Origin of the sequence: Streptomyces blastmyceticus (assembly GCF_039521185.1) — a bacterium.
GTDB classification, from domain to species: Bacteria; Actinomycetota; Actinomycetes; order Streptomycetales; family Streptomycetaceae; genus Streptomyces; species Streptomyces blastmyceticus.
Map to the genome: position 1 here is coordinate 115343 of NZ_BAAABW010000016.1, position 114492 is coordinate 229834.

General features: G+C 71.3%; 99 protein-coding genes, 1 tRNA gene and 1 pseudogene (2 of these 101 only partly in view). 35 read left to right on the forward strand and 66 right to left on the reverse strand.

Annotated features, from left to right (window positions below; genetic code table 11):
* From ABD269_RS14365 to ABD269_RS14380, 4 genes are all read right to left on the reverse strand, one after another.
* Positions 1 to 318 carry the start of an aldose epimerase family protein gene (locus ABD269_RS14365; RefSeq protein WP_344118222.1) on the reverse strand. It extends 486 nt beyond the left edge of the window, so the window shows 318 of its 804 coding nt (coding positions 1–318); its start codon is at positions 316 to 318; its stop codon lies off the left edge, out of view.
* A gap of 77 nt (positions 319 to 395) precedes the next feature.
* Entirely contained in the window at positions 396 to 1184 is a 789-nt protein-coding gene (locus tag ABD269_RS14370; RefSeq protein WP_116212723.1) for an SRPBCC domain-containing protein, read from the reverse strand.
* Between the two features lie 91 nt (positions 1185 to 1275).
* On the reverse strand, positions 1276 to 1926 hold the full coding sequence (locus tag ABD269_RS14375) for an NAD(P)-dependent oxidoreductase (RefSeq protein WP_344118223.1): 651 nt from the start codon (positions 1924 to 1926) through the stop codon (positions 1276 to 1278).
* Positions 1927 to 1979: 53 nt separating this feature from the next.
* Positions 1980 to 2603: a DsbA family protein gene (locus ABD269_RS14380; RefSeq protein ID WP_116212725.1), complete on the reverse strand. Its 624-nt coding sequence runs from the start codon at positions 2601 to 2603 to the stop codon at positions 1980 to 1982.
* Between the two features lie 127 nt (positions 2604 to 2730).
* Between ABD269_RS14380 and ABD269_RS14385 the strand changes: the two genes are divergently transcribed.
* Positions 2731 to 3648, forward strand: coding sequence for a helix-turn-helix domain-containing protein (locus ABD269_RS14385; RefSeq protein ID WP_344118224.1), 918 nt, complete (start codon positions 2731 to 2733; stop codon positions 3646 to 3648).
* Here ABD269_RS14385 and ABD269_RS14390 read toward each other — a convergent pair.
* Both ABD269_RS14390 and ABD269_RS14395 read right to left on the reverse strand, forming a co-directional pair.
* A complete protein-coding gene (locus ABD269_RS14390; RefSeq protein WP_344118225.1) occupies positions 3623 to 5221 on the reverse strand; it encodes a polyamine aminopropyltransferase in 1599 nt (532 codons plus the stop codon). The two genes, ABD269_RS14385 and ABD269_RS14390, sit on opposite strands and share 26 nt — an antisense overlap.
* A gap of 99 nt (positions 5222 to 5320) precedes the next feature.
* A complete protein-coding gene (locus tag ABD269_RS14395; protein ID WP_301886395.1) occupies positions 5321 to 5839 on the reverse strand; it encodes a DUF2617 family protein in 519 nt (172 codons plus the stop codon).
* Between the two features lie 754 nt (positions 5840 to 6593).
* On the opposite strand from ABD269_RS14395, the gene ABD269_RS14400 reads away from it, so the two are divergent.
* Positions 6594 to 7802 (forward strand): hypothetical protein, encoded by a 1209-nt coding sequence (locus tag ABD269_RS14400; RefSeq protein ID WP_344118226.1) that lies wholly within the window; start codon positions 6594 to 6596, stop codon positions 7800 to 7802.
* Positions 7803 to 7824: 22 nt separating this feature from the next.
* Here the strand turns inward: ABD269_RS14400 and ABD269_RS14405 are convergent, their stop codons facing one another.
* Positions 7825 to 8355: a type III secretion system chaperone family protein gene (locus ABD269_RS14405; protein WP_301886393.1), complete on the reverse strand. Its 531-nt coding sequence runs from the start codon at positions 8353 to 8355 to the stop codon at positions 7825 to 7827.
* Positions 8356 to 8431: 76 nt separating this feature from the next.
* Positions 8432 to 11095 (reverse strand): ATP-dependent chaperone ClpB, encoded by a 2664-nt coding sequence (gene clpB / locus ABD269_RS14410; protein WP_344118227.1) that lies wholly within the window; start codon positions 11093 to 11095, stop codon positions 8432 to 8434.
* A 210-nt stretch (positions 11096 to 11305) separates the two neighbouring features.
* On the opposite strand from clpB, the gene ABD269_RS14415 reads away from it, so the two are divergent.
* Both ABD269_RS14415 and ABD269_RS14420 read left to right on the forward strand, forming a co-directional pair.
* Positions 11306 to 11710: a pyridoxamine 5'-phosphate oxidase family protein gene (locus tag ABD269_RS14415; protein ID WP_344118228.1), complete on the forward strand. Its 405-nt coding sequence runs from the start codon at positions 11306 to 11308 to the stop codon at positions 11708 to 11710.
* A 110-nt stretch (positions 11711 to 11820) separates the two neighbouring features.
* Entirely contained in the window at positions 11821 to 12195 is a 375-nt protein-coding gene (locus tag ABD269_RS14420) for a hypothetical protein (RefSeq protein ID WP_301886390.1), read from the forward strand.
* A gap of 53 nt (positions 12196 to 12248) precedes the next feature.
* Here the strand turns inward: ABD269_RS14420 and ABD269_RS14425 are convergent, their stop codons facing one another.
* From ABD269_RS14425 to dnaK, 4 genes are read right to left on the reverse strand one after another with little or no spacing between them, the layout of a single operon-like run.
* Entirely contained in the window at positions 12249 to 12710 is a 462-nt protein-coding gene (locus ABD269_RS14425; RefSeq protein WP_301886389.1) for a heat shock protein transcriptional repressor HspR, read from the reverse strand.
* A 1-nt stretch (position 12711) separates the two neighbouring features.
* Positions 12712 to 13890 carry a molecular chaperone DnaJ gene (gene dnaJ, locus ABD269_RS14430; RefSeq protein ID WP_301886388.1) on the reverse strand — a complete coding sequence of 393 codons (1179 nt, stop codon included), beginning with the start codon at positions 13888 to 13890 and terminating at the stop codon, positions 12712 to 12714.
* Between the two features lie 42 nt (positions 13891 to 13932).
* A complete protein-coding gene (gene grpE, locus ABD269_RS14435) occupies positions 13933 to 14577 on the reverse strand; it encodes a nucleotide exchange factor GrpE (protein ID WP_301886387.1) in 645 nt (214 codons plus the stop codon).
* Complete coding sequence (gene dnaK / locus ABD269_RS14440) at positions 14574 to 16427, reverse strand: molecular chaperone DnaK (protein ID WP_301886386.1); 1854 nt, start codon at positions 16425 to 16427, stop codon at positions 14574 to 14576. Before dnaK ends, grpE begins: the two co-directional genes overlap by 4 nt.
* A 277-nt stretch (positions 16428 to 16704) precedes the next feature.
* On the opposite strand from dnaK, the gene ABD269_RS14445 reads away from it, so the two are divergent.
* Both ABD269_RS14445 and ABD269_RS14450 read left to right on the forward strand, forming a co-directional pair.
* On the forward strand, positions 16705 to 18969 hold the full coding sequence (locus ABD269_RS14445; protein WP_344118229.1) for a (Fe-S)-binding protein: 2265 nt from the start codon (positions 16705 to 16707) through the stop codon (positions 18967 to 18969).
* 243 nt (positions 18970 to 19212) lie between these two features.
* Positions 19213 to 20187: a Yip1 family protein gene (locus ABD269_RS14450; RefSeq protein WP_344118440.1), complete on the forward strand. Its 975-nt coding sequence runs from the start codon at positions 19213 to 19215 to the stop codon at positions 20185 to 20187.
* Positions 20188 to 20304: 117 nt separating this feature from the next.
* Here ABD269_RS14450 and ABD269_RS14455 read toward each other — a convergent pair whose 3' ends face one another.
* Positions 20305 to 20802: a phosphoribosyltransferase gene (locus ABD269_RS14455; protein ID WP_116212739.1), complete on the reverse strand. Its 498-nt coding sequence runs from the start codon at positions 20800 to 20802 to the stop codon at positions 20305 to 20307.
* 24 nt (positions 20803 to 20826) lie between these two features.
* The gene (dcd, locus tag ABD269_RS14460) at positions 20827 to 21402 is read right to left on the reverse strand and encodes a dCTP deaminase (protein ID WP_071962992.1); all 576 of its coding nucleotides are present in this window, start codon (positions 21400 to 21402) and stop codon (positions 20827 to 20829) included.
* A gap of 531 nt (positions 21403 to 21933) precedes the next feature.
* On the opposite strand from dcd, the gene ABD269_RS14470 reads away from it, so the two are divergent.
* The 5 genes from ABD269_RS14470 (at position 21934) to ABD269_RS14490 (ending at position 28449) form a co-directional block, all read left to right on the forward strand.
* Positions 21934 to 22007 (forward strand) — tRNA-Gly (locus ABD269_RS14470).
* A 191-nt stretch (positions 22008 to 22198) separates the two neighbouring features.
* Positions 22199 to 23179, forward strand: coding sequence for a hypothetical protein (locus ABD269_RS14475; protein WP_344118230.1), 981 nt, complete (start codon positions 22199 to 22201; stop codon positions 23177 to 23179).
* A gap of 5 nt (positions 23180 to 23184) precedes the next feature.
* Complete coding sequence (locus ABD269_RS14480) at positions 23185 to 26031, forward strand: ATP-binding protein (protein WP_344118231.1); 2847 nt, start codon at positions 23185 to 23187, stop codon at positions 26029 to 26031.
* On the forward strand, positions 26028 to 27572 hold the full coding sequence (locus ABD269_RS14485; protein ID WP_344118232.1) for a hypothetical protein: 1545 nt from the start codon (positions 26028 to 26030) through the stop codon (positions 27570 to 27572). Before ABD269_RS14480 ends, ABD269_RS14485 begins: the two co-directional genes overlap by 4 nt.
* Complete coding sequence (locus ABD269_RS14490; protein WP_344118233.1) at positions 27559 to 28449, forward strand: hypothetical protein; 891 nt, start codon at positions 27559 to 27561, stop codon at positions 28447 to 28449. The genes ABD269_RS14485 and ABD269_RS14490 overlap by 14 nt, the downstream gene beginning before the upstream one ends.
* Before the next feature lie 73 nt (positions 28450 to 28522).
* Here the strand turns inward: ABD269_RS14490 and ABD269_RS14495 are convergent, their stop codons facing one another.
* The 14 genes from ABD269_RS14495 to ABD269_RS14560 all read right to left on the reverse strand — a co-directional run bounded on the left by ABD269_RS14495 (position 28523) and on the right by ABD269_RS14560 (position 44120).
* Positions 28523 to 29239 carry a hypothetical protein gene (locus ABD269_RS14495; protein WP_344118234.1) on the reverse strand — a complete coding sequence of 239 codons (717 nt, stop codon included), beginning with the start codon at positions 29237 to 29239 and terminating at the stop codon, positions 28523 to 28525.
* A 58-nt stretch (positions 29240 to 29297) separates the two neighbouring features.
* On the reverse strand, positions 29298 to 30485 hold the full coding sequence (locus ABD269_RS14500) for an NlpC/P60 family protein (protein ID WP_344118235.1): 1188 nt from the start codon (positions 30483 to 30485) through the stop codon (positions 29298 to 29300).
* A 58-nt stretch (positions 30486 to 30543) separates the two neighbouring features.
* Complete coding sequence (locus ABD269_RS14505) at positions 30544 to 31344, reverse strand: hypothetical protein (RefSeq protein WP_344118236.1); 801 nt, start codon at positions 31342 to 31344, stop codon at positions 30544 to 30546.
* A complete protein-coding gene (locus tag ABD269_RS14510) occupies positions 31341 to 33476 on the reverse strand; it encodes a TrbL/VirB6 family protein (RefSeq protein WP_344118237.1) in 2136 nt (711 codons plus the stop codon). Before ABD269_RS14510 ends, ABD269_RS14505 begins: the two co-directional genes overlap by 4 nt.
* Positions 33473 to 34045, reverse strand: a complete 573-nt coding sequence (locus ABD269_RS14515) for a hypothetical protein (protein ID WP_344118238.1) — start codon at positions 34043 to 34045, stop codon at positions 33473 to 33475. Before ABD269_RS14515 ends, ABD269_RS14510 begins: the two co-directional genes overlap by 4 nt.
* The gene (locus ABD269_RS14520; protein ID WP_344118239.1) at positions 34042 to 36603 is read right to left on the reverse strand and encodes an ATP-binding protein; all 2562 of its coding nucleotides are present in this window, start codon (positions 36601 to 36603) and stop codon (positions 34042 to 34044) included. Before ABD269_RS14520 ends, ABD269_RS14515 begins: the two co-directional genes overlap by 4 nt.
* An 11-nt stretch (positions 36604 to 36614) precedes the next feature.
* Positions 36615 to 37265 carry a hypothetical protein gene (locus tag ABD269_RS14525; RefSeq protein ID WP_301886369.1) on the reverse strand — a complete coding sequence of 217 codons (651 nt, stop codon included), beginning with the start codon at positions 37263 to 37265 and terminating at the stop codon, positions 36615 to 36617.
* A complete protein-coding gene (locus ABD269_RS14530) occupies positions 37262 to 37495 on the reverse strand; it encodes a TcpD family membrane protein (protein ID WP_301886368.1) in 234 nt (77 codons plus the stop codon). The genes ABD269_RS14525 and ABD269_RS14530 overlap by 4 nt, the downstream gene beginning before the upstream one ends.
* Before the next feature lie 92 nt (positions 37496 to 37587).
* On the reverse strand, positions 37588 to 38826 hold the full coding sequence (locus ABD269_RS14535; RefSeq protein WP_344118240.1) for a conjugal transfer protein: 1239 nt from the start codon (positions 38824 to 38826) through the stop codon (positions 37588 to 37590).
* Between the two features lie 304 nt (positions 38827 to 39130).
* Positions 39131 to 40102: a hypothetical protein gene (locus ABD269_RS14540; RefSeq protein WP_344118241.1), complete on the reverse strand. Its 972-nt coding sequence runs from the start codon at positions 40100 to 40102 to the stop codon at positions 39131 to 39133.
* Positions 40099 to 40581 carry a hypothetical protein gene (locus tag ABD269_RS14545; RefSeq protein WP_344118242.1) on the reverse strand — a complete coding sequence of 161 codons (483 nt, stop codon included), beginning with the start codon at positions 40579 to 40581 and terminating at the stop codon, positions 40099 to 40101. Before ABD269_RS14545 ends, ABD269_RS14540 begins: the two co-directional genes overlap by 4 nt.
* Positions 40578 to 41252: a hypothetical protein gene (locus ABD269_RS14550; RefSeq protein ID WP_344118243.1), complete on the reverse strand. Its 675-nt coding sequence runs from the start codon at positions 41250 to 41252 to the stop codon at positions 40578 to 40580. The genes ABD269_RS14545 and ABD269_RS14550 overlap by 4 nt, the downstream gene beginning before the upstream one ends.
* Complete coding sequence (locus ABD269_RS14555) at positions 41249 to 42280, reverse strand: hypothetical protein (RefSeq protein ID WP_344118244.1); 1032 nt, start codon at positions 42278 to 42280, stop codon at positions 41249 to 41251. The genes ABD269_RS14550 and ABD269_RS14555 overlap by 4 nt, the downstream gene beginning before the upstream one ends.
* A gap of 7 nt (positions 42281 to 42287) precedes the next feature.
* Entirely contained in the window at positions 42288 to 44120 is a 1833-nt protein-coding gene (locus tag ABD269_RS14560) for a type IV secretory system conjugative DNA transfer family protein (protein ID WP_344118246.1), read from the reverse strand.
* Positions 44121 to 44467: 347 nt separating this feature from the next.
* On the opposite strand from ABD269_RS14560, the gene ABD269_RS14565 reads away from it, so the two are divergent.
* Positions 44468 to 46093, forward strand: a complete 1626-nt coding sequence (locus ABD269_RS14565; protein WP_344118247.1) for a translation initiation factor 2 — start codon at positions 44468 to 44470, stop codon at positions 46091 to 46093.
* On the opposite strand, the gene ABD269_RS14570 is transcribed toward ABD269_RS14565, so the two are convergent.
* A complete protein-coding gene (locus ABD269_RS14570; RefSeq protein ID WP_344118248.1) occupies positions 46081 to 48171 on the reverse strand; it encodes an NB-ARC domain-containing protein in 2091 nt (696 codons plus the stop codon). The genes ABD269_RS14565 and ABD269_RS14570 overlap by 13 nt on opposite strands.
* 121 nt (positions 48172 to 48292) lie before the next feature.
* On the opposite strand from ABD269_RS14570, the gene ABD269_RS14575 reads away from it, so the two are divergent.
* Positions 48293 to 48715, forward strand: coding sequence for a hypothetical protein (locus tag ABD269_RS14575; RefSeq protein WP_344118249.1), 423 nt, complete (start codon positions 48293 to 48295; stop codon positions 48713 to 48715).
* Between the two features lie 68 nt (positions 48716 to 48783).
* On the opposite strand, the gene ABD269_RS14580 is transcribed toward ABD269_RS14575, so the two are convergent.
* From ABD269_RS14580 to ABD269_RS14605, 6 genes are all read right to left on the reverse strand, one after another.
* Entirely contained in the window at positions 48784 to 49653 is an 870-nt protein-coding gene (locus tag ABD269_RS14580; RefSeq protein WP_344118250.1) for a class I SAM-dependent methyltransferase, read from the reverse strand.
* 157 nt (positions 49654 to 49810) lie between these two features.
* The gene (locus ABD269_RS14585) at positions 49811 to 50506 is read right to left on the reverse strand and encodes a hypothetical protein (RefSeq protein WP_344118251.1); all 696 of its coding nucleotides are present in this window, start codon (positions 50504 to 50506) and stop codon (positions 49811 to 49813) included.
* An 89-nt stretch (positions 50507 to 50595) separates the two neighbouring features.
* On the reverse strand, positions 50596 to 51060 hold the full coding sequence (locus ABD269_RS14590; RefSeq protein WP_344118252.1) for a rodlin: 465 nt from the start codon (positions 51058 to 51060) through the stop codon (positions 50596 to 50598).
* Positions 51061 to 51290: 230 nt separating this feature from the next.
* Positions 51291 to 51683 (reverse strand): rodlin, encoded by a 393-nt coding sequence (locus tag ABD269_RS14595; protein WP_301886353.1) that lies wholly within the window; start codon positions 51681 to 51683, stop codon positions 51291 to 51293.
* A gap of 150 nt (positions 51684 to 51833) precedes the next feature.
* Positions 51834 to 52070 carry a hypothetical protein gene (locus ABD269_RS14600; protein WP_344118253.1) on the reverse strand — a complete coding sequence of 79 codons (237 nt, stop codon included), beginning with the start codon at positions 52068 to 52070 and terminating at the stop codon, positions 51834 to 51836.
* Positions 52070 to 52807 carry a DsbA family oxidoreductase gene (locus ABD269_RS14605; RefSeq protein ID WP_344118254.1) on the reverse strand — a complete coding sequence of 246 codons (738 nt, stop codon included), beginning with the start codon at positions 52805 to 52807 and terminating at the stop codon, positions 52070 to 52072. Before ABD269_RS14605 ends, ABD269_RS14600 begins: the two co-directional genes overlap by 1 nt.
* A 516-nt stretch (positions 52808 to 53323) precedes the next feature.
* Here ABD269_RS14605 and ABD269_RS14610 point away from each other — a divergent pair.
* Positions 53324 to 53902, forward strand: coding sequence for a TetR/AcrR family transcriptional regulator (locus tag ABD269_RS14610; protein WP_301886350.1), 579 nt, complete (start codon positions 53324 to 53326; stop codon positions 53900 to 53902).
* Positions 53903 to 53917: 15 nt separating this feature from the next.
* Here the strand turns inward: ABD269_RS14610 and ABD269_RS14615 are convergent, their stop codons facing one another.
* Positions 53918 to 54592, reverse strand: coding sequence for a ScbR family autoregulator-binding transcription factor (locus ABD269_RS14615; protein ID WP_344118255.1), 675 nt, complete (start codon positions 54590 to 54592; stop codon positions 53918 to 53920).
* Positions 54593 to 54837: 245 nt separating this feature from the next.
* Between ABD269_RS14615 and ABD269_RS14620 the strand changes: the two genes are divergently transcribed.
* A complete protein-coding gene (locus ABD269_RS14620) occupies positions 54838 to 55899 on the forward strand; it encodes an alpha/beta hydrolase (protein WP_344118256.1) in 1062 nt (353 codons plus the stop codon).
* 58 nt (positions 55900 to 55957) lie between these two features.
* Here the strand turns inward: ABD269_RS14620 and ABD269_RS14625 are convergent, their stop codons facing one another.
* Complete coding sequence (locus ABD269_RS14625; RefSeq protein WP_301886347.1) at positions 55958 to 57133, reverse strand: alpha/beta hydrolase; 1176 nt, start codon at positions 57131 to 57133, stop codon at positions 55958 to 55960.
* Positions 57134 to 57345: 212 nt separating this feature from the next.
* Between ABD269_RS14625 and ABD269_RS14630 the strand changes: the two genes are divergently transcribed.
* A complete protein-coding gene (locus ABD269_RS14630; protein WP_301886346.1) occupies positions 57346 to 57894 on the forward strand; it encodes a hypothetical protein in 549 nt (182 codons plus the stop codon).
* A gap of 268 nt (positions 57895 to 58162) precedes the next feature.
* Entirely contained in the window at positions 58163 to 59533 is a 1371-nt protein-coding gene (locus ABD269_RS14635; protein ID WP_344118258.1) for a vWA domain-containing protein, read from the forward strand.
* A gap of 61 nt (positions 59534 to 59594) precedes the next feature.
* Here ABD269_RS14635 and ABD269_RS14640 read toward each other — a convergent pair whose 3' ends face one another.
* From ABD269_RS14640 to ABD269_RS14650, 3 genes are all read right to left on the reverse strand, one after another.
* Positions 59595 to 60761, reverse strand: coding sequence for a sensor histidine kinase (locus tag ABD269_RS14640; protein ID WP_344118259.1), 1167 nt, complete (start codon positions 60759 to 60761; stop codon positions 59595 to 59597).
* Positions 60758 to 61411, reverse strand: coding sequence for a response regulator transcription factor (locus tag ABD269_RS14645; protein WP_301886343.1), 654 nt, complete (start codon positions 61409 to 61411; stop codon positions 60758 to 60760). Before ABD269_RS14645 ends, ABD269_RS14640 begins: the two co-directional genes overlap by 4 nt.
* 353 nt (positions 61412 to 61764) lie before the next feature.
* On the reverse strand, positions 61765 to 62970 hold the full coding sequence (locus ABD269_RS14650; protein ID WP_344118260.1) for an RICIN domain-containing protein: 1206 nt from the start codon (positions 62968 to 62970) through the stop codon (positions 61765 to 61767).
* Positions 62971 to 63235: 265 nt separating this feature from the next.
* On the opposite strand from ABD269_RS14650, the gene ABD269_RS14655 reads away from it, so the two are divergent.
* From ABD269_RS14655 to ABD269_RS14670, 4 genes are all read left to right on the forward strand, one after another.
* Entirely contained in the window at positions 63236 to 63421 is a 186-nt protein-coding gene (locus ABD269_RS14655; RefSeq protein WP_116212767.1) for a hypothetical protein, read from the forward strand.
* A complete protein-coding gene (locus tag ABD269_RS14660) occupies positions 63409 to 63672 on the forward strand; it encodes a DUF7848 domain-containing protein (protein WP_301886341.1) in 264 nt (87 codons plus the stop codon). Before ABD269_RS14655 ends, ABD269_RS14660 begins: the two co-directional genes overlap by 13 nt.
* A gap of 118 nt (positions 63673 to 63790) precedes the next feature.
* Positions 63791 to 65506 carry a methionine--tRNA ligase gene (gene metG, locus ABD269_RS14665; RefSeq protein WP_301886340.1) on the forward strand — a complete coding sequence of 572 codons (1716 nt, stop codon included), beginning with the start codon at positions 63791 to 63793 and terminating at the stop codon, positions 65504 to 65506.
* Between the two features lie 152 nt (positions 65507 to 65658).
* A complete protein-coding gene (locus tag ABD269_RS14670) occupies positions 65659 to 66027 on the forward strand; it encodes a DNA-binding response regulator (protein ID WP_301886339.1) in 369 nt (122 codons plus the stop codon).
* Between the two features lie 210 nt (positions 66028 to 66237).
* Here ABD269_RS14670 and aspS read toward each other — a convergent pair whose 3' ends face one another.
* Complete coding sequence (gene aspS / locus ABD269_RS14675) at positions 66238 to 68016, reverse strand: aspartate--tRNA ligase (RefSeq protein WP_301886338.1); 1779 nt, start codon at positions 68014 to 68016, stop codon at positions 66238 to 66240.
* Between the two features lie 177 nt (positions 68017 to 68193).
* Between aspS and ABD269_RS14680 the strand changes: the two genes are divergently transcribed.
* The gene (locus ABD269_RS14680) at positions 68194 to 70317 is read left to right on the forward strand and encodes an ATP-binding SpoIIE family protein phosphatase (protein WP_301886337.1); all 2124 of its coding nucleotides are present in this window, start codon (positions 68194 to 68196) and stop codon (positions 70315 to 70317) included.
* 182 nt (positions 70318 to 70499) lie between these two features.
* Here the strand turns inward: ABD269_RS14680 and ABD269_RS14685 are convergent, their stop codons facing one another.
* Positions 70500 to 71450 carry a pirin family protein gene (locus tag ABD269_RS14685; RefSeq protein WP_344118261.1) on the reverse strand — a complete coding sequence of 317 codons (951 nt, stop codon included), beginning with the start codon at positions 71448 to 71450 and terminating at the stop codon, positions 70500 to 70502.
* Positions 71451 to 71561: 111 nt separating this feature from the next.
* Here ABD269_RS14685 and ABD269_RS14690 point away from each other — a divergent pair, with 111 nt between their 5' ends.
* Positions 71562 to 72503, forward strand: coding sequence for a trypsin-like serine peptidase (locus ABD269_RS14690; RefSeq protein ID WP_344118262.1), 942 nt, complete (start codon positions 71562 to 71564; stop codon positions 72501 to 72503).
* Between the two features lie 6 nt (positions 72504 to 72509).
* Here the strand turns inward: ABD269_RS14690 and ABD269_RS14695 are convergent, their stop codons facing one another.
* From ABD269_RS14695 to ABD269_RS14705, 3 genes and pseudogenes are all read right to left on the reverse strand, one after another.
* Complete coding sequence (locus tag ABD269_RS14695) at positions 72510 to 72962, reverse strand: SseB family protein (RefSeq protein WP_116212775.1); 453 nt, start codon at positions 72960 to 72962, stop codon at positions 72510 to 72512.
* Between the two features lie 54 nt (positions 72963 to 73016).
* Entirely contained in the window at positions 73017 to 74564 is a 1548-nt protein-coding gene (locus tag ABD269_RS14700; protein ID WP_344118263.1) for a zinc ribbon domain-containing protein, read from the reverse strand.
* A 90-nt stretch (positions 74565 to 74654) separates the two neighbouring features.
* A pseudogene (locus tag ABD269_RS14705) lies at positions 74655 to 75251 on the reverse strand (GntR family transcriptional regulator); the annotation flags it as partial.
* 186 nt (positions 75252 to 75437) lie between these two features.
* Between ABD269_RS14705 and ABD269_RS14710 the strand changes: the two are divergent.
* The 4 genes from ABD269_RS14710 to ABD269_RS14725 all read left to right on the forward strand — a co-directional run bounded on the left by ABD269_RS14710 (position 75438) and on the right by ABD269_RS14725 (position 81295).
* Positions 75438 to 77264, forward strand: a complete 1827-nt coding sequence (locus tag ABD269_RS14710; RefSeq protein ID WP_301886333.1) for an acyl-CoA dehydrogenase — start codon at positions 75438 to 75440, stop codon at positions 77262 to 77264.
* 107 nt (positions 77265 to 77371) lie between these two features.
* Positions 77372 to 78658 carry a M18 family aminopeptidase gene (locus tag ABD269_RS14715; protein ID WP_344118264.1) on the forward strand — a complete coding sequence of 429 codons (1287 nt, stop codon included), beginning with the start codon at positions 77372 to 77374 and terminating at the stop codon, positions 78656 to 78658.
* 1 nt (position 78659) lies between these two features.
* Positions 78660 to 80504, forward strand: a complete 1845-nt coding sequence (locus ABD269_RS14720; RefSeq protein WP_344118265.1) for an AfsR/SARP family transcriptional regulator — start codon at positions 78660 to 78662, stop codon at positions 80502 to 80504.
* A 134-nt stretch (positions 80505 to 80638) separates the two neighbouring features.
* Positions 80639 to 81295 carry a DUF4232 domain-containing protein gene (locus ABD269_RS14725; protein WP_344118266.1) on the forward strand — a complete coding sequence of 219 codons (657 nt, stop codon included), beginning with the start codon at positions 80639 to 80641 and terminating at the stop codon, positions 81293 to 81295.
* Positions 81296 to 81310: 15 nt separating this feature from the next.
* Here ABD269_RS14725 and ABD269_RS14730 read toward each other — a convergent pair whose 3' ends face one another.
* Positions 81311 to 83110 carry an NHL domain-containing thioredoxin family protein gene (locus tag ABD269_RS14730; RefSeq protein WP_344118267.1) on the reverse strand — a complete coding sequence of 600 codons (1800 nt, stop codon included), beginning with the start codon at positions 83108 to 83110 and terminating at the stop codon, positions 81311 to 81313.
* 67 nt (positions 83111 to 83177) lie between these two features.
* Positions 83178 to 83969 carry a carbon-nitrogen family hydrolase gene (locus ABD269_RS14735; RefSeq protein WP_344118268.1) on the reverse strand — a complete coding sequence of 264 codons (792 nt, stop codon included), beginning with the start codon at positions 83967 to 83969 and terminating at the stop codon, positions 83178 to 83180.
* A 145-nt stretch (positions 83970 to 84114) separates the two neighbouring features.
* Here ABD269_RS14735 and ABD269_RS14740 point away from each other — a divergent pair, with 145 nt between their 5' ends.
* Positions 84115 to 84945: a maleylpyruvate isomerase family mycothiol-dependent enzyme gene (locus ABD269_RS14740; protein ID WP_344118269.1), complete on the forward strand. Its 831-nt coding sequence runs from the start codon at positions 84115 to 84117 to the stop codon at positions 84943 to 84945.
* Positions 84946 to 84957: 12 nt separating this feature from the next.
* On the opposite strand, the gene ABD269_RS14745 is transcribed toward ABD269_RS14740, so the two are convergent.
* From ABD269_RS14745 to pdhA (ABD269_RS14770), 6 genes are all read right to left on the reverse strand, one after another.
* Positions 84958 to 86259, reverse strand: a complete 1302-nt coding sequence (locus ABD269_RS14745) for an MFS transporter (RefSeq protein ID WP_301886326.1) — start codon at positions 86257 to 86259, stop codon at positions 84958 to 84960.
* Positions 86256 to 86930, reverse strand: a complete 675-nt coding sequence (locus ABD269_RS14750) for a GntR family transcriptional regulator (RefSeq protein ID WP_301886325.1) — start codon at positions 86928 to 86930, stop codon at positions 86256 to 86258. Before ABD269_RS14750 ends, ABD269_RS14745 begins: the two co-directional genes overlap by 4 nt.
* Before the next feature lie 129 nt (positions 86931 to 87059).
* A complete protein-coding gene (locus ABD269_RS14755) occupies positions 87060 to 87878 on the reverse strand; it encodes a helix-turn-helix transcriptional regulator (protein ID WP_344118270.1) in 819 nt (272 codons plus the stop codon).
* 255 nt (positions 87879 to 88133) lie between these two features.
* Positions 88134 to 89585 carry a dihydrolipoamide acetyltransferase family protein gene (locus ABD269_RS14760; protein WP_344118271.1) on the reverse strand — a complete coding sequence of 484 codons (1452 nt, stop codon included), beginning with the start codon at positions 89583 to 89585 and terminating at the stop codon, positions 88134 to 88136.
* Positions 89586 to 89608: 23 nt separating this feature from the next.
* A complete protein-coding gene (locus ABD269_RS14765) occupies positions 89609 to 90589 on the reverse strand; it encodes an alpha-ketoacid dehydrogenase subunit beta (RefSeq protein WP_301886322.1) in 981 nt (326 codons plus the stop codon).
* The gene (pdhA, locus tag ABD269_RS14770) at positions 90589 to 91743 is read right to left on the reverse strand and encodes a pyruvate dehydrogenase (acetyl-transferring) E1 component subunit alpha (RefSeq protein WP_301886321.1); all 1155 of its coding nucleotides are present in this window, start codon (positions 91741 to 91743) and stop codon (positions 90589 to 90591) included. The genes ABD269_RS14765 and pdhA (ABD269_RS14770) overlap by 1 nt, the downstream gene beginning before the upstream one ends.
* 362 nt (positions 91744 to 92105) lie before the next feature.
* Here pdhA (ABD269_RS14770) and ABD269_RS14775 point away from each other — a divergent pair, with 362 nt between their 5' ends.
* The 3 genes from ABD269_RS14775 (at position 92106) to ABD269_RS14785 (ending at position 94495) form a co-directional block, all read left to right on the forward strand.
* Entirely contained in the window at positions 92106 to 92765 is a 660-nt protein-coding gene (locus ABD269_RS14775; RefSeq protein ID WP_344118273.1) for a response regulator, read from the forward strand.
* 92 nt (positions 92766 to 92857) lie between these two features.
* A complete protein-coding gene (locus ABD269_RS14780; protein ID WP_344118274.1) occupies positions 92858 to 93310 on the forward strand; it encodes a pyridoxamine 5'-phosphate oxidase family protein in 453 nt (150 codons plus the stop codon).
* A gap of 108 nt (positions 93311 to 93418) precedes the next feature.
* Positions 93419 to 94495, forward strand: a complete 1077-nt coding sequence (locus tag ABD269_RS14785; RefSeq protein ID WP_344118441.1) for a phosphotransferase — start codon at positions 93419 to 93421, stop codon at positions 94493 to 94495.
* Positions 94496 to 94542: 47 nt separating this feature from the next.
* Here the strand turns inward: ABD269_RS14785 and ABD269_RS14790 are convergent, their stop codons facing one another.
* Positions 94543 to 96156, reverse strand: a complete 1614-nt coding sequence (locus ABD269_RS14790) for a protein kinase domain-containing protein (protein ID WP_344118275.1) — start codon at positions 96154 to 96156, stop codon at positions 94543 to 94545.
* 299 nt (positions 96157 to 96455) lie between these two features.
* Between ABD269_RS14790 and ABD269_RS14795 the strand changes: the two genes are divergently transcribed.
* Positions 96456 to 98165 carry a protein kinase domain-containing protein gene (locus ABD269_RS14795; protein WP_344118276.1) on the forward strand — a complete coding sequence of 570 codons (1710 nt, stop codon included), beginning with the start codon at positions 96456 to 96458 and terminating at the stop codon, positions 98163 to 98165.
* 83 nt (positions 98166 to 98248) lie between these two features.
* Here ABD269_RS14795 and ABD269_RS14800 read toward each other — a convergent pair whose 3' ends face one another.
* From ABD269_RS14800 to ABD269_RS14810, 3 genes are all read right to left on the reverse strand, one after another.
* On the reverse strand, positions 98249 to 98809 hold the full coding sequence (locus ABD269_RS14800) for a bacterial proteasome activator family protein (protein WP_116212795.1): 561 nt from the start codon (positions 98807 to 98809) through the stop codon (positions 98249 to 98251).
* Positions 98810 to 98977: 168 nt separating this feature from the next.
* Positions 98978 to 99748, reverse strand: coding sequence for a hypothetical protein (locus ABD269_RS14805; protein ID WP_344118277.1), 771 nt, complete (start codon positions 99746 to 99748; stop codon positions 98978 to 98980).
* A gap of 222 nt (positions 99749 to 99970) precedes the next feature.
* On the reverse strand, positions 99971 to 100948 hold the full coding sequence (locus ABD269_RS14810) for an NAD(P)H-quinone oxidoreductase (protein WP_116212797.1): 978 nt from the start codon (positions 100946 to 100948) through the stop codon (positions 99971 to 99973).
* A 51-nt stretch (positions 100949 to 100999) separates the two neighbouring features.
* Between ABD269_RS14810 and ABD269_RS14815 the strand changes: the two genes are divergently transcribed.
* Entirely contained in the window at positions 101000 to 102127 is a 1128-nt protein-coding gene (locus ABD269_RS14815; protein WP_301886314.1) for a potassium channel family protein, read from the forward strand.
* Positions 102128 to 102159: 32 nt separating this feature from the next.
* Here ABD269_RS14815 and ABD269_RS14820 read toward each other — a convergent pair whose 3' ends face one another.
* From ABD269_RS14820 to pdhA (ABD269_RS14840), 5 genes are all read right to left on the reverse strand, one after another.
* The gene (locus tag ABD269_RS14820; protein ID WP_344118278.1) at positions 102160 to 103722 is read right to left on the reverse strand and encodes a molybdopterin molybdotransferase MoeA; all 1563 of its coding nucleotides are present in this window, start codon (positions 103720 to 103722) and stop codon (positions 102160 to 102162) included.
* Positions 103723 to 103889: 167 nt separating this feature from the next.
* Positions 103890 to 104828, reverse strand: coding sequence for an NTP transferase domain-containing protein (locus tag ABD269_RS14825; RefSeq protein WP_344118279.1), 939 nt, complete (start codon positions 104826 to 104828; stop codon positions 103890 to 103892).
* Between the two features lie 38 nt (positions 104829 to 104866).
* Positions 104867 to 106204 carry a dihydrolipoamide acetyltransferase family protein gene (locus ABD269_RS14830; protein ID WP_344118280.1) on the reverse strand — a complete coding sequence of 446 codons (1338 nt, stop codon included), beginning with the start codon at positions 106202 to 106204 and terminating at the stop codon, positions 104867 to 104869.
* On the reverse strand, positions 106204 to 107250 hold the full coding sequence (locus ABD269_RS14835) for an alpha-ketoacid dehydrogenase subunit beta (RefSeq protein WP_344118281.1): 1047 nt from the start codon (positions 107248 to 107250) through the stop codon (positions 106204 to 106206). The genes ABD269_RS14830 and ABD269_RS14835 overlap by 1 nt, the downstream gene beginning before the upstream one ends.
* Positions 107247 to 108398, reverse strand: coding sequence for a pyruvate dehydrogenase (acetyl-transferring) E1 component subunit alpha (pdhA, locus tag ABD269_RS14840; RefSeq protein WP_344118282.1), 1152 nt, complete (start codon positions 108396 to 108398; stop codon positions 107247 to 107249). The genes ABD269_RS14835 and pdhA (ABD269_RS14840) overlap by 4 nt, the downstream gene beginning before the upstream one ends.
* 181 nt (positions 108399 to 108579) lie before the next feature.
* On the opposite strand from pdhA (ABD269_RS14840), the gene ABD269_RS14845 reads away from it, so the two are divergent.
* Positions 108580 to 109083, forward strand: coding sequence for an Lrp/AsnC family transcriptional regulator (locus ABD269_RS14845; RefSeq protein ID WP_116212802.1), 504 nt, complete (start codon positions 108580 to 108582; stop codon positions 109081 to 109083).
* A 20-nt stretch (positions 109084 to 109103) separates the two neighbouring features.
* On the opposite strand, the gene ABD269_RS14850 is transcribed toward ABD269_RS14845, so the two are convergent.
* Together ABD269_RS14850 and ABD269_RS14855 are read right to left on the reverse strand one after the other, a co-directional pair.
* Positions 109104 to 109694 (reverse strand): TetR/AcrR family transcriptional regulator, encoded by a 591-nt coding sequence (locus ABD269_RS14850; RefSeq protein ID WP_301886309.1) that lies wholly within the window; start codon positions 109692 to 109694, stop codon positions 109104 to 109106.
* 2 nt (positions 109695 to 109696) lie between these two features.
* Positions 109697 to 111214, reverse strand: a complete 1518-nt coding sequence (locus tag ABD269_RS14855) for a 3-hydroxyacyl-CoA dehydrogenase (RefSeq protein ID WP_344118283.1) — start codon at positions 111212 to 111214, stop codon at positions 109697 to 109699.
* 193 nt (positions 111215 to 111407) lie between these two features.
* Between ABD269_RS14855 and paaN the strand changes: the two genes are divergently transcribed.
* Positions 111408 to 113111 carry a phenylacetic acid degradation protein PaaN gene (paaN, locus tag ABD269_RS14860; RefSeq protein WP_344118284.1) on the forward strand — a complete coding sequence of 568 codons (1704 nt, stop codon included), beginning with the start codon at positions 111408 to 111410 and terminating at the stop codon, positions 113109 to 113111.
* Here the strand turns inward: paaN and ABD269_RS14865 are convergent.
* Positions 113108 to 113878 carry a TrmH family RNA methyltransferase gene (locus ABD269_RS14865; RefSeq protein WP_301886306.1) on the reverse strand — a complete coding sequence of 257 codons (771 nt, stop codon included), beginning with the start codon at positions 113876 to 113878 and terminating at the stop codon, positions 113108 to 113110. The genes paaN and ABD269_RS14865 overlap by 4 nt on opposite strands.
* A 41-nt stretch (positions 113879 to 113919) precedes the next feature.
* A protein-coding gene (locus ABD269_RS14870) for an HTTM domain-containing protein (protein ID WP_344118285.1) crosses the window boundary here: on the reverse strand, positions 113920 to 114492 show its final stretch. 669 nt of this gene lie beyond the right edge of the window; only the last 573 of its 1242 coding nucleotides appear in the window; the start codon falls outside the window, past its right edge — the gene reads right to left on this strand; it ends in the stop codon at positions 113920 to 113922.

Below are 114492 nucleotides of genomic sequence, written 5' to 3' on the forward strand. Positions count from 1 at the left end.
GGCGAGGTCGTAGGTGAACGCGGCGGAGGTGTCGTCCGCGCGCGCCGTGCTCCAGGCGGTGTCACGGCCGGTGCCGTGGATCGCGTGCGGGGCGGAGTTGATGGGCATCTGGTGACGCTCGCCGCCGTTGCGGAACTGTCCCAGCTCGATGCGGCCGCACCACGGCACCATGGGGAAAGCGCCGTATTTAGCACCCTGCCGCAGCAGTTCGGTGCCGTGGATGCGCAGGCCGGTGAGCCGGCATCCGTTCTGTGGGTCCACGGTCAGCTCGGCGTCGCCGGCCCGCAGCCGGGTCTCTCGCGTGTTGTCGGTGCTCACGTTGTGACCTTATGGGCTGGCCCCGGGGATTCGGGGCTCCGCCCCGAACCTCGCCCCGGGCCCCGGGGCAGGGTTCGCTACCGACGCCGTCGCAGCACCCGGCCCACCACGACCGCCGAGGCCAGCGCCACCGCCGCGGCCGGGGCCGCCCAGCGGAGCGCCGCCGCCGTCGCCGAGGCCGCCTCCGGCGCCGGGACCGGCGCGTAACGGCCGCGCGGCGGCGCGTGGTCGACCTCTTCCGCGCTGCGCCCGATCATCGTGCGGCGCGCGTGCGCGGCCTCCGCCGGGGGCTCGTCGTCGTCGACGTCGTCGTCCTCGTCGAGGTCGTCGTCCACCGACGGGTCGAGGGACGGCGGGGGGACCTCCGTGTCGAAGACGCTGCCGCCCTCCAGCCGGGGGCCCTCGCCCGCCGCGCCGGCCTCCTCCTCCGCGTCCTCCCGCAACTCCTCCACGAGCGCGGCGGCAAAGCGGTCGAGGAGGCGGCGCGCGGTGGCCTCCGTGGTCTTCTCGTCGAACTCCGCCAGCCTGCCGCCGCTGCCGACCGTCCCCGTGCAGATCAGCCGGGAACCGTCGGCGGTGGGTTCCAGCACGCCGCGCAGCGCGAGCGTCACCGTGCCGGAGCCGCGCACCTCGGTGCCCTCGCCCGACAGCTCGTACGAGCCGTCGTGCTCGGTCAGGTGCAGCGAACCCCGGTAGGTGATGGTCGAGCCACCTATGCGCAGCCGGAGGCGTCCGGCGACGAGCGCGCCGGAGGCGTCCGCGACGTCCTGTTGGAGGCCGGGAACGCAGCGCACCACGCGGGCGGGGTCGGCGAGGACCCGGCGGACGGAGTCGACGGAAAACGGAACGAACACCTCATGCTCCATGGCAAGTGAGCCTACCCACCAGGCCCCTCACCAGTGCCTCTCAGGCCGAACTTTCCGTCGTGCCCCGCCCGTCGGGGCCCGAAGGAAGGCGTCAGTCGCCGACCGTGAAGCGCTCGCCGACGTGCTGCGGCTTCTCGATCTCGTCGACGAGCGCGACCGCGTAGTCCTCGGTGGAGATGCGGCTCTTGCCGTCGGCGCCGATGACGAGGTCGTCCAGCGCGGTGCGGTACGCACCCGTGCGCTCGCCCGCTTCGATCGTCCCGGCGGGGCTGATGTTGGTCCAGCGGACGTCGCCGACGGTGCGGTAGAAGTCCAGCGCGTCACCGTGCGCGTGCATGATCTGGAGCAGGAACTCGGGGAGCCCCTCGGTGTCCCAGACGAGGCTGCCACCGGGCGTGCGCAGCGAGCCGGCGCCACCGACCGCGATGATGCGCGGGGCCGCGTCACCGAGCGCGCGCACACCGGCCACCAGCGCCTCGGCGGCGGGCTTGATGGTCGCGACGTGGCCGGGGCCGTCGCCGCCGCCGACGGCGCTGACGACGACGTCCTGGCCCTTGGCGGCCGCGGTCACCGACTCCGGGTCGAGAACGTTGCCGGTGGTGACGGTGAGGGCCGGGTGGGTCTCGGTGATCTTCGCGGGGTCACGGACTACGGCCGTGACCTGGTGACCGCGGTCCAGCGCCTCGCGCAGGATGCGGCTGCCGATGCTGCCGTTGGCACCGAAGAGAGCGATCTTTGCCATGGGGGGCTCCTCAGGAGAGAGAAAAAGAGCGGGAAGAGGGGAATGCAGGGGGATCAGTGCTGGTCGAGCGCCCGGGTGAGCGCCTGCGCGGACGACATCGGCCCGCCGAGCCGTCGCACCCCGCCGGGGGTGTGCAGGAGCAACGTGGGGTAGCTGTCGACGCCCAGCCGGCGGACCTCGCGGAAGTCCGCCTCCGCCTCGCGGCGGGTGTCCGGGTCGGCGCAGGCGGCCACGACGGCCTCGCCGTCGACGCCGTCGAGCCCGGCGGCGACCGTGCGCAGGGTGTCCGGGTCGGAGAGGCTCAGCCCGTCGACGTACCAAGCGCGTTGCAGCGCGCCCGCGAACTCCAGTGTCCTCTCGGGCGCCTGCCCGCGCAGCGCGACCAGGGCCGTCGCGGCGTCGGCCGAGTCGAGCACGGCCGTGCCGTCGGCGAACGCCTTGGCGTAGCCGGGGCCGAACACCGCGCCGGTCAGCTCGCCGATGCGGGCGTCGGCCTGCGGGATGTAGGAGTACGCGGAGACGGGCTGCGCGCGGGGGCCGGTGAACAGGCCGCCGCTGCGCACGGTCAGCTCGATGCGCCCGGCGTTCGCGGCGGCGAACTCCCGGACGGCCGGGCCGAAGCCGTAACACCAGCCGCAGTAGGCGTCGAATGCGTAAGTGAGCTTGTGCCGTGCCATGTCTTTCCCTGAAACGGGCAGCTGCTCCGGCCGGAACGACTGCTGGGGTCCCACGCACTCCTTGTGGTGCGTTATGACCACGCTATGGCCGTTTTCAGGGGTCAACCAGGTAGGCTCAGGTCTCCTCATGGTGAAAAAGCGACACTCCCGCCAGGAAGAGATCGTCGAGCTCGCCTACCGGGCCCCGCCGGGCACGCCCGCGGGGGTCGAGGTGATGACGCTCGCCCAGCTCCGCGCCCGCGCGCCCGAGGGCCTCCTCGCCAGACCGCAGAGGCTGGACTTCCACCAGATCATCCTCGTCCGCTCCGGGTCGGCGGGACACACCGTCGACTTCACCGGTTACGCCCTGGAGGAGGGGTCGGTGCTGTGGGTACGGCCCGGACAGGTGCAGCAGTACGGCGCGGTGGAGGGCATCGAGGGCGCGGTCATCCTGGTGCAGCCCGGCTTCCTCTCCCCCGGCACGGCGGTCGCGGCGGTGGCCGACGACCCCTTCCGGCCGGTGCTGTGGCAGCCGGTCGGGCAGGACCGGGAGGCCGTCTACTGCGCGGTGCACCACCTGGAGGCCGACTTCCGCACCAGCCGCGGGCTGCCCGCGGACGTGCACTCCGCGGTCCTGCGGCACCTGCTGTCCGTGCTGGTGCTGCGCCTCGCGCACCTCACGGCCCCGGTCGGCAGCAGCGTGCCCGCGCCGGGCGACGCCTTCGTGCGCTTCCGGGCGGCCGTCGAGCGGGACTTCGCGGCCAGTCACCGGGTCGCCGACTACGCCCGCACGCTCGGCTACTCGCCCCGGACCCTCTCGCGCGCGGCCCTCGCGGGCGCCGGGGTGGGCGCCAAGGAGTTCATCGACCGACGGGTGATGCTGGAGGCCAAGCGGCTGCTCGCGCACAGCGAGCTGCCCGCCGCCCGGATCGCCGAGCGGATCGGCTTCGACGACGCGGCGAACTTCTCCAAGTTCTTCCACCACCGCGCGGGTTGCTCCCCGGGAGCCTTCCGGGCCACGCTCCGGCAGCCGCCTGGAGTCACTCCGCATAGCGGGGGTGCATGAGGGTCGACGGCAGCAGCCCCGGCTCGCGGCTGCGCTCGGCGGCTCGGGCGGCCGCGGCCAGCTCCCTCGGCGTGAGCGACTGCAAACAGGGCCGGACCGGCGGGAGTTGCAGGGGTATGGACTCCCGCGACGCCAGGACGAAGCTCCAGTCGTCCCCGTCCTCCTCGCGCTCGGCGGCCCGCCGCACCGCCGTGCGCGCCGGGGCGACGTCCACCGCGCCGCCGTCCACCCGGTAGGGCCGGGTGTGCAGCCCCAGCGAACGGATCGTCGCCTCCACCGTCCAGAAGACGTGCGGCCGGGCGTCGACCGTGCCCGCGTGAACGGCGAGGCGCCCGCCGGGCGCCAGGCGGCGCTCCGCCAGGCCGTAGAACTCCTGCGAATACAGCTTCGTGCTGGGCGTGATGCCCGGGTCGGGCAGGTCGCAGATCACCACGTCGTACGGAGCGTCGTCGGCGGGCCGGCCGCGCAGCCAGTCGAAGGCGTCGGCGGTGACCGTGTGCACCCGCGGATCGCGCAGGGCGTCGTGGTTGAGCGCGGTCAGGTCGCGGTCGGTGCGGCCCAACCGCAGGACGGTGCGGTCCAGTTCGACGACGGTGACCGAGGCGACGTCGCCGTAGCGCAGCACCTCGCGCAGGGCGAGGCCGTCGCCCCCGCCGAGCACCAGGACCCTGCGGTGCGGCCCGGACATCGCGGGGTGGACCAGCGCCTCGTGATAGCGGAACTCGTCCTTTCCGCTGACCCTCAGCCGCCCGTCGAGGAAGAGCGACAGCGGCCTGCCGCTCCCACCGCCACCGGTGAGCACGACCTCCTGCACATCCGACTGCACGGCCACCCGCACATCCGCGCCGTAGACCGCCTGGCGCGCGGCCCGCTCGAAGGGGCCTGTGAGGACCGTGCCCGCGGCCAGCAGCGCCAGCACCAGCGCGTTGGCGGCGAGCAGCGCCCAGCGCGAGCGCACGCTCAGATCGCCGCGGAAGAGCCAGAGCACCAGCGCCCCGCCCGCCGCGGCGTTGACCGCGCCGGTGAACAGCGCGCCCGTCAACTGCCCGAGCACCGGCAGCAGCAGGAAGGGGAAGGCAAGCCCGCCGACCAGCGCGCCCACATAGTCGGCGGCGAAGAGGTCGGCGACCGCGCCGCCCGCGTCCTGCCGCCGGATGCGCTGGATGAGCGTCATCAGCAGCGGCACCTCGGCGCCGATCAGCACCCCGATGGTCAGCGAGAACGCCACCAGGGCCGGCCGTGCCTGGCCGAACCAGGCGAAGCAGGCGTAGAGCGCCATGGCCGACAGGCCGCCGGCCAGCGCCAACACCGCCTCGACGGCGGCGAATCCCAGGGCGGCCCTGGCTCTCAGCCGCTTGGCGAGCAGCGAGCCGATGCCCATGGCGAAGACCATCACCGACAGCACGACCGACGCCTGGGTGACGGAGTCGCCGATCAGATACGAGGCCAGGGCGACCAGCTCCAGCTCGTACACCAGCCCGCAGGCGGCGCAGATGAAGACGGTGGCCAGGACCACGAAGCGGCCGAGCCCGGCCGGTACGGGCAGCCGCGCCGGCACCGGGCGGTAGATCATGATGGGAACGCTACGTCACGATCCGACAACCTTTTGTCACCCACAAGGGTTTATTACAGGTGTTCCATGGCGCGTTTTTCGGGTGCCCCGCAGCGGGGTTCAGAGCGCCACCGTGGTGCGCACGGCCACCCTCGTCCGGGTGGCGACCAGCCGCCCTTCCTGCGGATACGCGTGCCAGGTGCGCCAGCTGATCTGGCCCTCGCAGCGCTGCGCGAGCAGCGCGGTGAAGGCGTGCGGGCTCCCGGGGAAGGTGCCCGCCAGTCCGTACGGATGCTCGGCCACCAGCGCCAGCAGCTCCTGCGCCCGGCCCGCGAAGGAGCCGTGCGACAGCGTTTCTATCCGGGCCGCGAACTCGTACTCCCAGGCGCCGACGCGCCGGGCCACGCCCAGCGGCAGCGGTGTGGCGCTGCCCGGCAGGCAGGCCACGGTCTCCGAGCAGACGCCGTCCCCCTCCTCCAGCAGGACCTGGTGGGAGGCGCCGAGCAGGCGCAGTTGGACGAGGGAGTCGGCGAGCCGCAGGTCGAGGACGGCCAGGGCTGGGAGGGGGTCCTTCCCCAGACACCAGGCGAGGTCGGCGGCGCGGGTATCGGTGTAGGTGGTCTTGAGGGTGGTGAGCATGGGTCGGCTCCGCAAGCACGCAGTGGAGGGTGGGCCGGCCCGCCGAGGAGGACCAGAGTCTTCGAGTGCGCCGGCTCATGCCCACATATGAGTGTTCCGTGGGGTCCGAGGACAGTGATTCCGAGATTCCGCGAGGAGTCGTCTCTGACACGTGTCTCTGAATGAGAGGGAATCATGGATTGACCGGCGCTCACAGCGTTTTTACCCATCTCATCGTGCTTTCCATCCACGCGAGGGCCAGGCAGTTCAACTGTTCAGAATCATTGCGTCCGGCAGGCATCCGACAAGCGGCCGGACGCATATGCGATCAGGCATGGTCCATCTGCAAATCCCCTGATCAAACGCCATTTTCATGTCCCATCGGCACCATGGGCACGGGTTCTTCACCAATACGGAACGAGAAATGCACGACGCCGGAGGGCGCATTGAGGCGCGCTCCGAAGGCGGGCGCGTGAATGCCCACCACCCCGGCGCGCGGGGGGAGTTCACAAGGAAATCGCACGCCGCCCGGATGCGTCCACGCGCGGACCGCCGCCTGCCGGGGGCGTGCCCCCGCAGCACATCCGCACCCCCGGGCCGCGCAGACACTCCGCCGTGCCCGCCGAGCGGGTGGAAGGCGCACCGCTTACGGGCGTTCCGTGTCGCGCGCGCGACGCGCGAGACGCATGGTCGGTATGCCGAACCGCCACCCGTCCGTACCCGCGCACCGCCTCCGCGGCGGTCACCGGGCCGCGCCCGCACCGGAGGTGCCCCCGTGTCAGCCGACACCGCCGTGCCCGTACGAGCGCCGGAACCGCACCCCGCGGCCCCGAGTGCCCGTGCCCGCCGCATCGACCGGGTGCGCGAGGCCCTGCGCAGGGCCTCCCCCGCGCTCGCCCTCTACGCCGCCGTCCGGCTGACCGGCATGTCGGTCATGGCGGGCTGGGCCTGGTGGATCGGACGCCATCCGCGCACGCTGCTCGGCCACTCCTGGGACGGCATCTGGTACGCCGACATCGCCCGGCACGGCTACGGGCTGATCATCCCCTCCCCCACCACCCGCGGGGTGGTCTTCAACGACCTGGCGTTCTTCCCGCTCTTCCCCGGCCTGGTGCGGGCCGTGATGACCGTGCTGCCGTTCACCGCCGTGACCGCCGGGCTGTTCGTCGCCTGGGTCTCGGCCGGCGCCGCCGCCTGGGGCATCTACGCGGTCGGCGAGCGCCTGCACGGCCGCAAGGCGGCCACCCTGCTCGTCGTCCTCTGGGGGCTGCTGCCGCACGCGATCGTGCAGTCCATGGCCTACACCGAGCCGCTGATGACCGCCCTCGCCGCATGGGCGCTCTACGCCGCGGTCACCGGCCGGCGGCTGTGGGCCGGGGCGCTCGCCGTGCTCGCGGGGCTCTCCCGGCCCAACGCCGTCGCGGTGGCCGCCGCCGTCTGCGCCTCCGCCGCCCTCACCCTGGCCCGCGACCGGCGGGCCCGTACGGACTGGCGGGTCTGGGCGGGCGCTGCGCTCGCCCCGCTGGGCTGGACCGGCTATGTCCTGTGGGCCGGTTTCCGCTCCGGCGGCGGGGTGCTCGGCTATTTCGACGTGCAGCGGCTGTGGGGGTCGCGCTTCGACTTCGGGCGGGACGCGTTCCGCTTCATCCGCCACCTCTTCATCGGCAAGGACGCGATGGCGTACTACGTCACGCTGGCGATCCTGGGCGTCGCCCTGGTCGCGCTCGTCCTGCTCTTCCTCGACCGGCCGCCCGCGGTCCTCGCGGTCTACGCGCTGGTGCTCGTCGTCATCGCGGTCGGCGGTTCCAGCTACTTCGCGTCCAAGCCGCGCTTCCTGCTGCCCGCCTTCCCGCTGCTGCTCCCGGCGGCCCTGGCGATGGCGAGAGCCCGGCAGCGCACCGTCGTCGTGACGGTCGGCGCGCTGGCCGGGCTCTCGTTCCTCTACGGGACATACCTGCTGACGGTCGCCCGCATGCCGATGTGAGACCTGGGTCCCCTCGGAGAGGTCAGGCCTCGTCGTCCGGCTTGTCGTCGCCGGACTCGGCGTCGGCCTCCAGGCCGAGCTGCTCGATCAGCCACTTGTCGAACTCGATCGACGCACGCACCCAGCTGACCGTGCTGGAGACGAAGTGCTCCAGGGAGACGCCGACGCCGATGAGCATCTGCGCCTCACCGATCAGGCGGACCGTGCCGTCGTCGTTGGTGTGGGTGTAGACCTTCGGCCACAGGGTGCGGCGGTTCCAGTCGTCAAGGACCTCGAGGAGCTGTGCCTTCTCGTCGATGCCGTGCGGACGGTCGTAGAACGTCCGCACGGAGAAGACCTGCTGCTCGTCCTCGCCGCGGAACATGAAGTACGTACGGAACTGCTCCCACGGTGCGGCGAGGTCACCCTCGTCGTCCACGACGTACTTCAGCTCCATCTGCTCGAGGAGCTGCTTGACCAGGTCCTGGTCGGGGATGACGGGGCCGGCCGGGCCCGTCTCCTGCGGTTCGGGCTGGCCCCCGAAATTCGGAATCGAGGACGGGTCGATGCTCACCGTGAATTTCCCTTCGTACGGTTCCCGCCATCCTCCCCCATCCCGGGCGGGGGCTGGCAACCCCCGCCCCCTGGGATCACGCCGCCGGTGACGGACCCGCGAGCGCGTCCTGCCGCTCCGGCCCCACTGTCAGACCGTCCCCGGCCGGGGCGACGTCCACCCTTACAGTGTCGCCCTCGCGGATGTCACCGGCCAGGATCGCCCGCGCGAGGCGGTCGCCGATGGCCGTCTGCACCAGGCGGCGCAGCGGGCGGGCGCCGTAGCTGAGGTCGGGTGCGGTGCCGTCGGTGGCGTCCGGGTTCTTGCCGAGGGTGGCGAGCCAGCGCAGGGCGGGCTCGGTGACGTCGAGGGTGAGGCGGCGGTCGGCGAGGCGTTTTTGGAGGTGGGCGATCTGGATCGCGGCGATCCGCTCCAGCTGGCCGGTGCCGAGGGCGTGGAAGACCACGAGGTCGTCGAGGCGGTTGAGGAATTCGGGGCGGAAGGAGGCACGGACGGTCTCCAGCACCTTCTCCTTCTTCTGGTCCTCCTTGAGCAGCGGATCCACCAGATAGGTGGAACCGAGGTTGGAGGTCAGGATCAGGATGGTGTTGCGGAAGTCGACCGTGCGTCCCTGGCCGTCGGTGAGCCGTCCGTCGTCCAGGACCTGGAGCAGGATGTCGAAGACCTCGTGGTGGGCCTTTTCGACCTCGTCCAGGAGCACGACGGTGTAGGGGCGGCGGCGTACGGCCTCGGTGAGCTGGCCGCCTTCCTCGTAGCCGACGTAGCCGGGCGGGGCGCCGACGAGCCGGGCGACCGAGTGCTTCTCGCTGTATTCCGACATGTCGATGCGGACCATGGCCCGCTCGTCGTCGAAGAGGAAGTCCGCGAGTGCCTTGGCCAGCTCGGTCTTGCCGACGCCTGTGGGGCCGAGGAAGAGGAAGGAGCCGGTGGGGCGGTCGGGGTCGGAGACGCCCGCGCGGGAGCGGCGCACGGCGTCGGAGACGGCCCGTACGGCCTCCTCCTGGCCGATCAGGCGCTTGCCGAGCTCTTCCTCCATGCGCAGCAGCTTCTGTGTCTCGCCCTCCAGCAGGCGGCCGGCGGGGATGCCGGTCCAGGAGGCGACGACGTCGGCGATGTCGTCCGGGCCGACCTCTTCCTTGACCATGAGGTCGCGGGTGGCGGCCTCCTGCTCGGCCTCGGCCTCCGCGGCGGCCGCGAGCTCGCGCTCCAGGCCGGGGATCTCGCCGTAGAGGAGCTTGGAGGCGGTGTCGAAGTCGCCGTCGCGCTGGGCGCGCTCGGCCTGGCCGCGCAGGTCGTCGAGGCGTTCCTTGAGCTCGCCCACCCGGTTGAGGGACTGCTTCTCCTTCTCCCAGCGGGCGGTCAGGCCCCGCAGCTCCTCCTCCTTGTCGGCGAGGTCGCGGCGCAGCTTGGCCAGGCGCTGCTTGCTGGCCTCGTCCACTTCCTTGGAGAGGGCGAGTTCCTCCATCTTCAGCCGGTCGACGGCGCGCTGGAGCTCGTCGATCTCCACGGGTGAGGAGTCGATCTCCATGCGCAGCCGGGAGGCGGCCTCGTCGACGAGGTCGATGGCCTTGTCGGGCAGGAAGCGGGAGGTGATGTAGCGGTCGGAGAGGGTGGCGGCGGCGACGAGGGCGGAGTCGGCGATCTGGACCTTGTGGTGGGCCTCGTAGCGGCCCTTGAGCCCGCGCAGGATGGCGATGGAGTCCTCGACGGAGGGCTCGGCGACCAGGACCTGCTGGAAGCGGCGTTCCAGGGCGGGGTCCTTCTCGATCCGCTCGCGGTACTCGTCCAGCGTGGTGGCGCCGACCATGCGCAGCTCGCCGCGGGCCAGCATCGGCTTGAGCATGTTGCCGGCGTCCATGGCGGAGTCGCCGCCGGCGCCTGCGCCGACGACGGTGTGCAGCTCGTCGATGAAGGTGATGATCTGGCCGTCACTGGACTTGATCTCGGCCAGGACGGTCTTGAGGCGTTCCTCGAACTCGCCGCGGTACTTCGCGCCCGCGACCATCGCGCCGAGGTCGAGGGAGACCAGGCGCTTGTTGCGCAGCGATTCGGGGACGTCGCCCTTGACTATCCGCTGGGCCAGCCCCTCCACGACGGCGGTCTTGCCGACGCCCGGCTCGCCGATGAGGACGGGGTTGTTCTTCGTGCGGCGGGAGAGCACCTGCACCACACGGCGGATCTCGGTGTCCCGGCCGATGACCGGGTCGAGCCGGCCCTCGCGGGCCGCGGCGGTGAGGTCCTGGCCGAACTTCTCCAGCGCCTTGTACGTGCCCTCCGGGTCCGGGGACGTCACCCGCTGCCCGCCGCGCGCCGTCTCGAAGGCGTCCAGCAGCTTCTTCGCGGACGCGCCCTGCCCTGCCAGCAGCTCGCCGGTGCGGCCGCCCTTGGCGGCGAGGCCGATGAGCAGGTGCTCGGTGGAGATGTAGGTGTCGCCCAGCTCGCGGGCGCGCTGCGAGGCGTCGGCGATGACGGCCAGCAGCTCGCGGTTGGGCTGCGGCGGCGCGACCGTCGAGCCCTGCACGCTCGGCAGCCCGGCGAGCTCCCGCTCGGCACCGGAGCGCAAGCCCGCGGCGTCGGCCTCGACGGCGGCGAGCAGGTCCATCACGTTCTCGTTGTCCTGGCCCGCGAGGAGGGCGAGCAGCAGGTGCGCGGGGGTCATGTCGGCATGCCCTGCCGACACGGCCCGCTCACTGGCACCGCTCAGCGCCTCACGGCTCTTGTTGGTCAGCTCGGCATCCACGACTGTGCGCTCCTCCTCTGTGCTGCTCCGATGGCTGTCCTGCTTCAGCCAACGTGCGATAAGTTGAGCCTATTCCACTCAACCTTGTTCTGGCCAGCACGCCCAAGAAGTGGATCATGGTTGCGCCCGCTTCCCGGACCGCGCCCCTTCCCATGGTCCGGCCGCGAGGGGCCTCCCGCGCGTCGGCCGGCCCCAACTACCCTTCCCTCCATGGCCCACGATCTGCGCGACCTCTCCCCCGCCTACGTCGAGTTCTGGCGGGAGCGGCACATCTGCACCCTCACCACCTCCCGCCCCGACGGCAGCCCGCACCTCGTGCCCGTGGGCGTCACCTTCGACCACGAGACCGGGATCGCCCGGGTCATCACCAACAAGGGCAGCCGCAAGATCGCGAACATCCTGGACGCCGGCCCGGACGGCGCGCGGGTCGCGGTGTGCCAGACAGGCGAGCGGCGCTGGGCCACGCTGGAGGGCGTCGCCGTCGTCCGCACCGAGGCGGAGGCGGTCGCGGACGCCGTCGCCCGGTACGCCGAGCGGTACGGCCGGACGCCCGCCCCCAACCCCGACCGCGTCCTCGTCGAGATCACCGTCACCAAGGCGCTGGGTCTGGTCTGACGGACCCCGGTTGGCCCTGTGCTGATGCCGCACGGCGCGGCCGCTCGTACGGTCGGGGTGACGGTCGTCACGACGGCGAAGACCCGACGGCACAGAGGAGTACCCACGTCATGAGCGGCCCCGAGAGCGCGGATCACGTCAGCGTCCATCTGACCGGCTGCGGACACCAGGACGCGGGCGCGGTGTTCCGCGCCCTGGAGGCCGCGTTCCCCGAGGGCGCCGGGCCGCCGCGCAGCGAGACCAGCGCCGCGGGGCCGGAGCACCCCATGGTGTGGTGCATGGTCGTCGACGCCCGCACCCGCCACGCGCCGTCGGCGGTGGCGACGGCGGTCCCGCTGACCGGCCCGGTCGAGGTCGACCTCTTCGGCGCCGCGGACCCCGTGCGCCAGGTCCAGGAGGAGCTGGCCACGGCCTTCGCCGTGGAGAGCCGCGGCACCGTACCGGGCGAGCACGAGCTGGAGGTCCGCCTCCGCCTCACCGGCTGAGCGACATGGCAAGGGGCCCGGAGAGCAGTCGCTCTCCGGGCCCCTTGCCGTACTCATCCCTGGTCGCGTCTGGGACGCCAGACCACGAGCGCGCTCGTCTGCTGCACGTCCTGGTACGGAACCAGGTCGCGGCGGTAGGACGCGTGCACCGCGGCCTCGCGCTGCTGCATGGCCGAGGCGGCGCCCTCGACCATGCCCTGGAGCTCGGCGACGCGCGCCTTGAGCGCGGACACCTGGTTCTCCAGCTCGATGATGCGCTTGATCCCGGCGAGGTTGATGCCCTCGTCCTGGCTCAGCTGCTGGACCTGCCGCAGCAGTTCGATGTCGCGCGCCGAATAGCGGCGGCCGCGCCCGGCCGTGCGGTCGGGGGAGACCAGGCCGAGCCGGTCGTACTGCCGCAGCGTCTGCGGGTGCAGACCCGACAGCTGCGCGGCGACGGAGATGACGTAGACCGGCGACTCGTCGGTCAGCTGGAAAGGCTGTGCTGGTTCGAAGCGCCGTCGTCGGCCGTCCATCTCATGCTCCCTTCGCGGCCTGGAACAGCTCGGCCCTAGGGTCCTGGCCCGCCGTCGCCTCGCGGTAGGCCGCGAGGGCCTCCCGCGCCTTGTCGTCGAGCTCCTTGGGCACGGCCACCTCGACGGTGACCAGGAGGTCGCCGCGGGTGCCGTCCTTGCGCACCGCGCCCTTGCCCCGGGCGCGCATCGTACGGCCGTTGGGCGTGCCCGCCGGCAGCTTGAGGGTGACCGGGGGGCCACCGAGCGTCGGAACCTTCACCTCGCCGCCGAGCGCCGCCTCCGCGAAGGAGACCGGCACGGTGACGGTGAGGTTGTCGCCCTTGCGCCCGAAGACGGGGTGGCTGTCGACGTGGACGACGACGTACAGATCGCCGTTCGGACCGCCGCGCTCGCCCGGGGCGCCCTTGCCGCGCAGCCGGATCCGCTGGCCGTCGGAGACGCCCGGCGGGATGCGCACCTGCATGGTGCGGGAGGACGTGGCCCGGCCGCTGCCCTTGCAGACGTCGCAGGGGTTCTCCGGGATCAGCCCGCGGCCCTTGCAGTCGGGGCAGGGGTCGGTCAGCGAGAAGCCGCCGCCCGAGCCGTGCGACACCTGGCCGGTGCCGACGCAGGTCGGGCAGACCCGCGGGGTGCCGTTCTTGTCGCCCGTGCCGGAGCACGTCTTGCACGCCGCGGAGGAGGACATGCGCAGCGGGACCGTGGCCCCGTCGACCGCCTCGGTGAAGCTGAGCGACACCTCGGACTCGATGTCCTGGCCGCGCCGCGGCTGCGTGCGCGTGCCGCCGCCGCGGTTGAACAGGCCGCCGAAGACATCCCCGAGGCCGCCGCCGAAACCGCCGGCGCCCGCCCCGCCCCCGCCCTGGGCGCCCCCGAAGAGGTCGCCCAGGTCGAAGTTGAAGGAACCGCCGCCCGCGCCGCCCGGACCGGGACGGAAGCCACCGCTGCCGAAGAGGGCGCGCGCCTCGTCGTACTCCTTGCGGCGCTTGGGGTCGGCGAGGACGTCATTCGCCTCGGAGATCTCCTTGAAGCGCTCCTCGGCCTTGGCGTCGCCCTTGTTGGCGTCCGGGTGGTTCTCGCGGGCGAGCTTCCGGTACGCCTTCTTGATCTCGGCCTCGGTGGCGTCCTTGGGCACGCCGAGGACCTTGTAGTAGTCCTTCTCGACGAAGTCCTTGGTGCTCATCCCCGGCGTCCCTCCTTCCGGTCACTGCGGTCGGTCATGGCGTCAGCCCTTGTCCGGGCCACCGCTCTCCTCGGCCGGCTCGTCGCCCTCGCCGTCGCCCTTCTGGGCGCCCGGCTGGGGCTCGGCGACGGCGACCCGCGCGGGGCGGATCGTCCGCTCGCCGATCCGGTACCCCGGCTGCAGGATCTGCACGCACGTGGTCTCGGTGACGTCCGGCGCGTAGCTGTGCATCAGCGCCTCGTGCACCAGCGGGTCGAAGGGCTCGCCCTCCTTGCCGAACTGCTGGAGGCCCATCTTGGCGACGACCGTCTCCAGCGACTCGGCGACGGACTTGAAGCCGCCCACCAGCTCGCCGTGATCACGGGCGCGGCCGACGTCGTCGAGCGTGGGGAGGAGCTCGGCCAGGAGGTTCGCGACGGCGATCTCCTTGACCGTGGCCCGGTCCCGCTCCACCCGGCGGCGGTAGTTCTGGTACTCGGCCTGGAGCCGCTGGAGGTCCGCCGTGCGCTCGTTGAGCGCCGACTGGGCCTGGTCCAGCTGTGCCTGGAGCCCTACCTCGACCAGTTCTTCCCCGGCCGGGGCCGGGCCCGCCTGGTCGGCGGACCCGGCGCCCTGCGCCGCGTCTTCGGGGGTGGCGTCGGAGGGGACTTCAGGCTTCTCGTCGAAACCCGGGGTCTCCTCGGTCACGCCGCACCGCCCTTGGGCTTCTCGTCGTCGACGATCTCGGCGTCCACGACGTCGTCCTCGGCCTTGGGCTGGCCCGCACCGGCGGCACCCTCGGCGCCCGCGGCACCCTGGGCGGCCTGCGCGTCGGCGTACATCGCCTGGCCCAGCTTCTGGCTGACCGCGGCGACCTTCTCGGTCGCGGTGCGGATCTCGGCCGTGTCCTCGCCCTTGAGCTTCTCCTTCAGCTCACCGACGGCGGTCTCGACCTCGGTCTTGACCTCGGCCGGGACCTTCTCCTCGTTGTCCTTGAGGAACTTCTCGGTCTGGTAGACGAGCTGCTCGCCCTGGTTACGGGTCTCGGCGGCCTCGCGGCGGCGGTGGTCCTCCTCCGCGTACTGCTCGGCCTCCTGGCGCATGCGGTCGACCTCGTCCTTGGCGAGCGAGGAGCCGCCGGTGACGGTCATCTTCTGCTCCTTGCCCGTGCCCAGGTCCTTCGCGGTCACGTGCATGATGCCGTTGGCGTCGATGTCGAAGGAGACCTCGATCTGCGGGACGCCACGCGGGGCCGGCGGCAGGCCGGTCAGCTCGAACATGCCGAGCTTCTTGTTGTACGCCGCGATCTCGCGCTCGCCCTGGTAGACCTGGATCTGCACGGACGGCTGGTTGTCCTCGGCCGTCGTGAAGATCTCGGAGCGCTTCGTCGGGATTGTGGTGTTGCGCTCGATCAGCTTGGTCATGATGCCGCCCTTGGTCTCGATACCGAGGGACAGCGGGGTGACGTCGAGCAGCAGGACGTCCTTGACCTCGCCCTTGAGGACACCGGCCTGGAGCGAGGCGCCGATGGCGACGACCTCGTCCGGGTTCACACCCTTGTTGGCCTCCTTGCCGCCGGTCAGCTCCTTGACGAGCTCGGCGACGGCAGGCATACGGGTGGAACCGCCGACCAGGACCACGTGGTCGATCTCGGACAGGTTGATGCCCGCGTCCTTGATGACGTTGTGGAACGGCGTCTTGCAGCGCTCCAGCAGGTCCGCGGTCAGCTGCTGGAACTGGGCGCGCGTGAGCTTCTCGTCCAGGTGCAGCGGGCCCTCGGCGGAGGCCGTGATGTAGGGCAGGTTGATCGAGGTCTCGGTGGACGAGGACAGCTCGATCTTCGCCTTCTCAGCGGCCTCGCGGAGGCGCTGGAGGGCCATCTTGTCCTTGGACAGGTCGACGCCGTGACCGTTCTGGAACTGCTTGACCAGGTAGTCGACGACGCGCTGGTCCCAGTCGTCACCACCGAGGTGGTTGTCACCGTTGGTCGCCTTGACCTCGACGACGCCGTCGCCGATCTCCAGCAGCGAGACGTCGAAGGTGCCGCCACCGAGGTCGAAGACCAGGATGGTCTGGTCGTCCTTGTCGAGGCCGTAGGCCAGGGCGGCCGCGGTCGGCTCGTTGACGATGCGCAGGACGTTGAGGCCCGCGATCTCACCGGCCTCCTTGGTGGCCTGACGCTCGGAGTCGTTGAAGTACGCCGGGACGGTGATGACCGCGTCGACGACCTTCTCGCCAAGGTAGGCCTCGGCATCCCGCTTGAGCTTCTGCAGGATGAAGGCGCTCATCTGCTGCGGGTTGAAGTCCTTGCCGTCGATGTTGATCTTCCAGTCGGTGCCCATGTGGCGCTTGACCGACCGGATCGTCCTGTCGACGTTGGTGACGGCCTGACGCTTGGCGACCTCGCCGACCAGCACCTCACCGTTCTTCGCGAAGGCGACGACGGACGGCGTGGTCCTGGCGCCCTCGGCGTTGGTGATGACGGTGGGCTCACCGCCCTCGAGAACACTGACGACGGAGTTCGTCGTACCCAGGTCGATGCCGACCGCACGTGCCATGTCGATTCCTCCAGCTGACTTGAGTGGAACAGACTCAAGGGTGCAACACGGATCTCCCGCTGTCAACGGACATGAGTCGGGCCCACTCAACTCTTATGCGGGCCTTATGCGCAGGGCGAGGGGCGACGGCCGCCCGGAACAGGGCCGCGGAGGGGTGCCCGAGCGACACAGATCACCGGCGGTGCGCCTATATCGGGGGCGCGCGAGTGAGTAGTCTCGTACAGACCGGATAAGTTACTGATTAGTAATTCGCTCTCGCAGGTTCGAGGAGCCCGCCATGCAACTCGCCGCGATCATCGTGGTGCTGGTTCTCACTGCGGTCGCCGTGGCGCTGTTCGGCCGCGCCGTCGCGCAGTTCATCAAGTTCTTCAGGCTCGGTGCCCCGCTTCCGGCAGGTGCCCGCGTCGACGAACCCGGCCGCCGCACGGTCACCGTGGGCAAGGAGTTCGTCGGTCACACCCGGATGAACAAGTGGGGGATCGTCGGCGTCGCCCACTGGTTCGTGGCCGTCGGCTTCCTCACGCTGGGCGGCACGATCCTCACCGCCTACGGCCAGCTGTTCAAGGCCGACTGGACGATCCCGTTCATCGGCACCTGGCTGCCGTACGAGCTCTACATCGAGTTCATCGGCCCCGCGACGGGCCTCGGCGCGCTCGCGCTGATCATCATCCGGCTGCTCAACCTGCCCTCGCGGGCCGGCCGCAAGTCCCGCTTCGCCGGCTCGACCGCCTGGCAGGCGTACTTCGTCGAGTACGTGATCCTGGTGATCGGCCTGGCCATCTGGGTGCTGCGCGGGCTCGAGGGCTCGCTGCAGGGCGTCGACCACTACGAGGCCGCGTACTTCAGCTCGTACCCGCTGATCGCGCTCTTCAAGGGACTGAGCACCGGGACGCTGCAGAACCTCACCTACCTCGCCGCGATGATCAAGCTCGCCGTGACGACGATCTGGGCCATCACCGTGGCCTCGAACATCGACATGAGCATCGCCTGGCACCGTTTCCTCGCGTTCCCCAACATCTGGTTCAAGCGCGAGGCGAGCGGTGACGTCGCGCTCGGCGCGCTGCAGCCGATGGTCAGCGAGGGCAAGCCGATCGACTTCGAGGACCCGGGCGAGGACGACCAGTTCGGCGTCTCGCAGATCGAGCACTTCTCCTGGAAGGGCCTCCTCGACTTCTCCACCTGCACCGAGTGCGGTCGCTGCCAGTCGCAGTGCCCGGCCTGGAACACCGGCAAGCCGCTCTCCCCCAAGCTCCTGATCATGGCGCTGCGCGACCACTCGCACGCCAAGGCCCCCTACCTCCTGGCGGGCGGCGGCAAGACGGCCGAGGGCGAGGAGAAGGCCACCGCGGAGCAGCTCAAGGACGTCCCCGCGGCCGCGCTGGCCGAGGCGGAGCGGCCGCTGATCGGCACGCTGGAGGAGAACGGGGTCATCGACCCCGACGTCCTGTGGTCCTGCACCACCTGCGGCGCCTGCGTCGAACAGTGCCCCGTCGACATCGAGCACGTCGACCACATCGTCGACATGCGCCGCTACCAGGTCATGATCGAGTCCTCCTTCCCCTCCGAGGCGGGCACGATGCTCAAGAACCTGGAGAAGAAGGGCAACCCCTGGGGCCTGGCCAAGAAGCAGCGCCTGCAGTGGACCAAGGAGGTCGACTTCGAGGTCCCCGTCGTCGGCAAGGACATCGAAGACCTCACCGAGGTCGACTACCTCTACTGGGTCGGCTGCGCCGGCGCCCTGGAGGACCGCGCGAAGAAGACCACCAAGGCCTTCGCCGAACTCCTGCACATCGCCGGCGTGAAGTTCGCGATCATGGGCGGCGACGAGAACTGCACCGGTGACTCCGCGCGCCGCCTGGGCAACGAATTCCTCTTCCAGCAGCTCGGCCAGCAGAACGTCGAGATGCTCAACATGGCCTTCGGCGAGGACGCGGAGGAGGGCGTGAAGGTCGAGAAGGCGAAGAAGAAGATCGTCGCGACCTGCCCGCACTGCTTCAACACCATCGCCAACGAGTACCCGCAGCTGGGCGGCGAGTACGAGGTCATCCACCACACGCAGCTGCTGCAGCACCTCGTCGACGAGGGCAAGCTGGTGCCGGTCACCCCGGTCGAGGGTCTGATCACCTATCACGACCCCTGCTACCTGGGCCGCCACAACAAGGTCTACACCCCGCCGCGCGAGATCATCGCCAAGGTGCCCGGTCTGCGCAACGAGGAGATGCACCGCCACAAGGAGCGCGGCTTCTGCTGCGGCGCCGGCGGCGCGCGCATGTGGATGGAAGAGCGCATCGGCAAGCGCATCAACAACGAGCGCGTGGACGAGGCGCTGTCCCTCAACCCGGACATCGTCTCCACCGCCTGCCCGTTCTGCCTCGTCATGCTCACCGACTCCGTCAACGGCAAGAAGAACGAGGGCAAGGCCAAGGAGTCCATCCAGGTCGTCGACGTCTCCCAACTCCTGCTGGAGTCGGTCAAGACACCCGTCGAGCCGGAAGGTGACGGCGAACCGGTGGACGCGCCGGAGCCCGAGCCGGTGAAGTAGCGGCTCGCACGCATCGCGTATCCCTGACGACGGCCGGTTCCCGCGTAACACCCGCGGGGACCGGCCGTTCGTCGTACGGCGTGGACGGCGTACCTTCTGACGACGACACCGTTCACACCTCGCCGGGCCCTGAGTTTTCCCCTAGGGGATGTCACAGGACGGCCGCAATGGCAGGGCCGATTCCCCCGCCCCGGCTCGGCGCTTCTCCGGAGCGGGTACGTTCGAAGCGTGGCTGGATTCAGGATGGGACGCGGACGGGACTCTCACGACCCCGGTCCCGCGCAGCAAGGACAGCGCCCGGGGCAGCAGTACCAGGCCCCGTACGGCGGTCAGGCGGGCGGCCAGGGCGGCGGTCGGCAGTGGCAGCAGCCACCGGCGCACGACGAGCCGGAGTACTTCGGCGGCGGCCCGCAGCAGGGCTACGGCCAGTACGGCGACCCGGGCCGCCCGGATCCGCACTACGGGCAGAGCGCCGACAATCCGGGCCACACCCAGCAGTTCAGCCTCGGCGAGGCCCCGGACGCCTACGGCCCGTACGACGGCGGTCAGGCGGGCGGCCCGTACGGCGGCGCCCCGCAGGGCGGCGGTCCCTACGGCGACGGCTCGTACGGCGACGGCTCGTACGGCTCCGGTGACACCTACCGCGCGGGGCAGCAGATGCCCGCGCCGCCCGCCGGGCCGCGCCTGCCGTGGAAGGAGCTGCTGAAGGGCATCGTCCTGCGCCCGTCCGCCACCTTCTGGCAGATGCGCGACCACGCGGTGTGGGTCCCGGCCGTGATCGTCACCTTCGTCTACGGCCTGCTCGCCGTCTTCGGCTTCGACAAGGCCCGCCAGGACGTCCTGAACGCCACGCTCGCGAACAGCATCCCGTGGGTGCTGATGACGGGCGTGATCGTCGTGGTCTCCGGCCTGATCCTCGGCGCGGTCACCCACACCCTCGCCCGGCAGCTCGGCGGCGACGGCATATGGCAGCCGACGGTCGGCCTGTCGATGCTGATCATGTCGATCACGGACGCGCCGCGGCTGCTCTTCGCGATGTTCCTGGGCGGCGACAGCACGGTCGTCCAGGTGCTCGGCTGGGCGACCTGGCTGGCGGCCGCCGCGCTGTTCACCTCGATGGTGAGCAAGTCGCACGACCTGCCGTGGCCGAAGGCGCTGGGCGCGTCCGCGATCCAGCTGATCGCCCTGCTGTCGATCATCAAGCTGGGCACGCTGTAGCGCCGCCCGCTCCTCAATGCGCAAAGGGCCCCGGTCGCACCGACGCGACCGGGGCCCTTCCGTACTGCATTTATGCGCGCAGAAGACCTGCGTACAGAAGGCCTGCGCGCAGAAGAACTACGCGTCGAGGATCTGACCCTCGCGCCGGACGACCGGCGGCTCCACGCTCCACGGGAAGTTGATCCACTCGTCGGTGCGCTTCCAGACGTACTCGCAGTCCACCAGGGAGTGCGACTTCTGGTAGATCACGGCACTGCGCACCTCCGCCACGTGGTCCAGGCAGAAGTCGTGCACCAGCTTCAGCGTCTTGCCGGTGTCGGCGACGTCGTCGACGATCAGGACCTTCTTGTTCGAGAAGTCGATCGCGTTGGGCACCGGCGCGAGCATGACCGGCATCTCCAGGGTGGTGCCGACGCCGGTGTAGAACTCCACGTTGACCAGGTGGATGTTCTTGCAGTCCAGCGCGTACGCCAGGCCGCCCGCGACGAAGACGCCGCCGCGTGCGATGGAGAGGATGATGTCCGGCTCGTAGCCGTCGTCCGCGACGGTCTGCGCCAGCTCACGGATGGCCTGCCCGAAGAGGGGGTAGGTCAGATTCTCGCGCTTGTCACTCACTGTTGCTGTTCGCCTTGTCCCTGCTCAGACCTGCGTGCGGTGAAAGTTCTGGAAGGACCGCGAGGGCGTCGGCCCGCGCTGGCCCTGATAGCGGGAGCCGTGCTTCGCGGACCCGTAAGGATGCTCGACGGGTGAGGTCAGCCGGAACATGCACAGCTGCCCGATCTTCATCCCCGGCCACAGCTTGATCGGCAGCGTGGCCATGTTCGACAGCTCCAGCGTCACGTGGCCGGAGAAGCCCGGGTCGATGAACCCGGCCGTCGAGTGCGTCAGCAGACCGAGCCGGCCCAGGCTGGACTTGCCCTCCAGACGGGAGGCCACATCGTCGGGGAGCGTGATGACCTCGTACGTCGAGGCGAGCACGAACTCACCGGGGTGCAGGATGAACGCCTCGTCGCCCTCCGGCACCACCTCACGGGTGAGGTCGGCCTGCTCGACGGCGGGGTCGATGTGGGGGTACCGGTGGTTCTCGAACACCCGGAAGTAGCGGTCCAGCCGCACATCGATGCTCGAGGGCTGCACCATCGATTCGTCGAACGGGTCGATGCGCACCCGGCCGGCGTCGATCTCGGCCCGGATGTCCTTGTCTGAGAGAAGCACGGGTCGAGGATACGCGGAGAAGGCGGACAACGCGGGCCCGGTCCGAACGGACCGGGCCCGCGAGCCGCTCAGCGCCTCTTGATCACCGCTTCTGGACCGCCACCGGCACGGAATGCCGCAGCCGGGCACAGCGCGGGCAGCGGAGCAGTCGTCCCGGGCCGAGCCGGCCGGGACCGAGGTTCTGCATCGGGAACGAAGCGGTGCTGAACACGTGCCCTTCGGCACAACGAACGACGGTGCGCTCCATCGAGCTCCCTTTCCCCATGGTGTTGCTCATCCGTGCCTCCGGCACGACATGAAAGACAAAAGCCACATTAGGGGATGCATTCCAGTGACTCACACCCGGCACTCCCGACCGCGCCCGCCGACTTGCCGCCCCTACGGTACGCCCCAACTCCCGCCGCCCGAGGCCGCGTCCCCACCCACCTCACCGACCCCACCCACGCCAGGGAGACCCTCACGGCACGTGCGCCGAGGGCCTTCGATGGGGTAGAGTGTGCGACGATACGACGCCCCGAAACGGGCATCTACGCGGGTGTAGTTTAATGGTAGAACATGAGCTTCCCAAGCTCAGAGCGCGAGTTCGATTCTCGTCACCCGCTCCATAAAAGGAAGGCTCAGGTCAATGACCTGGGCCTCATTTTTTTGCCCTCCCGGCAAGCCCCCAATCTCTGACGGCGTTTCGGTGCTTTTGCTCACCGGTGTCGGCTCGACCGGTCTACCCGGCGTGAAATTCGGATAAGTTGCCGTGCCGAATGATCAACGATCTACGTCAGACCCCGATGCGGAGTACGACATGAGCACATATCCGGGCGGCACCGCCGGACCTGCCGGCTGGGCGGCCTCGGGGGCGACAGGCCCCAACGGCTCCTATCGGAACCAGACTCTGAAGTACCAGCAGATCGAGCTGAGCTTCGACGAGTCGGTCACGCTCCGGACGGTCATAGGCCACTGGGCGACCGCGGCCTTCGCCGCGACCCTGGTGTGGCTGATCTGCGGGCTGTTCGGCCTGCTGACGAACGACTTCGACTTCGAAGAGGCCGGTACCGCCTTCAGCGTGGGCGGCATCCTGGCCTTCATCGTCTTCTGGCTGATCCTGCTCTTCTCCTCCTTCACCGAGCCCGTCTCGGAGTGGCGGACCCTGCTGGAGGACAAGGCGCAGGCGTCGCCCTCCGCCTATGCCGCGATCTACGGCGCGCTGTCCCACCGCCGCATCCCGGTGACGGCCGTGCCGTCCCGGATCCGCAGCGACATCCTGCAGCCGGAGGCGGTCACCAACCGTCTCGTCGTCAGCAGCGGCCGGTACGTGGCCTACGTATCCGTCTTCGAGTACGGGACCAGCCTCTACCTCGGCTGGACGATGTGGCGCATCCGCCCCGGCGCGGTGATCATCGGCACGTATGTCAAGGACCTCGTCGGCGGGCTCATGGGCCGCACCGGTGACGTCAACCAGATGCTCCGCACCGAGCGGCCGCGCGCCATGCGGGAGGCCGTGCACTCGGCGGTCCGGGAAGGCGTGGAGATCGCGGTCCAGGGCGTCGAGGTGCCCATCGCCTCGGCCTTCGGACAGGACCTGCCCATCATGACCGCGCCGGGGCAGGGGCCGGCCGGCCCGCCGGCTCCGCCCGGGCCGCCCGTCATGCCTGTCGCGCCGCCGACCCGGCCCGTACCGCAGCCCGCGCCGCCGGTTCCGCCCGCGCCGGGCGGGCACACCGGGCATCCCGTGCCCCCGGCAGCACCCGGCAGCCACGGCCCCGCTTCACCGCGGACCCACTGAGCGGCATGGACCAGCAGACCGACAGGACGCCCCCGCCGGGCGTCCTGACCGTCGGCGACGGCACATCGGTGTGGGCCTGGGCGGCCGTCCGCATCGAGGCCGCCGCCGACCTCACCGAGACCAGGGAGTACGCCGACCTCACCGAGGACGAGCGCCGGACCAAGGCGGTCGCGGCAGAGACGGCCTGGCTGGCGGGCCAGTGGGACACCCGCCACGACGCCCGCATCGAGCTGCGCTATCTGACCGACCCGGCGGAGCGCAGGATCTCGTGCGCCCTGCTGGCCCGGGTGCGCGGCGACGGCGCGGCCACGGCAGAAGACTCGGCCGTGACCGCGGTGCTCGCGCTCCGCGACCGGCTGGGGCAGCTGCCGCACCACGTCCACGCCGCCCCGGTCGAGGACGCGGCCGAAGTGGCGCGGTGGCTCACGCCGTTCACCCCCGACCCGGCCGGCCTGGCCGAGATCCGCAAGCGCTACCGGACGGGCCTGCCCAACCGGCCCGACGCGGGCGTGCAGTACTACCTCTCCCCGCAGCCGTTCACCGCCGCGGCGCCGCCATGGGACGCGCTGTGGCAGGCGCTCGCGGCACACCCGTACCCGCTCATGCTGACGGTCGGCCTCGAACCGTACCGAGTGCCCGACGACCTCGGGCCGATGCTGCACCGGATCGCCACCCACTACGGGCGGCTGGCGACGCCGGGACAGCTGCCGGAGGGCCTGTGGAGCCCGACGACCCAGCTGGCCCCGGACAACTTCGCCGTGGACGCCGCGAAGGTGTACGCGGACGCCGCGCGCCGCTACGCCGACCGCGCCTTCCGCATCCGCATCGCGCTCGCCTCCCCGAACCCGCTCCCCGAGTCCCTCGCCGAGCTCGTCGGCGCCACGGTCTCCCCGCAGGAACGGCCCGGCCAGGGCACCACGCTGACCGAGACCTTCACCGGTCCCGCGCACGTCACCGTACGGCCGTCGCCTCCGGAGCTCGCGGCGGCGTGGACCGGTATCACGACGCTGGAGCACGCCCGTTGGGGCGGCGACCAGCGCTGGCAGCTGCCCGAACCGCTGTCACCGCCGCTGCGCCTGCTGCCCGAGCTGGTCGATGCGCGGGAGGCGGGTGCCGCGCTGCGGCTCCCCCTCGCCGTGCACGGGCACATGCCGGGCTTCCCGGTGCGCAGACCCGACATGGCCCTGGAGACCGACTACCGCCCGGACGGGCCGGCCATCGAACTCGGCCGCCAGCTGGTGCACGGCGCGCCGGCCGGACCGCTCGGTGTCGGACTGGGGTCCCTCACCCGGCACGCGCTGTTCGTCGGAACGACCGGCTCCGGCAAGACCAACACGACTCTGGCCTTCTGCCAGCAGCTCTGGCGGGACCACAAGGTGCCGTTCCTCGTCCTCGAACCGGTGAACTCCGAGCTCGACGACTACCGCTGGCTCGCCACCCGCCCCGGCTTCGAGGACCTCCTCGTCCTCACCGTCGGCGACGAGACGACGGCGCCGTTCCGGCTGAACCCCTTCGAGGTGCCGCACGGGGTCCGGATCAGCACCCACACGGCCGGGCTGCTCGCCTGCTTCGACGCGGCGTTCGGGCTCTGGGACCCGCTGCCGGCCATCTACAACCGGTCCCTGCGCAACACATACGCGCGGAAGGGCATCGTCCCCACCGACATCTCCACGCCCGCCCACACCGGGTCGTGGCCCACCCTCCGCGACTTCATCGCCGAGATGCGCAAAGAGTGCGATCAGCTCGGGTACTCCGGCGAGGTCAAGGACAACATCATCGCCGCGTCCAGGCTGCGGGCCGAGTCCCTCGCGGAGGGCGCCTGCGGCAGCACACTGGACTGCGCACGCTCGTACCCCGTCGAGGAGTTGCTCAACCGCCCCGTCGTCATCGAACTGGCCGGCGTAGGCGACAACGAGAAGGAACAGTCCCTCGTCACCGCGCTGATCCTGCAGACCATGACGGAGCACTACAAGGCGACCCGGCGGGGAGACGGCCTCTCCCACGTCACCGTCATCGAGGAGGCCCACCGGCTGCTCGGACGGCCCGTCGCCTCCGGCGGAGACGGCAAGGAAGGCAACGCGCAGGCCCGCGCGGCCCAGGCCTTCGCCAACACCCTCGCCGAGAACCGCAAGTACGGGGAAGGCCTGGTGATCGTCGAGCAGGTCCCCGAGAAGCTCGTCGAGGACGCGTACAAGAACACGAACCTCAAGGTCATGCACCGGCTGCCGTCCGCCACGGACCGGGAGCTCATCGGCGGCACAATGCGGTTCTCCCCCGACCAGGAGCGCTACGCGTCGTCCCTGGAACCCTTCCAGGCCTTCGCCCACCACGACGGCATCGACCGGCCGGCCCTGATCCGGGTGCCGAACGTACGGGCCGAGGCGGCCGCGGAAACCGGGGCGGCCCGGGCACCGCTCGCCGACAACGCGGAACTGGCCGACCGCTTCCGCGCATTCGCGGCGGCGACCCCGGACGTCGACGCGGCACTCGCCCCCTTCGCCGACTGCGAAGGCTGCCGGCACCGCTGCGCGTTCCGCTCACGGGCGGCGACCGCGGTGTGGCCGGAGCACGGGGCCGAGCTGAAGAAACGCGTCGCCGACTACCCCAAGACGTCGGCCGCCCAGGCCGAATGGTGGTCGCGCACCGCGGAATGGGTAGCCGACATCGCCGACGCGGTCGCCCCGCCGGGCGCGGAGGCGGACGCGGTCGGCGACTACCGCGCCTGCGTCTTCATCCACCTCGCGCAGGCGGCGTGGAAGCGGAAGACGCTGCCGTGGGTGCGTCTGTACCGCAGCAATGCCAAGGCTGATGCCGGTGCCGGTGCCGACATCGATACGAGAACTGAGTCATGAGCGACCGCCCCACCGAGACCGAACGATCACCCGAGCAGCCGCCGTCGTCGGAATCCGGAGCGGACGAGGCCCCCGAACCGACGGAGGCGCAGGACGCGCCCGAACCGTCCTCGCCCGAATCAACGCCCGAGCGGCCCGACCAGACGCCTGAATCCGGCGGCAACGCCTCCGACGGGGGTGAGGCTTCCGACGACGCGCCGGAGCCGGCGGAAGCGGAGGACTCCGAGAAGGCAGAGGAGATAGAGGAGCCACCCGCTGAGCTCAAGGGCGGGGGCGAGCCTTCCGACGGGGGTGAGGCCTCCGACGACGCGCCGGAGCCGACGGAGACCGGGGAGCCCGAGCAGTCGTCCGAATCCGGATCCGAGGCAGAGTCCGGCGACGCACCGGAACTCCCCGCGTCCGAGGACACACCCGCAGCTGAGGCAGAAGGGCCGCCGCCGGAGGAGGAGGCAGCGGAAGCACCCTCGCACGCCGAGAACGTGAATGATCCGGACGAAGCCCCTGATCCGCCCGAGCCGCACGACGGCGAGACTGCCGCCACAGCCACCGCTGCCGAGCAACCACCCGAGGAGCCCCCACCAGCACCCGAAGCTCAGCCTCCGGCCGACGAGGCCCCGCAGCCGCCGACTGATGCTTCGGGTCCGGCCGATGATGCTCCGGAGCCGGCCATGGACGGTCCGGACCTGGCTGATGAGGCGCGGGACTCGCCTGCGCACGAACTCGCCGGTCCCGGTGCGGCGGCCGGTGAGACCGTCCTGCCAGGTGGCGACAACCGCATCCACCAAGACCTCGATTCGAAGGCCGAGTTGGAGGTCGACGCGGCCGAGGGCGCAGCCGAACAGTACGGCAACAGAGCGCTGCGCGACGGCCCCAGCTACCAGGAGGAGCTCGACGACCAGCTGGGGGCACGCGGCCTGGACCACTCCGAGCATGACAAGCTCCGGCTCACCCGGACCAACGAGCTGAGCGAGGCGCAGGCCCGCGAGGTCGTCGGGGTCCGTGACGCGATCAAGCTCGACGAGGGTCGTATGGTGACCAAGGTGGTCACGCCCGAAACCATGCAGGCCTACCTGGACAACGTCACAAAGCTTGGCAAGGACAAGTTCAATCCCGGTGAGTTCCGCGGTTCCATCGCGCGTGGCTGCGACACCGCCGACCTGCGCAGCATGGACCAATTGCGTGATGGGCTCGCTCTCGACGACGGCGGGGCCGGCTGGACCCCCGTTCCTCCGGGCGCGTCCGAGGCGTACCAGCTGCGCTTCCCGGCACCGCACGACATGCGTGCCGACCCGAGCCTCGGCGCCGTCGGCGATCGGGGGCTGGCCGACCACGTCGCCGGCATGGCCGGCCTGAGCCGGGGACTGGCCTGGGATGACCCGTTCCTCGGCACCGGCTACACCGGCGGGGGTGTCCCGGAGTGGATCGCCGAGCCCACCGGCTTCCCCCACCATGCTGAGATCTGGCGTATGCACGCCGACGGCTCCGAAGAGGCCGTCGGCTTCTTCGACAAGAACGAAGGACTGTGGAATGACTATGTCTGACCCTGCGAGCCACCCCTCCCCGGTCAAGGGCGAAGTCGCTGTCTTCCGCGGTGAGCTCTACCAGGCCCGTGGCGCCGTGGGGCTGTGGCCGTACGTCGAGCTGCTGCCCGAGCCCGGCCGTCCCGCACCCGAAGGGCCCGCGCCGCGCGAGGCCGCCGACGGGTCAGTGGGATACCCGGTTGCGCCGGAGCGCCTCGAAGCCTGGTACGCCGTGACGTGGACATTCCGCTGGCACGGCGAGCTCTTCGAGTGCATCGCCGCCACGTCCACCAAACTCACGGGCGACTACCTCGGCTCCGACGAACAGTTCGCCAAGGAGCACCTCAAGCGCCGGGGCATCCGCTACCGCGGCGTCTTCCCGCGCGACGAGGTCACCGAGCTGGAGCAGCACCGTGAGGATCTGCTCCAGCCTCTGCACGTCACGGTGCAGCGTTTGGCCGAGGTCGACCATTTCCGCCCCAAGGTCTACGCGGTCCACCGCGGGCGGACGTATCCGGCTGCGGCCGAGGCCGACGCGTCGGGTCTCATCGCTTTGACCACCGGGGATGACCGGCCTGAGGATCTTGTCGCCGATCCCCGGGACCCGGGCGCCGGGCGTTTCCTGGCCGCCCCGGAGCAGTTGGACGCCTGGTACCGGATTCACTGGACCTTCCGCTGGCGGGGCGGCCCCTTCGACGCCGTCGGGACGGTGGACGGCAGCCTCAAGGGCGTCTACACAGGCGGCAGCTGGGGATTCGCGGACAACTTTCAGCTTGACCCGGAGACAGGCCCCGACGGGGTCCACACCCAGTACACGATCACGGTGGACCTCGACGGTGTCACCGACCTCGAACAGCACCGCACCGACCTGCTGGCCAACCAGCAGCCAAGGCCCTGAAGGCCTTGGGTCACAGGTTCACGCCGCGGGCGAGGGAGTGGACCGGGCAGGGCCGTGGACGGACCCCCGTCGGTCACACCGTCAGGTGCGCGATCCGTCCGAGCTCCGGGCGGAGTGTCTCCGCAGCCGCCGGGTCGATCGTGCGCAACAGGGCCCAGGCCGCATGGGCGTTACGGGCGGCGCGGCGGGTCTCCGTGTCCGTGGCCCCGGCCCGGTGGCGGCGTTCGGCCGTGAGCACGTGCAGCCGGGTGGCGGCGGACCAGTCGTTGCGCAGCAGCAGGGACAGCCAGGCGCGGGTGGCCAACGCGCCGAGGGTGTGCGGGTGGAGGGGGCCGAGGTCGGCGGTCAGCACCGTCTCCAGCTCCTCCGCCGCCGCTGCCGCCCCGGCCAGGTCGCCGCGCAGTTCGGCGGCGACGATCCGGCCGAACACGGCGGCGTGGCGGGGTTCGAGCGGTCCGGCCCGCTCTGTGAGGGCCGTCAGTGCGATGGCCGGGGCCGGCGTCGCCACCGGCACCGGCACCGGGTGCGGCGCGTCCAGCGGCGTCACCGCGCCGTCGTGGTCGACGATCAGGGGCCAGACCGAACCGTCCGGCTCCTTGGCATTGATCCGGACCGGATGCCCGCGCCGGGCGGCTCGGACGCGTATGTCGGCGAGGGCGGACGTGCGCGCGTCCTGCCCGGGCAGGCTCTCGACCGGCTCCCCGTCGACGCTGGCCTCTCCCGCGACACTGATCACGATCGTGTACACGGGTGTCAGGGGGACCGAGTCGAGATCCGTCACAACAGGCATGGCCAATCCTTACTTCCCGCCGGTCCCCTTCGGTTCCGCCCTTCCATCATCATCCGGGTCATCCCGGGTTGGGGTAGTAGGGGGGTGACCAGCCCAGGTACTTGGCGCCCCACTTCGACTCGATGTCGGTGGCGGGCACGATGGATATCTCGCCCGGCGTCACGATGTCGTTGGACGCGATCTTGCCGTCACCGACGTAGATCGCGACGTGACCGGCTCGGTGCCCGGTGTCCCAGAACATGAGGGCTCCCGGCGGTGGATTGCGGTCGCCGTCGTGGCGCATGTCCTTGGGCATGACCTCCTGATAGTGGTCGATGGCGTAATTGGTGCCGGAGGAATTCCAGCCGTACGCGATCGAGGTGAAGGCCAGGCACTTCTGGTACCAGTTCGCGCGGTGGCTGTCCGCCTCGGCCTTCGCCCACTTGATCGCGTCCTCGGTGGAGCGGCGGTTGGTGACCTGAGCGGGCCAGGGCGACTTGCCGTCGTGGAACGGCTCGCCCGGATTGCCGGGCTGGCTCGAGCCGGACGTATCGCAGTTCTCCGGCGGCTCGTCGGGGTCCTTGCTGCCCTTGCCGTTGTCCTTCGGGCCGCCGGCCTTCGGGTCACCGGTCGAGCCGTTGTTGCCGGACTTGCCGGGGTGATTCTCGCCGGAGCGCTCCAGATCGACGCCGGCTTCCTTGGCGATGCTCCGGGCCTGGGTCTCCTTCGGCCCGTAGGCGTCGGGGAAACCGGAGCGCTGCACCTTCTGGGCGGCGTCGTTGAGCGACATGTTCTCCCACGAATAGCTCGTCAGGCCCGGCGGGTCGCCGCTGTCGCCGCCGAAGAGGAACATATGGGCCGCGTACTTGGGGTCCAGGATCTGCTCCTTCGTGCCCCAGCCCGACGACGGGCGCTGCTGGAAGAGGCCGAGGGAGTCCCGGTCCCCGTAGTTGATGTTGTCCAGTTCCGACTCGGCGAGCGCCGTCATCAACGCGATGAGCGTGGCCCGGCCGGGCAGCTTCCCGTCCTTGGCCACCTGGTCGACGATCTTCGCGTTCGCCACCTGGCGCGCGCGCAGTTCCTTGCCCGCCCCGCCCGTCTCGGTCCCGCTGCTGCCATTGCCCGATGGGCCGTCGTCGGCGGGCCGGCCGGGCTTGCCGCAGCCCATGGCGTACGCGCCGCCACCGCCACCGATGCCGCCGAACGCACCGAACACGATCAGGAAGGCCATGAACAGGGCCGCGATCGGCAGGCCCAGCTTGAGCATCAGGGCACGTCGGGCTCCCCCCGCCGCCAGGGCGAGGGCCTCACGTCCGTCCAACGCCTCAGACCCCCAGGATCCGGCCCACGCGCCAGCCGTCGTCGCCGCGCATGATCTCGGTCAGCAAGACCTTGGTGTCGGTGTACTTCCGGTAGCCGGCGACCGTGGTGTCCACGGTCACCTTGCGCCACACGCGCGTCGGGGTGTCCGCCTGCTGGCGCACCCGGTCGTCGTCGGCCGGTCCGACGGTGACCTTGTCCACCGTGGACACACCGCCGTTGGAGACCAGTTCGCCCCACGCCTTGTCGTCGAACTGCCGAAGGTTCTCGCGCAGGGCGGAGGTCATCCACGGCGCCGCGCGGTCCACCGCCGCCTTGTGGGTCTTGTCCACCGGCGGGTTACGGGCCCAGTAGGCCCGCGCCCAGTCCTCCGCCGTCTTCTCCGGCTTACCGAGGTCCGGCTTCGGAGAGTCCGAGGGGGACGCGGACGGGGAAGGACCGACGCCCTGTCTCCAGCGCACTTCCCCCGGCACCCCCTCCTCGGGGGAGGCCCCGGCCTCGGTTCCCGGCCGTACGACCCGCGCCGGCGCATCGTGGCTCGGCCACCAGTGGGTGGCGGCCGCCCCGAGCGCCAGGAAGCCGACGATCACCAGGATGGCGCCGCCCGCGGTGACCGGTTCCCGGCGCCTCTCCTCCGCGAGGCGGCGCTTGAGCTCCGCCTTCCGGCCCTGCCGGTAGACCTTGCGGGCCCGACGGCGCAAGGACCGCTTGGGAGCCTCCTCGATCTCCTCCGGGTACTCGTACGGGGTCTTCAGCAACTCCCGCCACTCGGCCGGGTTCTGCGGCCGCTGCTGCTTCTTGCTCACGTGTTCCTCCTGCGGCGGCGGTTGGGGGCCGGTGTGCGGGCGGCGGTGGCGGCACCGGAGGAGGAACGATTCTGCACACCTGCGGACCCGCTCCGGTGCGCGACGGACGCCGTCCTGCGCTCGTCCTTGATGCGCTGCTGCCGGGGCACGCTGCGCAGCTTCGGCCCCTGGCGGAAGGAGTGGGCGTCCCGGCCGTTGCCGGGCTTCGAGGGCGCGGTGCGGCGCCGGTCCGCGCCCTGCTGCTCCACCGCGGCCCCTGATCGGCCGGTCTGCGCAGGTGCGTTCTGACTGCGGGCCTTCTCCCGCTGCGCGGCGACGTTGGCGGACTTCGGGCGCACGTTGGCCACCTGGGTGGAACGGCGCTCCGGCAGGTCCACGGTCTTGCCCGTACCGCTGCGGTACGCGCCCGCACGGGTCACACCGCCGGCACCGCGCGAGCCGTCCGCGCCCATGCCGCGCTCGCCCGCACCCGACCGGTCCGATCCGGCCTTGGACTTGTCGCCTCCGCGCACGCCGAGCGGGACGGTGGTGTTGGTGGCGGCCCAGGAGTTCATGGCCATGGCTTTTCCGACGTGGGAGACCTTCTCGTCGAAGGCCTTCGCGCCCTTGCGCGCACCCGCGGCCGTGTACTTGCCGGCTTGCTTGCCGACTGCCCCGGTACCGCGCAGCGCCTTCCCGGCCGTCCAGCCGGTGGCCTTTCCGGCGAGGCGGCTGGCCCCGCGTCCCATCGCCATGCCGAACGCCGAACCACCGGAGCTCAGCGACCCCGTGACGCCGACGATGCTCTCCATCACGGCACGGAACTTGAACGCCACGATCGCGCTGGTGATGCTGACGCCGACGGCGGCGAAGTAGCCGTACGTGCCCAGCATCGTGATGCTGACGGTGTTCAGCACCAGGACGACGCCCAGCACCATCGTGCTCACGAACGACTGCATGGCGAAGCCCAGAAGGGCGTCGAACCAGCGCATGCCCCACTGCCGCGGTCTGCCGGGGATCACCCACAGGCAGGCGAAGACCACCCCCGCGAGAAGCAGCATCAACGAGCCGATCAGCGAGGCGAGGGAAGCGAAGGCCAGGGCGATGGCGAGGACGGCGAACAGCACGGCACAGACGAAGGCGGCGATCGCGACCGTGACGCGGCCGGCGTTCTTGCCCTGCCGCCAGTGCATGGCCGAGTCACCGACCTTCCCGCCGCTGACGGTTTTGCTCAGGTATTCCTCTCGGGCATCGTCGAAGTCGTCGTCATCCGCCTCCTTACCCGTCTTCCTGAGGGTCTCCTCGCCGAATTCCTTACAGGTGTCGAGGTTGCCGAATTCGGCGATGCACCAAGGAGTGGCGACGTACGACCGCCAGATCGCGTCGGTGGATTTGCGAATCAGCTTGTTCTTCTTCGACTCTTCGGCTTTCTTCTGCTCCTCGGGGTCCTTGGGCGCCTTGCCGTCATCTGCATCCTGCTTGAGGTCCGCGTCCCCCTTGACGGCGAAGGGCTCCTTCACCTCGCGGTCGAGGCCGGCGCTGGTGGCCTCCGTGGCGACGCTGGAACCGACACTGCGCACGCTCGAGAGTGCGTCGACCCAGACGCCGGGGGTCGCCACCAGCGACACCGCCAGAATCCCCGAGGCCGCCACCCAGCCGAGCTGGCTCAGCCCGCTGCCACTCGCCTTCCGGTGATTGGCCCAGGCCACCATGGCTCCCACGGCCAGGGCCGAGGGCAGCAAGGTCTCGGAAACCGTTCCGCCCGCGCTGGATATGGACTTGGTGATCGCATCGTGAATCTCTTTGACATCGGTGAGACTCAACGTCCACTGGACGGCGACCACGGCCGACTGAGTGACGAAGACGGTCAGTCCCATGAAGAGTTCGGCGATGCCGTTGAGCATCGACCAGCCGATGTCCTTCCAGCCCAGTTCGCTGTCCAGCCGGAAGTAGAGAGCGGCACCGAACTGCTCATAGAAGGTGTGCCCGCCGCCCGTCCCGACCCTGGGGGTGCGCAGGAGGTCACCGATGCCCGCCGGCTTGTACTTGTCGTACTTCTTGTCATCGGCCGCCGCTGCCCCCGCGGTCACCATCAGTGTGGTGAGCGCACCGAGGAGAGGTATCGCGAGGTTCCGGAAGCGGGGGAGTCTCATCCCTTGGACCTCATCAAGGCACTGCGCACAGGACTGGCGGCCGACATGTCGTCGTCCCTGATGCTCGTGAACTGATCGACCAGCCACTTGCCGTCGGTCTTGACCAGGCGCACGGCCCACCGGTGGAAGAAGGTCCGCGCACCGTCGGTGGTCTTCTCCGTGACCATCAGGCCGGTGCCCTCGGGATGATCCTTGACCGGCGGCACGGACAGCGGCGCGCCCTCGGTGCTCACGGTGCTCGTCGGGTCGGGCTTGTCACCGGACGGGTCCTCGAAACGCTTCACACACCCCTCGACCCCTCCGTCCCCCTGCTTGTTCGGGGTCCTCAGACCGCACATCGTCCGTACGTCGTTGGCGGTATAGGCCTTCGTGTGCCGGACGGCGACGTCCTTCATCGCCGCCTCGTCCTTCGCCCGCGCCTGAGCCTCCGCGTCCGCCCGGGCGCGCTCCTCCTTGGTGACGCCCGGGGTGTCCCCGGTCCGTCCGCCCTTGCTGTCCGAGGACGACGAGCACCCCGCCACCATCAGAACCGACGCCGCCACCGCGGCCACCGCCGTCACCCGCTTCACGCGTCTACCTCCTGAGGCTCGGACTTGCTCATGGACACCGGGGCCGGCCCCGCTCCCGGACCAGTCGTCTTCGGCGTCGTGCTCAGCAGCTCCAGCACCTCCAGCGACGGCACGTCGAACTGCACCGTCGCGCTGCTGAAGCGGCGGTCGCGCATGATGCAGTGGCCGTGCCGGATCTCCTGGGTCACGTCGACGCCGATCGCCTGGATGAGCTGGCGCGTGTGGTCGCCCTTGGGCAGGTCGAGCAGGGCCGCCATGGCGTCCTGCTGTTCCGCCGTCGTGAGCTGGAAGCCGAAGACCGTGGTCATCTGCTCCACCAGGCCTGTGAGGCTCGCCAGGGACTCCGGGTCCTGCGTGTCGACGACCAGGGCGGTGTGCAGCGCACGGCCGACCCGGGCGATGTACTGCAGGAACGAACTGCCCTCGCGGGTGGCCGTCAGGACGTGCACCTCCGGCACCGCGACGACCTTGCGCAGGCCGCGCAGGTCCTTGCGGCCGGCCATGCTGATGCCGTACGCGAGCAGCGAGTGGACGAGCGCGACCGAGAGCCGCTGATGGACCGACCAGTCGTCGCGGTCGTCGTCGGGGGACGGCAGCGTGATGCCGGGGACCTGGACGACCCAGATGCCCGGTGTGGGCGTGAGCAGCGAGGAGCCGTCCGGCCTGCCCATGAAGGGCGCGCCGAGGCCGGTCAGCGACAGCTCGTACAGGGCGTTGCCCGCCTCGCGCGACAGCTCGTCCTCGGACCGCCGCAGCCACTCGATGACCTTCCAGGTCGCCGGCTCGCCCGCGGCGATGACCTCGTTGACCGCGCTCTGGATCGGGGTCTCCGCACCGCGCATCCGCAGGTGCTGTGGCAGGGCGATGCCGAGCTGCGCCGGCACCTCGGTCTGCGCGCGCTCGGCGCTCTCGCCGGACAGCAGGGTGAAGAGGTCGGCGACGCCCGCGAACTGCGCCCCGGTCTCGATCAGATGGGCGTTGAGCCCGAAGCGCTGACCGGCCGACACGAGGCCGCCCATGTCGCCCTTGAAGTCCAGCGCCAGCACGAACGAACCGCGGAAGCCGGAGTCCAGCAGGGACAGCATCATCGCGGTCGTCTTGCCGCGGCCGCTTCGTCCGATGAACGCCGAGGTCGTGGCGTCGCCGCGCTCGGAGCCACCGGTCAGGTCGTTGCGTACGACGCCGGGCGTCGAGCCGGTCAGGTAGCCGATCACCGGGCCCGTGTCGTCACCGACCGACGCGCCGCCCCAGAACCAGGAGCCGGCGAACGCGCCGACCGTGCGCGTGTGCACCAGGTCCGGCACCCGCAGCATGTCGCCGGGCTGGGACTCCAGCCACAGTTCGCGCTGTTCCTCGGCGGCGACGCTGACCTCGATGCCGAGGCCGCCGTAGAAGCCGATGACGGCGTCGCAGCGGGCGCGCAGATCGTCCAGTGAGACGTCGCTGCTGACGATCAGCCGGGGGTGGTCCTCCAGCAACGTGACATCCTCGCGCTTCATGTCGCGCGAGAGGTTCGTCATCGTCTCCTCGGTCTCCTCGATCTCCTGCGCCGTCTCGCCCGCGGAGTGCTTGGCGGCGCTCTGCCGCTGCTCCTTGGCGAGCCTGCGCACCTCGTCGATCGCCTTCAGGGCGTCCCGCTTGTGCAGGACCTTGAAGCGGACGGAGGGCTCGGGGTTGACCGGCTTGACCTGGATGTCGGTGTCGTAGTCGTCGTCCCCGTACTCGGGTACGTAGGTGATCTCCGCGACGGCACGCAGCCACTCCCCCGCGCCCGGGGACTCCATCTCCTCCGGGAAGCCGTCCATGGTGAGGATCGCGGTCCAGGCCGTCGTCTCGCCGTGCTGGTCGACGAAGCGCAGGTGGTCGGGGTAGGGCAGGACGCGGCCGCGGGTGAGCTGGGCCAGCTTGGCGCCGGAGATCATTCCGTCGCCGTCCGGCGTGGGCAGCGCGGTGCCGCGGCGCTGCTCTCGGGCGATCATCCAGGCCAGCATCTCCACCGTGGCCGGCTGCGCCTTCCACGGCGTCGTCTCCAGCTGCCGGCCCAGGCGCCGGGTGAGCGCGTCCAGGCGGGCTATCTCCTTGTGGGAGACGGAGGTCGAGCCGATCCCCAGGGCGTCCTGTACGCCCCTGCTGCCCCGGGCCTTGGCCTGCGTGGACCGCTCGGAGATGCGCACGCCGAGCAGCAGCAGCCGGGTGGGCAGCTCCAGATCGTCGAGGCGGTCGACACGGATGTCGGCCCACTCCGCGTAGTTGCCGGCGGAGAAGAGGGTGTCCGCCTCGGTCCGGTACTCGCCGGCGTTCAGCGGTGCCCACAGCACCTTCAGATGGCAGTCGTAGCCGGAGAGCGTACGGGCCAGCGCGCTGCTCGCCTGGTCGTGCTCGGCGTCCCGGGCGCTCTCCGACATCAGGTCGGTGTTGGAGCCGGAGAGGACGAACCACGCCTCGGCGTGCGTCTCGGTGACGATCAGACCGTCGGCGACGGCGACGTAGCGGGGCGGCGGGGCGGAACGGTCACCCTCGACGCCGAGAAAACGGGCGATGCCTTTGAACAACTTCAACGTCGTTACCTTTACATGCCTTTCGGACCGGGCCGGTGCGCCGCACTGCCCGTCCATGCCTGCTGGGCCGCGTGCTGGGCGTTCTGCCGGGCCGCCTGCTCGGCGGCCTTGCGCTCCTTGCCGGAGAGGCCGCGCATCCGCGCGCGGTAGACGTGATCCGGGCCGTAGAGCCGGGGGCGGGCGTCCAGCTTCGCCGGGCGGCCCGCCGTCCGCTTGGGCTCCTCGCCCCCGAGGGCGCCCTCGAACACGCCCATGCCCGGAAGGGCCAGGAGCTCGTCCGTCCGCTCGCCCAGCCGGGCCCGGAGCGGCAGCCACTCGCTGCGGTCGGCCGCGCGCCGGCCGCCGTTGATCACGGGCCGGTGGCCCACGGTCAAGTAGCGGCCCGCCAGGGCCCACTGGGTCAGGTTCCACCGGCGCTCGTTACGCCGGGAGCGCTGCGCACCGTAGAAAGTGATGAGCGCGGGCGGGGCGAAGTAGAGGGTGAAGAAGAACTTCGACGGGAACCCGAAGATGAGCAGCAGTCCACCCACCCAGACCCCGTAGATCACGGCACCGGTCACCAGGACGCGGCGGGACGGGCCTTCGCCGAGGTCCATCCCGAACAGCTCGTGCTGCCGCGTCTCCAGGTCGAAGTGGCGGGTGAAGGTGTGCCCCACCCTCATGAGCCGGCCACTTTGTTCCAGACCTCGGTCAGCATGTTCTTCGAGGCGTCCGGCGCGAAGACGAAACCGGCCACGACCACGCCCGCCAGGAAGTGGCCGAGCAGCTCGCCCCACTCGCGCTTCGCGTAGTGACCGATGGCCCTGACCGCGAGGACGATCAGAAAGATGTTTCCGGCGATCAGAAACACCCAGGACTTGAGTTCGGCGCCACTGGTCAGCGCGAGTTGCATCGGAATTCCCCCATGGTGAGACGGGCAGCGGTGAATGGATGAGTGCCGGAGGACCGGCGGAAAAGGGTGTCGGTGGTGCGGGCCGCGGACCGCTACGGCGTGAGACCGCCGTGGACCTCGGCGACCTGCCAGCGCTCGGCCTGGGCGGAGGACACACGGGTCACCTTGACCCGGTAGGTCTGCTCGATCTCGGCCCCGCCGACGTTCCAGCTGACGACGGCCGTGCCGACGCGGTCGGTGCCGCTTCCCTCGTCCACGGCCCAGTTGCGGATCGCGCCGAGCGTCATGCCGGACGGCAGGGCCGGAATGGAGGCGCCGGGCGCGGCGACCGATTCGGCCTCGCCCGTGGCGTATTTGGAGAAGAACTCCTCGACCACACCGCGGGTCCTGTCGGCGAACTCCATGTCGTTGGTCCTGGAGTCCGGCGCCGGTACGGACGGGCCGCTGTTCGGCACACCGACGATTCCGGGCTGACCGGTGACGACGACGCGGTCGGCGGCCTGGACGACGGGAACTTCCAGGCCCATCCACCAGGCGGCGGACGCGGCGGGCTTGGCGTCCTTCTTGCTGTCGTCCTTTTTGCCGTCGTCCTTCTTGGAGTCGTCCTTCTTCGAGTCGTCCTTCTTGTCGCCCTTGTCGGCAGGCGCGGCGTCGGCGGCCGGGCCGTTCACGAGGACGTCCACCCGGACGCGGGCGCGCTTGTCACCGAGCACGGAGACGGTGCTCGGCTGCACGACGATCACCTGCTGACGGCCCTTGGAGTTCCAGCCGGCGGTGGTGTCGGTGCCCCTCGGCATGTCCCGCGCCAGGGCGTCGGCCCGGGCCTGCGGGTCGGCCTCGTCCCAGGTCAGGTACGAGCGCGCGAACCGCGCCGCGACCGCCTGCGCCTCCTGCACCGGATACTGCGGCCCGCTGTCGGCCTTGGTCGGCGCGGGCTTGGGCGCGGCGGGTGCCCAGATCCACGACCGGACACCGGTGATCGCGGCGAGGGCGACGACGCCCCAGAGCACGCCACGGCCGACCTTCACGGCGAACTTGACGCCGCTCTTCTCGTCCTCGATCTGCCAGGGGACTTGGCCGGCGGGGGCGGTCCTGTCCTCCGCTTCCGGCGCCGTCGGTTCGGTCCGGGCGGGCCCCGGCGTCTGCGCCTGGAGCCGCGCCGCGGCGTCCGTCCACTGCTGCAGCCCCGCGGGCGCGGGCGCGGCGACGGCGGGCTGGGGTGCCGGGGCAGCCTGTGGCGCGAGCATGTCAGCAGTCGGCGCGGCCGCGGCCTTATCGCGCGGCTCCGGCAGATTCAGTATTCGCCGCGCGACCGTCTTGAATGTGCTCAACCTCTGGCGACCCTTCCCCCGTACTAGGTCTGAGTGGCAGGACAGTACGTTGGCCGATTACCGATCGTCAAACGGCTTCATTTGGCCGCTAGTGACAGAACAGTGACTAACTCCGACCGCTTCAACCGGCCCAAAAGTCCGACAAGGTGGACCGAGTCGGAAACGCCCGCCGCCGCTTCAGAGCCAGGCCCTGCCGTCGCGACTGCACCGGCAGCGGATCCGGGGGATGACCTGGCGTCAGGGCAGGTAATGGGCCCTGCCTTTGTAGCCGATCTGTTGCGAAGATCAGGACTGCCTCAAGGCCCTACGCCATCGATCGCCCGCGACCTCGCGACTGCGTCGGGAGAGGGTCGGCCGCAGGGGCCTGGGCAGCAGGAGAGCGTGCCGGTTCGGTCTTCGTGGCCAATCTGTCGCGTAGGCCAGGACCGTCGGCTTGCAGGGTCTCGCCGAGACCGCTGCCGAGGGCGCTCGTCTGTTGCTGTTCTTTGGCCGCTGCCCCGGCGGCATGCACGGCCTTGAGGTCCGTTTCCATCTGCCGGACGTGATCGATGATCTCCGGGTCGACCTCCGGGTTGAGCGTGGCTCGGACCTTGCGTTTGCTCACCTCCTCCACACCTGGTGGCGTACGGACGTTCTCGTACCGCTCGTTCTGCAGCAAGTCCGAGGCTTCCTGGTAGGACACCGCAGCCGTCGGATCCTCTTCGGTGTTGTACTTCTCGAACTCCCCCGAGCGGGCCAACTCGTAGAGCTCGTGATTCTTCGATTTGGCTTCGAAGCTCTCAGGCGTATGAAACTGGAGTTCAAACTTTTCTTTCGTCCCGGGGTGCTCCCAGGCGGTGTTGATCCCCTTGTAGACCGGGTCTTCCCACGTGTTCTGCTCGGATACGGGTTCAAACCCGCGATCCCTGAGCTCGGCGTACGTCTGCTTCGTGCCCTGAACGTAGTTGTCCGTCTCAAAGGTCAGCGTGTAGCGGTTGAGGTCGTCGACTTCCTCGCAGACCGACTCGGCGTCCACACCGGGTCGCTTCATCGAGACCGCGGCCTTGCGCCGGAAGGAGTCGAGACCCTTGAGGGAGTAGTCCAGGCCCTCCAGATTCCCCCCGTGCCTGGCCGACCGTTCCTCGATGCCGCGCATGAGGCCGTCGAGGCTCCCCCGCGCCTCCTTGGCCGTTTCCCAGCGGGCCGTCACCATACGGTTCTGCTCGGCCGTCAGCTCGAGGTGCTGCTCGCGCTTCTCGGCGGAGCCTCTCCACGCCCCAACCTCGGTGGTACTCACAGCTCAGTGGCCCCCATCACCCCGAAGAGCTCCTGCAGGAGTCGCTCCGCCCCTTCGGGGGTGATCTCTTCCAGGTGCGGGGGGTTGGTCTGACGCGCATCGAAGAATTCGAAGATGGCGCTGTCGGGCTCCCACACGTTGTCCCGCATGAACGTCTCGTCGTAAATACGCTCGGGGCTCCTGCGTCGACGCACGACTGTCGTGGGCCCCTGACCGGCCCGCCACCTGCGCTCACTCGGGTAGAAGGCCCAGTACCGCACCCACCCCTGCCGGTCGGCTTCCAACGCGGCAGCACGCTCGGCGGTCACCGGAAACAGAACTCCCGGCATGGGCGGACGATTGGTCGTGTGCCACCCCCAGTCGAGCAGGGAGAGGAATTCCCAGTCGTCCCCGGACCGCCGCCAAAGGTTGGAAGGCCGCTCCTGGGTGTACGGCGGCGCTGCCTTGACGAAGTACTCGTAATTGCCCTGATCACTCATCGGTGACCTTCCTCTCCGGATTTCATGCCGTAACGCCGGCTCTGCACCAGCTCGGCCGCCTGCTCGTGTGCTTTCGAGAACTCCACGCCGTCCGTCGTCCCCCGCACTCGGCCAGCGCGGTAGAGATCGTAAAGGAGGCGGTTCTCCGACTGCGCCGAATAACTCCCCGGCGTATGGAACCGGATCTCGAATCGCGGCTCTCCGCCCGGACGTTGCCAGGCGGCCCGGAATCCCTTGTAGAGGGGGTCCTCCCAGGTGTTCCGTTCCGAGCCGGGTACGAGCTCGAAGCCCTGCTCGTGCAGGAGGGCGTATGTCTGCTGGACGCCCGCCGTGTAGTGGTCGGTTGCGAGGACGAGGGTGTAGCGATTGAGGTCGCTCACCTTGCGCGCGAACGCCGCGACATCCACCCGCAGTCGTTTGCGCGCCGCCGCCTGGCGGCGGAATGCGAGAAGGCCCTTGAGCCGGTACTGCTTTCCCTCCAGGCGGGCGCCGTACGGTTCGCGCAGCCGGGCCGCGAGGGTCTCCAGAACGGCGTCGAGGCCTTCGTGGGCCGCGCGGGCCCTTTCCCAGCGGGCGGTGACGAGGCGGTTCTCCTCGGCCGTCAGTGCCAGGGGGCGGGCGTCGTCGGGGCGGGCGTCCTGCCAGGCGCCGACCGGCTTGTCCGTACTCACAGTTCGGTGTCCCCGTTCACCAGCCGCGCCGCCTCCGCCGCGTCGATCTCGACCAGGTGCGGAGGGTCGGAGGGCCGGGCGCTGAGGAAGTCGTGGACGGCGTCGGTCGGCTCCCAGGCGCCGTCCGGGCCGTACGCCTCGTCGTGGATGCGCTCCGGGCTGCGCCGGCGCCGGACCACCGTGGTCGGCGGGGTGCCGGCCCGCCAGTCGGCCTCGTCGGCGTGGTGGGCCCAGTACGTGACCCAGGACTGCCGGTCCGCGGCCAGTTCCAGCGCGCGTCCGGCCGTGACCGGGTGCAGGATCTCCCGCCGCACCGGCAGCTCCGCCGCGGCGTGCCACTCCCAGTCGAGCAGGGAGAGGTACTCCCAGGTGTCGTCGGCGCAGCGCCACAGGCCGTCCGGCCGGTCCGGGGTCCACCCCTGCGGGACCTCGGCGAAGAAGGCGTACCGCGCGTTCTCCAGGCGCAGGCGCTCGGACTCCGCGTCGGCGACGCGGGCGCGGAGAGCGGCCGTGTCGGTGGGGCGGCCGGGGCGGTCCGGGGAGTGCTCGGTCTCGCACTCGCCGAACATGTAGTTCTGCCGGATGCGCTCGACCGTGGGCCACAGCCACATCTGGTGCCAGTACGCGAGCTCGGAGCCGCTCCGGGCCGGGTCGGCGTCGGCCTCGACGGCCGCGCACCAGGCCGCGCGGAGGGCGGCGAGCTCCTCGACGACGCCGCCGTGCGCCGGCCAGCAGGGCCAGATGCGCAGATGGAGCTGGGGGGCGTAGTGGCGCCCGAACCAGTCGGTCCAGTCGGCCAGGTCCCGCCAGTCCTGCTCCGTGGCCCGCAGCGACCACGGGAGGTGGTCACCGGCCCCGGGCACGCCGTCGGCCCCGCTCTCCAGGGCGTTCAGGCGGCCGAGGATCTCGCCCAGGATCTCCTCGACCTCGCCCTGATCGCGCTTGACGCCCAGGGCGAACTTCTTGATGTGCTCCTCGAGCTCCGCGCGGTAGGCGGCGAAGTCCGAGGCCTTCAGTGCGTCGTCCACGGTTTCCCTACAGCTGCTCGAACGGCGGTCGGCCGATGCGCGCCGCGCGGGTCGACTGCTCGCCGGCGCGCAGCGCCTGGCCGTCGCGGCTCTGGTCCCACGGCTCCAGCTCGACGATGACGCCTGGCGCACCGCGGAAGAGGAGCAGGGCCTGGCCGTGCGGGAGCTGACGGATCTCCTCGGGCCGCAGGATGCGGCGTTCGCGCTTGACCTCGGAGGTGGTGTAGCCGAAGAGGCGGGCGGTGTCCCGGGAGGTGGAGAGCTCGGCCAGCTCGGTCTCGCCGATCAGCTCGGAGAAGCGGCGCAGGGCCTCGACGTCCTTGAGACCGCCCATCACCAGCGTCGCGGCGGCGTTGTCGAGGAGGGTGGACGCCTCCTTGTCGCCCCAGCGCAGACCGGCCTGGGCGAGGGACTGGAGGGCGTAGACGAGGTGGATGCCGTAGCCGCGCGCGTCGGAGGCGAGCGAGGGGAGCTTCGGGAGCGGGGCGACGTTGGCGACCTCGTCCAGCACCAGGCGGAGGAAGGGGTCGAGCCGGCCCGACGGCGTCCGGGGCGCGCGGCGCTTGGCCGCGTCGACGACCTCGCCTAGCAGCATGGTGGTCAGCGGCGAGACGTTGGTCGAGGCGTTGGAGTCGCTGATGAGGACGAGGGTGTCGCGGGAGGCGACGAAGCGGTCCGCGTCGAAGACCGGCACGCCCTCCTGGGGGGTCACGCAGCGCAGGACCTTGCGCAGCGCGAGGGGCTCGATCTGCGCGGCGAGGGTCTGCCGGGTGGAGGCGACGGTCTCGTCCGCGCCCGTCGAGACGGAACGCAGCAGGACGTCCCAGCCGGGCTCGGCCCCCGGGTGGTCCGTGAGGATGGCCCGGGGTTCGCTCGCCTTCTCCAGGTTGGTGGCCCAGCGCAGCACGTGCTCGATGGTGCGGCCCTCGAGCGCGGCCGCGTGCAGCAGGCGGGTGAGGGCGGAGGAGGCGGTCTGCTGGAAGAAACCGGCATTGGTGGACGAGCCGTCGTCGGCGCCCATGCCGACGGAGAACGACAGGGCGCGCGAGGTGGCGGTCTCGCCGTCCTGGCAGCCGGCCACCGGGTCCCACACCATGCGCTCCGGCCAGCCGACCGTGTCGAGCGGGTCGAAGACCCAGACCTTGCCCTGCCGGGAGCGCGGCTGGGCGATGACGTCGAGGACGTCGGCGCGCGTCGAGGTGACGACGAGCGGGCCGGGCGCGTCGAGGCAGGCGGGGATGACGACGTTGCGGGACTTGCCGCCGCCGGAGGGAGCGATGACCGCGATCGAGTCCTCCGGCGTGGCGACGAGCGGCTGCCCGCTGCCGAGCTGACGGCCCATCCGCCAGCCGAACTCGCGCAGTTCGGCGCGGGCGACGGCCTTGGGGTCGTGGCGGCCGTCCTTGCCGGAGAAGGTGGTGGCGCGGGTCTGCGCGGCGGCGGCCCGGGCGCGTGCCTCGCCGAGGTTGTGGCGGGCCTCGACGGCGGAGGCCAGGCCCTCGCCGCCGGCGCCGCGGACGCGCCGCGCACGGGCGCGTACGGCCAGCGTGATCAGGGCGATGGGCGCGGCGATGAAGGCCAGCCAGACGCAGACGGTGACGGCGGGCGAGGCGGCCCGGATGCCGTCCTCGCTCAGTCCGGCCAACGGCCGGTGCAGGGCGAGCGCCTTGACGGTCGAGGCGACGTCCGACACGGACATGCCGTCGGCGGTGGTCACCAGGGCCAGATGCCATGTGGCGAAGAGGCCCGCCACGACGGCGATCCCCTTCGCCAGGGCTATCTCGCCCTGGGGCCCGGCGCCCTTTTCTCTTTTCCGCCCCGATTCCCGTGCGTTTGCCACGCGCGGCCCCCGTTCTCGCCTGCGTTCCTGACAGGTCCCCGACGGTAACACCAGTGATCCGAGTGAAAGCCCCAGGTCAAAGGTCTGGGCCTGCCGCACGGGCGCGGAGGGCCGGGCGCCCCCAGGGCCCGCGTATCCGCGCCGGTACGATCAGCGGCATGCCGCAGGAGGCCCTTGACGATTTCGCCCGGCCCAGCAGGAACAACGTTCCTTTTGGCGGCATTTCAGATAGAATCGACAATTTCCGGACAGCCGGACAGCCGGACAGCCGGACAGCCGGACAGCCGGACAGCCGGACAGCCGGACAGCCGGACAGCCGGACAGCCGGACAGCCGGACAGCCGGACAGTGCTCATTGCCGTTCGTTCGGCAGGAGCTCTGCACCGGCTTCTCGACGTCCTGCCCGTCTTCGACGGTGACAAGCGCATTGCCGTCCGGTTCACACTGGTCCCGGGATCGGCGTTCGACGTGGACGCCCTCGCGGCCCTGGAGCGGGCCGGTGCCCGGACCGTCGCCTGGGAGCAGGCCCGCGCACGCGAGCACGACCTGATACTGACCGCGAGTCCGAAGGGCGCGCTGCGGGTCCTGTCCGGCCCCCGGGTGGTGATGCCCCACGGGGCCGGCTTCAACAAGTCCCTCAGGGACGAGGGTTCGCCCCATCTCCCGTCCGGCCTTGACCCCCATTACCTGCTCGCCGACGGCGAGCCCTGGGCCGACCTGCACGCGCTGGCACACGGCGAGCAGGTCGACCGCCTCGCCGAGCACTGCCCCGCGGCCGCCGCGCGGGCGTCCGTGGTGGGCGATCCGACCCTGGACCGGCTGCTCGACTCGCGCACGCACCGGGAGAGTTACCGCTCCGCCCTGGGTACGGGCGAACGGCGGCTCATCGTGCTCACGTCCACCTGGGGGCCGGAGTCGCTGTTCGCCCGTCGGCCGGAACTGCCGCGCGAGCTCCTCGGCCGGCTGCCGTACGACGCCTATCAGCTCGGCCTGGTCCTCCACCCCAACGAGTACAGCCGGACCGGCCCGTTCGACCTCGCGCGCCAGCTCGCCCCGGCCCTGGCGACGGGCCTGATCCTGGCCGGGCCCCATGAGGAGTGGGCCGCACTCCTCGTCGCGGCCGACGCCGTCGTCACCGACCACGGCTCCACCGCCCTCTACGCGGCCGCCCTCGGCCGCCCCGTCGTCGGAGCGTACGACGGCGGGAGCGAGCTGATACCCGGCAGCCCCATGGCGGACATGCTGGCGTCGGCCCCCCGGCTCGCGGAGGCCACCGGCCTGCCGGATGCCCTCCGGGCGGCGGAGGCCCACGACACCCGCCCCTTCGCGGCCGCCGCCTTCGCCCGGCAGGGCCAGTCCCTGCGACGGCTCCGGGACGAGCTCTACCGGCTGCTGGAACTCCGGCCGCCGGCCGTCCCCGTGGCCCCGCACCCGCTCCCCCGTCCGGCCACCGCGCCCCGCCGGCCCGCCGCCTTCGCCGTGCGGACCCACGTCCTCGGGCACCGGATCGGCGTCGAGCGGCTTCCCCCGGACACCTCCGAGGCCGTCCACCATCTGGCAGCCGAGCACCCGGGAGCGGACCCGCGCCGCTCGCAGAGCGCGGCGGTGCTGTGGCGCCGGGCCCGTACCGCGGCACCGGCACCGCACAGCAGCACGTGGACGTCGGCCGGGTGGACCGCCCAGGTGCTGGACGAAGCCCCGATGTGCCGGACCGCGGCCGCGATCCTCACGCCGGAACGGTGTCTGATCCGGCACCGCTCGGCGGGCCTGCTCAGTGTCCGCATCGAGCCGTGCCGGACCACCGGACGCATTCTCCGCGCCGACCCGGCGGCCGTCGTCTCGGCGGTCCACTCATGGCTGTACGAGACGCCGCGGTGGACGCCACCGGTGACGCTCGTCTGCGACACCGGCCCGCTCACGGTGCGGGTGCACCTGACCCCGGCGGACGGAGCGGACCTCGCCTACGAGCTCTGACCGCCGTCGGCCGGCCCGCCCGCACGCGCGGCCAACAACCGCGCCAGGGCACGGTTTTCAGCGGCCTCGGCCGTCGCGCCCCGGTCGTCGGCGAGGCCGGCGAGTTCCTCCAGGACGCGCGCCTCGTCGGCGGTGGAGCCCCGGTCGCGGGCGCTCCGCAGCGCGGCACGTACGAGGTCCTCGGCTTCCGCCGCCCGTCCGGCGCGCCGCAGCGCCCGGCCGAGCTCGAATCCGGTGCGGGCGGTCATCCGCTCCCGGCGCTGCTCCCGCGCCATCCGGTGCGCGTCGCTCAGCAGGGTGACCGCCCGGCCGACCTCTCCCTGACGCAGGGCGGTGCGGCCCAGCAGGTGCGTCTGGAGGAGCACGCCGTACGCGTTCTCTATCGCCGTGTGGATCCGCAGGGCGGCATCGAAGTCCGTGGCGGCGCCCTCCAGTTCCCCCATGGCGAGCTTCAGCAGACCGCCGAACTCCACGGCCGAAGCCCTCAGCTTGCGTTCCGGCCCGGATCCGCCCAGGGCCTCGGAGGCGTTCAGGGCGCGACGCAGGTGTTCCGCGGCTTCGTCGTACCGCTGCTGCTCCCACAGCGGCCTGGCGAGCTGGCAGCGCATCCGGACCATCGCCGGCAGGTGTTCCAGGCGGTCGGCGGCCGCCACACCGGTCGCGAAGGCATCCGTGACGTCCGCGTAGTGCGGGTGGTCGAGGAAGTGGGTCCACAGCGGTTCGCACAGCGCCCACGCGTCCTCGTCCAGCCCGCTGTCGAAGGACAGCCGGACGCAGCCGTACAGGGCGAGGCGCTGCGACTCCAGCCACCTGAGCGCTTCCGTCTTGGTGGAGAACTCGACATCAGGGACGTCGGCGACGGGCTCGGGCAGCTCCGCGAGGGTCATGCGCGGTCCTGCCGCCATCAGGTCCGCCCGGCCGGACTGGCGCCGGTACCAGCGGATCAGCGCGCGGCGCGCCTCGGCACGTTCCGCTCCGTCGGGGTCGGCCTCGCGCGCACGGCGGGCGGCGTGTCCGCGCAGCAGGTCGTGCATCCGGCAGCCCTCGGACCGTCTCTCCAGCAGGCCCGCCGACTCCAGCTCCTCCAGCGCGTCCACGGCGCGCTGCTGTCCGACGCCGAGGAGCGCGGCGGCCGCCGGGTCCGTGACGACCGGGGCGGGGTGCAGCGACAGCAGGCGGTAGAGCCGCGCGGCCTCCTGGTCCAGCCCCGCGTACGCGGCGTCCCACACCGCCTCGACCATGGGGATTCCCCTCTCGCGCAGTTCCGCGGTCAGCTCCTCGACGAGCCGGGACAGGCTGCGCCGACGGTACTTGCGAACCCATTGGCCGGCCACGTTCAGCGCGGCCGGCAGTCCTCCGCAGCCGCGGACGAGCGCCGCCGCCGCGTCCGGCTCCGCCGGGAGCCGGTGGTCGTCCACGATGCGCGCGAGGAGCCGCGCCGCGTGGTCCAGGGCGAGGGGGTTCACGGGCACCTCGACCGGCGCCGTGCCGTCGAGGTCGTAGAGCGCCCCCTGGCTGGTCACGATCGCCAGGCTTCCCGCGGACGCCGGGAGCAGCGGTACGGCTTCGCTGCCGTACCGGGCGTTGTCGATGATCACAATGAGCCGCTTGTCGCGGGTGCGCGTCCAGTACTGCTTCGAGCGGCCGGCGAAGGACCGCTCCAGCCATTCCGGCGTGACCCCCAGGCCGGTCAGCAGCTGCGCGACGGCATCGGCGACTTCCACCACGCCGTCCCGGCGCAGGTCGTCCAGGTCGACGTACAGCACGCCATCGGGGTAGCGCCGGCTGAGCCGGCGGGCCACGTGGAAGCCCAGGGCGGTCTTGCCGATCCCCCCGATGCCGCTCAGGGCCACGACCAGCGGGGAGCCGTCGCCCGCGTGGCTCTCGGCGGCTCGCAGGATGCGCTCCTGTTCCGCCTGCCGGTCCTCGAAGTGGGCGAGTGCGGGCGGCAGCTGGAAGGGCACCGGCTGCTCCGGGGCCACCGTGCCGTGCAGATGCTGGTGCAGCGCATCGATGTGCCCGGCCTGGACCACCACGTCCGCTCGACCGTCCAGGCTGTTGTGCGTCTCCTCGGCCATTCCCCAACTCTACGTAGGACTCGTCGTGCTGACGGGCCGATGGATCAACGGAACAGCCGCGTCCAGTGCGTCACACGCTTCTATGGTGGCTACAACAGACGACCACCCAGGGAGCGTATCCATGGACCCGATCACGGCGGCGGCCCTCACCGCGTTGGCCGGAGGGCTGGGCGGGGAAGCCGCCCGCCAGGCTTGGCAGGGGCTCTCCGCCCTCGTGCGGCGCCCGTTCTCGCGGGGAGAGGCGCTCGACGCACCTCCCGGTGTGAGCACGGGGGAGCTGGAGCTCGCCTCCCTGGAGGACGCCCCGGCCGATCCGATGCGGGCCCAGGCGCTGGCCACGGCGCTGGGTGTCCGGGCCGCTCTGGACGGCGAGTTCCGGAGGCTCCTCGACGAATGGTGGCAGCAGACGCGGGCGGGCGCCGAAGCCGGTGACGTGCACAACCACATCAGCGGCGGGACCCAGGGCGAGGTCTTCCAGGGGAGGGACTTCTCCGGCATCACCCTTCACGTGCACCGGACCTCGCCTCCCGCGGACCAGCGCTGAACAACCCTTGAGGTGCCCGACGGAGCCCCGGGCCATCGGCTCGGGGCCCCCTCCGCGCCGCGCCGGCCTTACACCGCCGGCTTGCGGAGCGTCGCCATGAAGAAGCGGGTCTTGCGGATGAGGGTCTCCTGCGCGCTTCCGAGGCCGGCGAGCAGCCCGTCCACGAACTCCGCACCGAACCGCTCCGTGAACTCCGCCCGCCGGGAGTAGACCCCCAGCGCGAACACGTTCATCGTCATCGCCAGGTTCGCCGACAGGTCCTTGAGCGACAGCGTGTGGAAGCCCGCACCGCTGACGATGTCGAAGAACTCCCCCAACCGCGGCGGGACGTTGGCGGCGTACAAGGTCTCGAAGAGGGCCGTCTCGGGCTCGGTGAGCTCCTCGGTGACGACCGATTCCAGGACCAGGAGATCGCCGCCGGGCTTCAGGACCCGCCATGCCTCACCGAGGGCCTTGGCGCGGTCCATGTGACAGAGGCTCTCGATCGCCCACGCGCAGTCGAACGACTCGTCCTCGTAGGGGAGTCGCATGGCGTCGGCGACCTCGAAGGTGAGGCGCTCGGTCAGCCCGTGTCCGGCCGCGAGCCGGTTGGCGGCCGCGATCTGCTCCTTGCTGACGGCGACGCCGGTGACCGCTATGCCCCGCTGCCGCGCCGCCTTGAGCGCGGTGCGGCCGGTGCCGCAGCCGATGTCCAGCAGGTGCTGTCCGGCCTTGGGGTCGAGGGTCTCGATGAGGTAGTCGGTGTACCGGTCCTGTGCCTGCGAGGACATGGTGACCAGTTCCATGTCCTGCGGAACGGGCGCGTCCGGCGGGAACCACAGGCCGCAGTGCACGCTCTCGCCGAGGGTCAGGTGGTAGACCTCGCCGAACTTGTCGTACCAGTCGCCGACCTCGTCGGCCGTGACCTGCTGCTGGGGGGTCCTTGCTTCCTGCGGCACAGTGCGGTTCCTTCCGGGTACGAGATCGATGGATCGCCCGGGCAGGACAGGACGGTGCTCGGTCCGGTCACCGGCCCACGCCCGGGAGATCCTTCAGGACCCCCGGAGGCCGGACAAGGTCGCCTGCCACCGCGAACACACAGTTCAGGCCACCGCCTCACTCGTCCTCGTACGCCGCTTCCTCCATCAGCCGCTCCGCGATGTCGTCGGCCCACGCCTGGGCCCAGCGGCGGAGTCCGGCGACGGCGGCCTCGTCCAGGCCCTGGGCGGTGAACTCGCTGTCGTCGATCCATTCCGCCCCGGCGAGCCGGGCCTGGAGATCGGTGAGGTCGAAGGCGGCGTCGCGGGCGTGACGGCGGCCGAGCTCCTCGAGTTCGACGGCGGACCAACGGGCGGCCGCGGCACGGACGTCGACGAGGCTGCGGGCGAGCCCGAGGTCGGCCAGGGCGCGCACTTCGAGGCCGACCACGTCCTCGACGGCGGGCACTGGGCCGTACTCCGTGGGCACCGGAGGCCGCCACAGGGTCTCCTTGCGGAGGTCGACGGCACACTCCTCGCCCGTCGTGGGGTCGGCCACGGTGAGCCGTGCCGCGAGGGGATCGGCCGACACCGGCCGCACCTGCCAGCCCCGCTCCCCAAGCCCGGCCCTGAGCGCCGCCGCGATCTCCGCCATGGGCGGGGGCGCGTCGGTGACGAACTCCAGATCCCGCCCCGGCCGCCCCCCGAGCCCGTGCGCCCGCACCGCGTAGGCCCCGGCGAGCACGACGGGCACCGGCACACAGGCGTCCACCACATCGGGCAGCAGCCGCCGGTGCAGCCCTTCCGGCGCGGGCGGGGACATCTCGGGCAGCATGATCGCGATTATGGCGCACAGGGGCGGGGACCGCGCGAAAAGCCGCCCCCGGGTCGGCCCGGGGACGGCTTGTTCAGGTGGGCGACGGGTCAGTCGTCGTCGTGGTGGTGACCGTGGTGACCGCCGTGACCTTCGTGGCCGTGGCCATGGCCTTCGTGGTCCTCACGGTTCCAGGAGCCGTTGTCCGACAGGATCGGGATCTCGTCGAGGATGTGCGAGAGCGGGTCGTCCCCGTCCTGGATCGTGGAGTTCTCGGTGCACTGCTGCTGTTGCTGCGAGGACAGGATCGGGATGTCCTGGAGGCCGACGTTGAGCAGGCCGATGAGCGACTGGGCGCCGAGCTTGCCGATACCGAGGCAGGGCTTGTTGAGCGAGCCGTTGATCAGCCCCATCTGGGGACTCATATAGCCGCCGGTCCAGGTGTTGCCGTACATCTGGCCTGCGCCGTTCGCGTTGGCGACGCCGCTTCCGTTGCCCACCGCCATCGCCGGGGCGGTGGAGACGCCGGCCGCGGAAGCCACGAGCACCGTGGTGGCCACTACTTTCTTGATCACGCTATTCCTTCGCTCTGGTCGACGATTTACGGGAGCGCCCTGGCTAACTCGGAAATACGGCGGAGGTTATTCGGCTTCACTCCTTCAGCCCACCGTGCGGCCCGATGAGAATAAAAAGCGCACGGCGGCGGCCCGGCGGGAAAGCGGAACGAAAAGCCCCCCTGCCGCGGGGCCCGCACACCCGCGGCAGAGGGGGCTTTCGTGCATCCGGTGTCGTCCGGCGGCTACGGTCAGCCGTTGCCGGAACCGTTGCCGGACAGGACCGGAATCTCCGACAGGATGTGCGACAGCGGGTCGTCCCCGTCGTTGATCGTGGAGTTGTCGGTGCACTGCTGCTGCTGCTGCGAGGACAGGACCGGAACGTCCTGGACGCCGACGTTGATCAGGGCCAGTACGGACTGGACACCCAGCTTGCCGATACCCAGGCAAGGCTTGTTCAGCGTGCCCTGGATCAGGCTCATCTGCGGGCTTTCGACGCCCCCGGTCCTGGTGTTCCCATAGCCCGTCCTGGCGGCGTTGCCGTTGGCGACGTCCTGGTCGTTGCCGATCGCCAGCGCGGGGCCGGCGAGGGAACCGACCGCGGAAGCCGTCATCGCGGTCGTGGCCATTACCTTCTTGAGCACGTCTATGCCTTTCGATCGTGTAGCGCCCCCACTGGGAAAGCGTTCTGAATAACTCCGGCCTTTTGGAGAGGTTCCGGGCTTTCACTCATTCGAGCCAGTGGGCCCGCTGCACGTATTACTGGCACATCGCGCGACGTACTACTGCCACTCTTATGACCGGCCGAGCCGCCTATAGGCCATGACGCTGGAGAGCGTGACATAGCGATAAGGCCCGCAATACAGCGTTTCCAGCACGCCGCGGTCGATGAGCCGGGTGACGGTCCACGGTGTGAGGCCGAGGAGTTCGGCGGCGGAGCGCACGGGCAGGCTCATGCCCTCGAAGACCCGGGGCAGGGGCCGTCCGGCGGGCGGGGCGGCGGGGCTCCGGCGGGCCGTCCGCGTGGCCATCAGCGGCCGGCGCCGACGGTCGCGGGGGAGCCGCCGGTGCGCGAGGGGGAGCCGGACAGGGCTTCGTAGAGGGCGCGTTCGGTCTGCGGGCCGCACAGCACGCGGTCGCCGATCCGGAAGAGCGGCACCCCGGTGACGCCGTGGCGGCGCAGCCGGTCCATCTCCTCGCGCAGGGCCTCGGCGTCCGGCTCCGCGTGCCATGCCACGCCGCCCCTGGAGCCGTCGGCCCGGGCCCGGAGAAAACCGTCCGGTCCGGATGCACTCCCGGCTGGTTTCAGCCCGCATTCCTCGGCCAGCGACCACAGCACCCCGGGGTCGCCGATGTGCAGCCCGTCGGTGAAGTGCGCGCGGAAGAGCCGCTCCACCAACTCCTCGGCGCCGCCACGCGCCTGGGCGCGGGCGATGAGCAGATGGGCGGCGAAGGTGTTGCCGACGACCGCCCGGTCGTAGTCCAACGTCAGCCCTTCGCGGGCCGCTTGGCCGGTGGCGCGGGCGATCTGCGTCCGGGCGTACGGCCCGAAGAGGCTCTCCAGCACCGGCACCAGTGGCTGCGCCATGTCGGGCGCGGCCGGCGCGAGCTCGTACGGGCGGAACGTCAGCTCCACCTCCCGGCCCGCTGAGCGCAGCCGTCCGGCCGCCCGCCTGAGGCGGGTGTAGCCGATGTAGGAGTGGACACAGATGACGTCCAGGACCATGTCCGCCTTGACCACCGACAACCCCCCAGCGCGGATTTCCATACCGCCGACCCCTTGCACAGGAACGTAGATCAGCAACTTGCCGGGCGTCAAGTATGGTTTCCACCCCTGCCGCGCCGGCGCCGATGGCCCGGCGGGCTCCTCGCATACCCCCGGGCCCGACCCTGCGGGCACCCCCTGGAGCCCCGGCGCCGGCGAGCGCCGCACCGTCCACCGGTCCGCCCGCCGCGTCCCGCGCGCGCTCCGCAGCGCCCGCGCGCACCCGGCCGCCAAGTCCGCACGGGTGACGGTGAATTGAGCGGGAGGAGCGACGGTCGCGGGGCCCACGACAATGTACGTATTGCGTGCCGGTGATGTCGCGGTCGTCGTCGCGGCCCCCGCCGCGGAGGTTTCCTGCGGCATGATCTCCACGCCCGCCCAGCGTGTGCGACGGCGACCCGACCGGTCACTTCCTTGCGGACGGGGCCGGCGGAACCCACGAAGGTAGGCTGCCAACTTGCCGGGCGACAAGTTGGTTCGGTTGAGGGCGGCAGCTTCACGACAACAGCAGGAGAGACCATGGGCAGCACCCCTCAGGCGCGCAGGAGCGACACCCGTGAGCGCATCCAGAAAACGGCCCTGGACCTCTTTGTCTCACGCGGTTACGAGAAGACGTCGCTGCGGGAGATCGCCGAGGAGCTCGGCGTCACCAAGGCGGCGCTGTACTACCACTTCAAGACGAAGGAGGACATCCTCACCGCGATCTCCGAGGATCTCGGGCGCCCGGTGGACGAACTCATCGCCTGGGCCGAGGAACAGCCACCGACCCTCGATACCAGGCGGGAGCTGATGACCCGCTACAGCGCGGCCCTGAAGTCGGCCATGCCGATCTACCACATCCTCCAGGAGAACCAGGCGACCCTGCGCGACCTGGCCGTCGGGCGGACGCTGCGCAACCGCGTGGAGGCCATCTCCCGGCTGATGCACACCGGGGACGCCGACTTCGACACCCACATCCGCGTCGCCAGCGCCCTGCTGACCGTCCACTTCGGGGCGTTCACGCTGGACCGGCTCGGCGGTACGGACGAGGAGAAGCGCCAGGCGCTCCTCAAGGTCGCACTGGAGACCATCGGTGCTCCCGCGGGCCAGTCCGGCTGACCGCGATTGACCCTTTCAGGCGACCCCGGCCGGGGTGGCGGCGCGCTGCCGCTCCAGCTCCGCGAGCGCGCGGGCGCCCCGGCCGGGGGCGATGTCGAGCCGGGCCAGCACGGCCGGCACGGCCACGCCTGGCATCAGGTGCTCGTAGAGCACGATGGCCCGGCGCTCCAGGTCGGCACGGCCGCAGACGGTCTGCGAGAGGGCGTTGATGCCGCCGTACGCGGCGACGATCAGCTCGGCGACCTCCGACGGCATGACGTGCGGCAGCACCTCGCCGCGCTCCTTGCCCTCCATCAGGGTCCGGGTGTGCAGCTCGGTCCATTCGTCGAACCGGCTGTCGCGGTGCGGCGCCGTCGCGCTGTGCTCGATGGACAGCCGCACGCTGCCGCGCAGCACCGGGTCCACCAGCAGCCGGTGCGTGAAGATCAGCCCGATGTCGACCAGCTCCTGCATCTTGGAGGAGCGCGGCAGTTCGGGGCGGAGCGCGGTGACGGACATCCGCGTCTGGACGACGGCGCGGGCCAGGTCCTCCTTGGAGGCGAAGTGGAAGTACAGCGCGCCCTTGGTCACTTCGGCGCGGGCGAGGATCTCGCTGATGGTGGCGGCGTCATAGCCCCGCTCGTCGAACACCACCGCGGCCGCTTCCAGGATGGCCCGCCGCGTTCTTATCGCACGGTCCTGCTTTGCCACGGTACGCCTCCGCATCGCTGAGGGACCCGCGCTCCGCTTCCTGCGCGGCAGGGCGGATCGCTGGCCGCTGTCGCTGCCGCCGGGTTCCCGCGCGCGGCCGCGCCGTAGAGCGTATGCAGGACACCCGCGTCAAGGGAGGAGAGCGAACCAGCCATCGTGTCCGGCGGCATGGCCCGGAAGGGAGTTGACTAGGGTCGGATGCCACCGGCCGCGGCCGGTCCGACGAGCCGAGGGAGCCCGCACGGATGAGTCTCACCGGGACCGCGTTCTTCGCTGTGCTCGTCGCCGCGACCGTGGTCGCCGTGCTGGCGACGCTGCTGCTGTGGGCGAGGATCCCCGGCCCGCGCCCGTTCGCCTGGGTGGCGCGGATCGTGCTGATCGGGCTGTGCCAGGTGACCGCGATCTGTGTCGTCGCGACGTGGATCAACAGCAGTTACGGGCTCTACGCCTCCTGGGACGACCTGCTGGGGCGGCCCGGCGGCTCGGGCCCGGTGTCGATGCCCGGCCCGCCCCCGGAGCGGGCCCGCTTCCTGCGCGGGGACGCCGGCATACAGGAGACGTACGTCCGCGGGCGCGCCTCGGCGCTGTCCGGGCAGGTGATGGTCTGGACCCCGCCGCAGTACGACGACCCGCGCTACCGCAAGACCGACTTCCCCGTCGTGCTGCTGCTGCACGGTGTCCCCGGGTCGCCGCAGTCGTGGATGGAGCAGGGCCACATGCCCGGCGACTTCCAGAAGCTGCTCCAGGACGGGGCGAGCCGCCCGTTCATCCTCGTCGTGCCGATCATCAACCCCGGCGGTGTCGACACGGACTGCACGGACACCAACGGGCACAAGGTCGCGACATGGCTCTCCTCCGACGTCCCCGACCTGATCCGGCACCACTTCAGGACCGGGAAGGGCCCGCGCTACTGGGGGCTGCTGGGCATCTCCACGGGCGGCTACTGCGCGGCCAAGCTGCCACTGCAGTACCCCAAGGTGTTCGGCGCGGGCGCGGCGCTCGACCCGGATCCGCTGACCGGTGACCGGGGCGTCCTGCCGGACGCACAGCTGCGGCTGCGCAACAGCCCGATGTGGCTGGTGGCCCACACCAAGGCGGACGTCGGCCTGTTCCTGGCGACCTCGCGCCAGGACCGGGACAGCCCGCCCTCGTACATCGAGGAGTTCCAGCGGGCGGCCGCGGGCAGCAAGGTCCGGCTGAAGACGATGCTGGCGCAGAAGGGCGGGCACAACTACAACACGTGGATCTCGATGTACCCGGCGGCGTTCGGCTGGCTGGGCGAGGAGCTGGACAAGGGACCGGCATAAGGCCGGCACAGGGAAAAGGGGCCCCGGAGGCCCCTTTTCCTTCGAATTCCGCGAAAGATCAGTTGTTGACGTCCTGCGGGAAGACCAGCTGCTTGCTCATCCACTCCAGGCTCGGCGAGATCTCCCGCCGCCAGGTGGTGAAGTTATGGCTGCCCTCGTCCAAAATGATCTTGGAGGCGAACATCGGCTCCTTGACCGCCTTGAGGAACTTCTCCGTCTCCTTGAAGTTCTTCTCGCCCTTCTTGCTGCTGGTGACGAGCACGGAGACCTTCGGCACGGGCAGATTCTTCAGGCGCCAGATCAGATCGTGCTCGCGCTCCCGCTGCTTCGCCTCGTCCCCGCCGCCGAAGAGATTTCCCGTGGTCAGATCATTCTTGATCTTGTAGTCGGCGGAGAGCGCGGCCGCCGCGGGATAGACGGACGGCTGGCGCATCGCGAGCTCCAGCGCGCAGGTGCCGCCCGAGGAGTAGCCCATGGCGCCCCAGGCGCTGGCCTCGTGGCCGACGCGATAGGCGCTGCGCAGGGCCTCGGGCACGTCCTTGGTGAAGTACGTCTCCGACTGCGGGCCGCCCGGGACGTCCACGCACTCGGTGTCGCGCGGCGGCGCGATCGTCGGCCGGAGCATCACGATCACGGTCGGCTGCATCTTCTTCGCGGCCAGCAGCTCGCTCGCGGTCTTCGGGATCTGGAGGTATTTGGAGAGGTTGTCGATGCCGCCCGGATAGCCGCTGATGGCCACGATCACGGGGAAGCGCTGGCGCTCGTACTGCTTCTGGAAATACTGCGGCGGCAGATACACGAACGCCGGCTCGACGACATTGGAGCGGCGGCCCACCAGGCGCACCGACTCCACCGCCCCGACCTTGTCCTTCGGGCCCTCCGGCAGGCCCATGCGGTCCGTGCTCTGTGAGCTCGCGGGCCGGATCAGGCCGCCCTTGGCCGCGTCGACCGTGGTCCCGGTATTGGTGTCGGTGACCGCCGTGACCTGGCCGGGCGACCTGTCGTAGCGGCCGAGGAGCTGGCCCCAGGTGCCGTAGAAGCTGTTCGCGGAGTTCACCGCGAGCAGCACCACGGACATGATCGACAACTGGGTCACCAGAATCGAACCGAGTCGCCCCAGCACGGGCAGCGCGCCGCGCCCGGAGAGCCGCGGCCAGAGCCATACGGTGAGACCGACGCACAGCACGGCGACGAACACCACCGTATACAAGAGTGACCGGCTGGTCAGGCCCATGCGGCTCTCAACTCCCTGCCCCCGTTGTGGGTACTCATGTTCGTAAAACGATGCTCACCGATAAAGAGGCCGGAATAGGTGGAGAGGGTTGCCCTGGACCCATTTCTTACCCTGCTCTTGGCCTTCTCGTGTCCTGGGCGTACGGCAGCGTTACCGCGCCGGAAACCGCCCACCCGGGGGTGGGTGACAGCCGCGCTGGGCAGGAAGGGCGCATGGGCGACGTCTTCTTGCGCAGGTTGAGCCGCTGGCAGTCCGACCAGTACCGCGAGCAGCTCGCGGATCTGCACGTAGCGGCGTACGGGGGCACGCCCGGCGAGCCCTCCCACAGCCGCTCCCACTTCCAGGAACGGCTGGCCGACGACTCCTCGCGGCCCGGCTTCGACCTGGTGATCGCCGAGAACCGCGGGCCGGTCGGCTGCGCGTACGGCTATCCGCTGGCCCGCGACAGCGACCGCTGGCAGGGCTTCGACGGGCCCGTCCCCGCGGACCTGGAGGAGCTGACGGCCGCCGGGCGGGTCTTCCTCGTCGCCGAGCTGATGGTCCTGCCGCGCCACCGCCGCCAGGGCACCGGCGGCCGCCTCCACGACCGGCTGCTCTCCGGCAGCGGGGCGGGGCTCGCGGCGATGGTCCTCTCCCCTGCGGACGCGCACGGGGACGGCGCGCACGCGGCCCGTCTCTCGTGGGGGTGGACGACCGCGGGAAAACTGACGCTCGGGGACGGGGCCGTGCGCGAGGTCTTCACGCGGCCGCTGCGAAGGTGAATGTCACCCCTGACGGTGTGTGAGGATACCGCGAGGGAAGGCGTGGTGGGGCGGGATCCGGCGCCGGGCGTGCTTACGGGTGAGCCCAGCTGGCGCAACCGGGCGCGGGGGCCGTCCCCCGACGGTGTCGGGCGCGGGGCGGCTTACGAGGGTCTCGGCACGCCGGGAGGCGCGTGACGGCTAGCCTTACGTAGCCGTCCGGACCTGGGATATTCCCCGACACTCCGGACATTTCATAACCCCCGAGACACGTGAAGGACTTCTCCCCATGGGCATTCGGAGTCTGCTGCGGAACGCGTTCGGCCGGTCCAGGACAGCGACAGCCGAGCGCGACGAACCCAGCCTGCCCCAGCAGAACGCGGGACGGACGGCAGGAGCCGACGGTACGGAACCGGTCGCCGGCTCCGCGCCCGCCCCGGAGAAGGAGCCCGCCGCGGTCGTCCCCGGGCCGTCGGCGGAACCCGTGACGACACCGGCTCCTGACACCGCGTCGGCTTCCGTCCCGGCCCCGGCCTCGGAGCCCGCGCCCGCCGCCGCGCCCGCTTCCGCTTCGGTCCCGGCCCCCGCCTCGGAGCCGGCCCCGGCCGAGCCCTTCCGCGCACCGGTCCCCGCGCAGCCCACCACGGACCGCGTGCCCGACCCCGGGCCGCTCGGGCCCACTCCGGGGCCGACGCCCAAGCCGGATCCGCTCCCCCAGCCGGAGCCCGGGCCGACGCCGATGCCCTCCCCCAAGCCCATCCCGGAGCCGGACCCGGTGCCCGCGCCGCTCCCCTCGCCGCCGGTGGAGCCCGAGCCGACGCCCCGCCCGGTCCCCAGGCCGGAACCCGCCCCGGGCCCGACGCCGGAGCCGCAGCCCGCGATGCCGCCGCGCGACGCGGAGGCCGTCGGCGCCGTCGGTACGGAGAAGGCCACCGGCGCGGAGCAGGCCGTCGGCCTGGAGAAGGTGGAGAAGGCCGCGCCCGCGCTGGTCAGCCTGTGCAAGACGGCGGCCGTCTCGCTGGAGAAGCAGGGGCTCACCGGTCAGCGCGCGGCCGTCTATCTGGTCCTCGACCGCTCGGGTTCGATGCGCGAGTACTACAAGAACGGCACGGTCCAGCACCTCGCCGAGCAGGCCCTCGGCCTCTCCGCCAACCTCGACGACGACGGCACCGTGCCGGTCGTCTTCTTCTCCACCGACGTCGACGGCACGGCCGATCTGGACCTCACCAACTACGAGGGCCGGATCGACGAACTCCACGGCTCCATGGGCCACATGGGCCGCACCAACTACCACTGGGCCATGGAAGCGGTGATCGAGCACTACCGGAAGTCGGGCGCCACGGACCCGGCGTTCGTCATCTTCCAGACCGACGGCGGCCCGTACAGCAAGCCGGCCGCGGAGCGCGCCCTGTGCGAGGCGGCGAAGCTCCCCATCTTCTGGCAGTTCGTGGGCTTCGGCGACCCGGAGGGCAAGGGCTTCGACTTCCTCCGCAAGCTGGACGACCTCGCGGTCCCCGAGAAGCGCGTCGTCGACAACGCGGGCTTCTTCCACGCGGGCCGCGACCCGCGCGCCCTGACGGACGCGCGCCTCTACCAGGAGCTGATGGTCGAGTTCCCGGAGTGGCTGGCCGAGGCCCGCGCGGCGGGCATCGTGAAGTAGCCGCTCCACAGCGCCGTACGGCGGAGGCCGCCCCCACGACCGGGGGCGGCCTCCTGTCGTCTCACGGGCGGAACCGCACCGTCACCCGGAGGCCGCCACCCGGCCGCGGGACGGCCTCCACCGTCCCGTCGTGCGCCCGCGCGATGGACCGGACAATGGAGAGGCCGAGGCCCGTGCCGCCGCCGAGCCGCTCCCGCCCGGCGCCCCGCCGGAAGGGCTCGAAGAGGCCGTCGACGTCCGCCGCCGCCACCTCGGGGCCGGTATTCGTCACCGTCAACCGGCCCGGCCGCACGTCCACTTCCACGCTCCCGCCCGGGTGGTTGTAGCCCACCGCGTTGCGCAGCAGATTGCCGGTCAGCTGCGCGAGGAGTACGCGGTTGCCGGTGAGCGGGGCGGGGGAGGAGTGCGCCTCGACGCGTACGCCCTCCCGTTCCGCGCGGTCCGCGACGGCGGCCGTCTCCTCCGCCACGACGTCCGCGAGGTCGAGCGGGTCCCGGCGCTCCAGTCCGCGTTCGCTGCGGGCCAGCACGAGCAGGCCGTCGATCAGGTGCTCCGAGCGCCGGTTGGTCTCCAGCAACAGCGCCTTCGTGCGCGCCAGTTCCTCCGGCGACAGGTCGCCGTCGAGGCCGACCTGGATGGCGGCGCGCTGGGTGGCGAGCGGGGTGCGCAGTTCGTGGGAGGCGTTGGAGACGAAGCGGCGCTGGCTGTCGAAGGCGCCCTCCAGGCGGCCGAGGAGCGCGTCGATCGTGTCGGCCAGCTCCTTCAGCTCGTCGTCCGGGCCGCGCTGTCCGATGCGCTCGTGGAGATTGCGCTCGGAGATGCGGCGGGCGGTGGCGGTCATGGCGTGGACGGGCCGCAGCACGCGCCCCGCCGTCCACCAGCCGACGCCCACCGCCAGCAGGGCGGTGAGCAGGAGGGCGAGCGCGGACCACAGGACGAGCTGCTGCGAGGCGGCGGCGCTGACGTCGCCGGTGACCTGGGAGATCGTGGACGAGGCCAGGCCCGTGAACTCCGTGCCGTGGTGGGCGCCGATCGGCTCGCCCGGCCGCAGCGCCTCCACCGGCATCGCGGTGCGCGCGATGACCGTGGCCTGTTCGCGCGTACCGGCGCGGGAGAGGACGTTGACGGTGACCAGCAGCAGCGTGCCGAGCACGAGGAACACCGCGCCGTAGGCGGCGGCGATGCGCGTGCGGGCGGTGAGCGCGGGTCCGCGGAGGCGGAGTCTCACAGCGCGTACCCCACGCCCTGGACCGTACGGATCAGCGGCGGCTCGCCGAGCTTGCCGCGCAGTTTGCTCATGGCCACGCGCACGGCCCCGGTGAAGGGGTCGGCGTGCGCGTCCCAGGCGCGCTCCAGCAGCTCCTCCGCGCTGACGACCGCGCCCTCCGCCTCCAGCAGGATCTGGAGCAGGGCGAACTCCTTGGGGGAGAGGTCGAGGTCCCGGCCGTCGCGGGAGGCCGTGCGCCGCACGGTGTCCAGCAGCAGCCCGGAGCGCTCCAGCACCGGCGGCGCGGGGCGTGCGCTGCGGCGGCGCAGCGCCCGTACGCGCGAGACCAGCTCGGGAAACTCGAACGGCTTGGGGAGATAGTCGTCGGCGCCCAGGTCCAGCCCGGCGACGCGGTCCTCCATGCTGCCGGCCGCGGTGAGCATCAGGATGCGGGTGCGGGAGCCGGAGGCGACGAGGCGGCGGGTGACGTCGTCGCCGTGCACCCGGGGGAGATCGCGGTCGAGGACGACGACGTCGTAGTCGTGCAGGTCCAGATAGGCGATCGCGGCGTCCCCGCTGTAGACGGTGTCCACGGCGAACCCGGCCCGGCGCAGCCCGGTGGCCACGAGCTCGGCCAGTATTTCCTCGTCCTCGGCGACCAGCACGCGCATCCCGTTGTCCATCCTTGTCGGTATTAGCCCCCTTTCCAGCATGCATGTGGGTCTACCCCATGGGATGTTTCGCGGATGTCTCCGTCATGGGGCCGGGGCGTGCGGCGCCGGAACGCATGCCTCGCGCGCCCCCTCGGTCACCTCCGGGCGCCCCTTCACGGTGGTGACGCCGGTGCGATCGAGTGACTACCCTAGGTAGTCGTAGGATCACTCTTCGGATGCACAACTGCTGTAAATGTGAACCGCCGCAGACGTGAACCTATGAGCCTTGAGCCGATGAGGGGGAGGGGAGCTCGGGTGGCGGGAGAGGGTCGCACCTCCCGCCACCCGGGCAGACGTCCTCCCGGCCCGCGCTACAGCCACGCCCCCAGCAGGAACGGCCAGGCGTCCAGGATCTCCGCCGGCCCCTGGATCACCTCGCGCAGCGTGAAGACGAGATAGCGGTCCCCCTTCGTCGCGAAGAAGTGCGTCTCCTCCCCCACGCCCGCCGAGGCCACCGCGTCCGGCACGCCGCCGAATTCCTTCGGCAGATGCCCCAGTTCGACCTCGCGCACCTCGCGCTCGTACGGCGAGCCGGGCCGGTCCACGACCACGGTCCCGCGCTCCCCGAACACCAGGTAGGACGAGCCGTCCGGCGCCGCGGACACCGCCTTGAAGCGCCGGCCCGCCCGCGGCCGGAGCTCCTGGGCGGGGAAGTAGTCGTCGGCGGGCAGCAGGTCCTCGCCCTCCCGGTCCGAGAACTCGACGGCGAGATCGCCCTTGACGCCGAGATACGGGTAGCGGTGGCCCCGCGGGGTGCGCGTCACGAAGTCGAAGCCGCCGTGGAACTCCTTGGGCAGGTGCGGGAACGCCTCGCTGATCTTCTTCCGCTCGGTCTCCACCCGGTTCCGCCGGGAGAAGCGGACGACCTCGTCGTCCCGGAACCCGTCGAAGCGGATGTACGGCGTGCGGTCGCTCCCCGGCACCCACTTGGACACCGTGCCGACGACGCCGCCGGTCGCCTCCATCGCCGTCTTCAGCACACTGGTGGCCGTCGAGACGATGCCCCCGGTGCCGGGCTCCACCACCAGCCCGGCCAGCGCGTCGAACGCCCGCGTCCCACCGGTCTGTTCGACGGCCTCGAAGTGCCACCGCTGGGCCCCGGCACGCGCGGCCACGGTCTCCCGCGTCTGCTCGATCACCGCGCCCTCGGCGGTGGCGCCGTCGCGCACGGTCAGCCGCAGCTCGCTGTGGACGTTGACGACGGGCGCCCCCTCGTCCGCGTCACCGGTGATCCGCCAGGTCTGGCTCCGGTACGCGGGCGCGCTCTCGTTCAGGTGCGCCTGCCCGACGGCGGTGCCCTCGCCGTACCGGCGGACCTGGAGATAGCGGCCGCTGCGCTGATTCCGCACCCGGTAGGTGTCCCGGCCCCCCTGCCCGGGCTCCAGCCGCCACGCCTGCCCGGCCCGGGGCGGCCACGCGTGCAGCCGCTCCTGCACCACCGCCGCGCCCTTCGCCGTCAGATACAGCCCGGTCTCGTCGTTCCTGATCAGGTACGTGGTCTTGGCGCTGACGCTCATGGACCCTCCTGTGAACGGCCGGATTCGCTGCCTTGCTCCGGCGCCCCACGTTAGGAGCGCGGGAGATGGGGTGCGACAGGAAACCCGGCCATCCGTACGGCGGCGCGCGGGCCGTACGGATGCCCGCCCGCGGCGGCGGCGAAGCCTCGTTCAAGTGGCCTGATCAGGCTCACGTCTCAGTGGGCATCCTCAAAGCGTGAGCAATGAAAATCCCCCCTCGCTCCCTGCCCCCACTCCCCCTCCTCCCGCCCCCGTGAGTTATGCCGTGGACACGCGTACCAATCGCCTCGGCCAGGTCATGGACCGGCACGCCGGATACGTACAGCTACGTCCCCCTCAGGGCGGCGTCGAGTGGGACTGCCCGCCCGAGTGCGCCCGGCCCGCCTCCGAGGCGGAGGCGCTGCGCGCCCGCGTGGCGCGGCTGAATGCCGAGAGCAGGTGGGGGCTTTGACCGCGCGCACCGTCTTCTTCTTCGGGAACTGGACCCTCCAGCCGGACCAGGAGCCGGACGCGGAGCCGATCACGTACGCGATGCAGTGCGCGGTGTGCGAGGCCTGCTCGGCCGCGGTGGAGGACGTCACGGACGCCCAGGGCTGGACGTTCCGGCACGCGGGGAGCAATCCGTCCCACCACACCTACCGGGAGGTGATCACCAGGCCGTGGCGCGCGTGGATGGCCGAGCCGCCGCCGGTCGGGGGCTGAAGGCCCGGCGGCGCAAGGGTGGGCCCCCGCGGCGGACGCCGAAATCGCCGCGCGGGCACCCCCCGGCCCTCGGATACGCTAAAGACCTCTGTAAACCGCGACCAGGGAGCAGCCGGAAATGGCTCGACACCTCATCACCAGCGCCCTTCCGTACATCAACGGGATCAAGCACCTGGGCAACATGGTGGGGTCCATGCTCCCGGCTGACGTCTACGCCAGGTTCCTCCGCCAGACCGGCCGCGAGACGCTCTACATCTGTGCCACCGACGAGCACGGCACACCCGCCGAGCTCGGCGCCAAGGAGCTCGGCCTGCCCGTCGACACCTTCTGCGCCCAGCAGCACGACGCGCAGAAGGCCATCTACGACGGCTTCGGGCTGTCCTTCGACTACTTCGGCCGCAGCTCCTCCCCCGAGAACCGCGAGATCACCCAGCACTTCGCGCGGAAGCTCAAGGAGAACGGCTTCATCGAGGAGCGGGCGATCCGCCAGGTCTTCTCGATCACCGACGACCGCTTCCTGCCCGACCGCTACATCGTCGGCACCTGCCCGCACTGCGGCTACGACAAGGCGCGCGGCGACCAGTGCGAGAACTGCACCCGCGTGCTGGACCCGACGGACCTGATCGAGCCGCGCTCGGCGATCAGCGGCAGCAGCGAGCTGGAGGTCCGCGAGACCCGGCACCTCTTCCTGCTCCAGTCGAAGCTCCAGGGCGAGGTCGAGGCGTGGATCGACGAGCACGGCAAGGACTGGCCGGTGCTGGCCTCCTCCATCGCCCGCAAGTGGCTGACCGAGGGCCTCAACGACCGCGCCATCACCCGCGACCTGGACTGGGGCGTGCCCGTCCCGGCCGACACCTGGCCGGAGCTGGCGGCCGAGGGCAAGGTCTTCTACGTCTGGTTCGACGCCCCGGTCGAATACATCGGCGCGACGAAGGAGTGGGCCGACCAGGACCCGGCGAACCGCGACTGGAAGTCGTGGTGGTACGAGGCCGAGGACGTCCGCTACACCCAGTTCATGGGCAAGGACAACGTCCCGTTCCACACGGTGATGTTCCCCGCCACGCAGCTCGGCACCCGTGAGCCGTGGAAGAAGGTCGACTACGTCAAGGCCTTCAACTGGCTCAACTACTACGGCGGCAAGTTCTCCACCTCCCAGAAGCGCGGCGTCTTCACGCACGATGCCCTGGAGCTGCTGCCCGCCGACTACTGGCGCTATTTCATGATGGCCAACGCCCCCGAGTCGGACGACACGTCCTTCACCTGGGAGCTCTTCTCCGCCACGGTCAACAAGGACCTCGCCGACGTCCTCGGCAACTTCGTCAACCGCGTGCTCTCGTTCTCCAAGAAGCGCTTCGGTGACGAGGTCCCCGCGGGCAGCGAGGCGGGCGAGGCGGAGGCGGCGCTCGGCCGCGAGGTCGCGGAGCTGCTCGCGGAGTACGAGCGGCACATGGAGGAGCTCCAGTTCCGCAAGGCGGCGCAGGCGCTGCGCGCGCTGTGGAGCGCGGGCAACTCCTACCTGGAGACCAAGGCCCCCTGGCTGGAGATCAAGACCGACCCCGAGGGCGCGGCGCTCACGCTGCGCACGGCGATGAACCTCATCCACCTCTACTCCGTGGTGTCCGAGCCCTTCATCCCGGCGTCCGCCGCCGCGATGCGGTCCGCGTTCGCGTTGACGGACGACAACGCCACGTGGGTCACCTCCGACGAAGCGAAGTCCCTGTCGTTCGTCCCCGCGGGCACGGCCTTCACCGTGCCGCCGGTGCTCTTCGCGAAGATCACCGAGGACGACCTGGCGGCCTACCGCGAGCGCTTCGGCGGCGGGGAAGACGCGTAGCAGCTCCCGCTCGATCGCACACAGCAGGGCCCGGAACCGTGACGGTTCCGGGCCCTGCTGCATTTATCGATCGGCGATCGTTCGTTGACAACGGCCCAGCAAGGTGGGACGTGCAGATACATGGGGGAAGACGGGGAAGACGAGGAAGAGAAGTGTCCGACAAACGCATCACCGTGACCGTTCACGCGACCGACGAGCTCAACCGGGCGAGATTCGTCCGCCGGCTGCGGGAGCTGCCCGAGGTGCGGGTGGTCCGCGAGGACGGGGCCGTGTCCTTCGTCCTCATGGGCACGGACGACGCCCCGGCCGCGGCGGAACTGCGCAGGCTGGCCCGGGACAGCGACGAACGGGTGGTGCTCGTGGCCGAGGAGCTCGGCGAAACGGAACTCATGGCGGTGACGGAGTACGGAGTGCGGTCCGTGCTCTACCTGAGCCGCCTCACGGCCTGGCGCCTGGCCCGCGCGGTCCACTCGGCGGTGGGCTGCTGCGCGAGGGTTCCGATGGTGACGGCGCTGGTCTGACGCGTCAGCCCGTCCGGCGCTTGAGGACAGCGCGCGAAGCGTGCTTCGGGGGTCCGGGGGTCTCCCCCGGTTTCAGGAAGGGGCGGGACTGGGGAACAGACAACCCGGACGCCCCCGGATACGCCAAGCGCCGGGCGGGCCCGGATATCCGAGCCCGCCCGGCGCTTGAGGGCGAAGAGGTCACCCGGAAGCTTCCGGGCGCCCCACCGGCTACTTGGCGGCCGGCTTCGCCGGCTGCGGCTTGCGCAGCGACAGGTGAAGCTCCTTCAGACGCGACTCGTCGACCTCGCTCGGCGCGCCCATCAGAAGGTCCTGCGCGTTCCCGTTCAGCGGGAACGCGATCGTCTCGCGAATGTTCGGCTCGTCCGCCAGCAGCATCACGATGCGGTCGACACCCGGCGCGATGCCGCCGTGCGGCGGAGCGCCGAACTTGAACGCGCGCAGCATGCCGCCGAACTCGCGCTCCACGTCCTCGTTCGAGTAACCGGCGATCTCGAACGCGCGGTACATGACCTCGGGCTCGTGGTTGCGGATCGCGCCGGAGGACAGCTCCGTGCCGTTGCAGACGATGTCGTACTGCCAGGCCAGGATGTCCAGCGGGTCCATCGTGTTCAGCGCTTCCAGGCCGCCCTGCGGCATGGAGAAGGGGTTGTGGGAGAACTCGATCTTGCCGGTCTCCTCGTCCTTCTCGAACATCGGGAAGTCGACGATCCAGCAGAAGCGGAAGACGTTCTCCTCGAAGTGGCCCGCGCGCTTCGCGGCCTCGACGCGGACCGCGCCCATGATCTTGGAGACCTCGTCGAAGTCGCCGGCGCCGAAGAAGACGGCGTGGCCGGGGACCAGGCCGAGGGCCTCGGTCAGGGCCTTGACGTCCTCCTCGGTGAGGAACTTCGCGATCGGGCCGGCCAGCTCGCCACCCTCGCCGACGCGGACCCAGGCCAGGCCCTTCGCACCCTGCTCGACCGCGTACTCGCCGAGGCCGTCGAAGAACTTGCGGCTCTGACCGGCGGTGTCCGGCACGGCCAGCGCGCGGACGTGCTTGCCGGCGAACGCCTTGAAGCCGCTGTCGGCGAAGACCGCGGAGACGTCGACGAGCTCCAGCTTGGCGCGCAGGTCCGGCTTGTCGGAGCCGTACTTCAGCATCGCCTCGCGGAAGGGGATCCGCGGGAAGGGCGAGGTGACGTGGCGGCCATTGCCGAACTCCTCGAAGAGCTCGGTCATGACCTTCTCGATGACCTGGAAGACGTCCTCCTGCTCGACGAAGGACATCTCCATGTCGAGCTGGTAGAACTCGCCCGGCGAGCGGTCCGCGCGGGCGTCCTCGTCGCGGAAGCAGGGCGCGATCTGGAAGTAGCGGTCGAAGCCCGCGATCATCAGCAGCTGCTTGAACTGCTGCGGCGCCTGCGGCAGCGCGTAGAACTTGCCGGCGTGCAGGCGGGAGGGCACCAGGAAGTCGCGCGCGCCCTCGGGGGAGGTGGCGGACAGGATCGGGGTGGCCAGCTCGTTGAAGCCCTGCGCGACCATCTTCTGCCGGATGGCGGAGATGACGGCCGAGCGCAGCATGATGTTGCGGTGCATGCGCTCGCGGCGCAGGTCGAGGAAGCGGTACTCCAGGCGCCGCTCCTCGTTCACACCGTCGTCGGCGTTGATCGTGAAGGGGATCTGCTCGGCGGCGCCGAGCACCTCCACCTCGGTGACCTCGATCTCGATCTCACCGGTGGACAGCTCGGGGTTGACGTTGTCCGCGCCGCGGCTCATGACCTTGCCGTCCACGCGGACGACGGTCTCCTTGGTGAGGTGGCTCAGGGCCTCGTTGGCGGCGGTGCCGGGGCGGGCGACCAGCTGGACCAGGCCGTGGTGGTCGCGGAGATCGATGAAGAGGATGCCGCCCAGGTCGCGCCGATTGTGCAGCCAGCCACTCAGTCGCACGTCGGTGTCGACGTCAGCCGCACGGAGCTCGCCGCAGGTGTGGGACCGGTACCGATGCATCGTTCATCCAAGTCGTTGGTCGAGGTGTGATCGAGGTCGTCGATCGAGGTCAGTGATCGAGGTCGTTGATCGGGCCGGGGCGCCGGGTCAGCGACGTAGCAGCCCCTGTGCAAGCCTACCTACTGCTGCGAGCGGCCTCGGTGGTGTCCATCGCCGATACCCGCATAAAGTGGGGCAATGCGCACCGAGGACGTACTGGCCGCTGTCGCGACCGGCCTGTGGCACTGGGACAACGCCACGCGCGTCGTCACCTTCGATGCCGAGGCCGCCCGTCTCATCGGCCTCCCCGCTGTGCGCGTGGAGCTGACGGAATCCGCGACCCGCGCCCGGTTCCACGCCGTCGACTGGGTGGAGATCCAGGGGATCATCAGCCTAGCGGTGGCGGAGGGCACGCTCGCCGAGGCCCGGCTCAGGGTCGTCAACGACGAGGGCCGGGTGCTGCGGACGCTGCGCACCCGCACCAGGTCGTCCGTCCAGGAGGGCGAGCACGTCCTGGTGGGCACGCTGCAGGAGGTCCCCCAGCCGCTGCAGGGCACCACGGCGTCCCGCACGTCCGTCACGGGGGACTGGCGCCGCAACAGAGAAGCGTTTCTGCTGGACGCCGGGCGGGCCCTCGCGGAGGCCCGCTCGACGGCCGAGGTGCTGCGGGTGGCGGCGGGTCTCTCGATGCCCGGCTTCGTGCCGTCGGGCCTGGCCGTCTTCAGCGCGGAGGCGGGCCGGGTCAAGGTCATCGGCCACCACGGCTACGGTCCCGGCGAGGCGGCGCCCTTCCTCGACCTGCCGCTGAGCGCCGCCTATCCCGCCGCGGAGGTCATCCGCACCGGCCGCGCGATCTACTTCCCCTCCCCTGAGGACTACGAACGCCGCTTCCCCGAGGCGTGGAAGGACGTGGCGCACTTCGGCCGCAGGGCGTGGGCCTTCCTGCCGCTGATCAACGCGGGGCAGACCATCGGCGCCTGGATGGCGGGCTTCAGCGTCCCGGTCTCCTTCACCCCCGACGAGCGGTCCGTGCTCACCACGGTCGCCCGGATGCTCGCGCAGGCGCTGAGCCGCGCCAGCGTCCACGAGTCCGAGCGCGAGCTGACCGTGGGCCTCCAGCGCTCGATGATGCCGACGCTCCAGCCCGACATCCCGGGGATGTCGGTGGCCGCGCGGTACGTCCCCACCGGCGGCGGGCTGGACGTCGGCGGCGACTGGTACGACATGATCCCGCTGCCCAACGGGAAGATCGCCCTGGTCATAGGCGACGTGCAGGGCCACGACGTACGAGCCGCGGGGCTGATGGGACAGCTGCGGATCGCCCTGCGCGCGTACGCCTCCGAGGGGCACCACCCCGACGCGGTCCTCTCCCGGGCCTCGCGCTTCCTCGCCGGGATCAACGCCAGCGAGACGGAGGGCGACGACACGGAACCGCGCTTCGCCACCTGCCTCTACACCGAGGTCGACCCCGGCACCGGGCGGCTGACCATCGCCCGCGCCGGGCACCCCGACCCCGCGATCCGGCTCACCGACGGCACGATGCTCCTGCGGCCCACGGCCGGCGGCCTGCCGCTCGGCATCGACCCCGACACCGACTACCCCACCACCCGGCTCCTCCTCGAACCCGGCGAGACGATGCTCGTCTGCACGGACGGCCTCATCGAGACCGGCGGCCACGACCTGGAGACCGGCTGGGAGCGGCTGCGCGGGATCATCGAGGGGCACTCCTTCGACGAGGACGGCGGCCGGGCCGCCGACTGCCTGGAGTCGCTCGCCGACGCGCTCGTGCAGGGCGTGCACGGGCCGTCCTCCCACTACACGACCGGCCCGCTCGTCGACCGGCGCGAGGACGACATCGCCGTCCTCCTCCTCGCCCGCGAGGGCGCGCCCCTCACCGGCGCCCCGGCCCCGCGCCGTACGGTCCTGTCCATCGCCCAGGCCGAACCTGAGCGCATCGCCGAGGCACGGCGGCAGCTGCGCCTCCTCATGCACGACTGGCCGGACGAGGACCAGGTCGACTCGGCCGTCCTGATGGTCTCCGAGATGGTCACGAACGTCCTCGTGCACACGGACGGGGACGCGCTGCTCAGCGCACAGATCTCCGGCGAACGGGGCACGCGGTGCATCCGGGTGGACGTGGCGGACGCCAGCGACGAACTCCCCCACCGGCGCCACCCCGGGGAAATGGCCTCCTCGGGCCGCGGCCTGGTCCTGATGGAACTGCTCGCGGGCACGTGGGGGGTGGACCCCCGGGGCGAGGGCAAGAACATCTGGTTCGAGCTGTACGAAGCGGACGGGGCGGCGGCTCCGGCCGAGGTCTGATCGCCGGCTGCGGGTCCGTTGCCGCCTGCGGCGGGAGCTCCCCCAGCTACCGCTGGGAGGTACCCCCAGCGGGCGCGTCCTCAAACGCCGGACGGGCTGGATTTTCCAGCCCGTCCGGCGTTTGAGGACAGCGCGCGGAGCGTGCTTCGGGGTCTGGGGCGGAGCCCCCCACGCGGCGGAGCCTACGCGTCGGCCGGAACCACTCCGAGCCGCCCGGCCTGGAAGTCCTCGAACGCCTGCGCCAGCTCCGCGTGCGTATTCATCACGAACGGCCCGTAGTGCATCATCGGCTCCCGGATCGGCTGTCCACCGAGAAGCACGACCTCGAAGTTCGGGCTCCGCGACTCCTGCGTATCGTCCGCGCGGAGGGTGATCGAGTCGCCGTTGCCGAAGACGACCGACTGACCCGTGCGGAAGGGCCTCTTGTCCGTGCCCGCCGTGCCCCGCCCGGCCAGCGCGTACGCCAGCGCGTTGAAGTCGGCCCGCCACGGGAGCGTCAGCTCGGCCCCCGGGTTCAGGGACACGTGCATCATCGTGATGGGCGTGTGGGTGGCGCCCGGGCCCTCGTGCCCGTCGATGTCGCCCGCGATCAGCCGCAGCAGCGCACCGCCGTCCTCCGAGGCGAGCAGCCGCACGCTGCCGCCTCGGATGTCCTGGTACTTCGGCGAGATCATCTTGTCCCGCTTCGGCAGGTTCACCCACAGCTGCAGACCGTGGAAGAGACCGCCGCTCATGACCAGCGACTCCGGCGGAGTCTCGATGTGCAGCAGACCCGAGCCCGCCGTCATCCACTGGGTGTCGCCATCGCTGATGACTCCGCCACCACCGTGCGAGTCCTGATGCACGAAGGTGCCGTCCATGATGTACGTGACGGTCTCGAAGCCCCGGTGCGGGTGCCAGGGCGTGCCCTTGGGCTCGCCGGGCGCGTACTCCACCTCGCCCATCTGGTCCATCATGATGAACGGGTCGAGGTACTTGTAGTTGATCCCCGCGAACGCCCTGCGGACAGGGAATCCCTCGCCCTCGAAGCCCGACGGCGCGGTCGCGACGTGCAGCACCGGCCGCTGCCGTGCGTCCACCGGAGCGGTGACGCGCGGCAGGGTCAGCGGGTTCTCAACGGTCACAGCCGGCATGACAGCCTCCTCGGTTGTTCTGCTTACAAGTTAGTTGAACACTGAACAACCTGCAAGGGCCGCGGCATTCCCGCACACCTGCCATGGGCGGCGACCATGGACACTGGATCAATGCGCCTGAACGTCCGCGGACCCGGCCCGGCCGCACTCTCCGCCCTGATCGCCACCGTCCTGGCCCTGGGCGCCATCGCGCTGATGGTGGCCAAGCACGGGGTCGCCACGGGCACGCCCGTCGCGGAGGGCGACGCATCGGGGCACTACGCGCAGCCGGAGGCGGAGGGCGACGCGGCGTCGAAGGCGCTGCTGGCGGCGGTGCGCACGGGCCCGCCCGCGGCCCCCGCGCCCCAGGACGCCCGGGCCGCGCTCCCGGCCCGTACGGACCCGCTGCCCGCCTCCGAGCCGCTGGAGGCGTCCGCGATCAAGCCCTCGCCCGCGGTGGGGCCGCTGTTCTACACGGGCCAGGGCGCACCGGGCCACGGCTGCACCGCGAGCGTCGTGCACAGCCCGCGGGGCGATCTCGTCCTCACCGCCGCACACTGCGTCCACCAGGACGGCTTCCGTACGGACATCGCGTTCGCCCCGGGGTACCACGACGGCGAGGCGCCGTACGGGGTGTGGGTGCCGACCTCGGTCGACATCGACCCGGAGTGGGCCGCGGACCGCGACCCCGACCACGACGTGGCCTTCCTGCGGGTCCGCAGGGTCGGCGACAGCACGCCGATCGAGCGCGTCACCGGAGCGGAGAAGCTCGGGCTCAAGCCCGCCGCGCGCCGGGCGGCACGGCTGATCGGCTACCCGGCCGACCGGGACACCCCGGTGGCCTGCCAGAACGCGACCGACAGCCACAGCCCCACCCAGCTCCGCTTCGACTGCCGGGGGCTGACGAACGGCACGAGCGGCGGGCCGATGCTCACCGATGTCGACCCGGCGACGGGCCTGGGGATGGTCGCCGGCGTCGTGGGCGGCTATCAGGAGGGCGGCGACGACGAGACGTCGTACAGCGCGTACTTCGGCGACAACGTGGCAGCCCTCTACAGGCGGGCGACCTCGTAGGAACCGTCAGCCATACATCCGGCGCATCGCGAAGTCGACCATCTGCTCGACCGCCTTCGCGTCGAAGACCATGCGGTGGTCGCCCTCCATGTCGAGGACGAAGCCGTAGCCGGTCGGGAGGAGGTCTATGACCTCGGCACCCGTGATCACGAAGTACTTCGACTCCTTGCCCGCGTACCGCCGCAGCTCCTTGAGCGAGGTGAACATCGGGATCACCGGCTGCTGGGTGTTGTGCAGGGCGAGGAAGCCGGGGTTGTCACCGCGCGGGCAGTAGACCTTCGAGCTCGAGAAGACGACCTGGAAGTCCTCCGCGGACATCGACCCCGTGGTGAAGGCCCGGACCGCGTCGGCGAGCGACGGCGGGGACGGCTCGGGGTAGAGCGGCTGCTCGCCATAGCCCCCCGGCTGCTGCGGCGGTGCGTAGCCCTGCGTTCCCGCGTTCTGGTCGTAGCCGTACATGCGCCAAAGCGTACTCAGTGAACCTCCCCGGCCAGAAGGCCGGAGCTTCCGTCTTCACATGTGCCCCTCGGCAGTACGGGCGACCGCCCGGCCGGCACCCTGCGGGGTGGCGGCACCGCCTTCGTGACCCATGGCGCCCCCGGAACGGGGAACGACGGCAACACACACGCCAACAGGCAGGTCAGCGCGGGTGGCCCGGTTCTGGGCGCTACTACGTGCTTCGCGACTGCGCCCCGCACCGGCGCGATGCCGCGCGCGCTGATGGAAGCCATGCCGTTCCCGCTGGTCGGCAGACCACCCGGGTTGGGCCCGTAGATACTTCACCCGAATTACCGTCTCGGGTGGGACCGGGACGTACGTCCCGTCATTGACGGCCAGGGTGTGGATGTTCACCCCGCCCACCGCGTCCCGGTTGAGCACCGAGGCGCAGGTCTTGTTGACGCAGGCGTACGAGCGTCCGCGCACCTTGCGTCGTGTCAGGCAGTAGGGACACGTCTGGGAGGAGTAGGCCTCGCTGATGTGCCGGATCGCAAGGCCCGTTTTGTAGGCGAGCAGCCGCTCCTGGGTGCCTCGCTCCCATTGGGAGAGCTGTTGCCGTGTCGAGCGTGACGTGCGGCGCTTCTTCTCCGTGTTCCGTTCGACACCGCGCACGTCCCCGACGACCAGTCGCACCACGACGCGCGCCCCGGTCGGAACCGCCTGTTCATGGGCCTCCACCTGCTCGCGGATGAACCGGTTGGCCTTCGCGGTCACCTGATGGTTGAAGTCACGCAGGCGCCGACCGGTCCTGGCTGTCAGCTTTTTCCGCGCTTCGGAAAGCTTGCGAAATCGCCGCGAGCCGCTTTGACAACGGGACAGCTTGGACTGCAATCGCGCAGCTCCTTTGTTGCGGCGCTGTTTGACGGCCCGGGCCGCCCGGCCGTTGATCACCGCCACTTCGTACGCACCATCCGGAGCCCGGATGGCCAGCGTCATCGGATTGACGATCCCCTCGTCGACCGCGACGGTCACCGCCCGGATTCCGGCGGCCTCCGCACCCTCGTGGCCGGAGGCGTCCGACAGTCTGTCGTCAGGCACACGGTGGGCAATACGCAAGGACCAGCCGCGCGCCGCGCCATCCCAGCACAGCTTGATCTCGCCCCAGCGGTCCGGGGTGACCAGGACCCCGTTCCGGTTGGTGAGCTCCGGCACCGGCAGTACGACCCGCTCCCGCCCTCGCCCCAGTGAAAGCGCCAGCCGGCCCCTGGAGGTGATCTTCCAGCCGAAGCCCGTGGTGAACACCAACCGCCGATAGCGCTTCTCGCGCCAGGGGAATTTCACTGCCGCCATTCCCTGCGCCTTGTTCGCCCGGGCGAGGGCGATCGCGTCGGCAAGGTCATAGGCAACAGCTTGCGCCGTGTGTGCGTGCACCGGCCGCGCCTCGGCCGGCAATGAGGTCACGTAGCGGCGGATGTCCTCCCGCCCTGGCGACCGACCGGCTCGCCACTCACCGCGCACCCAGGCCACTGTCCGGTTCCACAACATCGCCGAGGCGTGACAAGCCGCATGAGCGCGTACGTGATCCGCCCGGTTCAGCCAGACCGGCACCACCGCCGTCAGCACTCGCGATTGCACCTCGTACGCCTCCGCTGTCATCGCCTGCCACTCGCTTCTGCTGGAAGCGCACTCATAAGCTCATGTATATGAGTGCCCCGGCCTGGCTCGCACCGTTTCCACGAACTCCGCGAGTTCATGCCCGCGATCTTCCAGTCGGGCGTAGATCCCACCCGGTCCCGGATTCTCGGCGAGCAGCTCCGGGATCTCCTCGGTCAGCCCCCACGGGAGGTACGACGTCGACTCCTCGGCCGGGGTGCCGTCACTGAAGGACAGCCGACGCCTGGCGAGTACCCGGGCACCCGGCGCGACGCCGAGACGGTCCGCGATGCCCGGCGGCGCCGCGGCGGGCCCGACGTACAGGACGCTCACCTTCACCGCCACTCCGAGGTGAGTGTCCTCCCCGCCCGTCCAGTGCGAGCGCCGGAAGCGGTCGGACGACTTGCGGCGCACCGGTGGCGGCGCCACGACATAGGAACCCTTGCCGTGCAGAGTCTCGACCAGCCCACTGGTGCGAATCTCCGCCATGGCTTTGCGCACCGTCCCGACCGAGACGCCGCAGCGGGCCATCAGCTCGCTCTCGCTGGGCACCTGCCGCCCGGGCCGGAGTGCGCCCGACCGGATCTGGCCGAGAACGTCGTCGGCGACCTGAAGGTACTTCGGCATCGCCCTCCGCCGCACAGGCTCGCTCCGCATGCCTTCCTCCCCTCTCGCACCCCTGCGCGCACGACCTCCGCCAAGGCGCTCGCACAGCTCCCCGATTGAGACTGGTCACAGTTGGCCGATCAGGGGTTGCGTCTTATTACTGGTGGGTAGCATCATGGAAATTACTGCCCGGTACGTATTTTGAGGTCTACCTCCCACCCTTACGGAGCCGTTGTCATGGGCCACTACAAGTCGAATCTCCGCGACATCGAGTTCAACCTCTTCGAGGTGCTCGGCCGCGACAAGCTGTACGGCTCCGGACCGTTCGCGGAGATGGACATCGAGACCGCCAAGGACATCCTCTCGGAGATCACGCGCCTCTCCGAGAACGAGCTGGCCGAGTCCTACGCCGACACCGACCGGAACCCGCCGGTGTTCGACCCCGAGACCAACACCGCCCCGGTTCCGGACACCTTCAAGAAGAGCTACCAGGCGTACATGGATGCCGAGTGGTGGCGGCTGGGCATCCCGGAGGAGATCGGCGGCACGACCGCGCCGCGCTCGCTCCTGTGGGGCTTCGCGGAGACGATCCTCGGCTCGAACCCGGCCGTGTGGATGTACTCCTCCGGCCCCGCCTTCGCGGGCGTGCTCTTCGAGGAGGGCACCGAGCAGCAGAAGCACATCGCGAAGATCGCGGTGGAGAAGCAGTGGGGCTCCACCATGGTGCTGACCGAGCCGGACGCCGGTTCCGACGTGGGCGCCGGCCGCACCAAGGCGGTCAAGCAGGAGGACGGCTCCTGGCACATCGAGGGCGTGAAGCGCTTCATCACGTCCGGTGAGCACGACATGGCGGACAACATCCTCCACTACGTCCTCGCCCGCCCCGAGGGCCACGGCCCGGGCACCAAGGGCCTGTCGCTCTTCCTCGTCCCGAAGTACGAGTTCGACTTCGAGACCGGCGAGCTGGGCGAGCGCAACGGCGTCTACGCGACCAACGTCGAGCACAAGATGGGCCTCAAGGCGTCCAACACCTGCGAGATGACCTTCGGCGACAAGCACCCCGCCAAGGGCTGGCTCATCGGCGAGAAGCACGACGGCATCCGCCAGATGTTCATGATCATCGAGTTCGCCCGGATGATGGTCGGCACGAAGGCCATCGCCACCCTCTCCACCGGCTACCTCAACGCGCTGGAGTACGCCAAGGAGCGCGTGCAGGGCCCGGACCTGGCCAACTTCATGGACAAGACCGCGCCCAAGGTCACCATCACCCACCACCCCGACGTGCGCCGCTCCCTGATGACGCAGAAGGCGTACGCGGAGGGCATGCGCGCCCTCGTCCTGCACACCGCCGCCGTCCAGGACGACATCCTGGTCAAGGAGCACGCGGGCGAGGACACCAAGGCGCTGCACGGCCTCAACGACCTGCTCCTGCCGATCGTGAAGGGCTACGGCTCGGAGAAGTCCTACGAGCTGCTCGCCCAGTCGCTGCAGACCTTCGGCGGCTCCGGGTACCTCCAGGAGTACCCGATCGAGCAGTACATCCGTGACTCGAAGATCGACACGCTCTACGAGGGCACGACCGCCATCCAGGGCCAGGACTTCTTCTTCCGGAAGATCGTCCGCGACCAGGGCCAGTCCCTGAACACCCTGGCCGAGGAGATCAAGAAGTTCCTGGCCTCCGAGGCCGGCGGCGAGGACCTGGCCGTCGCGCGCGGCTCGCTGGCCAAGGCCGCGGTGGACCTGGAGGCGATCGTCGGCAAGATGATCACCGACCTCACCGCCACCGGCGAGGACGTCAAGAACATCTACAAGGTCGGCCTCAACACCACCCGCCTGCTGATGGCCTCCGGTGACGTCGTCGTCGGCTACCTGCTGCTGCGGGGCGCGGCCGTGGCCGCCGAGAAGCTCCCGACCGCCTCCTCCAAGGACAAGTCCTTCTACGAGGGCAAGATCGCGGCGGCGAAGTTCTTCGCCCACAACGTCCTGCCGGGCGTCTCCCTGGAGCGCGACCTGGCCGAGTCGATCGACAACTCCCTGATGGAGCTGGACGAGTCCGTCTTCTAGGAACTTCTGCCGGACCGTGAGGTTCCGGTGGCGGCGCCGTCACACGTCGGCCACGGGCCCGCTCTCCCTCCCGGGGACAGCGGGCCCGTTGTCCTTATCCTGAGGCCATGAGCCCTGCGCACCGCTTCGACCGCGGCCACACCGACGACCTGATCTCCTTCATCGCCGCCAGCCCCTCCCCGTATCACGCGGTGGCCAACACGGCCGCACGACTGGAGAAGGCGGGCTTCCGCCAGATCGCGGAGACCGACGCGTGGGACGCGTCCGCCGGTGGCAAGTTCGTGCTGCGCGGCGGCGCGATCATCGCCTGGTACGTACCCGAGGGTGCGACAGCCGCGACCCCCTTCCGCATCGTCGGCGCGCACACCGATTCCCCCAACCTCCGCGTCAAGCCGCTGCCGGACACCGGTGCGCACGGCTGGCGCCAGGTCGCCGTCGAGCTCTACGGCGGCACGCTGCTCAACACCTGGCTCGACCGCGACCTCGGCCTCTCCGGCCGGGTGACGCTGCGCGACGGCAGCAACCACCTCGTCAACGTGGACCGCCCGCTGCTGCGCGTGCCGCAGCTCGCCATCCACCTCGACCGGGGCGTCAACGAGGGCCTCAAGCTCGACAAGCAGCGTCATATGACGCCCATTTGGGGCCTGGGCGAGCCGCGCGAGGGCGATCTCATCCGCTTCGTCGCCCAGGAGGCGGACCTGGTCGCCGAGGACATCGCCGGCTGGGACCTGATGGTCCACAGCGTCGAGCCGCCCGCCTACCTCGGCCGCGACCGCGAACTGCTCGCCGCGCCGCGCCTGGACAACCTGCTGTCCGTGCACGCGGGCACGGCCGCGCTGGCCGCGGCGGCGGGCGACCACCTGCCGTGCATCCCGGTCCTCGCCGCCTTCGACCACGAGGAGAACGGCAGCCAGTCCGACACCGGCGCCGACGGCCCGCTCCTGGGCACCGTGCTGGAGCGGTCGGTCTTCGCCCGCGGCGGTACGTACGAGGACAAGGCGCGCGCCTTCGCCGGGACCGTCTGCCTCTCCTCCGACACCGGCCACGCCGTGCACCCCAACTACGCCGAGCACCACGACCCGGGCCACCACCCGATGCCCAACGGCGGGCCGATCCTGAAGATCAACGTCAACCAGCGGTACGCGACCGACGGCAGCGGCCGGGCCGTCTTCGCCGCCGCCTGCGAGCGGGCCGGCGTGCCGTGGCAGCACTTCGTCTCCAACAACTCCATGCCCTGCGGCACCACCATCGGCCCCATCACCGCGGCCCGCCACGGCATCGCCACCGTCGACATCGGCGTCGCCTGCCTGTCCATGCACTCCGCGCGCGAGCTGTGCGGCTCGGACGACCCGCACCTGCTGGCCGCCGCGCTGACGGCCTTCCTGGAGGGCTGATTTGGAGTTCTCCCTGCTGGGCCCGGTCACTGCCGCCACCGCCGCCTCCGGTGAGCTCCCGCTGGGCCCCGCCAAACGGCGCAGCGTGCTCGCCATGCTGCTGTTGCAGCCCAACACGACGGTCTCCGTGGCGCAGTTGATCGACTCGGTCTGGGAGGACGCGCCACCCGCCCACGCCCGCACGGTCGTCCAGGGCCATGTCTCCCGGCTCCGGGCGACCCTGGCCGAGGCGGGCGCGGACGCGTACGGGGTGTCGCTGGCCACGCGCGGTTCGGCGTATCTGCTGCGGCTGCCGGAGCAGACCGTCGACACGTACCGCTTCGGCGAGCTCGTCTCCCGCGCGCGGCCCGAGGAGGCGCCGTCGGAGGCGGTGGGGCTGCTGGGCGAGGCGCTGGGCCTGTGGCGGGGCCCGGCGCTGACCGGCACGGTCCTCACGCCGCCCCTCGCCGCGGCCGCGCACGCCCTGGACGAGCGGCGGCTGACCGCCGTCGAGTCGCTCGCCCGCGCGTACGGCGCCCTGGGCGCCCACGACCGCGCGGCCGCCGCGCTGCTGCCGGAGGCCGTCGGGCATCCCCTGCGGGAGTCGCTCGTCGCCGCGTTGATGCTCGCGCTGTACCGCGCGGGCCGCCGGTCCGAGGCGATCGAGTGGTTCCACCGCACGCGCCGCCTGCTCGCCGACGACCTGGGCGTGGACCCGGGCGAGGCGCTGCGCACGGCGTACGCGCGCATGCTCGCGCCCGCGGCGGACGGCGGGGACGCGGGCCGCGCGGAGTGGGCGGCCGGCGACACCGCCGGTGAGCCGCAGCCGCGGACGGGCCCGTATCTGTGGGCCGCCCCGCAGCTGCTGCCCCGGCGGCCCGCGGGGTTCCTCGGCCGGGACCGTGAACTCGCCGAGCTGACGCGGCTCCTGGGCGGGCCCGGGGCCGCGCCCGTGCCCGCCGCCGGTGAGGTCGCGCTCGTCACCGGGCCGGCCGGGGTCGGCAAGAGCGCGTTCGCCGCGCACTGGGCGCACGCCCACGGGGACGCGTTCCCCGGCGGCCGGCTCTTCGCCGATCTGCGGGGGTTCAGCGGCAGCGAGGAGGCCCAGCCCTGCGAGGTGCTGCGGGAGTTCCTGCTGGCGCTCGGCACGCCGGGCGACCGCATCCCCGCCTCGCCGCAGGCCGCCTCCGCGCTCTACCGGTCGATCGCGGCCGGGCGGAAGCTGCTCGTCGTCCTCGACAACGCGCGCAGCTCCGCGCAGGTGCGGCCGCTGCTGCCCGCCGGTGCGCAGTGCGCGACGATCGTCACCAGCCGCAGCAGGCTCGACGGCCTGGTGGCGACGGACTCGGCGCGGCCGCTGCGGCTGCGCTCGCTCGGCACGGCGGACGGGGTGGCCCTGCTGGGCACGGTCCTCGGATCCGACCGGGTGGCCGAGGACCCCGACGCGGCCGCCGAGCTGGTCGCGCTCTGCGACGGCCTGCCGCTCGCGCTGCGCGCGGCGGCCGCCCAGCTGACGGCCCGCCCGCGCTGGCGGCTGGCCCGGCTCGCCGCCGCGCTGCGGGACGAACGGCAGCGGCTGGCCCTGCTGTCGGCCGAGGACACGGGCGTGGCCGCGGCCCTGCGCGCGTCCGCGGCCCGGCTGTCCGAGGACGACGCCCGCCTCCTCAGCGCGCTGGGCACGGGCTTCACCCGCGTCGTGGACGCCTCCGCCGTCGCCGCGCTGGCGGGCGCCGACCCCGACGTGACGCGCTACGGCCTGGACCGGCTGGCGGAGATGCACCTGGTGGACGAGGAGGCGACGGGCCGGTACGTCATGAGCGACCTGGTCAAGCTTTTCGCGCAGCGGCCCGCGGCGCCGCCCGACTGACCGGTCCCGGGGACAGGGCCACACATTCGGGGCACCCAATGCCGAAACGTTAGCGGAGCGTTAGCCGTTCGCCAGTGCCCTGCGGAATGATCCATGCCGTACCGACCGGCCGACATCCCATCGGGGGATCCACCATGACTCGCACCCGCACCCTGCGCCTCGCCGCGGCCGCCCTGACCGCCGCGGCCGCCCTGACCCTCACCGCCTGCGGCGGCAGCGACGGTTCCGGCGCCAAGACCAGCGGGAAGGCCGACACCTCGGCGACCGGCGGGCAGGAGCAGGGTCAGGAACAGGGGCAGTCGGAGGACCCGGGCCAGACGGACGCGGCGCAGACGGCCTCGTCCGCGAAGAACGGCAAGGCGGACAAGGGCACCTGCACGTCCGCGAACGTCAAGGTGGAGGCGAAGGCCGTCCAGTCGCCGATCAACCACATGCTCCTGGTGGTCACCAACACCTCGAAGGCGCCCTGCCACGCCTACAACTTCCCCTTCGTCCGCTTCGACGCCGACCAGGCGACCGCGGGCGTGGTGGAGGAGAGCCGCCCGCAGGCCGTCACCACGCTGGCGCCGGGCAAGTCCGCGTACGCGGCCGTCATCACCTCCGCCGCGGACGGCTCGGGCGGTGCCGGCCGCGAAGCGAAGAAGCTGGCCGTGTCCTTCCAGGGGAAGGACGGGAACGGCAGCATCGGCGACCAGGTGTCGGTGGCCCTGCCCGGAGGCAAGGTCCACGTCGACGACTCGGCGCGCGTGACGTACTGGCAGAGCGAGCAGAGCGCGGCGCTCACGTGGTAGCCGCCTGAGAGCGCCTCAGGCGTCCAGACCGGCCAGCACCAGCGGCAGCCGCTGCGCACCGCCCGCCGCCACGCGCACGGGAACGCCCCAGTCCTGCTGGTGCATATGGCACGCCGGGTACTCGTTGGCCGGGTCGTCGTCGCACGACGCGGCCATCGCCGACACGTGCAGGACGCCTTCGGTCACACCGTCCGCAAGGACGAGGTCGCGGCCGAGGTCCGTGCCCGCGCCCGAGCCCTCCGCCAGGAGCTCCGGCGGGGTGGAGCTGACGAGCAGGCGCGTCGACGGCCCGTAGCGGGTGTCGAGCTTCTGCCCGGCCGGGGCCTGGAAGACGACGTCGAGCCGCAGCCGCCCGGGGGCGATCTCCGTGGCGGCGCGCTGCGTGCGGTGGGCGACGGCCTCGACCCGTACGGCTTCCTCGGGCAGCCGCAGCCGCGTCAGGCGGTGCCGGGCGGACTCCACGACCACGATGTCGTCACCGGCGAGCACGGCGTCGGAGGGCTCGCGCAGGTCGGTCGCGAGCGTCGTCACCTGTCCCGTGGCGGGGTCGTAGCGGCGCAGCGCGTGGTTGTAGGTGTCGCAGACGGCGACGGAGCCGTCGGGGAGGGCGGTCACGCCCAGGGGGTGCTGGAGGAGCGCCTGGGCGGCGTCGCCGTCGCGGTGGCCGAAGTCGAAGAGGCCGGTGCCGACGGCGGTGCGGACGGCGAAGCCTTCGCCGTCCCGCTCGACGTAACGCAGGGCGGACGTCTCGGAGTCGGCCACCCACAGCCGGTCCCCGGTCGCCGCGAGCCCGGACGGCTGGGCGAACCACGCCTCGGCGGCGGGTCCGTCGACCAGGCCCTCGTTCGTCGTGCCCGCGGCGACCTCGACGGTCCCGGTCGCCGGGTCGTACGTCCACAGCTGGTGGACGCCCGCCATGGCGATCCAGACCCGGTCGGCGAAGAAGGCCACGTCCCAGGGGGAGGAGAGGTTCACCTCCTGCGCGGGTCCCGAGGTGGGCTGCCCCTGCATCCACTGCCGGCCCGTCCCGGCGAGGGTCGTGACGGCGCCGGTCTCCGGGTCGTACGCCCGCAGCGCGTGGTTCACGGTGTCGGCGACGACGACCTTCCCGCCGGGCAGCAGCGCGAGGCCCTGGGGCTCGCTGAAGCTCTCGGGGCCGAAGCCGCGCTCGCCGGTGCCGATGCGGCGTGCGACGGTCTCCGCGTCGGCCGCGAGCTCGACGAGCTGGTGGCGGGTGGAGTCGGAGACGAGGAAGTTGCCGGTGGGAAGCCGGATCGCCTTGCCGGGGAAGCGGAGGTCGGTGGCGACGGGCTCGGGCGCGACGTACGGGCCGTCGCCGCGGCGCAGGGTCCCCTTGGCCTCGTGCTCCGCCTCCAGCTCCTCGACCAGCGCCTGAAGGGCGTGCGCGTGCCCCTCGCCGGCGTGCTGGGCGACGACGTAGCCCTCCGGGTCGATGACGACGAGCGTGGGCCAGGCGCGCACGGCGTACTGCTTCCACGTCGCGAGCTCGGGGTCGTCGAGGACGGGGTGGTGCACCTCGTACCGCTCGACGGCGTCGACGACGGCCTGGTGCTCGGCCTCGTGCACGAACTTCGGCGAGTGCACGCCGATGATCACCACGGTGTCGCGGTGCTTCTCCTCCAGCTCGCGCAGCTCGTCGAGGACGTGCAGGCAGTTCACACAGCAGAACGTCCAAAAATCGAGAATGATGATGCGTCCTCGCAGGTCAGCGAGGGTCAGATCGGTTCCGCCGGTGTTCAGCCAGCCGCCCTTGCCGATCAGCTCGGGGGCTCGGACTCGTGCACGTGTCGCCATGCGGGTATTAAACGCGCCGTCCCATGCGGCTATTCCGTCTCACGCGCACCGCGCGCGGCCGCCGGGCTCAGCCGTCCCTCTCGACGCCCAGCACCCTGTCCTTCAGCGCCGGGAAGACCTCCCGCGTCTTCGCGACCTTCGTCATGTCCAGGTCGGCCGTCAGGATCTCCTCGCCCGCGCCCGCCTCGGCCACCGTCTCGCCCCAGGGGTCGACGATCAGGCTGTGGCCCGCCTGGGGGACGTTCGCGTGGGTGCCCGCCGTGCCGCAGGCGAGGACGTACGACTGGTTCTCCACCGCCCGGGCGCGGGCCAGCAGCGTCCAGTGGCCGCGGCGGCGCTCCGGCCAGCCGGCCGGGATGACGAGGGTCTGGGCGCCGGCGTCGACCAGGGCGCGGAAGAGTTCGGGGAAGCGCAGGTCGTAGCAGGTGGCCAGGCCCAGCGTGGTGTCCGGGAGGGGGACGGTCACGACCTCCGTGCCCGCCCCCATCAGGACCGCCTCGCCCTGGTCGAAGCCGAAGCGGTGGATCTTGCGGTAGGTGCGGACCAGCTCGCCCTCGGGGGAGAAGACCAGGGAGGTGTTGAAGACCGTGCCGGACGGCGTGAGTTCGGCGATCGAACCCGCGTGCAGCCAGACACGCGCATCGCGCGCGGCTTCGGCCATCGCCTCGGCGGTCGGCCCGTCCAGCGCCTCGGCGCCGGTGGCGAAGGACTCGTAGGCGAAGGCCCCGACATGCCACAGTTCGGGCAGCACCACGAGGTCACTGCCCCGCTGTTCGCGTACGAGCCGGGCCACGCGGGAGCGCCGCGCGGCGGTCGGCTCGGCGTCGCCGACATCCGTCTGGATCAAGGAGACGCGCACGGTACCACCAATCCCAGCGTCCGAAACCACTGCCAGCCTGCCCCCGCGAAGCGTAACTTAACTGCTGAACACCCAGACAGCACTTGCCCCGCAGCCGACGTACGTACGAGCAGCCAATCCGCGCACGCACCGCCCGAGGGATTCCGTGACCGTCCACCCCAGTCTTCAGCCCGTCATCGATGCCTGGACCCAGTCCGTCGAAGCGATCCACGAGTTGGTGAAACCGCTTGCCGAGAGCGACTGGAACAGGCCCACCGAGTGCCCCGGGTGGTCGGTTCGCGATGTGGTCTCCCATGTCATCGGTGTCGAAACCGAATTCCTGGGCGAACCGCGGCCGATCCACACGCTGCCGCGCGATCTCTACCACGTCACCGACGAGTTCTCGCGCTACATCGAGGTGCAGGTGGACGTGCGGCGCTGTCACACCGCCCTGGAGATGACCTCCGAGCTGGACCTCGTCATCCTGCGGCGATGCCGTCAGCTGCGGAACGAGAACCGCGGCCCGCAGACGCCGTTCCGCTGGCCGCTGGGTTCGGGCAACGACCAGCCGCTCGAACGGGCGCTGACCGTACGGGCCTTCGACGTGTGGACGCACGAGCAGGACCTGCGGCGCGCGCTGCGCATGCCCGGCGACCTCGACTCCCCCGCCGCGGTCCTCACCCGTGACTTCCTGCTCGCCGCGCTGCCGAAGGTCGTCGCCAAGGACGCCGCCGCCCCGCCGGGCTCCGCGGTGGTCTTCGACGTGCACGGTCCGCTGGAGTTCCTGCGGACCGTGCGGGTCGACGCCCAGGGCCGGGGGAAGATCGACAGCAGTGTGTCGCTCGGCCCGACGGTGACGCTCGGCATGGACTGGGAGACGTACGCGCGGCTGGCGTGCGGGCGGGTGCGGCCGGACGCGGTCGCGGACCAGATCAAGGTGGAGGGCGAGCCGCGGCTGGCGCGGACGATCCTGCGGGAGTTCGCCATCACCCCGTGACCCGGGCGCGGGTCACACCGGCACGTGCACCGTCTCCACCCTGGACGCCACGATCCGCTCCTCCTCGCGGCGTTGGGCGCGCGTCCGCAGGCGCAGCACCTGGGAGAGCCCCAGCGCCTGGAGGACGAACACCGAGCAGAAGGCGGCCCGGTAGTTCTGGCCGGTCGCGTCCAGCAGGAGGCCGACGGCCAGCAGGGTGGTGATCGAGGCGACGAAGCCGCCCATGTTGACGATGCCGGACGCCGTGCCCTGGCGCTCGGGCGGGTTCGCCGGGCGGGCGAAGTCGAAGCCGATCATCGAGGCGGGGCCGCAGGCGCCGAGAACGACGCACTCCACGACCAGCAGCCACATGGGCGCGTGCGCTCCGGGCCAGGCGGCGACCGTCGCCCACAGCAGGGCCGTCGCCGCGACCGTGCCGAGCGCGAGCGGCAGCCGGGCGGCGTGGTGGCGGCCGATGATCTGGCCGTAGACCAGCCCCACGGCCATGTTGGAGAGCACGACCAGGGTGAGCAGCAGTCCGGCGGTGCCGCGGGAGAGCCCCTGCGCCTCGACCAGGAACGGCATGCCCCACAGCAGCAGGAACACCATCGCCGGGAACTGCGTGGTGAAGTGGACCCACATGCCGAGCCGGGTGCCGGGTTCGCGCCAGGACCGCAGGATCTGCTGCCGTACGGCTCCCTTGCCCGTGTGCGGGGCGACGACCGGTTCGTAACCCTCGGGGTGGTCCTTGAGGAAGACCAGCAGCAGGACGAAAACGAGCACTCCCGCGGCGGCGCTGCCCGCGAAGGTCGGGGTCCAGCCGGCGCTGTGCAGCAGGCGGGCGAGGACGACGGTGGAGACGAGGTTGCCCGCCATCCCGAACAGGGCTGCGACCTGAGCGATCATCGGGCCGCGGCGGGCGGGGAACCAGCGGGCGCCGAGCCGCAGCACGCTGATGAATGTCATGGCGTCGCCGCAGCCGAGCAGGGCCCGGCTGGCGAGGGCCGTTCCGTAGGAGTGGGAGAGCGCGAAGGCGAGCTGTCCCGCGGTGAAGAGGACGACGCCGAGGCCGAGGACCTTCTTGGTGCCCAGCCGGTCGACCATCAGGCCGACGGGTATCTGCATGCCCGCGTAGACGAGCAGTTGGAGTATGGAGAAGGTGGAGAGCGCGGAGGCGTTGATGTGGAAGCGCGCGGCGGCGTCGATCCCGGCCACGCCGAGGCTCGTGCGGAAGATGATCGCGACGAAGTAGACGCCGACGCCGAGGCCCCAGACGGCGACGGCGCGCCGGCCGCCGGGCGGGTCGCCGGGCAGCGCCGGGGGCGGCTGGCTCATCGGACGTCTCCCTGCGCGAGGTTGCGCACCCAGCTCACGTGCTGGTCGATGACGTCGACGGCGGCGGTGGCGTCGCCCGCGCGCAGGGCTTCGAGGATCTCGCCGTGCTCGGCGTGGTTCTTGGCGATGCGGTCGGGGTGTGCGTGCATGACGGCCACGCCCATCCGCAACTGCCGGTCCCGGAGCTGGTCGTAGAGGCGGGAGAGGATCTGGTTGCCCGCGCTGCGGACGATCTCGGCGTGGAAGGCGCGGTCGCTGACGGAGACGGCGGCCAGGTCGCCCGCGTCCGCCTGGCGCCGCATGTCGTCGAGGAGCTCCTCCAAGCGCTCGATGAGCTGCTCGGAGGCGGGGACGGCCTTGGCGGCGGCGTACTTCTCGACGAGCAGCCGGGTCTCGACGACGTCCGCGATCTCCTGCGCGGACACGGCGAGCACCAGCGCGCCCTTCTTCGGATAGAGCTTGATCAGCCCTTCGGCCTCCAGCCGGAGCAGCGCTTCCCGCACGGGTGTCCGGGACACTCCGACCGCCTCGGCCAGGTCTCCTTCGGTCAGCAGCGTCCCGCCTTCGTAGTGGCGGTGGAGTACGGCTTCTTTGATGTGGACGTAGACGCGGTCGGCGGCGGGGGGCTGCTTGGTGGGGAGGGGAAGGTCGGCGGCGGGAGCGGTCGGCATGCGCACAGCTTAGATACAACACGTATGCGTGAGGAGGGGGTGTCCGCGATCCGGACGACAAAAAGCGTCTACGGGTGTCCAGTCGTACGGCCGGGAGACCGGGGCCGGACGACGGCGGGGAACAGGGGGCTAGACGCCCGCCCAGCCCTCCAGCGGCGTGATGAAGACGAAGCGCAGGTCCGGCCGTTGTATCGGCAGCAGCACATGCGTCGTCACGCGGACCTCGGCGTGCCCGTGGTACGGCAGCCGCAGCCGGAAGACGTGCCCGTCGCGGTGCTCGACGACGTCGTGCTCCTCGGCCCAGATCCGCCGGCAGTCCGCGTCGGCGGCGAGGATGTCCTTGACCAGTGCCCGCAACTGCTCGTTCGAGGGGTCGCTGTTCGCCGCGACCCGCAGCATCGCGAGGTAGATGCGCGCGCAGCTGTCCTCCCAGTCGAGCATCTGCTCGCGCGCCTCGGGGTCGAGCAGGGCCCACCGCATGAGATTCGCACCGGGTCGCAGGACCCAGGGAAACCAGTCGCCCATGAGGGAATTCGTCGCGACGATATTCCAGCCGACGTCGGAGAGATATGCGGGATACGAAACCTGTTGTTCCAGCAGTGCCTTGACGCCGTTGGGCAATTCTCGCTGGTCGCGGGAGAGTTCGGGCGGGCGGCGGCCGCAGACGGCGAGGAAGAGGGTCAGGGTCTCCGCTTCGCTGAGCCGCAGCGCCTGGGCCACGCGCAGCAGGAAGCTCTCCGAGAAGTCCTGGCGGCGCCCGGCCTCCAGCGCGCGGTACCACCCCTCGCTCACCCCGGTCAGCCTGGCCACATGCGCCTGGGAGAGCCGTCGGCCGGGGGGCGGGACGGTGCCGCGGAGCTCGCGGACGGTGCGGGCGTCGACGCGCGCCCGCCACGCCCGGAGGAGCCGGCTGATGGACTCGCCGTCCACCCGGTCGACGCCTTCCACTCGCCCTCCAAATCCGACACTGCAAGTGTTGGTCAATCTTAGGTAATTTGCCCAGCACGGGCGATTCCACCCCCTGCCAGGGTGGTGGCCCGAGGCCGCTCCGTATCAGGACCGAGGGCCCGGACGCTGCTCTCTCCTCACTGGAGGGGGGTGAGGAGAGAAGCGTCCGGGCCTTCCGTCTTTCGATGGTTTTCTTTTCAACCTATTTCTGCGGAGCGGCCGTTTTCCTCGGCTTCCCCTGGGTTTCCCCGGAAATCAGCCCCAGGTGATCAGGCGCTGCGGGTTCTCCAGTACGGCCGCGATATCGGCGAGGACCTTCGAACCGAGCTCGCCGTCGACCAGGCGGTGGTCGAAGGACAGCGCGAGCGTCGTCACATGGCGCGGCTTGACCTTGCCCTTGTGGACCCACGGCTGGAGCTTGATGGCACCGAAGGCCAGGATCGCGGACTCGCCCGGGTTGAGGATGGGCGTGCCCGTGTCGATGCCGAAGACGCCGACGTTGGTGATGGTGACCGTGCCGCCGGACATGTCCGCCGGGCTGGTCCTCCCTTCGCGCGCGGTGGAGACGAGCTCGCTCAGGGCCGCCGACAGCTCGGGCAGGGTCTTGAGGCCCGCGTCCTTGATGTTCGGCACGATCAGGCCGCGCGGCGTGGCGGCCGCGATGCCCAGGTTCACATAGTCCTTGCGGACGATCTCCTGGTCGGCCTCGTCCCAGGACGCGTTGACGTCCGGGTTCCGCTTGATCGCCACGAGCAGCGCCTTGGCGACCAGCAGCAGCGGGTTGACCCGCAGCCCGGCCATCTCCGGGTCTTCCTTGAGCTTCTGCACGAGCTTCATCGTGCGGGTCACGTCGACGGTGACGAACTCCGTGACGTGCGGCGCGGTGAAGGCGCTCGCGACCATCGCCTGGGCGGTGGCCTTGCGGACGCCCTTGACGGGGATCCGCGTCTCGCGGCTCGCGTAGGCGCTGTCGCCCGCGGCCACGGTCACCGACGCCGCCTCCGCCACGGCGCCGGTGGCGGTGACCGCCTGGGCGGAAGCCTGCAGCGCGTCCACGGCGGCACGCACGTCCTCGCGGGTCACCACGCCGTCCGTACCGGTCGGCACGACGGTGGCGAGGTCGATCCCGAGGTCCTTGGCGAGCTTGCGGACGGGCGGCTTGGCGAGCGGACGGGCGCCGCTCACGGCCTCCTGGACGGCCGGAGCCGGAGCCGGGGCCACGACAGCCGCGTGCCCGTTCAGCTCGCCCTGTATCGCCGCGGACACCGGCTGGGCCGGGAGGCCGGGCTGCGCCTTGCGCGCCCTGCGCTTGGTCGAGGACGGCGCGGCGCCGTAGCCGACCAGCACGGCCTGTCGGCCGGACGGCTCCGGCTCGGGCTCCACGGCGGGCGGCGCCTCCGCCGCCCGCTCCGCGACGGCGGCCGGCGCGGGCCCCGCCCCGGGGTCGGTGTCCACAGAAATGATCACCTGGCCGACGTCGACGGTCGTCCCCTCGCCGAAGCGCAGCTCGTGCACCACGCCGTCGAAGGGGATCGGCAGCTCGACGGCGGCCTTGGCGGTCTCCACCTCACAGACCACCTGGCCGTCGGAGACGGTGTCCCCGACGTTCACGTACCACTTGAGGATCTCGGCCTCGGTGAGTCCCTCGCCCACGTCGGGCATCTTGAACTCGCGGAAGCGCTGGTCGTTGGCGGTGCTTGCAGTCATGGTCACGACTCTCCTCGAACCCCTCAGTACGCCAGCGCGCGGTCGACGGCGTCGAGCACCCGGTCCAGTCCCGGAAGGTACTCGTCCTCCAGCCGGGACGGCGGGTACGGCGCGTGATATCCGCCGACCCGCAGCACCGGTGCCTCCAGGTGGTAGAAGCAGCGCTCGGTGATCCGGGCGGCGATCTCCGCGCCCGTGCCCAGGAAGACCGGGGCCTCGTGGACGACGACCAGCCGGCGGGTCCGCTCGACGGACGCCTGGATCGAGTCGAAGTCGATCGGCGACATCGACCGGAGGTCCAGCACCTCCAGGGACCTGCCCTCTTCCGCGGCCGCCGAAGCGGCCTCCAGACAGGTCTTCACCATCGGGCCGTAGGCGGCGAGGGTGAGGTCCGTGCCGGGGCGGACGGTGCGCGCGGTGTGCAGCGGCCCGGGGATCGCCTCGGTGTCGACCTCGGACCGGTCGTGGTAGCGGCGCTTGGGCTCGAAATAGATGACCGGGTCGTCGCTCTGGATGGCCTGCTGGAGCATCCAGTAGGCGTCCGAGGAGTTCGAAGGGGAGACCACCTTCAGGCCCGCCACGTGCGCGAAGAGCGCCTCCGGCGACTCGCTGTGGTGCTCCACCGCACCGATCGCGCCGCCGTAGGGGATGCGGATGACGACCGGCAGCTTGATCTTGCCGAGCGCACGGGCGTGCATCTTGGCGAGCTGGGTGACGATCTGGTCGTACGCGGGGAAGACGAAACCGTCGAACTGGATCTCCACGACCGGCCGGTAGCCGCGCAGGGCCAGACCGATCGCGGTGCCCACGATGCCGGACTCGGCGAGCGGGGTGTCGATGACCCGCTCCTCGCCGAAGTCCTTCTGCAGGCCGTCGGTGACGCGGAAGACACCGCCGAGCTTGCCGACGTCCTCACCCATGATGAGGACCTTGGGGTCGGCCTCCAGGGCGGTCCGCAGCGAGGCGTTGATCGCCTTGGAGATGGAGAGCTTCTCGACGGACATCAGTGGCTCTCCTCGGCGAACGAAGCCTGGTAGGCGGCGAACTGGGCGCGCTCCTCGTCGACCAGCGCGTGGCCGTCGGCGTAGATGTGCTCGAAGATCGCCATGTTGTCGGGGTCCGGCATGGTCCGGACGACGTCGCGGACCCGCTTGGCGAGCGCGTCGGACTCGGTCTCCAGGGCGGTGAAGAACGCCTCGTCGGCGAGGCCCTCGCGCTCCAGGTAGGTCCGCACCCGCAGGATCGGGTCCTTGGCCTCCCACAGCTCGCGCTCCTCGTCCCGGCGGTACTTCGTCGGGTCGTCGGAGGTGGTGTGGGCGCCCATGCGGTACGTGAACGCCTCGACCAGCGTGGGCCCCTGGCCCGTACGGGCGCGCTCCAGGGCGGCCTTGGTGACCGCCAGCACGGCGAGCACGTCGTTGCCGTCGACCCGCACGCCGGGGAAGCCGTAGCCCTGCGCGCGCTGGTACAGCGGGACGCGGGTCTGCTTCTCGGTCGGCTCGGAGATGGCCCACTGGTTGTTCTGGCAGAAGAAGACGACCGGCGCGTTGTAGACGGCCGAGAAGGTGAACGCCTCCGCCACGTCGCCCTGGCTGGACGCGCCGTCGCCGAAGTAGGCGATCACGGCGGAGTCTGCGCCGTCCTTGGCCACCCCCATGGCGTAACCGGTCGCGTGCAGCGCCTGCGAGCCGATGACGATCGTGTAGAGGTGGAAGTTGTTCTCGTTCGGGTCCCAGCCGCCGTGGTTCACACCGCGGAACATGCCGAGCAGGTTGGTGGGGTCGACCCCGCGGCACCAGGCGACGCCGTGCTCGCGGTAGGTCGGGAAGACGTAGTCGTCCGGGCGGGTGGCCCGGCCGGAACCGATCTGCGCGGCCTCCTGGCCGAGCAGCGAGGCCCACAGGCCCAGTTCGCCCTGGCGCTGCAGGGTGGTCGCCTCGGCGTCGAACCGCCGGGTCAGCACCATGTCCCGGTACAGGCCGCGGAGTTCCTCGGGCGTCAGGTCGATGGAGTAGTCGGGGTGCTCGACCCGCTCGCCCTCCGGCGTCAGCAGCTGTACGAGCTCGGGCTCGCCGGCCCGCGCCGCGCCGCCCTTGGCTCCGGCGCGCTTGCTGCTGCCCCGGCGCGGCTTGCGCGCGGCAGTGCTGTCCACAGTCACGTGTGCTCCTCCGTCTGTCCGGCTCCCGGGGTCGCCGGTGGCCGGAGGGGGTCCCCCCGCCGTGAGGCAGGGGAATGCTCGCCCGGTTCCCGACGGCACACGGGGTGGGTGTGCCGAGGCCGGAACCGGGCGTGACAGGCGCCCCGGCCAAAGGCCTGCAATAAGCACGTTACCCAGAAGGCCGCATTCCTGCGAAACCCCGCCTGACCTGCAATTTTGCTTGGATTTCCAAGTAAATCGAGAAAGCGGGACAACGCTCCTGGTCACGTCCTTGTGAGCACAGCCCTGCGGGCTGCCGGAACGACCGCACGTTATCCCGGAGGACAAGAGCAGGGGAAGAGTTGGTGTGTGAGACTGTGACTGTGCCCGAACAACGAAAAATCACGGTATTTCTGCTCGACGACCACGAAGTGGTCCGCCGCGGGGTGCACGAGATGCTCTCCGTCGAGAAGGACATCGAGGTCGTGGGCGAGGCCGGCACGGCCGCGGACGCCTTGGTGCGCATTCCGGCGACCCGGCCCGACGTCGCCGTTCTGGATGTTCGCCTTCCGGATGGCAGCGGAGTGGAAGTCTGCCGGGAAATCCGTTCCCAGGACCAGAACATCAAATGCCTGATGCTCACCTCCTTCGCGGATGACGAGGCTCTCTTCGACGCCATCATGGCGGGCGCGTCCGGTTACGTTCTGAAAGCGATCCGTGGCAATGAGCTGCTCTCGGCCGTACGGGACGTGGCGGCCGGGAAATCCCTGCTCGACCCGGTGGCGACCGCCCGGGTGCTGGAGCGGCTGCGCGACGGCAAGGACCCCAAGGGCGACGACCGGATGGCGAACCTGACCGACCAGGAGCGCCGCATCCTCGACCTGATCGGCGAGGGGATGACCAACCGCGCCATCGGCGAGCGGCTGCACCTCGCCGAGAAGACCATCAAGAACTACGTCTCCAGCCTGCTGTCCAAGCTGGGCATGGAGCGGCGCTCCCAGGCGGCCGCCTATGTGGCCCGCATGCAGGCCCAGAAGCGCTGAAACCGCCGTTTTCCCCGTTTCGGGACCAACGTCCCCCGGCACAGGGCCGGGTGCCCCTAGGGGCGGATGACACCACCGGGCACAGTGGTGCCATGCTCACCGCGCCTACCGGGCCCACCGACGGACACGACGAATACCGAGCGCTCGAACTGCTCGGCCGCATGCCCTACGGCAGGCTCTCCGTGAGCATGCGCGCGCTGCCCTTCGTCACCGTCGCCCGGCACATCGTGTCCGGCCGCTCGGTCATTCTGCGGATGCACGCCGGATTCGGTTATGCCCAGGCCTGCGACGGGAACGTCGTCGCGTACGGCGCCGACAATCTCAGCAACCGCCACGAGGGCGACGAGGACGTCTGGAACGTGCAATTCGTGGGCACCGCGCGGCTCTTCACGCCGTCGCCCGCCGATCTGGAACTCTTCGGCCGCCCCCCGCGCGCCGCGGACGACGCGCCCTTCATTCCCGAATACCTGTGCATCGAACCGCAGTTCATCACTCTGCATCACCTCGAAGGCATCCCCGCGCGACAGGTCGCACACTCCGTCTGATCTAACATTTGGAGCGTGCCGCGCTCACTTGTCTCCCCGCTCGTCGCCACCACCGTTCGCAGCGGAACCGGCGGGGACGGCGGACTTCAGGCGCCGGGCAACGGCACGCTGCACGCCCTGCTGCGGCGGTACGGCAACACCGGTACGCCGCTCGCGTGCGTCCCCCTGACCGAGGGCCTGCTCAACCGCGGTTACCGCCTCACCACCACGCGCGGGACCTTCTTCCTCAAGCACCACCTCGACGGCGACCACGCGGCCATCGCCCGTCAGCACAGCGTCACCCTGCGGCTGGCCGCCCTCGGCCTGCCCGTCGCCCCGCCGGTCGCCGACGCCGACGGCTCCACCGTGACCGTCCTCGACGGCCGCTGCTACGCCCTGCACCCCTGGGTCGAGGGCCGCCACCACGACGGCGGCGAACTGACCCGCACCCAGTCCCGCCGCCTGGGCACGCTCCTGGGCCAGGTGCACACCTGCCTGGCGAAGGTCTGCCCGGAAGAGCCCCCCGACGCCCCGGGCGAGCCCGAGAAGGGCCCTGGAGGGGCCTCTGCGGGCCCGGAGGGCCGGGGCGGGCTCCGGCGGACCCGGCGGCCCTCCGAGGGGCCGGAGAGGGCCTGTCAGGACGTCTCGGCGGATCCGCAGGACACGTACGCCCTCATTGAGGAGCTCCTCGCGCTCGTACGGCGCCGCCCCCGCGACTCCTTCGACGAGCTCGCCGAGCACCGGCTCGTCGAACGCCGCGCCCTGCTGGAGCGCCACGCGCACCGCCGGCCCGCCGCCGCGCCCGCCCGCGGGTGGGTGCACGGCGACTTCCACCCGCTCAACCTCCTCTACCGGGGCGGCGAACCCGCGGCGATCATCGACTGGGACCGCCTGGGCGTCCAGCCCCGCGCCGAGGAGGCCGTACGGGCCGCGGTGATCTTCTTCCTGCGGCCCGACGGCACGCTGGACCTCGCGAAGATACGTCCCTACGCGCGCGCGTACCGGCGCGCGTCCGGCGCCGGTACGGCCGAACTCGCGGCCGCCGTGCACCGGGTGTGGTGGGAGCGGCTCAACGACTTCTGGATGCTGCGCTGGCGCTATCAGCTCGGCGACCTCCGCGCCGACCCCGGCTTCCCCGCGTCGGCGGCGCTGGCCGTGTGGTGGACGCGGGCGTACGGGTCCGTGCGCGACGCCTTCACGGACTGAGCCCGCCTCCCCTGGGGGGAAACGGGCTCGGTCGGTGTGCCGGGCGCTCAGCCGCCCAGGTTGCCCTGGACGGTGTTGCCGGTGGTCGTACCCGGCGGCGTCGGGTGCTCGGTCGGGGGCTTGCCGTCGTCCGTCGGCTTGGTCGTCGGGTCGACCGGCGGCGTCGGGTTGCCCGTGGGACCGGTCGTCGGGTCGGTCGTCGGGTTCTTCGTGTGGTGGCTGCGGGTCGGCTGGTCGGTCGGCTCGTCGTTCCCGCCGCCCGTCGAGTCGGAGGTCCGGTCGTGACCGCCGGTGGTGTCCCCGCCGGGCTGGGCGCCGCGGGAACTGCGCTGGTTGGGGGTCTCGCCACTGGAAGGCGTGCCGGGCGCGGACGGACCGGTGGACGTCTTGTCGGTCTGCTTGGTGTCGTTACTGGCGCCCGACTTGGTCTGGTTCAGCGCGTAGACCACGCCCACCGCGATCGCGATCACCGCGAGCACGGCGACCAGCACCATCTTGCCCTTGCCGCCGCCACCGTCGCCCCGGCCCCGGCCGCCGTGGCCGCCGTTGTAGCCGTCGAAGCCGCCGTCGTCGCCGTTGCGGGACGGGATGAGCGGCTGCTGCGAGGTGTCGCCGTGCAGCGGGTGCGGCATGGCGGTGGTGCCCGCCATGCCGGCGCCCATGCCGAGGGCCTGGGTGGCGGCGGTGGCGTGCGCGACCGGTCCGGTGTCCCAGGCGCCCGTGTGGGCACCCGCGTCGTGCAGCATCTGGAGCGCGTACTGCACCAGACCGCGCATCTCCTCCGCGCTCTGGAACCGGTCGTCCGGGTCCTTCGCGAGGGAGCGCATGACCAGCCCGTCGAGCTCCGGCGGCACGCTGCCGAGAACTGTCGAAGGCGGTACGGGATTGTCCTGGACGTGCTGGTAGACCACCGACAGCGGGGTCTCGCCGGTGAACGGCGGACGGAGCGCCAGCAGTTCGTACAGCAGGCAGCCGGTGGCGTAGAGGTCCGAGCGCGCGTCGACCGTCTTGCCGAGCGCCTGCTCGGGCGAGAGGTACTGCGGGGTGCCCATGACCATGCCGGTCTGCGTCATGGTGGACGCCGCGCCGTGCAGGGCGCGGGCGATGCCGAAGTCCATGACCTTGACGGCGCCGTTGTTGGTGATGATCACGTTGGCGGGCTTGATGTCCCGGTGCACGATGCCGTGCTGGTGGCTGTAGGCCAGCGCCTCCAGCACGCCCGCGACGATGATCAGCGCCTGCTCCGGCGGCGGAGCCTCGGCGTTCAGCAACAGGTCGCGGATGGTGCGACCTTCAACCAACTCCATGACGATGTACGGCACGACATTGCGGCCGACGGCGTCCTCGCCGGAGTCGTAGACCGCGACCACCGCGTGGTGGTTGAGCCCGGCGACGGACTGTGCCTCGCGGGTGAAGCGCGCCTTCGAGACCGGGTCCTCGGCGAGGTCGGCGCGGAGCAGCTTCACCGCGACCGTGCGGCCGAGTCGTACGTCCTCGGCGGCGAACACCTCTGCCATGCCACCGCGCCCGAGCCGGTGGGTGAGGCGGTAGCGGCCGTCGCCGACCAGCCCGCCGTTACCCCACATTTCAGGCACATCGGGCATACCGCCCCCGTTGGCGTCAGGGTCGGATGGACCCTGGGCGCTCTGCGTCTGTGCCATCAGTCCTCGCCGTCGTGTCTGGCCGCTGCGCGTGGGAGGCGCTGCGCGGGGAAAACGGTCTTCCGCTAAGGCACGCTACAGGCTCCGCGCCGCGCGCCGGTCCGGGATGGACGCGCTATCAAACCTGTACGGGCGTGAGCAAGGCAAATCCCGTGACGGCTTGTCGCTCATCCCGTCACGGAACGGGCACGCGGCTTGACGTGCCCGCGCCCTCGGGCAGACTTGGCCGGGATATGCCCACGAGCCGGCCCGATCCGGACCAGTACAGCAGGCAGTGCGCCCAAGGGGGAAGCAGAACAATGAGCCAGGACGGCGCACAAGGCCGCTATGCGGGCGGGTCGGTCGGCGGTGGCCGGTACCAGCTGCGCGACCTCCTCGGCGAGGGCGGCATGGCCTCCGTGCACCTGGCCTACGACAGCGTTCTGGACCGCCAGGTCGCCATCAAGACCCTGCACACGGAGCTCGGGCGCGAGGCGTCCTTCCGTGAGCGGTTCCGGCGCGAGGCCCAGGCCGTCGCCAAGCTCACACACACCAACATCGTCTCGGTATTCGATACGGGCGAGGACGACCTGGCCGGGTCGACCATGCCGTACATCGTCATGGAGTACGTCGAGGGCCAGCCGCTGCGCTCCGTGCTCGACGCCGACGTACGGCAGTACGGCGCCATGCCCACCGAGAAGGCGCTGAAGATCACCGCCGATGTGCTCGCGGCCCTCGAGGTCAGCCACGAGATGGGCCTGGTCCACCGCGACATCAAGCCCGGCAACGTGATGATGACCAAGCGCAACGTGGTCAAGGTCATGGACTTCGGCATCGCGCGCGCCATGCAGTCCGGCGTCACCTCCATGACGCAGACCGGCATGGTCGTGGGCACCCCGCAGTACCTCTCGCCCGAGCAGGCGCTCGGGCGCGGCGTGGACGCCCGCTCCGACCTTTATTCGGTCGGCATCATGCTCTTCGAGCTGCTGACCGGGCGGCTGCCCTTCGACGCGGACTCCCCGCTGGCCATCGCGTACGCGCACGTCCAGGAGGAGCCGGTCGCACCGTCCACGATCAACCGCTCGATCCCGCCGGCCGTCGACGCGCTGGTCGCCCGCGCGCTGAAGAAGAACCCGAACGAGCGCTTCCCGAGCGCCGAGTCCATGCGCGACGAGTGCGCGCGCGTGGTGGGCACCGCCCAGTCCGCGGCCTCGCCGGTGATCGTCGCGGGCGGCGCGCCGACCCGCAGCGGCGCGGGCGTGGGCTCCGCCGTCTTCCCCCCGGTCGACCAGCAGGCGGCGGCGCCGGGCCCGCAGGGCGTCCAGATGCCGTACCAGCCGCCCGCCCAGGGCCCCTACGGCGGCGGCTACGGCCCCTCCACGCCCCCGTCGGGCCCGGTGGGCTACCCGACCCCCGCCCAGCCCTTCCAGGGCGGTCAGGGCGGCCAGGGGACCCCTCCGCCGTACTCCGCGCCCTCCCCGGCCCCGAGCAGCGGCGGTGGCGGCAAGAGCAACAAGCCGGTGCTCATCGGCTCCGCAGTCGTCGCCGTGCTCGCGGTCATCGGCGTGATCGCGGCGATCTCGCTGAACGGCAAAAGCGATGATTCCGGCAACCAGGCGAGCGGCAAGCAGTCCCAGTCGCCCGCCACGGCCGCCCCGGTGGGCGGATCGGACTCCGGCGGCTCCGCCGGCGGGTCCACCTCGGGCGGCGGCACCGGTGGCACGCAGTCGCAGCACAAAGAGGGCGACAAGACGAAGACCATCGACAAGCAGAAGTGCACCAACGCCTACGACTACTACAACGACAAGACGAAGAAGACGGCGCCCAACTTCAGCTACTTCTACGTCGACTCGGTCAAGGCGTGCCTGCAGGCGGCGGGCTGGAAGTACCGCGTCGACGTGCAGCCCGAGAACACCTGGGGCAAGGGGACGGTGCTCAGCCAGACGCCCAAGGAGGGCGACCCCTTCGACCCGAAGTCGGCGAGCGAGCAGTTCGTGCTGACCGTGTCGACGGGCGACCCGGCTTCGTAATGCCGTGACCGCCGCACGCACGTGTGCCCGGTACGCCTCTTACGGGGCGTACCGGGCACACGTGCGTGCGGGGTGCTCCGGATCTACAGATACGGGCCGGAGCGCGCACCGCCGTGCTGGTGGCCGTCCTCGTCGTCGTCACCGAGGATGCCGGGCGGGAGCGCCCTGCGCATCTGCTCCAACTGCGCCCGTGCCGCCATCTGCTGGGCGAACAGCGTGGTCTGGATGCCGTGGAAGAGACCCTCCAGCCAGCCGACCAACTGTGCCTGCGCGATCCGCAGTTCGGCCTCGGTGGGGATCGTCTCATCGGTGAAGGGGAGCGACAGGCGCTCCAGTTCCTCCACCAGCTCGGGCGCGAGCCCGTCCTCCAGCTCCCTGACGGAGCTGTGGTGGATCTCCTTGAGGCGCACCCGGCTCGCCTCGTCCAGAGGAGCGGCCCTGACCTCCTCCAGCAGTTGCTTGATCATGCTGCCGATACGCATGACCTTGGCGGGCTGTTCGACCATCTCCGTCACCGGGACCTCGCGCGACTCGTCGTCACCCTCCCCGCCGCCGGGGCTGGCGCTGCCGAGAGCCATGCCGTCGGGTCCTACGACCAGGACCTGCGGGCTCTCTTGCGACCGTTCGTTCCTCGGCATATCCATGCCGCCATTCTCTCGCACATGTGATTTCCCCCTGTTGATGCCCCCGTACACGCCTGATCCACCGTGCCACACGCCCCGCCGCGCGCCCCTTTTTCACTACGCGCGCCGTTCAACCGGATTCCGGGCCGTCCCGGCCGGCGCCCGGGAACCTTCGACCGGGCCACGGCCTCACCGGGCGCGCCGCAGCCTCAGCGCGAAGTACCCCAGCCCCAGGCCCGTGAGCATCATCCCGGTGCCCAGCGGCAGCACCCGCATGACCCGGTCCCCGTAGCCCATCGACTCCCCGCCCCGCCCGTCCGCCCCGGAGCCCCGCCCGTCGTCCGGCACGGTCCGCGCTCCCGGACGCCGTGGCCGTGCCGCGTCCGCCCGTCCGTGCGCCCGTGGGGTCGCGGAGGGGGAGCCGCCGGGCACGGGCTCGCCGGACGCCGTCCCGTCGTCCGGCCCCTCCTCCCCGTCGTCCGAGGACGCCTCCGGCGCGGAGGGAGGCGGATCGGTGGCCCGGCCCGGATGCGTACGCCCCTCCCCGGCGTCGCTTCCGGCGAGCCGGCCGTCACCGCCGGGAGGGGCGGGCGGGGAGTTGGAGGGGTAGGCGAACGGCGGTGAGGGCGCGAGGTTCGCCCTGCTGTGCGGCACGTTCGTGAACGCGCTGTGCGGGAGTTCGCCCTTGAGCGCGCTGCGCGGGCTCTCTCCGGCCACACCGTGCGGGGCACCGGACGCTTTGCCGGTGACTGCCGGTACGGGCATCAGGGCGGGCAACAGGGAGGGACGGGCGGCGGGCGAGGCGGAGGGGCGTACGGGAGGAGGCGGAGCGGGGCGCCCGGCGCACTGCGCGCCGGGCGCGGGGCCTATGACCGCCGCCATCGCCGCCGCCATGACTGCCGCCGCGACCGCCGCTGTGACCGAGGCGGCCCGGGAGGCCGTCCGTATTCCACCGTTCACGCCGCCGCCCTCCGCCCGAGCCGCCGCCCCACGCCAACAGCCTCACACGCACCCCGCGGTCCGGCGCGTACGAGCGGCCGAGTGGGTGACGGGCGAAGGCGGGCGGGCGGCGAAGTCCCGGGCGGGCGCGAGCTTCTCGGCCACGGACCATGCGCGATCGGCATGTTTGCCACGGCCCTCGCGCTTGAATGCCGGAGGCTCAGGTCGCCGTGCGGCCGGCCGTCACGTGGTCAGCAGCACCTTCCCGACGTGCGTGCTCTCCTCCAGGATGCGGTGCGCCTCGGCGGCCTCCCGGAGCGGCAGCGTGCGGTCGACCACGGGCCGTACGCGCCCTCCGGCGATCAGCGGCCAGACGTGTTCCCGTACGGCCGCGACGATGGCCGCCTTCTCCGCGAGCGGGCGGCCCCGCAGCGACGTGCCCAGCACGGCGGCCCGCTTGGTGAGCAGCGCGCCGAGGTCCAACTCGGCCTTGCGGCCGCCCTGGAGGCCGATGATGACCAGCCGGCCGTTGACGGCGAGGGCGTCCACGTTGCGCGCGAGGTACTTCGCTCCGACGATGTCGAGGATGACGTCCGCGCCGACGCCGCCGGTGACCTTGGCGAGCTCCTCTACGAAGTCCTGTTCGCGGTAGTCGATGAGGATGTCCGCGCCCAGCTCGCGGCAGCGCTCCAGCTTGTCGCGGCTGCCCGCGGTGACGGCGACGCGCGCGCCGACCGCCTTCGCCAGCTGCACGGCCATCGTCCCGATGCCGCTGCCGCCGCCGTGGACGAGCAGGGTCTCGCCGGGGCGCAGGTGCGCGACCATGAAGACGTTGGACCAGACCGTCGCGGTGACCTCGGGCAGCCCGGCGGCCGTGACCAGGTCAAGGCCCTCGGGCACGGGCAGCAACTGGCCGACCGGCACACAGACCTTCTCGGCGTACCCGCCGCCCGCCAGCAGCGCGCACACCTCGTCGCCGACCGCCCAGCCGCTCACGCCGGGGCCGAGCGCGGCGATCCGGCCGGAGCACTCCAGGCCCGGGTAGGGGGAGGCGCCGGGAGGCGGGTCGTAGAAGCCCTGCCGTTGCACGACGTCGGCGCGGTTGACGGCGCTGGCCACGACCTCGACCAGAACCTCGCCGCTGCCGGGAACGGGATCGGGGACCTCGGCCCAGACGAGGGCCTCGGGCCCGCCGGGCTGGGGGATGGTGATCGCATGCATGCTCGCGAGGCTACTCCCGGGTCCCCCGGCGCATCCCGGAACATGGGGCGTATGGCAACAAACCCGGGGCGCCCGGACTCTCGAAAGACGCCCACCCGGCTCTCGCTCTTCCGCTCGCTCTGGCACCGCACCAGGAGCGAGGCCGAGGACGACGCGGAGGCCGGGCGGTCCATCGTGATGCCGGTCCAGAAAGTGAGCGCCCCGCTGCGGCAGGTGCTGCGGCGGCTGATCATGGCGCTGGTCGTGCTCGGTGTCACGACCCTGCTGGTCTACGTCGACCGCGAGGGCTACCACGACAACGCCGACGGCACGGTCGGCTTCCTGGACTCCGCCTATTACGCGACCGTCACCCTGTCGACGACGGGCTACGGCGACATCACGCCCGTGAGCGACGGGGCGCGGCTGATGAATATCTTCGTGGTCACGCCGTTGCGCGTGTTGTTCCTGATCATTCTGGTCGGGACGACCCTGGAAGTCTTGACCGAACGGACGCGCCACCAAGTGCGCATCCACCGCTGGAGGTCGCGGATGCGAGATCACACCGTCGTCGTCGGATACGGCACCAAGGGCCGCCACGCGATCGAGACCCTGGTCGGCCAGGGCAAGCCCAAGGACAAGATCGTGGTGGTGGACCCGCAGAAGAAGGTCGTGGACGCGGCGTCCAGCGACGGCCTGGTGGGTGTCCTGGGCGACGCGACCCGTTCCGAGACCCTCCAGCGCGCCGAGCTGCCGCGGGCCTCGCAGGTCGTGATCTGCACCGAACGGGACGACACGGCCGCCCTGGTCACCCTGACGGCGCGCCAGCTCAACAAGCAGGCCACGATCGTGGTGGCCGTCCGGGAGGACGAGAACGTGCCGCTGCTGCGGCAGAGCGGCGCCAACACGGTCGTGACGAGCTCCAGCTCGGCGGGCCGGCTGCTCGGCATGTCGATGATGAGCCCGAACGTCGGCACGGTCCTGGAGGACCTCCTGACGTACGGCAACGGCCTGGACGTCGTCGAGCGCCCGGTCACCAAGCCCGAGGCGGGCCGCTCACCGCGCGACTGCGAGGACTTGGTGGTGGCGGTCGTACGCGGCCACCGGCTGCTCCACTTCACCGACCCGGAGGCGGCGACGCTCCACCTCGCGGACCGGGTGATCACCATCAAGCAGGCGGTGGCGCCCGGCGAGACCGGCTGAGGCCGACTCCTCGGCGATCAGCCATGGGTCCGTCAGACCGCCGCCGATGCCCACGGGACGCCCAGCAGGCCGACCGTGTCGCCCTGTGCGGCGCCGCCGGGCGGGATGACGGCCAGCGCGTCCGCCGCCGCGAGGCCGCGCAGCATGGCGGGTCCGTGGAAGGCCAGGGGCCGTATGCGGTCGCCGGGCAGCCGCAGCACCGGCATCAGCCGGGTGTCCGTGGGATGCCCCTGTGCGGCCTCGGCGAGGGTGACCCGGGTGCGGGTGGGCGCCGGCCGGCCGGAGAGAGCGCGCAGCAGCGGCTCGGCGAGCGTCAGCAGGCCCGCGACGGCGGCCAGGGGGTTGCCGGGAAGGCCCACCAGATGGCGGCCCGGCGCGAGCCGGGCCAGCAGCATGGGGTGGCCCGGCCGTACGGCGACGCCGTCGACCAGCAGCTCGGCGCCGACGCGGCGCAGCGTGGGGTGCACGTGGTCGACGGGGCCGGAGGCCGTGCCGCCCGTGGTGAGCACCAGGTCGGCGTCCGACGCGGCGACGGCGTCGTGCAGGACGTCCGCGTCGTCGCCGAGGCGCCGGGTGGCGGTCACCTCGGCGCCGAGCGCGGCCAGCCAGGGGCCGAGCATGGGCCCGAGGGCGTCCCGGATCCGGCCGCCCTGGGGCAGACCCTCCAGGAGCAGTTCGTCGCCGAGGACGAGGACTTCGACGCGGGGGCGGCGCGTGACGCGCAGCCGGTCGTAGCCCGCGGCGGCGGCCAGGCCCGCCACGGCGGGGCTGACGGGCATGCCCTCGGGCAGCAGGTGGTCGCCGCGGCGGCATTCCTGGCCGCGGGGGCGGATGTCCTGTCCGTGGGTGACGCGGCGGGTGGCGTGCAGCTCGGCCTGGCCCGTCACGTCGCCGTGCTCGCTGCGCAGCACGGCGGTGGCCCCCGGGGGGACGCGTGCGCCGGTCGCGATGCGGACGGCGTGGCCGTCGCGGAGGGGTGCGGAGCCGGAGTTGTCGTCCCCGGCCAGGACGTCGGCGTCGTCCTGGGGCGGCGGCAGCCGCCAGGGTCCTGGGCCGGAGACCGCCCAGCCGTCCATGGCGGAGGTGTCGAAGGACGGGAGGTCGGTGAGGGCGTCGAGGGGCTCCGCCAGCACCTGTCCCAGGGCGTCGGCAAGGGGACGTTCCTCGGCGGGCAGCGGCTCGCCGGCGCGCGCGGCGATGCTGTGGGCGCGCGGCCAGGGGGCGGCGGCGGGCCGCGGGGACCGGTTGCCGGCCGTGGCGGTGCCGGACGGGGAGTGGAGCGACGGGTGGGGGTGCGGCGAAGTGTCGCGGGGCTGCTCGGGAGAGGAGGCGCGCTCCGGGGACGGCGCGCCGTCGGAAGTCGGCTCCGGGCAGTCGCCGGAAGCAGCACTCTCGGGAGGGTGGGGAGCCGGGGAGCTCGAAGCGGAAGCGGAGGGACCGGTTTTGCCGGAGGAGTCAAAGGAGTTGAAGGAGTCACCGAAGGGGTCGTCGACGAACAGGAACTCGTACGCATGCTCCGAGGCGCTGTTGCCGCGCGAACCGTCCGTGGAAGTGACACCACGACCGCCACCGACCACGCCACTTCCCACCGGCATCTCACCAAAGGGGAAATATGCGGTCGGGGCTTCGCCCCCAGGGAGATTCGCGGTCGACCGTCCGACAGGATCGTCGTCGTGACCACCGGTCCGCCTGTCACGGGCGAACAGTGCCAACGCCTCGTCGGCCGCCCGGTCCAACGCGGAATCCGCCGCTTCCTTGTCGGTCATTCCGACTCTTCGGCCTTGTCGCCGGGCTGCTGCCCCTGCCCGCCCGCGGCCTCGCCCGGTGCCGCCCCGGACCGGCCGGCCGGCGCGGTCCCGCCGGGGCCCTCCGCCTCCTCGGCCCAGCGCCGGGCCAGGCCGACCGCCTTCCGCGTGAGCTCGGCGACCGCTTCGGGGCCACCGCCCCGCTGCGCGGCCGCGTAGCCGACCAGGAACGTCGTCAAAGGCGCCGCGGGGCGGGCCACACCGTGCGCGGCGTCGCGCGCGAGATCCAGAAGGGCGGTCGTGTCGACATCGAGATCGATGCCGAGCTCGGCCTTGGCCGCGGTGATCCATTCATCCAGCACCCTCCCATCGTCCCTGATGCGCGCGCGGGCGGCGGCGACGTCCTCCCAGGTGTCACAGTCGAACGAGGCGTCCGGGTGCGGAAGGCGGCCGAGCGACAGCTCCGCCGTGAGCAGCCGCAGCGGGAGGCCGGACAGCGAACCGTACTCGGTGGCCAGCAGCGCCAGTTCACGGCGGAGGGGCTCCGTGCGGTAGGCCGCGACCAGCGGCTGGTCACGGCCGCCGGGATCGGCGAGCAGCACCCCCTCCACCCCGGAGCCGCCGCGGACGACCTCGGCGAGCAGCGACCGTACGGTCTCGGCGCGCAGGAACGGCAGGTCGGCGGAGAGCACGAGCGTGGTCGCGGCGGCCGTGTGCCGGAGCCCGGCGGCGAGGGCGGCGAGCGGCCCGCCGCCGGGAGGCTGTTCGCGGGCCCACCGCACGGCCCGAGCGGTGGGGCGGCGCGGCCCCACGACGACGGTGTCACCGGCGTCGGCGCACGCGCCCAGGACCCGGTCCAGCAGCGTGCGGCCGCCCACGCTCAGGGCGGGCTTGTCCGCACCGCCCAGTCGGCCGGCCGCACCTCCGGCGAGCACCACGGCGTCATAAGGAGTCACCCACCGAGTATGGCCGCTCGCGCGCGGCCGCCCGCCGTTCAGAGGGACCGCAGCAGCACCGCCGGGCGCTCGACGCAGTCGGCCACGTACCGCAGGAAGCCTCCCGCCGTGCCCCCGTCGCAGACCCGGTGGTCGAAGGTGAAGGACAACTGCACCACCTGCCGCACCGCGAGCTCGCCCTCCCGCACCCACGGCTTCGGCGCTATCCGGCCCACACCGAGCATCGCAGCCTCCGGGTAGTTGATGATCGGCGTGGAGCCGTCGACGCCGAACACCCCGTAGTTGTTGAGCGTGAACGTGCCTCCGGTCAGCTCCGCCGGGCTCAGCGTGCCCGTCCGCGCCGCCTCGGTGAGCCGGGCCATCTCCGTGGACAGCGCGACGGCGCTGCGGGTGTGCGCGTCCCGCACGACGGGGACGACGAGCCCGCGGGCGGTCTGGGCTGCGAACCCCAGATGCACGCCGGGCAGCCGCACGATCTCCTGGGCCGCGGTGTCCACGGTGGCGTTCAGCTCCGGATACTCCGCCAGCGCCGACGTGCAGATCCGGGCCAGCAGGGCGAGCAGCGAGACCTTGGGCCCCTCGCCCGCGTTCATCGCCCGGCGCGCGGCGAGCAGTTCGGTGGCATCGGCGTCCACCCAGCAGGTGGCGTCCGGGATCTCCCGGCGGCTCCTGGTGAGCTTCTCCGCGACCGCGCCGCGCACTCCACGCAGCGGTATGCGCTGCGCACCCGGTTCCCGGTGCCGTTCGGCCACGGGGGATCCGGCACCCCGAAGGGCCGTCTCCCGCCCGTCCAGGGGCTCCGTCGCGGCGCGCTCGACGTCGGCGCGCAGGATCAGGCCGTCCGGCCCGCTGCCGCGCACCCGGGCGAGGTCCAGCCCCCGCTCACGCGCGATCCTGCGGACGAGCGGCGAGATCACCGCCCTGGCGGCCGGCGCGGGCGCCACAGGCGCCGTCTCTACCTGGGGCTTCTGCACACCGGCGACGGTCGTACGGACACGGCGCCGCCGGGGCGCGGGGGCCTGGGTGCCGTAGCCGACCAGAACGTTCCCCGAGCCGCCGGGCGTTGGCCCCTCGGCCGCCCCCGCAGCCCTGGCGGGCCCTTCGGCCTCGCCCGGTACCGTCGGCAGCGGCTCGCCCACCGCCACCGTCAGCAGCGGTGCCCCCACCGGGAGCTCCGCCCCCTCCTCCCCGAACCTGGCCGTCACCACGCCCCCGTAGGGACACGGCACCTCGACCATCGCCTTGGCCGTCTCGACCTCGACCACCGGCTGGTCGACGGCGACCACGTCGCCCACGCTCACCAGCCAGCGGACGACCTCCGCCTCGGTGAGCCCCTCGCCCAGATCCGGCAGCCTGAATTCGCGCACCACGGCCATCAGCGCGCACCGCCCTCGTGCCCCGCGGACGTCCACTGCGACTCCCACTGCAAGCGCGCGACCGCGTCCAGCACCCGGTCCACACCGGGCAGATGGTGCTGCTCCAGCATCGGCGGCGGATAGGGGATGTCGAAGCCGGCGACGCGCAGCACCGGCGCCTCCAGATGGTGGAAACACCGCTCCGTGACCCGCGCGGCGATCTCCCCGCCCGGACCGCCGAAGCCGGCCGACTCGTGCACGACGACGGCCCTTCCGGTGCGCCGTACGGACGCGCAGACGGTCTCCTCGTCGAACGGCACCAGCGACCTCAGGTCGACGACTTCGAGATCCCACCCCTCCGCGACCGCCGCCTCGGCCGCCTCCATGCAGACCGGCAGGGACGGCCCGTAGGTGATGAGCGTCGCGGACGAGCCGGGGCGCCGGACGACCGCGCGCCCGATGCCGGGCACCGTCTCGGGGTGCGCCGCGTCCCAGTGGTCCTTCGACCAGTACAGCCGCTTGGGCTCCAGGAAGATCACCGGGTCGTCCGAGGCGATCGCGGCGCGCAGCAGTCCGTACGCGTCGGCGACGGTCGCGGGGGCGACCACGTGGAGGCCCGGTGTGGCCATGTAATACGCCTCGGAGGAGTCGCTGTGGTGCTCGACCCCGCCGATCCCGCCGCCGTACGGCACCCGCACCGTGACCGGCATCGGCACGGCCCCGCGCGTGCGGTTCCGCATCTTGGCGACATGGCTGATCAGCTGCTCGAACGCGGGGTAGGCGAAGGCGTCGAACTGCATCTCCACCACCGGCCGCAGCCCGTACATCGCCATCCCGACCGCCGCCCCGAGAATGCCCGCCTCGGCCAGCGGGGTGTCCGTGCAGCGGTCCTCGCCGAACTCCTTGGCCAGCCCGTCGGTGACCCGGAAGACGCCTCCCAGCGCGCCGACGTCCTCGCCGAGGGTGTGGACGGACGGGTCGTCGGCCATGGCGTCACGCAGCGCCCGGCCCAGCGCCTGCGCCATGGTGGCGGGCTTGTGGCCGGACCTGACGGCCGCGGTGGTCATCGCTGCGCCCCTTCCTGGGTGCCGGACTCCCCGGCGGCGGCGAGCTCGGCCCGCAATCGGTCGGCTTGCTCGCGCAGTTGGGCGGTCTGTTCGGCGTAGACATGGGTGAAGAGGTCCATCGGATCCAGCGCGGGGTCCTGATTCATCCGCTCGCGCAGATCGGCGGCCAGCCTCTCCGCGGCTTCCCGCTCCGCCCGCATTCCGGCCTCGTCGATCAGCTTCCGGCCGGTCAACTCCCTTTCCAGCAGGTCGATCGGGTCGTGCGCGCGCCAGGCCTCGACCTCGGAGTCGGTGCGGTAACGCGTGGCATCGTCCGCGTTCGTATGGGCGTCGATGCGATAGGTGAGGGCCTCGACCAGGGTGGGGCCCGCGCCGCCGCGGGCGCGCCGGACGGCCTCGGAGAGGACCTGGTGGACCGCCGCGACGTCATTGCCGTCGACCAGCCGGCCGGGCATGCCGTAGCCGACGGCCTTGTGCGCGAAGGAGGGGGCGGCGGTCTGCTTCGCCAGGGGCACCGAAATCGCGAAACCGTTGTTCTGCACGAAGAAGACGACGGGTGCCTTCCAGACGGCGGCGAAGTTGAGGGCCTCGTGGAAGTCGCCCTCGCTGGTGCCGCCGTCACCGACCATGGCGAGCGCGACCACGTCGTCCCCCTTGAGCCGCGCGGCGTGCGCGAGCCCCACGGCATGCGGCAACTGGGTGGCCAGCGGGGTGCACAGGGGCGCGATCCGGTGCTCGTGCGGGTCGTATCCGGTGTGCCAGTCGCCGCGCAGCAGCGTGAGCGCCTGCACGGGGTCGAGCCCGCGGACCACGGTCGCGAGGGTGTCGCGGTAGCTGGGGAAGAGCCAGTCGCGCTCCTCCAGGACGACCCCGGCGGCGACCTGGCACGCCTCCTGCCCGGTGGACGAGGGATACACGGCCAGCCGGCCCTGCCGGGTGAGAGCGGTGGCCTGGCCGTTGTACCTCCGGCCGCGGACCAGCTGGCCGTACAGCCGCTTCAGCAGCGCGGTATCCAGCCCGGCCGCCGCGTCGGTGCCCAGCAGGCGGTACGGCTCCGCGTCGGGCAGCAGCGGCGCGGGGTCGGTGCGGGGCTGCCAGGCAGGGGGCGGGGCGGGCCGGTACGAGCCGGGCTGCTCCAGAACCGTCATGACGAGCACCTCCTTTTGGGACGGGCTTGACCGGTCGCACGGCGCAGCGCGCCGCACGCCCTCCCTACCGATTGTTCGGTCGTCGGCACATTTTGGCTACAGGCGGCCCGAGCCTGTGGACAAACGGTTCTCCACAGCCTGAGATATGGACAGGACGTCCACGAAGGGGAGGCGGGGCGGTATGCCGGACGAACAGATGGCCTTTTCGGGCGGCAGGCCACCCGCCAGGCAGCTCGACGAGATCGACCGCGCGATCCTGCGGATGCTCCGGTCCGACGGCCGCGCCTCGATACGGTCCGTCTCGGAGCAGGTGCACGTGTCGCGCGCCAACGCCTACGCCCGGATCAACCGCCTCATCGACGACGGGGTCATACGCGGCTTCAGCGCCCGGATCGACCAGGAGCGCGCGGGCCAGAGCGCCTCTGCGTACATCACGCTGAAGATCGTCCAGAACTCCTGGCGCACGGTCCGCGAAAAGCTCCGCGCCCTGCCGGGCGCCGCCCATATCGCCCTGGTCAGCGGGGACTTCGACGTCCTGCTGCTCGTCCACACCAAGGACAACCACGCCCTGCGGGAGCTGGTGCTCACCCGGATCCAGGCCATGGACGAGGTGCTCAGCACCCGCACCCTCCTGGTCTTCGAGGAGACGGACCTGGAGGAGGGGCGGGTGCCCGGGGAGCCCTGACCGGGCCCGCGCCCGGCCGGTCAGCCGGCGGTGCGCAGCCCGGCGAAGGCCGTGCGGACCACCGCGTCGGCAACTTCTTCGCTCGTGGCCCCGCCTCGCTCAGGCCGGTACCACTCCACAACGGAATTGATCATTCCGAAGAGCAGCCGGGTCGCCAGCCGCACGTCGACGTCCGGCCTGAGGTCGCCGTCGGCCGCCGCCCGCTTCAGCAGCTCCGCGACCTGGTGGTCGAACTCGCGGCGCCGCTCCATCGCCCAGCGCTCCGTGTCCGTGTTGCCCCGCACGCGCAGCAGCAGCGTCACGTAGGGCAGCTCGTCCATCAGGACCTCCACCGTGCGCCGGGTGACGTACTCCAGCCGCTCGATCGCCCGCCCCGAGACGGCGCGCGGCTCGTCCAGTACGGCGAAGAGCCCGTCGAGGGCACGGCTTATCGCGAGCCGCAGGAGCTCCTCCTTGCCCTTCACATGGTGGTAGATGGAGGACTTGGAGATTCCGGCAGCCTTGGAGAGGTGCTCCATGGACGTGCCGTCGTAGCCCCGCTCGTTGAACACCGTGACGGCGACCGCGAGCAGCGATTCGGGCGTGTAGGTGTCGCGCTTGGCCATGGTCATGATTACAGCAGGCTCTCTTCGACGGCTGCACGGCGGAGCAGCGGCTGGGACGGTGCGTAGCGCCCGTCGGGGTATTCGAAGTGCAGGTTCCGCAGCACCTGGCCCACCCACACCGCCCCGAGGACCCGGCCCCACTCCAGCGGGCCGCGCGGGTGGTTCACCCCGAGCCGCATGGCGGTGTCGACGTCCTCCGGGCTCGCGACGCCCCGGCCGACGGCGTCCTCGGCGAAATCGACGAGCATGGCCACCGTACGGGCCACGATCAGGCCGGGTGCGTCACCGATGACGCTCACCTGCTTGCCAAGCGCCTGGAACAGGCCGACCGCCGCCCGTACGTCCGAGGGCGACGCGGTCGCCGAAGGCGCGAGGGCGATCCGGGTGCAGGTGCGGTAGTCGAGGGCCAGGTCGAAGTGGATCCGGGTGCCGGCGAGCTCCGTGGTGGCCGGGAGGCCCTGGGTGAGGGAGAGCTCCGTGCCGCCGGGAAGGGCGAGATGCCCGTCGTCGTCCGGCCCGGGTGCCTCGGTGACCGCGATGCCCGCTTCCCGGATCATCTCTGCCAGCACGGCGCAGGCGCGGGGAAGCCGGCCGTGGACGGTGAGCGCCCTGGGCGCCTCGCACGGCTCCTCGGTACGCGGGCGCGGCCGCTCGGCACCGGCCGTGTGGTCGTACCAGCCCCGCCCGCTCTTGCGGCCGAGCAGCCCGGCCTCCACGAGCCGCCGCTGTGCGAGCGAGGGCCTGAACTTCGGGTCGTGGAAGAACGACTCGTAGACCGAACGGGTGACGGCTTCGTTCACATCCTGACCGATGAGGTCGGTGAGTTCGAAGGGGCCCATGGGGAAGCCGCCGCACTCGCGCAGGACGGCGTCGACGGTGGCGGGGTCGGCGGCCCGTTCCTCGTGGACGCGGAACGCCTCGGCGTAGAAGGGCCTGGCGATGCGGTTGACGACGAAGCCCGGGGCGTCGGCGCAGCGCACCGGCGTCTTTCCCCAGGCGGCCACGGTGGCGTACGCGCGCTCCGCCGCCTCCGCGTCGGTGGCGAATCCCCGGACCACCTCCACGAGCGGCAACAGCGGTGCGGGGTTGAAGAAGTGCAGGCCGACGAAGCGGCCGGGCAGCCGCAGGGCGCCCGCGACGGCGGTCACCGACAGGGACGAGGTGTTGGTGGCCAGCAGACAGTCGTCGGGAACGACCGATTCCAGCTCCGCGAACAGCTTCTGTTTGACGTCGAGTTGCTCCAGAATCGCCTCGATGACGAGCGCCGGGTCAGCGAGGTCGTCCAGTCGTGCGGCGGGGTGCAGGCGGGCGCGGGCCGCGTCCCGGGCGTCGGCCGTGAGCCTGCCCTTCTCCACGAGACGGTCGAGGCGTGCGCCGATGGCCCGCGCGGCCTCGGCGGCCCTCCCCCCGGCGGTGTCGTACAGCCGCACACGGTGGCCCGCGACCAGGGCGACCTGGGCGATTCCCTGGCCCATGGTGCCGGCGCCGACGACTGCGACGGTCGCTTTCGGCTCGATTGCGGTCATGCCGGTGATCCTCCCCGATGAGTTGTCCACAGGTTCGCCGGGCCCCCTTGTCCCGACCGATCGTTCGGTTACTGTATCTACCGGGGGGAGTTCCCGGCCTCCCGAAGTGTGTCGCCCGCGCTCTGTCGCCCGCGTTCCGTCCCCGAAGACTGTCGTCCCATCCGAGCCCAGCTCGAAGAGGAGTTGGTCAGCCGTGACCGCCGGACTCAGCACCGCCCAGTTGATCGAGAAGCATCTCCCGACGCTCGACCAGGCCCTGGACGCCATCCGCACGCGCGTCTATTGGTCCCCCTTCCCCGAGCACCCGAAGGCGTACGGGGCGGAGGGCGCCGTGCCCGGCAGCCTGGGCGCGGCCGAGGGCCAGGCCGCCTTCGAGGCGCTGCGCGGCAAGCGCTTCGAGCTGGACCAGCCGGGTGCGGACGGCTGGGCGGGCTCCGAAGTCTCCCCGTACGGACCGGAGCTGGGGATCGAGTATCCCCACCCCGGCGTCGATGCCCTGCTGCCGGCCATGCGCGCGGCGATGCCTCAGTGGCGTGAGGCGGGCCCCCAGGCGCGGGCCGCGGTCTGTCTGGAGATCCTCGCCCGGATCAACGCCAGGACGCACGAGTTCGCCCACGCGGTCATGCACACCAGCGGGCAGGCCTTCATGATGGCCTTCCAGGCCGGTGGCCCGCACGCCCAGGACCGCGGCCTGGAAGCCGTCGCCTATGCCTTCGCCGAGCAGGTGCGCACCCCGGAGTCGGCCGACTGGTCCAAGCCACAGGGCAAGCGCCCGCCGCTGGAGCTGCGCAAGGAGTTCACCCCCGTGCCGCGCGGCATCTCGCTGCTGATCGGCTGCAACACCTTCCCGACGTGGAACGGCTACCCCGGCCTTTTCGCCTCCCTCGCCACGGGCAACGCCGTGCTGGTCAAGCCGCATCCGCGCGCCGTGCTGCCGCTGGCCCTGACGGTGCGCATCGCGCGCGAGGTCCTCCAGGAGGCGGGCTTCTCCCCCGACCTGGTCGCGCTGGCCGCCGAGCGGGACGGCGAGGGGATCGCCAAGTCCCTGGCCGTCCGCCCGGAGATCCGCATCATCGACTACACCGGATCCACCGCGTTCGGCGACTGGCTGGAGGCCAACGCCCGTCAGGCACAGGTCTTCACGGAGAAGGCCGGGGTGAACACGGTCGTCATCGACTCCACCGACGACTACAAGGGCCTGCTGAGCAACCTCGCCTTCTCGCTGTCCCTCTACAGCGGCCAGATGTGCACCACCCCGCAGAACTTCCTCATCCCGCGCGAAGGGATCACCACGGACGCCGGCCCCAAGTCCTATGACGAGGTGGTTGCGGATCTGGCGGCCGCCGTGGACGGCCTGCTCGGTGACGACGCCAGGGCCAACGCGCTGCTGGGCGCGATCGTCAACGGCCAGGTCAAGGAGCGCATCGACGCCGCCGCGCAGCTCGGTGAAGTCGCCCTGGCCTCGCGGGCGGTGGCCAACCCCGACTTCCCCGGCGCCACGGTCCGTACGCCCGTGATCATCAAGCTGGACGGCGCCAAGCCGGACTCCGAGGCGGCCTATTTCTCGGAGTGCTTCGGCCCGGTGTCCTTCGCCGTGGCGGTGGACTCCACCGCCGACGCCGTCGAACTGCTGCGGCGCACGGTGCGGGAGAAGGGCGCGATGACCGTCGGCGCGTACACCACGTCGCCCGAGGTCGAGCGGCTGCTCGAGGTGGCCTGCCTGGAGGAGTGCGCCCAGCTCTCCCTCAACCTCACCGGCGGGGTGTATGTGAACCAGACCGCCGCCTTCTCCGACTTCCACGGTTCGGGCGGCAATCCGTCGGCCAACGCGGTCCTGTGCGACAGCGCGTTCGTCGCGAGCCGCTTCCGCACGGTCGAGGTGCGCCGCCCGGCCTAGCCGAGCGGCTGGTCCGCGGCGGGTCCTCCCCAGTGGAAGAGGGCCATGGCGACGCTCGTCGCGAGGTTGTAGCTGGACACCTGGGGCCGCATGGGAAGGGCGACCAGCCGGGTCGCCCTCTCCCGCAGGTCGGGCGAGATCCCGTGCCGCTCGGAGCCGAAGGCGATGAGCGCGTCGTCCGGGAAGTCGATGGAGCGGATGTCGTCGCCCTCCGGGTCCAGCGCGTAGAGCGGGCCGGGCGGCAGTTCGGGCAGCGGGAGCCGTTCGACGGCGGTCGCGTAGTGCAGGCCCGCCCCGGCCCGTACGGCGTTGGGGTGCCACGGGTCGATGTCGCCGGTGGTGACCACGCCCGTGGCCCCGAAGCCGGCGGCGAGGCGGATGACGGCGCCGACGTTCCCGAGGTTGCGGGGGTTCTCCAGCACGACGACCGGCGCCTTCCGGGGTGCCCGCGACAGGGTGTCGAGGTTCTTCCGGCGGCTCGGCCTGACCGCCAGCGCGGCCACCCCGGTGGGGTGGACCCGGGGCAGCAGCTCCCGCAGGCTCTGCGCCGGGATACCGACGAGCCGCTCGGCGAGCTCCCCGGTCAGGTCGTCGGCCAGGTCGTCGGCGAGCGCCAGCGTGGCGTCCTTGTCGGCGCAGACGGCCAGCCGTACGTCCGCGCCGAAGCGCAGGGCGTGCTTCAAGGCGTGGAAACCGTCCAGCAGTACGGCGTCAGGGGCGAGCTCACCCCACTGTCGTACGGCGGCCACGGCTTCGTCCTCGGTCATGTCTTCAGCCTACGGTCCCGCCCCGGGCGAGCCGCCCCGGCTCAGCCCACGAGGCTGTGGGGAGCGGCGTCGTCCGCGCGCTGCGCCGGGACCCTGGCCGTACGGGCGGGCAGCAGCCGGTCGCGCGCACGGCCGGTGACGGCGCCCACGCGGCGCAGGAAGGAGGTGGGCAGGAAGACCGCGTCCGCCACGATCATCGCCAGGGAGAAGAACGGCAGTCCGAGGGTGAAGGCGATGCCGAGGTGCTCGCACATCATCACGGCCAGCAGGACGTTCTTGGCCCGCCGGTTCAGCAGGGTGAACGGGAACGCGACCTGCACGGCCACCGTGCCGTAGCTGAGCAGCAGCACGATGACGCTGTTGCCCGCGAGGACGTGGGAGAGCTCGGGCCAGGGCGAGAAGTAGTCGAGGTGCAGCGGGTAGTAGAGCGCCGTGCCGTCCTGCCAGCGGGAGCCCTGGATCTTGTACCAGCCCGCCGTGGCGTAGATCAGGCAGACCTCCGCCATGATGACCAGCAGCGTCGCGTTGTGCGCCAGGTTGGCGAACACGTCCAGGACGGTGCGCGGCTCTCTTGGGGCGTAGCGCCGCACGTACCACCACAGGCCCTGCACGAG

What these genes read in the sequence shown, in the direction of transcription:
- pdhA (WP_344118282.1), bottom strand. Translation starts at nt 108,398, where the DNA reads ATGACGGTTCTGGAGCAGCCCGGCTCGTACCGGCCCGCCCCGCCCCCT.
- metG (WP_301886340.1), top strand. Translation starts at nt 63,791, where the DNA reads ATGGCTCGACACCTCATCACCAGCGCCCTTCCGTACATCAACGGGATC.
- ABD269_RS14380 (WP_116212725.1), bottom strand. Translation starts at nt 2,603, where the DNA reads ATGGCACGGCACAAGCTCACTTACGCATTCGACGCCTACTGCGGCTGG.
- ABD269_RS14450 (WP_344118440.1), top strand. Translation starts at nt 19,213, where the DNA reads ATGGGACGCGGACGGGACTCTCACGACCCCGGTCCCGCGCAGCAAGGA.
- ABD269_RS14480 (WP_344118231.1), top strand. Translation starts at nt 23,185, where the DNA reads ATGGACCAGCAGACCGACAGGACGCCCCCGCCGGGCGTCCTGACCGTC.
- ABD269_RS14600 (WP_344118253.1), bottom strand. Translation starts at nt 52,070, where the DNA reads ATGGCCACGCGGACGGCCCGCCGGAGCCCCGCCGCCCCGCCCGCCGGA.
- ABD269_RS14830 (WP_344118280.1), bottom strand. Translation starts at nt 106,204, where the DNA reads ATGGCCGTGGTGCGCGAATTCAGGCTGCCGGATCTGGGCGAGGGGCTC.
- ABD269_RS14715 (WP_344118264.1), top strand. Translation starts at nt 77,372, where the DNA reads ATGAGCCCTGCGCACCGCTTCGACCGCGGCCACACCGACGACCTGATC.
- ABD269_RS14710 (WP_301886333.1), top strand. Translation starts at nt 75,438, where the DNA reads ATGGGCCACTACAAGTCGAATCTCCGCGACATCGAGTTCAACCTCTTC.
- ABD269_RS14685 (WP_344118261.1), bottom strand. Translation starts at nt 71,450, where the DNA reads ATGCCGGCTGTGACCGTTGAGAACCCGCTGACCCTGCCGCGCGTCACC.
- ABD269_RS14760 (WP_344118271.1), bottom strand. Translation starts at nt 89,585, where the DNA reads ATGACTGCAAGCACCGCCAACGACCAGCGCTTCCGCGAGTTCAAGATG.
- ABD269_RS14725 (WP_344118266.1), top strand. Translation starts at nt 80,639, where the DNA reads ATGACTCGCACCCGCACCCTGCGCCTCGCCGCGGCCGCCCTGACCGCC.
- dnaK (WP_301886386.1), bottom strand. Translation starts at nt 16,427, where the DNA reads ATGGCACGTGCGGTCGGCATCGACCTGGGTACGACGAACTCCGTCGTC.
- ABD269_RS14420 (WP_301886390.1), top strand. Translation starts at nt 11,821, where the DNA reads ATGAGCGGCCCCGAGAGCGCGGATCACGTCAGCGTCCATCTGACCGGC.
- ABD269_RS14500 (WP_344118235.1), bottom strand. Translation starts at nt 30,485, where the DNA reads ATGCTCAAGCTGGGCCTGCCGATCGCGGCCCTGTTCATGGCCTTCCTG.
- ABD269_RS14865 (WP_301886306.1), bottom strand. Translation starts at nt 113,878, where the DNA reads ATGACCGAGGACGAAGCCGTGGCCGCCGTACGACAGTGGGGTGAGCTC.
- ABD269_RS14620 (WP_344118256.1), top strand. Translation starts at nt 54,838, where the DNA reads ATGAGTCTCACCGGGACCGCGTTCTTCGCTGTGCTCGTCGCCGCGACC.
- aspS (WP_301886338.1), bottom strand. Translation starts at nt 68,016, where the DNA reads ATGCATCGGTACCGGTCCCACACCTGCGGCGAGCTCCGTGCGGCTGAC.
- dnaJ (WP_301886388.1), bottom strand. Translation starts at nt 13,890, where the DNA reads ATGAGCACCAAGGACTTCGTCGAGAAGGACTACTACAAGGTCCTCGGC.
- ABD269_RS14575 (WP_344118249.1), top strand. Translation starts at nt 48,293, where the DNA reads ATGGACCCGATCACGGCGGCGGCCCTCACCGCGTTGGCCGGAGGGCTG.
- ABD269_RS14855 (WP_344118283.1), bottom strand. Translation starts at nt 111,214, where the DNA reads ATGACCGCAATCGAGCCGAAAGCGACCGTCGCAGTCGTCGGCGCCGGC.
- ABD269_RS14530 (WP_301886368.1), bottom strand. Translation starts at nt 37,495, where the DNA reads ATGCAACTCGCGCTGACCAGTGGCGCCGAACTCAAGTCCTGGGTGTTT.
- ABD269_RS14610 (WP_301886350.1), top strand. Translation starts at nt 53,324, where the DNA reads ATGGGCAGCACCCCTCAGGCGCGCAGGAGCGACACCCGTGAGCGCATC.
- ABD269_RS14585 (WP_344118251.1), bottom strand. Translation starts at nt 50,506, where the DNA reads ATGCTGCCCGAGATGTCCCCGCCCGCGCCGGAAGGGCTGCACCGGCGG.
- ABD269_RS14630 (WP_301886346.1), top strand. Translation starts at nt 57,346, where the DNA reads ATGGGCGACGTCTTCTTGCGCAGGTTGAGCCGCTGGCAGTCCGACCAG.
- ABD269_RS14690 (WP_344118262.1), top strand. Translation starts at nt 71,562, where the DNA reads ATGCGCCTGAACGTCCGCGGACCCGGCCCGGCCGCACTCTCCGCCCTG.
- ABD269_RS14835 (WP_344118281.1), bottom strand. Translation starts at nt 107,250, where the DNA reads ATGACCACCGCGGCCGTCAGGTCCGGCCACAAGCCCGCCACCATGGCG.
- ABD269_RS14765 (WP_301886322.1), bottom strand. Translation starts at nt 90,589, where the DNA reads ATGTCCGTCGAGAAGCTCTCCATCTCCAAGGCGATCAACGCCTCGCTG.
- ABD269_RS14485 (WP_344118232.1), top strand. Translation starts at nt 26,028, where the DNA reads ATGAGCGACCGCCCCACCGAGACCGAACGATCACCCGAGCAGCCGCCG.
- ABD269_RS14510 (WP_344118237.1), bottom strand. Translation starts at nt 33,476, where the DNA reads ATGAGACTCCCCCGCTTCCGGAACCTCGCGATACCTCTCCTCGGTGCG.
- ABD269_RS14650 (WP_344118260.1), bottom strand. Translation starts at nt 62,970, where the DNA reads ATGAGCGTCAGCGCCAAGACCACGTACCTGATCAGGAACGACGAGACC.
- ABD269_RS14850 (WP_301886309.1), bottom strand. Translation starts at nt 109,694, where the DNA reads ATGACCATGGCCAAGCGCGACACCTACACGCCCGAATCGCTGCTCGCG.
- ABD269_RS14625 (WP_301886347.1), bottom strand. Translation starts at nt 57,133, where the DNA reads ATGGGCCTGACCAGCCGGTCACTCTTGTATACGGTGGTGTTCGTCGCC.
- ABD269_RS14475 (WP_344118230.1), top strand. Translation starts at nt 22,199, where the DNA reads ATGAGCACATATCCGGGCGGCACCGCCGGACCTGCCGGCTGGGCGGCC.
- ABD269_RS14800 (WP_116212795.1), bottom strand. Translation starts at nt 98,809, where the DNA reads ATGGATATGCCGAGGAACGAACGGTCGCAAGAGAGCCCGCAGGTCCTG.
- ABD269_RS14745 (WP_301886326.1), bottom strand. Translation starts at nt 86,259, where the DNA reads ATGAGCCAGCCGCCCCCGGCGCTGCCCGGCGACCCGCCCGGCGGCCGG.
- ABD269_RS14680 (WP_301886337.1), top strand. Translation starts at nt 68,194, where the DNA reads ATGCGCACCGAGGACGTACTGGCCGCTGTCGCGACCGGCCTGTGGCAC.
- ABD269_RS14815 (WP_301886314.1), top strand. Translation starts at nt 101,000, where the DNA reads ATGGCAACAAACCCGGGGCGCCCGGACTCTCGAAAGACGCCCACCCGG.
- ABD269_RS14545 (WP_344118242.1), bottom strand. Translation starts at nt 40,581, where the DNA reads ATGAGTGATCAGGGCAATTACGAGTACTTCGTCAAGGCAGCGCCGCCG.
- ABD269_RS14395 (WP_301886395.1), bottom strand. Translation starts at nt 5,839, where the DNA reads ATGCTCACCACCCTCAAGACCACCTACACCGATACCCGCGCCGCCGAC.
- ABD269_RS14845 (WP_116212802.1), top strand. Translation starts at nt 108,580, where the DNA reads ATGCCGGACGAACAGATGGCCTTTTCGGGCGGCAGGCCACCCGCCAGG.
- ABD269_RS14425 (WP_301886389.1), bottom strand. Translation starts at nt 12,710, where the DNA reads ATGGACGGCCGACGACGGCGCTTCGAACCAGCACAGCCTTTCCAGCTG.
- ABD269_RS14645 (WP_301886343.1), bottom strand. Translation starts at nt 61,411, where the DNA reads ATGCGCGTGCTGGTCGCCGAGGACGAGGAAATACTGGCCGAGCTCGTG.
- ABD269_RS14820 (WP_344118278.1), bottom strand. Translation starts at nt 103,722, where the DNA reads ATGCCGGTGGGAAGTGGCGTGGTCGGTGGCGGTCGTGGTGTCACTTCC.
- ABD269_RS14490 (WP_344118233.1), top strand. Translation starts at nt 27,559, where the DNA reads ATGACTATGTCTGACCCTGCGAGCCACCCCTCCCCGGTCAAGGGCGAA.
- ABD269_RS14445 (WP_344118229.1), top strand. Translation starts at nt 16,705, where the DNA reads ATGCAACTCGCCGCGATCATCGTGGTGCTGGTTCTCACTGCGGTCGCC.
- ABD269_RS14635 (WP_344118258.1), top strand. Translation starts at nt 58,163, where the DNA reads ATGGGCATTCGGAGTCTGCTGCGGAACGCGTTCGGCCGGTCCAGGACA.
- ABD269_RS14495 (WP_344118234.1), bottom strand. Translation starts at nt 29,239, where the DNA reads ATGCCTGTTGTGACGGATCTCGACTCGGTCCCCCTGACACCCGTGTAC.
- ABD269_RS14695 (WP_116212775.1), bottom strand. Translation starts at nt 72,962, where the DNA reads ATGTACGGCTACGACCAGAACGCGGGAACGCAGGGCTACGCACCGCCG.
- ABD269_RS14375 (WP_344118223.1), bottom strand. Translation starts at nt 1,926, where the DNA reads ATGGCAAAGATCGCTCTCTTCGGTGCCAACGGCAGCATCGGCAGCCGC.
- ABD269_RS14790 (WP_344118275.1), bottom strand. Translation starts at nt 96,156, where the DNA reads ATGGCACAGACGCAGAGCGCCCAGGGTCCATCCGACCCTGACGCCAAC.
- ABD269_RS14385 (WP_344118224.1), top strand. Translation starts at nt 2,731, where the DNA reads ATGGTGAAAAAGCGACACTCCCGCCAGGAAGAGATCGTCGAGCTCGCC.
- ABD269_RS14370 (WP_116212723.1), bottom strand. Translation starts at nt 1,184, where the DNA reads ATGGAGCATGAGGTGTTCGTTCCGTTTTCCGTCGACTCCGTCCGCCGG.
- ABD269_RS14750 (WP_301886325.1), bottom strand. Translation starts at nt 86,930, where the DNA reads ATGCCGACCGCTCCCGCCGCCGACCTTCCCCTCCCCACCAAGCAGCCC.
- ABD269_RS14570 (WP_344118248.1), bottom strand. Translation starts at nt 48,171, where the DNA reads ATGGCCGAGGAGACGCACAACAGCCTGGACGGTCGAGCGGACGTGGTG.
- ABD269_RS14730 (WP_344118267.1), bottom strand. Translation starts at nt 83,110, where the DNA reads ATGGCGACACGTGCACGAGTCCGAGCCCCCGAGCTGATCGGCAAGGGC.
- ABD269_RS14525 (WP_301886369.1), bottom strand. Translation starts at nt 37,265, where the DNA reads ATGAGGGTGGGGCACACCTTCACCCGCCACTTCGACCTGGAGACGCGG.
- ABD269_RS14780 (WP_344118274.1), top strand. Translation starts at nt 92,858, where the DNA reads ATGCTCACCGCGCCTACCGGGCCCACCGACGGACACGACGAATACCGA.
- ABD269_RS14810 (WP_116212797.1), bottom strand. Translation starts at nt 100,948, where the DNA reads ATGCATGCGATCACCATCCCCCAGCCCGGCGGGCCCGAGGCCCTCGTC.
- ABD269_RS14390 (WP_344118225.1), bottom strand. Translation starts at nt 5,221, where the DNA reads ATGATCTACCGCCCGGTGCCGGCGCGGCTGCCCGTACCGGCCGGGCTC.
- ABD269_RS14795 (WP_344118276.1), top strand. Translation starts at nt 96,456, where the DNA reads ATGAGCCAGGACGGCGCACAAGGCCGCTATGCGGGCGGGTCGGTCGGC.
- ABD269_RS14605 (WP_344118254.1), bottom strand. Translation starts at nt 52,807, where the DNA reads ATGGAAATCCGCGCTGGGGGGTTGTCGGTGGTCAAGGCGGACATGGTC.
- ABD269_RS14415 (WP_344118228.1), top strand. Translation starts at nt 11,306, where the DNA reads ATGGCCCACGATCTGCGCGACCTCTCCCCCGCCTACGTCGAGTTCTGG.